The organism is Pseudomonas sp. RIT-PI-S (genome assembly GCF_025642975.1).
Lineage (GTDB): Bacteria > Pseudomonadota > Gammaproteobacteria > Pseudomonadales > Pseudomonadaceae > Aquipseudomonas.
On the sequence record NZ_JANZKJ010000002.1, the window covers coordinates 287,063 to 399,074 of the forward strand.

The following is a 112,012-nucleotide window of genomic DNA, read 5'->3' on the forward strand; positions in this document are numbered from 1 at the left end:
GTCAGGAAGGTATGATCGTCAAGGTCTCGGAAGTGGACCCGATCTGCGCCATGCAGGCTTGCATGGACGGGTTCGAGCTGGTGTCGCCCTACAAGGACGGCATCAACGATGGCACCGAAGCCTGCGTGGACGCGGCGCTGCTGGGCAAGATCGACCTGATCGTGACCACCACCGGTAACGCCAACGTGTGCGACGCCGGCATGCTCAAGGCCCTGAAGAAGCGCGCGGTAGTGTGCAACATCGGCCACTTCGACAACGAAATCGATACCGCCTTCATGCGCCAGAACTGGGCCTGGGAAGAGGTCAAGCCGCAGGTTCACAAGGTGCACCGCACCGGCACCGGCAACTTCGACGCACAAAACGATGACTATCTGATCCTCTTGGCCGAAGGCCGCTTGGTGAACCTGGGCAATGCCACCGGCCACCCTAGCCGGATCATGGACGGCTCGTTCGCTAACCAAGTGCTGGCGCAGATCCACCTGTTCGCTCAGAAGTTCGCCGACCTGGCACCTGCTGCCAAGGCTGAGCGCCTTACCGTGGAAGTGCTGCCCAAGAAGCTGGACGAAGAGGTAGCGCTGGAAATGGTCCGCGGCTTCGGCGGCGTGGTTACCCGGTTGACGCCCAAGCAGGCCGAATACATCGGCGTGACCGTCGAAGGCCCATTCAAGCCAGACACCTACCGTTACTGATCAGCTACAAGCGCCAGGTTGTAAGCTGCAAGTTCGAAGCACTGCGCGTTCGGGCTTGTAGCTTACGGCTTGCAGCTTATAACTCTCATTCGAAGAGCTGCCTTGAAAATGCCTTTGACCGATAAAAGCTTCAGCTTCGAGTTCTTCCCCACGAAGACCGACGCCGGGCACGAAAAGCTGCTCCAGGTGGCCCGCCAGTTGGCGACCTGTGCGCCCGCCTTCTTCTCCTGCACCTATGGCGCCGGTGGCTCGACCCGCGACCGTACCCTGGATACCGTGCTGCAACTGGAGCGGGAAGTGCAAATCCCCGCGGCGCCGCATTTGTCTTGCGTTGGCGATAGCAAGGCGGAACTGCGAGCGCTGCTGACGCAGTACCGCGATGCCGGCATCCAACGCATCGTTGCGCTTCGGGGTGACCTGCCCTCGGGTATGGGGATGGCCGCGGGCGAATTGCGCCATGCCAACGACCTGGTGGAATTCATCCGTGCGGAAACCGGGGACCATTTCCATATCGAAGTGGCGGCGTACCCGGAAATGCACCCTCAGGCGCGCAACTTCGAGGAAGACCTCGCCAACTTTGCCCGCAAGGCCAAAGCCGGCGCGGACAGCGCAATCACCCAGTACTTCTTCAACGCCGACAGTTATTTCTACTTCGTCGAGCGGGTGCGTAAGCTGGGCGTGGACTTGCCGATCGTGCCAGGCATCATGCCCATCACCAATTACAGCAAGCTGGCGCGCTTCTCAGATGCCTGCGGGGCGGAAATCCCGCGCTGGGTTCGCAAGCAACTCGAGGCTTACGGTGACGACGCCGAAAGCATTCAAGCGTTTGGCGAAGACGTGATCACCCGGATGTGCGAGCAGCTGTTGAACGGCGGCGCCCCTGGCCTGCATTTCTATACCCTGAACCAGGCTCAAGCCAGCATGGCGATCTGGCGTAACCTGGGCCTTCCCCGCTGACCTCGCTGGCCCGCGCGCCCAAGCGCGTCGGGCCTGCATCTTGCCATTAAGGGAAAGCCTGACTAGCCAGGGCTGGCCCCGGCGCATACTCTGCGCATATGCGCGCTTTAGCCTGTTTTCTTCTTCTGATCGCCCTGCTGCCATCGACGTTTGCATCGGCACAGCCCCTGCGCATCGTTACCGAGCCTTGGGCGCCGTATGTTTACCTGAACGGCAGCGAGCCTGCGGGCGTCGATTATGAAATCGCCGCGCACGTATTCAAACGCCTGGGCGTACAGGTGGAGTGGGAGTTCCTGCCGTGGAAGCGCTGCCTGATGATGCTTCAACAGGATCAGGCAGACGGCATATTGGATATTTTTCATACGACCGCACGCGAACAAACGCTGGTCTACGCCGATGAAGGGCTGTCCAAGGTGGAATTCGCGCTGTATCAGGCCAACGAGCGCCCAGTGCCTGTAGCCCGCCTGCGAGATTTGCGAGGGCTGCGAGTGGGCGTAGCCCCAGGCTTTCTTTATGGGCCGGCCTTCAGCGCGTCGCAGGCCCTCAAGGAGCCCGCGCCAACGCTGGAAGCCAACTTCGGCAAACTCATGCTAGGGCGTGTGGACCTGGTGATTACCGATCGCCGAGTAGGGCGTTTTACGCTGCAGCAGATGAAGCTCACCGAGCAGGTCAGCGAACTGCCGGGAACCTTGAACACCGATGTTCTGTACCTTGCACTGCGACGCCGGGGCGACCTGCCAGCGCTGGCCGAGCAATTCACCACTGCCCTGCGCGAGTTCAAGCGTGAGCCGGAATACCGGGCATTGTTGAAGCGCTACGGCCTCTAAATCGGGCCTTTTTTGAAAAAAACCACCTTTTGGCAGCCAAATCCCAGCGGCGCGCCGAGGCTCTGTTATACTCCGGCGTTCCCGCCAGGCTTACGCCCGGACGCCGGACCTCGCACCCCTTCACCGCATGCTCGCGCCATGGCTCACGCCCCGGCGGCCCGCTGCGATCCTCCGCGAGCGCCAGCAGTACCGGACGCGGTTGCGTCGATATCCGCCCCCGCGCCAGGCAAACGTTCCCCGGGCTCAAGCCCCACAATGAACAGGATTGCCCATGTCCTTTGCTTCCCTCGGTCTCTCCGAGGCTCTAGTCCGCGCTATCGAGGCTGCTGGCTATACGCAGCCCACCCCTGTGCAACAGCGGGCAGTTCCCGCCGTGTTGCAAGGCCGCGACCTGATGGTTGCCGCCCAAACCGGTACTGGTAAGACCGCCGGTTTCGCTCTGCCCATCCTGGAACGCCTGTTCCCCGCCGGCCATCCGGACAAATCTCAGCGTCATGGCCCTCGGCAGCCCCGGGTACTGGTGCTCACGCCCACCCGTGAACTGGCCGCCCAGGTGCATGACAGCTTCCGCATCTATGCCCGCGACCTTAAGTTCGTCAGCGCTTGCGTGTTTGGCGGCGTTGGCATCAACCCGCAAGTGCAGGCGCTGGCAAAGGGTGTGGACGTGCTGGTGGCCTGCCCGGGCCGCCTGCTGGACCTGGCCGGCCAGGGCAGCGTGGACCTCGCGCACGTGGAAATCCTCGTGCTCGACGAAGCAGACCGCATGCTCGACATGGGCTTTATCCATGACGTGAAAAAGGTACTTGCCCGCCTCCCTGAGAAACGCCAGAACCTGCTGTTCTCGGCCACGTTCTCCAAGGACATCACCGACCTCGCCGAAAAGCTCCTGCACAATCCGGAGCGCATCGAAGTCACCCCGCCCAACACCACGGTCGAGCGCATCGAGCAGCGCGTGTACCGCATTGGCGCCAGCCACAAGCGTGCCCTGCTGGCGCATCTGATTACCCAGGGTGCCTGGGAACAGGTGCTGGTGTTCACCCGGACCAAGCATGGCGCCAACCGCCTGGCCGAATACCTCGAAAAGCACGGCCTCACCGCCGCAGCGATTCACGGTAACAAGAGCCAGAACGCTCGTACCAAGGCGCTGGCCGATTTCAAGGCAAGCACCGTACGCGTGCTGGTAGCCACCGACATCGCCGCCCGGGGCCTGGACATCGACCAGCTGCCACACGTTGTGAACTTCGAGCTGCCGAACGTCGAGGAAGACTACGTTCACCGTATCGGCCGTACCGGCCGCGCTGGCCGCAACGGTGAGGCGATCTCGCTGGTTGCACCGGATGAAGAAAAACTGCTCAAGAGCATTGAGCGGATGACTCGGCAGAAAATCGCCGACGGCGAGCTGATGGGCTTCGACCCGAGCACCATCGAGGCGGAGAAGCCTGAAGTGCGCGAACGGGCGCCGGCCAACAAGCCACGCGCCCGTAACCCAGGCGGCGACAAACCCACCGGCGGCGCTGGGCGCAAGGATAAGGGCAAGGACAAAGGCAAGGACAAGCCTCGCGAGAAATCCGCCGAGGGCCGCGCTGAAGGCCGCACTGAGCCTCGCCAGCCAAGGGCGCGCAAGCCACAACGGCCAGCGCAAGCCCAAAGTGCCCAGCCGGCTGAGCCAGGCAACCGCGACCCGGAAGTGTTCCTGGACGATGAAGTGGATAACTTCGGCAACCGGGCAGACTACGTAAGCCCGTACCAGAACCAGAAGGGCCAAGGCCGTAACCGCCGCCAGGGCACGCCGGCAGCTGGCCAGGCGCCTGCTCAGGGCGCCCGACGCGGCCAAGCTCCAAGTGCGCCTCGTGCCGCCACCGAAGGCGCACCCAAGCGCTCGGGCCCTCGCAACAACTCTCAAAGCGCTGCTGGCGCTGGCCAGAACCGCCGTGACAACCCGCGCAACCGCCGCCCGCGTGAGGAAGCGCGCGCGCCTGCGGTCAGCGAGGCCCGTCGCGAAGCGCCAAAGCCAAAGATCATCATGAAAGAGTCCAAGCTAGACCGTACGCTCACGGCCGAACAACTCGATGACCTGCAAAACCGCGCCAAGGCAGGGGAAAAGCCAGCATTGCTGACCCGCAAGAACTAAGGTCCGCGATACTGCAAGCCCCCAATAAAAAACGCCGCGTGCTTTAACAGACGCGGCGTTTTTTCATTCAAACGCGAGTTACTTGGCGCGCACGCCTTCAAACACGAAGTACAGCTCGACGGTGTCCGACTGTGGGCCCAGGTCCATGGACTTAGGCGCAAAGTCTTTGCGGTTGATGCTGGTGCTGCCTTCGAAGCCAGCGCGGTAGCCGCCCCACGGGTCTTTACCTTCGCCCAGGAAGGTCGCTTTAATCACGACGGGCTTGGTGACGCCGTGCAGGGTCAGGTCGCCGGTCACGTCAGCAGTGTCCTTGCCGTTTGCGTTCTTGCCAGTGGGCTTGACGCTGGTGGACTTGAAAGTCGCTTCCGGGTATTTGGCGACGTCGAGGAAGTCCGCGCTGCTGATGTGCTTGTCGCGCTCGGCCTGGTTGGTGAACACACTTGCGGTTTTCAGAGTGACTTCGATCTTGGTGTCTTCCGGCTTGGCGGCATCGAAGCTGAACTTGCCGTCGAAGTCTTTGAAGGTACCGGTGATGAAGCTATAGCCCAGGTGGCTGATCTTGAAGTTCACGAAGGCGTGTTGGCCTTCTTTGTCCAAGGTGTAATCGGCAGCCATGGCGTGGCCGGCGGTGATTGCAGCGGTGCCAAGCGCGAGCGCGGCCAGAGTGTGTTTCAGCATTTTTTCGATTTCCTTTGCAGTGATTGCGTCAAGTTAAGGTCACGCCCGGCGACCCAGCATGCGCACCAGCGTGGCATCCCGGTCGATGAAGTGATGTTTGAGCGCAGCGAGCCCGTGTAGCACGGAAAACACCACCAGCACCCAAGCCAGGTAGAGATGCAGCTCCCCCGCCCGCTCCGCCTGGTTCTCGATGCCGCTGAACGCAGCCGGCACCTCGAACAGGCCGAACACCGAGATACCCACGCCGTCGGCGGTGGAGATCAGGTAGCCGGTGGTCATGACCAGGAAGATGTCCAGGTACAGGAACAGATGGACCGACACCGCGGCGATACGGGTAGGTCGGCCCTGGTTCGGCGTGGGTGGTGGCGGCGGGCTGATCACCCGCCATACCACCCGCAACAGCATGGCCGCAAACAATACTAGGCCAATGCTCTTGTGCAGTTCCGGCGCGGCCTTGCGCCAAGGGTCGTAGTAGCCAAGGCCGACCATCCACAGGCCAAGGGCGAACATCCCGAACACTGCCAATGCCACGCCCCAGTGCAGGAACATGCTCACAGCGCCGTAACGGGAGGGAGAATTGCGAAGCTGCATGGCAGCACCTCTGAAGAACGTGGGAGAAGATTAACCGCTTACCTATCGAAAAAAAGCGGAAAATTTTGCTTTGAACAATCGAAAGCCACGATAGGAATTGTCCTTGGTTTTGGTTAAGGCAAGGTTAATCCACAGCCGCCTCCCACGCCCTGCTCGCTATGGAACGGCTGTGCCTTAATCTAACTTAGCCCTGGCCTTGCCTTACGGGTTGTCTGCCGGCACCGCATTGCATAGGCTTGCGCATTCTTTTTTTCGGCCCCCCGGCCGCACCGGAGCCCGCCCATGAGCCAAAACCTGCACTGGATGCAACGCGACCTCGCGGTGCTGTGGCACCCCTGCACGCAGATGAAAGACCATGAGCGCCTGCCGCTGATCCCTATCAAGCGCGGCGAAGGCGTGTGGCTGGAGGATTTCGACGGCAAGCGCTACCTCGATGCCGTTAGTTCCTGGTGGGTGAACGTGTTCGGCCACGCCAATCCGCGCATCAGCCAGCGCATCAAGGATCAGGTCGACCAGCTGGAGCATGTGATCCTGGCCGGTTTCAGCCATGCGCCGGTGATCGAGCTGTCCGAGCGGCTGGTGCGGATCACGCCGGAGGGGCTGGATCGGGTGTTCTATGCCGACAACGGCTCTTCATGTATCGAAGTGGCGCTGAAAATGAGCTTTCACTACTGGCTCAACCGCGGCCAGCCGAGCAAAAAGCGCTTCGTTACCCTCACCAACAGCTATCACGGCGAAACCATCGCGGCGATGTCCGTGGGGGATGTGCCGTTGTTTACCGAGACCTACCAGGCGTTGCTGCTGGACACCCTCAAGGTGCCGAGCCCGGACTGCTATCTGCGCCCGGAGGGGGTGAGCTGGGAGGCGCATTCGCGCACGATGTTCGCAGCGATGGAGCAAACCCTCGCCGAGCATCACGCCACCATCGCTGCAGTGATCATCGAGCCGCTGATCCAGGGCGCGGGCGGCATGCGGATGTATCACCCGGTGTACCTCAAGCTGCTGCGTGAAGCCTGCGACCGCTATGGTGTGCACCTGATCCATGACGAGATCGCCGTAGGCTTCGGTCGCACCGGGACGATGTTTGCCTGTGAGCAAGCGGGTATCCGCCCAGACTTCCTCTGCCTGTCCAAGGCGCTGACCGGCGGCTACCTGCCCCTGGCCGCCTGCCTGACTACCGATGAGGTTTACCAGGCGTTCTACGACGATTACTCCACCCTGCGCGCGTTCCTTCACTCACACAGTTACACCGGCAACCCGCTGGCTTGCGCCGCCGCGTTGGCGACCCTGGACATCTTCGAGGAGGACCAGGTAATCGAGCGCAACCAAAGCCTGGCACGGCGCATGGGCGAGGCCACGGCCCACCTGGCGGACCATCCGCATGTGGCTGAAGTGCGCCAGACCGGCATGGTGCTAGCCATCGAGATGGTGCGCGACAAGGCCAGCCGCGAAGCCTACCCGTGGCAAGAGCGTCGCGGCCTGCAGGTGTTCGAGCACGCGCTGGAGCGCGGCGCGCTGCTGCGCCCCTTGGGCAGCGTGGTGTATTTCCTGCCACCGTACGTCGTCACCCCGGAGCAGATCGACTTCCTCGCCCAGGTCGCTACCGAAGGCATCGATATCGCGACCCGCGAACGCGCCCCGGTGAGCGTGCCGGTGAACAAACATGCCAACTTCCGCGATCCAGGCTAGGCCTGGGTTCGCAGGCTGTCGCCAGCTTCTACAAGCAACTGACCATCTTTCATTGACGACCCTGGCTTATGAGACTTTCCCGCTTTTTTGTCGACCTACCCCTGGCCCTAGGTGAACATTCGCTCCCCGAGGCCCAGGCCCACTACATCGGTCGCGTGCTGCGCCTGGCCGAGGGCGACCGCGTTCAGCTGTTCAACGGGCTGGGCCAGGAATACCTGGCCACACTGCTACAGGTGGGCAAGAAGACCCTCAGCGTGCAGGTGGACGAGGTATTGCCTGGGCTGCCTGAATCCCCGTTGCGCATCCACTTGGGCCAGGGGCTGTCGCGCGGCGAGCGGATGGATTGGGCCATCCAGAAAGCCACGGAGCTTGGGGTCACCGAGCTCACGCCCATCGTCAGCGAGCGCTGTGAAGTACGCCTCAAGGACGAGCGGGCGGACAAGCGGCTGGCGCACTGGCGCCAGGTGGCGATCAGTGCCTGTGAACAAAGCGGCCGCTCGTTCGTGCCGGTGATCCATCCGCCGCTGGCGCTGGCGGACTGGATCGCCCAGTGCGAGGCCGAGCTCAAGCTGGTGCTCCACCCCGTCTCCGCCCCGCTGGCCAGCCACGCCGCACCCGCATCGCTAGCCTTCCTGATAGGGCCGGAGGGTGGCTTGAACGAGGCTGAAGTGGAGCAGGCACAGCGTGGCGGCTTCCACCCTGCCCGCCTGGGGCCGCGGGTGTTGCGCACAGAAACCGCGCCTGTGGTCGCGCTGGCCTTGGCACAACAGCTATGGGGCGATTTCAGCCCGCGTTGAGCCGTGCGCTGAGAATCGCCTCGGCAAGGCCATCGAGGTCCGGCACCCGCGCGACTTCGCTACCCACGAGCACGGCAGCCAGCTCCAGCGAGGCCAGCGGCACATCGATGTAGCTCAGTTGGCTGTCGACCCGGTAGGTCCGCGGAATGCCCTGCATCAGCAGGGCGAAAAACGGCAGGCGCGGGCCAATGCCATGCATCACCGCAATGCGCACGCGCTCGCCTCGGGGCAACGGTTGGCCACATGCGGCCTCGAAGCTGACCAGCGGCACCTGGCGCCCGCGCCAGGAAATATCGCCCAGGTCCCAGGGGGCTGTGGCACCAACCAGCACCCCTTGGCGATAGCCGATCAGCTCGGCTACCGCGACATCCGGCACCACCAGTTCGCGCTCGGCCAACGGCAACAAAAGCGCGCTCAAGGTATCGCGACGGGAAAAGGCGCGCTCAGGCATGCTTGCTGCTCCAGAAGCGAATCAAGTGCAGCAGCTGCGATTCCTGGTAGGGCTTGCCAAGGAATTCGCTGACCCCCAGCGCCATGGCGCGCTGGCGATGTTTTTCGCCGGTGCGCGAGGTGATCATGATCACCGGGATCGCCGCCAGCCGAGGATCGGCCCGCAGCCGGCCGACCAGCTCGAAGCCATCCATGCGGGGCATTTCGATGTCTACCAGCAGCACATCGGGCTGCTGCTCCGCCAGCATCTGCCAGGCTTCGACACCGTCTCGGGCGGTGATCACTCGCACCCCATGGCGTTCCAGCAGGCGGCTGGTGACCTTGCGCACGGTTACCGAGTCATCCACCACCATCACCAGCAACGGCTTGGCAGGCGCCGAGGCATACCGCGCGGTGTTTTCGGCCGCGGGGCTTGGGCGTAGATGAGCGGCGCGGATCTGTGCCAGCGGATCGAGGATCAACACCACTCTGCCGTCGCCCAGGATGGTAGCGCCGGTCAAGCCCGGCACCGCAGCGAACTGCGGCCCTAGGCTCTTCACCACGATCTCGCGGGAGCCGGCAAGGGCGTCGACGTGCAGCGCCACCTGGTGGTCCGGTGCCCGCACCAGCAACAGCGGTTGCGGCTGGTTGCCGCCAAGCTTCGCCGGCCGAGGCGTGATGCCCAACACCTGGCCGAGGTAACTGAGGTCATACGACAGCTGCGCATAGCGGTAGCGGGGTAACGGTGCCGCGTATGCCGCCTCTAACTCCTCAGGGGCTACCCGAACGATGCCTTCGATGCTGTTCAACGGCACCGCGAACGTTTGTTCACCACACTGCACCAGCAGCGCCCGATTGATGGACACGCTGAACGGCAAATGGATCACGAAGCGAGCGCCGCTGCCGGCCTGGCTGTCGATGATCATGTTGCCGCCCAACTGCTTGACCTCCTCGTGCACCACATCCATGCCCAGCCCACGGCCGGAAATCTGGGTGATCTTTTGCGCGGTGGAAAACCCCGGCTGGAGGATGAACTGCAGCACATCGTGGTCGCGCAGATCGCTGTCCGGGCTGAGCAGGCCGCGCTTGATGGCTTTGTCGCGCACCGCCTGGAGCGGAATGCCGGCACCGTCGTCACTCATTTCGATCACGATCTCGCCGCCTTCGTGGGCCACCCGCAACGTCACCAGGCCACGCTCGGGCTTGCCTGCGGCGCGGCGCCCGGCCGAGCTTTCCAGGCCATGGTCGATAGCGTTGCGCAGCATGTGTTCCAGCGGCGCGATCATCCGCTCGAGCACCGTGCGGTCCATCTCCACCTCGGTGTCGGAGGATTCGAATTCCACGTCCTTGCCAAGCTCCTCGGCCACCTGCCGAACGATGCGTTGCAGCCGGGGCAGCACACGGGAGAACGGCACCATGCGCGCGCGCATCAAGCCTTCCTGCAGGCCGGAACAGATCCGTGCCTGCTGCGCCAGCAGCGCCTGCGCTTCCTGGTTGCGCGCGGCGAGCGTGTCCTTGAGGTCCGACAGGTCCGAGACCGCTTCGAGCAAGGCACGGCTCAGCTCGCGCACATGGCTCTGGCGCTCCAGCTCCAGAGGGTCGAAGCCGTCATCGCTGGCAGCTTGGGCCTGGCCGCCGTGCGCCGTGGGCAAGGTTTCGCTGTCCAGGCGCAGGAGTTGGTCACGCATGCGGGTGAGCGTTGTTTCCATTTCCAGCATGGCGGTCTGGCCGTCATTGACCTGCTGTTCGATACGCCCTCGAGCGATGGACGCTTCGCCGGCCAGGTTGGCCAGGTCTTCGAGCATTTGCGCGGCGACCTTGATCTGGTCGCTGCCACCACGTTCGGCCGCGGGCGTCAGGTCCGCGACCGCCGGCCGCGCGGGCTCGCGCTGGGGCGGCAGCACCCGGCTGCCATAGCCCTGCACAGCGTCGAGCAGGCGCAGGTCCTGCGCCGCAGCCTCGCCGGAGCGCACCGCGTCGAGCATCTGCGCCAAGCGGTCGTGGCCTTTGTGTAATAGCTTGAACAGGCCCGGGGCGGCCTCCAACTCGCCGGTGGACACCCGCTCGTAGAGTGTTTCCAACTCATGGGCCAGGTCCCCTACCGGGCCCACTTCAGCCATGCGCGCGCCCCCCTTGAGGGTGTGCAGGTCGCGTAGCAGGTTTTCCACTTCCAAGGCATTGGCTGGCTCTGCCTGCCAGCGCGCCAGGGAGGCGCCGGCGCTTTCGATCAGGTCGGCGCCTTCGTCCAGGAACACCTGCAACAACTCGCGCTCGCTGGCCTCGGCATCGTCTTCGTCGAACGCCGGCGGCTCTTCAGCCGCCTTGTTCAGCGGCGCGTCCAACTCAGCCAGCCATTGAAACTCGGGCACGGTCACGGCGCCTTCACCCAATTGCGCCAGCCAATGGTGCAAACGCTCATGCGCCTGCCGCGCCCTGGCCTGCGCCTCACGCGGGCTGGCGCTATGCAAACGGCCATAGAAGGCCGCCAATGCTTGGGCGTAGGTCGCCAGCCCGGATGCGCCGGCGAGCCGCGCGCCGCCGGCCAGGGTTCGCAGGTCCCGCTCGAGCGCGATCAAGGCGCTGTCGCGCTGAGGATCCTGCAACCACACGCGCAATGCTTCATCTGCGCTTTCCAACAGGTCGGCGGCTTCGTCCAAAAAGAACGCCAACAGCGCCGTGCCGGCGGGATCGCCAACGGCCGGCATCTGCACCAAGTGCGGTGCCCCTGCAGCAGGCGCCCCCAACGCGTGCGGGTCCAGGGCATGCTCGAGCCAGTGGTGCAAACGGCTCAACACGTCAGGGCGAGGCGCCACCTCCTGCCCAGCGGCAAGCTCGTCGAACATGTCATACAGCGCCTCCTGGGCCTGTTCAGCGTCGCCCAGCAACTGGGGCGATACCGCCAGGCTCGCCTCATCGATGGCGCCGTAGAGGTCCAGCAACCCCTCGCACAGGGCATCCATGGCGGGCAGGTCAGCCAAGTGGACGAGTTCGCCCAGTTGATCAAGCGCGTCGAGCAGGCCAGGCAGTTCGACGAAGCTAGCGGGCTCGCCCAGCCACTGCGCAAGGTAGGCCTGGGCTTGATCCAGGTGATCTATCCCCCGCACCAGCAGCTGCCCGCGCACCTCGCGCACAGTACCGTTTGGGCGCGCCATAGCCCCTTCGGCGGTGTGCGTGGGCGCACGCGACAGCGCCGCCTCTACCTGAGCCACCAGGATCTCCGCCCCAGCGATGGTGCCGGGCACATGCCTGGCCACCTGTTCCAGCCCCTGCTCAAGCAGCACCAGCCCCTGCCCCAGCAAGGCCAGTTCGTCATCGCCCAGGGGCCATTGACGAGCACGGAACTCCTTGCTCAACCGATACACAGCAGCGGCGGTTTCCCCCAGGCTGGTAGCTCCGGCCATGAACGCGCTGCCTTTGAGCGTATGCAAGGCGCGCTGCAGCGCATCGTTAACCATGGCCGGGGCGGTGGCCTTGCGAATGAACCCCCGGAGGATTTCCAGATAGGTGCGTGCTTCGTGGTGAAAGATGTCCAGCAGCTGAGTGTCCAGCTCCGCGCTGTCGCTGTCGCCTTGCGCTGGGGCAAGGCCGCCCTCTGCCGCAACGGTGTTCGAGCTGAGCCCGGCCAACGCCTGGGTGGCACTGGCCAGCAAGGCCTCCTCGGCCTCACGCGGGTCTACCATCCAGCGCCGTAGCATCCACTCAATGGCGCATAGGGCATCAGCCAGGGTTTCCAGCACCCCGGCCGCCGGTGGCGCCATAGCCGGCAACAGGCGCTGGTGCACGTAGCGCTCAAGGGCGTCGAGCAACGCCAGCAAGGCTTCCGGGCGGACCATGGCCAAGGCGCTGCGCAGCTCTAGCATCTGCGCCGGAATGGCCGCCAGGTGCGCCGCTGCCCACCCACCGTCGACGCATTCGCTGATCGATTGTTCGATGCGCTCTATGGCGGTAAGGGCCTCGCCAATCGCCAGGTGATGGATGCGTTCGAGTTCGGTGGGGGGTATTTGCGCGGCACCGGGTACCAGGTCCTGGGGGCCAATCATGCCGGCCAGGGTGCTTTCCACGTAAAGCAGCGCACCACCGGCGTCCATCACTGCGGCATCGTCAAGCGGCTGCGCGCCGCTGGCCAGGTTCTGGATGATACCCATCTGGTCGAGTATGGCCCGGCGCGGCTGCTGAAAACCCAGCACGGCCAACGCATCGGCAATGCGGCGCAGCGACGGCGCGATGGCTACCAGCCCAGCGCGGTCGCGACGGTCATCTTGCAGGTATTGATCCAGCCGCCCCTTGTTGCGGGCCAGCTCCTCACACAACGCGGCCATCAACGGGCCGAGGCCCGCGCGGTCAGGGGTGACTGCCGGCATGCTCCGGGCGGGCTCGCTCGCCACGGGTTGGCCAATCAACGCCGCCATGTCTGAGCTCGATAGCGGTGGCTCGCCCAAGGCGGCGCGCAACTCGTTGAGCCACGGCTGTAGCAGCAGCGGGAGGTCCTGGCGGGCATTGGCGACCCGCTCGAGGTAGCCGGGCAGCCGGTCCAGAAGGTGGCGCAAGGCATCAACCGCCGCGGGCGACGGCCTTGGTAGGCTCGCCAGCCGTTCCAGGTCTTGGGCCAGGCGGCTGGCGCCGGGAAAATTCACAAACCCCAGCGCCGCTACCACCTGGTGCAGCGCCCGGGCGCAGTCGGCTAAGCCGGCAGCCTCGGGCGCGGCGTCGAGGGCGTGACGGGCCTGGGCCAGGGTGGCCGCCAGCTCGGGCCGGAGCCATTGCAGGCCCACCACATCGGCGCGCCCTTCTCGATCGAGCTTCATCGCGGCGACCATTTCATGGCGACTCGGCACCCGTAGCAGGCAAGGTAAAACCCGACACCGACCGGCGCATTTCACCGGCCATCTGCGCGAGGTTGCTCATGCTTTCGGCGGCGGCGGTGGAATCCGCGGAGGTCTGCGTGGTGATCTCCTGGATGACCGCCATGGTGTGGGAGATCTGCCCGGCCGACGAGGTCTGCTGTTGGGCCGCATTGGAGATGCGCTGGATCAGCGCCGCCAGATCCTGGGATACGCTTTCGATCTCTTCGAGGGCAACCCCTGCATCCTGTGCCAGGCGCGCTCCACGCACCACTTCGTAAGTGGTCTGCTCCATAGACATGACGGCCTCGTTGGTGTCAGCTTGAATGGCTCGCACCAGCATTTCGATCTGCCGGGTCGCCGCCGAAGAACGCTCGGCCAGGCGCTGGACCTCGTCGGCCACCACGGCGAAACCGCGGCCGGCCTCCCCTGCCATGGACGCCTGGATCGCAGCGTTGAGCGCAAGGATGTTGGTTTGCTCGGCGATGTCGTCGATCAGCCCTACGATGTCGCCGATTTCCTGGGAAGATTCGCCCAGCCGCTTGATTCGCTTGGAGGTGTCCTGGATCTGGAAGCGGATCACGTCCATGCCCTGGATAGTGTTGTGCACCACCTCGCTGCCTTTGTTGGCGATATTCACCGAGCGCTCCGCCACCTTGGCGGACTCATAAGCGTTGGACGAAACATGATCGATGGATTGGGCCATGTCGCTGATCGCGCGTGACGCTTCGCTGATCTGCTGGGCGTGGTGTTCGGAAGCCTTCGCCAACTGGCCGGCAGTGCCCTGCGTATCCTGCACAGCGGCGGCCACGCGCTCGGCGGCGCGGTTGATGGTGGCGACCAGGTCGCGCAGTTGGTCGATGGAATAATTGATCGAGTCGGCGATGGTCCCGGTGAAGTCTTCGGTCACCGACGCGGTGACGGTCAGGTCTCCGGAGGCCAGGCCTTCGATCTCATCGAGCAGGCGAATGATCGCGCGCTGGTTGCGCTCGTTCTTCTCCGCGGTTTCGCGCAGGCGCCGGTTGGTTTCGCGCACCATCACCGTTGCCATCAGGATGATCGAGGCCAGCGCCAGCAAGCCGAGCACGTACCCGCCCACCACGTCGAAGGTACGGCCACCGGCCAGGTCTTCGAAACCGTCCGCCAACCGCGAGGCTTCATCCAGCAGGGTTTGCGAAAGATTGAAGATATCCGTGGCGGCGGCGCGCACCTTGAACAGCTCCGGCGAAGTTTCGAGGATTTCTCCAACGGAGCCGGAGACGAACGCGAACAGTTCGGCTATCTCTTGCAGGCGAGCCCGTGCAAGCGGGTCCTCGACCTGGCGAATGCCCTGGCTGGCGCTACCGTTGAGCATCCCATTGAGCACTACCCCGAAACGGTTCGCGTCGCGGCCGAAGGCTTCCGCGGCTCGGGCTGCGTTTTCATCGCCGGCGAGCACGATGTTGACCGAGCCTAGAATCCGTTCCGCCAACAATGACTGCCGCTGAGCGACCGCTACCTGATCGGCCGGAGCGCCACGGCGCAGCAGGCTGTCAACGACCTTCTCGGATTCGAGCTGTAACTGGGGCACGGTTTCGGCCAGGGTCGCGGCCACTTGATGCAGGGATAGCACCGTTTGCTCGCTGGCCAGGATGGCATCGGCACTCTTGCGCAATCGGTCCCAGTCGCGTTGCACCGCCAGCATCTGCTCGTGCACCGCATGTGGCGCCGGCGGCAGCCCGGTATGCGCGTCGCCTTCGGTCAGGTAGCGCCAGCGGCGGTCGAACTCGTTGCGCGCAGCGGTAAGCTCATGAAAGGCATCGCCTTTACCTGCCGCCGCCTCGGTGGCGTTTTTGGCGATTCGCTGGGACACCACCCGCAGCTCCCCGGCATGGCCGATGTACTGCTTGTCGTGGTTGGCTTGGGTATTGAGGTAAGCGAAGTTGGCGAACAGCAGCATGATGAGAATCACCAGCGCGACAAACAAGCCGGCGATCTGCGCCGTGCTGCGCGACCCCTGCAGGGTGTTGCCATTACCCGGGCTGCTCATCGCGAGGGCCTCGCCAAAAGGTCATACCGCCACATTCAAGAACTCCGCTGCCGTGACCAACGCGAAGGGGCTGAACACCGCCCACTCGCGCTCGTGGAAGAAATACCCTTTGACGAACGGGGCCAAGGCTTCGTCGAGGTTTTCCGGGCGGACCGTGGCCAGGTCCGTTGGAGGAAAATGCTGTAACCCCGGTGCTTCGTCCACCAGTAGCCCGATGAACAGGTCGTCATGATCGATCACCAGCACCCGCCGCTGGCGACGATGGCTGGACAGCGTCGCGCCGAAATAGCCCGACAGGTTCATCACCGGCAGCAGCCGCCCGCGCAGGTTCGCCACGCCCAACACCCAAGGCTTGACCCCCGGAATACGGGTCATGCGCGGCTCGGGCAATACTTCGGCGACCTCGGTCATGGGGGCGACGAACCAGCCATTACCCATGCGAAAGCTGATACCGCTCCACGGCTGCTCACCGTCCTGCTCGACCGGTAGCCCGCCGGCCCTGGCTCGGCAACGTTGGTCGATGGCCAGCAGTAACTCGAAAGCGGTATAGGACGCGTTCATCCGCCCGGTCAGTGCGCCAGCACTTCGGTGAGCGCGGCAATCAGCGCGCTCTCCTCGAACGGCTTGGTCAGGTAAGCCCGCGCGCCCTGGCGAGCGCCCCAGACCTTGTCGGTCTCCTGGTCCTTGCTGGTGATGATGATGATCGGGATGCCTGCGGTGGCCTCATCCTTGGTGAGCTGACGCGTCGCCTGAAACCCGTTCAGCCCTGGCATCACGATGTCCATGAGCACGGCGTCGGGCAGCTCTTGCCGAGCCAAGGCCACGCCGTCAGCGCCATTGGCGGCCTTGAGTACCTGATGGCCAAGCCTTTCGAGCATGACAGTCAACTTTTGTAGCTCAGTCGACGAGTCATCGATGATCAGGATTCGAGCCATGCTGTTCCTCGTTCGGTTAAAGATTGTGCGCTCATGGAGCTGCTATAGCGGCGAAGGTTGAAAATCCGGCACCTCGGCGCGGATCGCCTCGAGCAGCGAAACGCGGTCGAACGGCTTGGTGAGAAACCGGTCGGCGCCCACGGCGCGTGCCCTGGCCCGATCGAACAGGCCCTCGCGGGAAGAGAGCATTATTACCGAAGTGCCCGAAAAGCGTGCGTTCTGTTTGATCAACTGGCACGCCTGGTAGCCATCGAGCCGAGGCATCATCACATCGATGAACACCACCCGAGGCTGGTGGTCCGCGAGGTGGGCCAGGGCATCGAAACCGTCCACGGCGGTGATGACCTCGCAACCTGCCTGCTCCAAGAGCGTCTCGGCCGTGTGGCGAATGGTCTTGGAGTCGTCAACCACCATCACTCTCAGGGCCCGCGAATGCTGTTCCATGGTCGCTCGTTTCGGTCTGCGTCGGCTGGCAGCGGCGCACCGTCATTGAGCGGCGCGCGCAAGCCTCGGAGCTTTTTAGCACACTCTACTGGCCGGTTCCACGCTCGCCCTTGGGCCGGCGGCCTTGACCATAGCCCTGCGGCGGGCCACCCTGACGGCCATCACAGCCTGCCTATTGCCTGGAGACACACCACCATGCCCATCCGCGTCGGCATCGTCATGGACCCTATCTCGCGCATTTCCTATAAAAAGGACACTTCCCTGGCCCTGCTGCTCGCGGCCCAGGCGCGCGGCTGGGAATTGACCTACATGGAGCTGCCCGACCTGTACCAGGCCAACGGCCAGCCGCGCGCCAAGGCATGCGGGCTGAAAGTGTTCGCCGACCCCCAGCAGTGGTACACGCTCGAAGCGCCGCAGGACATTGCCCTGCAAGACCTGGACGTGATCCTGATGCGCAAGGATCCGCCCTTCAACATCGAGTTCGTGTATGCGACCTATTTCCTCGAGCAGGCCGAGCGGGCCGGGGTGCTGGTGGTCAACAAGCCGCAGAGCTTGCGCGACTGCAATGAAAAACTGTTCGCCACCCAGTTCCCCCAGTGCAACCCGCCCACGCTGGTCAGCCGCCGCCAGGACATCATCCGCGACTTCGTGGCCGAGCATGGCGATGTGATCCTCAAGCCGCTGGACGAAATGGGCGGGGCGTCTATCTTCCGCCACCGCCAGGGTGACCCAAACCTTTCGGTGATCCTCGAAACCCTGACCGTACATGGCACCCACCAGACCATGGCGCAGAAATACATCCCCGCCATCAGCGAGGGCGATAAACGCATCCTGATGATCGACGGCGAACCGGTGGATTATTGCCTGGCGCGGATTCCAGCCGCAGGGGAAACCCGTGGCAACCTGGCCGCCGGCGGTCGCGGCGAAGCGCGCCCATTGACTGAGCGCGATCGCTGGATCGCCGCGCAAGTAGGCCCAAGCCTGCGTGAGAAAGGCCTGATGTTCGTGGGCCTGGATGTGATCGGCGAATACCTGACCGAAATCAACGTGACCAGCCCGACCTGTGCCCGCGAGATCGACGCCGCCTACGGCACCGATATAGGCGGCCTGCTGATGGACGCGATCGCCCGCAAACTGGCCGACCGCCCGCCCCGTTGAGGCACCGGGCGCCGCCTCGCCGGGGGTTTTGCGGTATGATCCTCCGCCATCCGCCGTTGAACGCCCCGGGGTAAGGGTGCCAGGTACCCGATGACCAGTTTTACCGACCTTTCCTCGAAGCTCGCTCCCAAGGCCGTCCGCCCGGCGGACCGCCTGGGTTTTGCCCTGTTCATCGCCGCTCTGCTGCACCTGGCGGTGATCCTCGGGGTGAGCTTCAACCTTGAGCCTCCAGCGCAGGTCAGCAAGACCCTGGAGGTGACCCTGTCGACCTTCAAGAGCGACAAAGCACCGGAGAAGGCCGACTTCCTCGCCCAGGACAACCAGCAAGGCAGCGGCACGCTGGAGCACAAGGCCGTGCCCAAGACCACCGAAGTCGCCCCCTTCCAAAGCGATCAGATCAACCGCGTGACGCCGCCCCCGGCGCCGCGCCCGGTGCGCGAACAGGCGCCACAAAAAACCAAGGTAGTCGCCACCACGGCGAGCCAGCCGAAGAAAACCGAAGCGCGCCCGCAGAAGCAGCCGGCCGACGAGCAACCGAAGGCGACCACACCAGATTTCGACAGCGCACAGCTCTCCAGCGAGATCGCCAGCCTGGAGGCGGAGCTGTCCAACGAGCAGCAAGCCTACGCAAAACGGCCCCGCATCTATCGGCTCAGCGCCGCCTCGACCATGCGCGACAAGGGCGCCTGGTACAAGGAAGACTGGCGCAAGAAAGTCGAGCGCGTGGGCAACCTCAACTACCCTGAGCAGGCCCGCCAGCAGCAAATCTACGGCAACCTGCGGATGCTCGTGTCGATCAACCGTGATGGTTCCTTGTACGAAGTGCTGGTGCTGGAGTCCTCCGGCCAGCCGTTGCTGGACGAAGCCGCGCAGCGCATCGTGCGCCTGGCGGCACCGTTCGCGCCGTTCACCGGGGACCTTTCGGACATCGATCGGCTCGAAATCATTCGGACGTGGCGGTTCTCCAAGGGGGATCGGCTCTCCAGCAACTGACCGCCGCCATGGTTGATCGCGGCTTGTAAGCAACTCGAGGCAGCGCCACACTACGCCCTATGAAGACCCTTGAAACCAGCTACCTCAAGCACCAGTTCCTGATCGCCATGCCGCACATGGCCGATCCGAACTTCGCGCAGACCCTCACCTATATCGTCGAACATACCGATCGCGGCGCCATGGGCCTGGTGGTGAACCGGCCGCAGGAGCTGAACCTGGCGGACATCCTCGAACAGCTTCGGCCAGAGGCCACCCCACCGCTTTCCGCGCAGTTGGTGCCGGTCTATGGCGGCGGCCCCGTGCAAATGGATCGCGGCTTCGTGCTGCACACCAGCGGGCAGGTCTATGACGCCACTGTCGACCTGGGTGGGATATCGCTGTCCACGTCCCAGGACGTACTGTTCGCCATTGCCGATGGCAGCGGCCCGGCCAATAGCCTGATTACCTTGGGCTACGCGGGCTGGGAGGCCGGCCAGCTGGAAAGCGAGATGGCCGAGAACGCCTGGCTGACCTGCCCCTTCGACGCCGACATCCTTTTCGCCGTGGCCAGTGAGCAGCGCCTTGAGGCCGCGGCGGCGCGCCTGGGCGTCAACCTCAACCTGCTCACCAGCCAGGCGGGTCACGCCTGATGGCTGTGCGCCTGCTCCTGGGTTTCGATTACGGCAGCAAGCAGATCGGCCTTGCCGTCGGCCAGGTGATCACCGGCCAGGCCCGCGAGCTGTGCGTGCTCAAGGCACAAAATGGCGTGCCGGATTGGCTCAAGGTCGAGGCCTTGATCAAGGAGTGGAAACCCGACGCGCTGGTGGTGGGCCTGCCCTTGAACATGGATGGCACCCCTAGCGACATGAGCGCGCGTGCCGAACGTTTCGCCCGCCAGCTCAATGGCCGCTTCAACCTGCCGGTACACACCCACGATGAGCGCCTCACCACCTTCGAAGCCAAGGGCGAACGCATGGCCCGCGGGCAACGCACCGGGAGCTACCGTGATAACCCCGTGGACGCCATTGCCGCCCGGCTGCTGCTGGAGGGCTGGCTGGAGGCCAATGCCGAGCGCCTTTCCGATCTCTGATTGCTATGGGCCGCCGCGGGCGCCCATGATGGAGTTTGCATGAGCTTACCCAACCCTGCCGAACTGATCGGCCAGATGTCCAACGCCCTTTCAACTCGCTTGCAGGCTCGTGGCATCGATGAGCCGCGCTTTATCGGCATCCGCACCGGTGGGGTGTGGGTCGCCCAGGCGCTGCTGGACCACATGGGCCTGGCGAGGACCCTGGGCACGTTGGACGTGTCTTTCTACCGTGACGACTTCAGCCAGAACGGCCTGCACCCGCAGGTGCGTCCGTCGGAACTGCCCTTCGAGATCGAGGGCCAGCACCTGGTGCTGGTGGACGACGTGCTGATGAGCGGCCGGACCATCCGCGCGGCGCTCAACGAGCTGTTCGACTATGGCCGCCCAGCCAGCGTGACCCTGGTCAGCCTGCTGGACCTTAACGCCGCCGAGTTGCCGATCCGCCCGGATGTAGTAGGCGCGACCCTGTCGCTGGCCGCGGACGAGCGAGTAAAATTGCTCGGCCCCGCGCCGCTCGCGCTCGAGCGTCAGGCCATTAATTCCGCTTCCAGCCTTCAAGAGTCCCCTCGATGATGCCCACCGACGCCAAGCGCCCCTTGCAGCTGAACGACCAGGGCCAGCTGCGGCATTTCCTGTCCCTCGATGGGCTGCCTCGTGAACTGCTCACCGAGATACTCGACACCGCCGACTCGTTCCTGGAAGTCGGCGCCAGGGCGGTGAAGAAGGTGCCGTTGCTGCGCGGTAAAACCGTGTGCAATGTGTTCTTCGAAAACTCGACGCGTACCCGCACCACCTTCGAGCTGGCCGCTCAGCGGCTGTCTGCGGACGTGATCACGCTCAACGTGTCCACCTCATCCACCAGCAAGGGTGAAACCCTGTTCGACACGCTGCGCAACCTCGAGGCCATGGCTGCCGATATGTTCGTGGTACGTCATGCAGACTCCGGCGCCGCCCATTACATTGCCGAGCATGTGTGCCCAGACGTCGCCGTGATCAACGGCGGTGACGGCCGCCACGCGCACCCGACCCAAGGCATGCTGGACATGCTGACGATCCGCCGCCACAAGGGCGGCTTCGAAAACCTTTCGGTGGCCATCGTGGGTGACATCCTGCATTCGCGAGTGGCGCGCTCGAACATGATCGCCCTCAAGGCGCTGGGCTGCCCGGATATCCGCGTGGTCGGCCCGAAAACCCTGCTTCCGGTCGGTGTGGAGCAATATGGGGTGAAGGTGTACACCGACCTTGCGCAAGGCCTGAAGGATGTAGACGTGGTGATCATGCTGCGCCTGCAGCGCGAGCGCATGCAGGGCGGCCTGTTGCCCAGCGAAGGGGAGTTCTACCGCTTGTTCGGGCTGACCACCCAGCGCCTGGCCCTGGCGCGCCCGGATGCGATCGTGATGCACCCAGGCCCGATCAACCGCGGCGTGGAGATCGAATCCGCGGTCGCGGATGGCGCGCAATCGGTGATTCTCAACCAAGTAACCTACGGCATTGCCGTACGCATGGCGGTGCTCTCCATGGCCATGAGCGGCCAGACAGCACAGCGGCAGATCGCCCAGGAGAACGCTTAAGTGAGTGTGAGCATTATCGGCGCCCGGCTTATCGACCCGGCGTCTGGCCTCGATCAACTGGCTGACCTCCACCTTGAAGGTGGCAAGCTGCTGGCCGTAGGCGCAGCACCTAGCGCTTTCGTGCCCCACCAAACCCTCCAGGCCCAGGGCCTGGTCGCCGCGCCAGGCCTGGTCGACCTGAACGTTTCGTTGCGCGAACCCGGCTTCAGCCGCAAAGGCACCATTGCCAGCGAAACCCGCGCCGCCGCCGCTGGTGGCGTCACCTCGCTGTGCTGCCCACCACGTACCCGCCCGGTGCTCGACACCTCGGCTGTCGCTGAGTTGATCCTGGATCGGGCACGTGACGCCGGCCATTGCAAGGTGTTCCCCATCGGGGCGCTCAGCAAGGGCCTGGAAGGAGAGCAACTGGCCGAGCTGGTCGCCTTGCGAGACGCCGGCTGCGTGGCCTTCGGCAACGGCCTGAACACCTTTACCAATACCCGCACCCTGTGCCGCGCGCTCGAATACGCCGCGACCTTCGACCTGACGGTCATTTTCAACTCCCAGGACCGCGACCTGGCCGCTGGCGGCCTCGCGCATGAAGGCCCAACGGCGAGTTTCCTGGGCCTGCCCGGTGTTCCGGAGACGGCCGAGACCGTCGCGCTGGCACGAGACCTACTGCTGGTGGAGCAGAGCGGCGTACGCGCGCACTTCAGCCAGCTGACCACCGCTCGTGGCGCAGAAATGATTGCCCAGGCACAGGCACGCGGCTTGCCAGTCACCGCCGACGTGGCGTTGTACCAGCTGATCCTGACCGACGAAGCACTGACCGGCTTCTCCAGCCTGTACCACGTGCAGCCGCCATTGCGCACCCGGGCAGACCGCGATGGCCTGCGCGAAGCCGTCAAAGCTGGAGTTATCCAGGCCATTTCCAGCCATCACCAACCCCACGAGCGTGACGCCAAGCAGGCGCCGTTCGGCGCCACCGAACCCGGCATCAGCAGCGTGGAACTGCTGTTACCGCTGGCACTGACACTGGTAGAAGAAGGCCTGCTGGACCTGCCGACCCTGCTTGGCCGCTTGACAACCGGCCCGGCCCAAGCACTGCGCCTGGCTGCCGGCGAGCTGAAGGTAGGCGGCCCGGCGGACCTGGTGCTGTTCGACCCCGCAGCGACCACTGTCGCCGGCGAACACTGGTATTCGCGCGGCGAAAACAGCCCGTTCCTCGGCCACTGCTTGCCGGGAGCGGTGCGCTATACGCTGGTTGAGGGGAGGATTAGCCACCAGGGGTAACCCTGGGGCGCTCGTAGCGGCAGGCATGTCGAGCCACAGCCTGTTGCCACAAAGTGTATCCGCGCTAAAACCATGAAGACGCACGGAGCCTATACGCGCACCGTTAAATAAGCGGCATGTTCGTTTTCTAGTGTGTCTTTGCCATGTCGCGGCAAACTGGTTTCAGTCGCTGTTTTTCAGCCTGCCAAAATACTCATCGGGGCCCAGTGATCATTCTGGCATCAGGGCCCTCCGCTGGGGATTTTCCAGTCGAGGAGTTTGCAGCGGTCCCCATAATCACTATGAACGGGGCCATTGCGGCTCTGCTGCATACCGATATCCGCCCGCTATTTTACGTCAGTACCGACCGTGGCTTTTGCAGGGAACAGCCTGCCTTGTATCGGGCGGCCATTGCCCGGGCGCAGAATCTCGCCCTCTGGCCTGACCAGATCGCTGAATTGGAACCCGCGTACACGGAACGGGCTTACCCATTGCGAAAGGCGCCCGCCACTGGCGTCAGGCATTTGTTCGGCCAGGACCGAGAGCTCGCCACGCGGGCACGCAATGTATTGAGTAAGCGCGCCCGTAGCATCGGCTTCAGTAAGGACATGGGCTACGGTTTTTTCGACGCTAGAACGATCGCATATGTCTGTCTGCAGCTCGCCTATCATTTGGGCTTCGATCAAATATTCATGGTCGGTGTGGATCTTAACGGCAAGGCTCAGCGATTCTACGACGCCAGCGTGCCAGCCCCCTCCCCCTGCGGCCTTGACGATTACTTCCACTCTCGCATCCTGCCTAGTTTCAAAGTATTGAAAAGAGCCCTTAGCACTTCCGGAAGGCAGGTAATGAACTTATCGGGTGTCAGCAAGCTGCCGGGCTCTTTGATTCAGCGTGCAGACCTCTCGGCGCTGCGCTGCGCCTCGGCATCCGCCATCAACTGCTCAAGCATGAAGTCCGGGGAATAACGGTAAAGAACACCTTCTGGCAACGCCTGCAACGGGCACTTGAGAAAGCTTTCCAGCTGGTTGACGTTCGAAGCGCCTTGGCTCTCCAGCACGAATACATTGGCCGGGTGATAGAGCTCGAGCTCCTTTACTGCTGGATTGTTGGTAATCAACTTCTTGCCAAAATAGGCGGCTTCCAGTGCCCGCAATGTGGCGCCGACCTGGCCAGGTTGGTTGATTTCCACTAACACCTCTGCCTGCTGGGCGCGCTTCAGATTTTGCTCATAATCCATTCCCTGACTTACGTGGTATGGGGAGGGCAAAGTGGTTGTCGCGTCCTGCACAATATGGAAATCCGCTTCGCAGTGGTTCGCTTTCAAGTTCTGCGCGAGGGCGCAAAGCATCGCCGCTCGGCCTTTGTCCCGGCCCAGGAAAAAGCATTTCTTGGCCCTGCCACCCGCCGGAGGGCTACCCAAGCCTTGGCGAACCTCGTCGAACCCCAGCGGGAAGAACTGGTTGAGCGGCCGCATGCCCAACTGAGCGCACTGCTGCGCATCGAAGCTGTAGATGCAGTCGAACAGCGGCTTCATTTCTGCGAGGAATGCGGCATCTATCAGGTCCCGAACCAGCAGCACCCTACGCCCGGGAAACGCCCGCACAATCGCCGGGTTCACATGCCTGCGGACCTGCCCTTCATTGCAAACAAGAAGGTCGCATGGCCGCGCCTGTCGTAGGCAGCACACCATTCGGCCCAGCCAGTCTTCGCTGATGCGCATGGCGCCAAGGCGCTTATTGAGGGAATTGAGCTTGCGCTGAGCGCGCTGGGCCAGCTTGGGTGGAACTAGTGGCTCCACGGCGTAGGTGCTAGCCAAGTAGGCGATGAAGCGCTGCTCGTACTGTGCGGTCCAGCCAAGAAAAAACGCCCTCACTCTATTACCCCTGCCCTATGCCCAAGGCAACCCCAGGCGAGCAGCGATTATCACAGTCGCGCTGATGCGCAATACGTGCATCAGGTATCAGGGCCGATACGCTTCCCGGTTCCTCAGCGAAACCTGCTCATTGAGCGTCCAGAAGTCGTAGAGCACTCCTACCAGGCAAAACCCGCCTGTGAAGAAATACAACACGGCGGTGATCCATTTGCGTTGGTAAAGCCGGTGCACGCCGAACAGGCCAAGGAAGGTCAGCAGCAACCAGGCGATGTTGTAGTCCAGTGGGCCGCTGTGAAAGCGCAGATCGGCGTGGCGATCCATGGCGGGGATAAGGAACAGGTCGATCAGCCAACCGATGCCAAACAACCCAAATGTGAGGAACCACAGGGTGCCGGTCACCGGCTTGCCGTAATAAAAACGGTGGGCACCAGTGAAACCGAAAATCCACAAGGCATAACCGAATACCACGCTATGGGTATCGTGCAGTTGAGGGTCCGTTCGATAGCTATTCATAGGGGCGCTCTTGCCTCCCGATAATTAAATTTTGTTGAAGGCAGTGTGACTTTTAGACGGCGGTCCGACAAGCGGTCGGCTTCCGCAGGGGGAGGTCAAAGCCGGCTATTACGGGGCTTCGCTGGGCACATAGACAAAAAACACTGCATCAGGTTCGGCGCTGGCCGGTTTTACATCGACCAATGGCCGAAAAACAGGCAAAAAAGCTGTTATAAAGTTGCGCGCCACATCACAGAGCCCTGCCTAATGCATCCAATTATCAAGACATGGCTGACAGTTTGCCTTTTATGTCCACTGGCCGCTTACGCCTCCAACCGTGAGCAACCCCTTCCAGCCAGCTTTTCTGGCTATACCGCCCGGGCTGGGGAATCCATGCCGGCACCGCGCGCGCCGAGCCATGGCCCGCGCAAGACAGCGCCGCACTCTGCCCAAGTGGCCACTGCGCAGATGTCTGCCCGCCAGAGCAATGCAGTGCTCAGCCGCGCGGTGCAAGTGCTGGGTACGCCGTACAAATGGGGTGGCAGCAGCCCGAGCAAGGGCTTTGACTGCAGCGGCCTGGTGAAATATGCCTTCAACGACGTGAAGGCGGTCGACCTGCCGCGCACTTCCAACGCCATGGCCGACGGCCAAGGCATCAAGGTGGCTCGCGAAGACCTCAAGCCTGGCGATCTGCTGTTCTTCAATATCAAGGGCCGCCGCGTGAACCACGTGGCAATCTACATGGGCGACGACAAGTTCATCCATGCCCCGCGGCGCGGCAAGGCCGTGTCGATCGATACACTGAACAAGCCGTACTGGAACGACCATTACGTGGTCGCCAAGCGCGTGCTGCCCAAGCAGCAGCCCGCTGCCACTCTGCGGGTCAGCCAGCGCTGACCCGCCTCCCCTCACAAACCCTCAGGATTCTTCGCTTTCTCGCGCGCCGCGTCCTTGGCGATCAACCCCTTGCCGAGCAGGTCCTTGAGGCAAGCATCCAGGGTTTGCATGCCCAGCGCACCACCGGTCTGGATAGCTGAATACATCTGAGCCACCTTGTCCTCGCGGATAAGGTTGCGGATGGCCGGGGTGCCAATCATGATTTCATGCGCAGCTACCCGCCCGCCGCCGATCTTGCGCAGCAGCGTTTGCGAAATCACTGCCTGAAGCGACTCGGAGAGCATCGAGCGCACCATGGCCTTCTCCTCCGCAGGAAATACGTCCACTACCCGGTCGATGGTCTTGGCGGCCGAAGTGGTATGCAGCGTGCCGAACACCAGGTGGCCGGTTTCTGCTGCAGTTAGCGCCAGGCGAATGGTTTCCAGATCCCGCATTTCCCCTACGAGGATCACATCCGGGTCTTCCCGCAAGGCCGAGCGCAGCGCATGGGAAAACCCCAGGGTGTCGCGGTGCACTTCGCGCTGGTTGACCAGGCACTTCTTGGATTCGTGAACGAATTCGATCGGGTCTTCGATCGTCAGAATATGGTGATGCTTGTTGTTGTTCAGGTAGTCGATCATCGCTGCGAGGGTGGTGGACTTGCCCGAGCCGGTTGGCCCGGTCACCAATACCAGGCCCCGCGGCACATCAGTGATGCGCTTGAACACATCGCCCATGCCCAGGTCGTCCATGCTCAGCACTTTGGAGGGAATGGTCCGGAACACGGCCCCCGCGCCGCGGTTCTGATTGAATGCGTTGACCCGGAAGCGCGCCACGCCCGGTACTTCGAAGGAGAAGTCAGTTTCCATGAACTCTTCGAAGTCCTGGCGCTGCTTGTCGTTCATGATGTCGTAGATCAGCCCCTGCACCGCCTTGTGGTCCAGCGCAGGCAAGTTGATCCGACGCACGTCCCCGTCCACCCGGATCATCGGTGGCAGGCCGGCGGAAAGGTGCAGGTCCGAAGCGCCTTGTTTCGCGCTGAAGGCCAACAACTCGGTAATGTCCATGAGGCTCCCCAAAAACAGACAAGCAGGTAGAATGCCGCAGACCCCTAGAGCCGCTGGCGCCAAGTTATGTCCACCATAGCAGACAACCTTTCCTCGGTGAGCGCGCGGATAACCGCGGCCACGGCGGCCGCCGGGCGGGATGCGGCCAGCGTGAACCTGCTGGCGGTCAGCAAGACCAAACCGGCCCAGGCGGTACGCGAAGCGCATGCCGCGGGCCAGCGACACTTTGGCGAGAACTACCTGCAAGAGGCCCTGGCCAAGCAGGCGGAACTGGGCGACCTGGACCTGACCTGGCATTTCATCGGGCCTATCCAATCCAATAAAACCCGGCCCATTGCCGAGCATTTCGACTGGGTACACTCGGTCGACCGGCTAAAGATCGCCGAACGCCTGGCCGAGCAGCGTCCCGCCGGAAAGCCCCCGCTTAACATTTGCCTGCAAGTGAACATCAGCGGCGAAGCAAGCAAGGCTGGCTGCGCGCCTGCGGACCTCCCGGCCCTGGCCAAAGCCGTGGCCGCCTTGCCGGGGTTACGACTGCGCGGCTTGATGGCCATCCCTCAACCAAGCACTGATGTTGCCGAACAGAACGCCGTGTTCGCGCAGGTAAACGCCTTGCGCGACAGCCTCGATCTCGACCTGGACACTTTGTCCATGGGCATGAGCGATGACCTCGAAGCTGCGATTGCCCAGGGTGCGACCTGGGTTCGCATCGGTACCGCGCTGTTCGGCGCCCGCGACTACAGCAAGCCTGAACCCTCAGCTTGACTACACGATCACAGGAAACCTCGATGAGCACACCACGAATCGCCTTTATCGGTGCCGGCAACATGGCCGCGAGCCTGATCGGCGGCATGCGCGCCCAGGGCGTCGACGCCAGCCGGCTCACCGCCAGCGCTCCTGGGGCGGATACCCGGCAGCGGATCAGCGACGCCTACGGCATCGCCACTTTTGAAGATAACGCCGCAGCCGTGGCCAACGCCGATGTCATCGTGTTGGCGGTCAAGCCTCAAGCCATGAAGGCGGTTTGCGAAGCGCTACGTCCCGCGCTACACCCCGCCCAACTGATTGTTTCCATTGCCGCCGGCATCACCTGCGACAGCCTGGTGGCTTGGCTTGGCGAGCAACCGATAGTGCGCTGCATGCCCAACACCCCCGCCTTGGTTCGCCAGGGCGCCAGTGGCTTGTACGCCACGGCGAGGGTCACTGCCGAACAGAAGGCCGCGGCCGAGCAGCTGTTAGCGGCCGTTGGGCTGGCGCTGTGGCTGGATAGCGAAGCGCAGCTCGACGCGGTGACGGCGGTGTCTGGCAGCGGCCCGGCTTACTATTTCCTGCTGATGGAGGCCATGACCCAGGCCGGCGAGGCCCTGGGCTTGCCACGCGAAATCGCTGCCCGGCTGACCTTGCAAACCGCGCTCGGCGCCGCGCAAATGGCCAGCAGCAGTGACGTGGATGCCGCTGAGCTGCGTCGCCGGGTAACCTCGCCGGCAGGCACCACGGAGGCTGCGATCAAAGCCTTCCAGGCCGGCGGCTTCGAGGCACTGGTTGAACAGGCCCTGGGTGCGGCGGCGCACCGCTCGAAAGAACTGGCCGAACAACTTAGCCACTAGCCCCTAACGGAGCCCTTAGATGATTGGATTGAACACTGCGTTGATTTACGTGCTGCAAACCCTGGGCAGCCTGTATCTGCTGATCATTTTGCTGCGCTTCGTGCTGCAACTGGTGCGGGCGGATTTTTACAACCCTTTGAGCCAATTCGCCGTGCGTGCCACACAGCCACTGCTGCGCCCACTGCGGCGAGTGGTACCCAGCCTGTTCGGGCTGGACATGTCCTCGCTGCTGTTGGCGATCGTGGTGCAGCTGGTGATCATGGCGCTGACCCTGTTGCTTGCTTATGGCACCACCGGTAACCCGGCGCAGCTGCTGATCTGGGCGATCATCGGCGTTACCGCGCTGTTCCTGAATATCTTCTTCTTCGCCATGATCATCAGCGTGATCCTCTCCTGGGTCGCGCCGGCCAGCCACAACCCTGGGGCCGAGCTGGTCAACCAGATCTGCGAGCCGGTGCTGGCGCCGTTCCGCCGCCTGCTGCCCAACCTGGGTGGGCTGGATATTTCGCCCATCCTGGCATTCATGGTGCTCAAGCTGTTGGACATGCTCGTGATCAACAACCTGGCAGCCATGACCGGCATGCCGCAGATCCTGCGTACGTTGATCTAAGGTTGCGCGCGCCGCCAGGCAGTGCGTACTGGGGCAGCGCCTGAGATGGCGCTTGCCCCCTCTGCCCCCCCTCCTTATCCTTACGCCTCATTTAAGTGAGAGCAGGGTCGATGCCTACAGTCTTCCCCGAAGATTCCGTCGGTTTAGTCACGCCGCAGCTGGCGCAATTCAGCGACCCCTTGCCGTTGGCATGCGGGCGCTCGCTGGCGACTTACGAACTTGTCTATGAAACCTATGGCCAGCTCAATAGCGACGCCAGCAATGCCGTGCTGATCTGCCATGCGCTCTCGGGGCATCACCACGCTGCCGGCTATCACAGCGAAGCCGAGCGCAAGCCTGGCTGGTGGGACAGCGCCATCGGCCCCGGCAAAGCGATCGATACCCGGCGTTTCTTCGTGGTGGCACTGAACAACCTCGGTGGCTGCAATGGCTCTACCGGCCCAGGGAGCGTGGACCCGGCTACTGGCAAACCCTTTGGCGCTAATTTTCCGGTGCTCACGGTCGAGGACTGGGTCAACAGCCAGGCCCGCCTGGCAGACCGTTTAGGCATCCGCCAATGGGCTGCGGTGGTGGGCGGCAGCCTAGGCGGGATGCAGGCCCTGCAATGGACCATCAGCTACCCCGAGCGCGTGCGCCACTGCGTGGCCATCGCTTCGGCACCCAAGCTCTCGGCGCAGAACATCGCCTTCAACGAAGTGGCGCGCCAAGCCATCCTCTCGGACCCGGAGTTCCACGGCGGCGATTTCCAGGCAGAAGGGGTCATTCCCAAGCGCGGCCTGATGCTGGCGCGCATGGTCGGCCATATCACCTACCTGTCGGATGACTCCATGGGCGAGAAATTCGGCCGTGAGCTCAAGCACGATCAACTGGCCTATGACTTCCACAGCGTGGCCTTCCAGGTGGAAAGCTACCTGCGCTATCAGGGCGAGGAATTCTCCGGGCGCTTCGACGCCAACACCTACCTGTTGATGACCAAGGCGCTGGATTACTTCGACCCCGCTGCGGCCCATGGCGACAACCTGGCAAAGACCCTGGCAGGGGCGACGGCGGATTTCTGCATCATGTCGTTCACTACCGACTGGCGCTTCTCCCCGGCGCGCTCGCGGGAAATCGTCGATGCCTTGATGGCCGCACGCAAGAACGTGTCCTACCTGGAAATCGACGCGCCACAGGGCCACGACGCGTTCCTGATCCCGATCCCGCGCTATTTGCAGGCGTTTAGCAGCTACATGAACCGTATAGCGATTTGAGGTGCCCATGAGAGCCGATCTGGAAATCATCCAGGAATGGATACCGGCCGGCAGCCGGGTACTCGACCTGGGCTGCGGCAACGGTGAACTGCTGGCGTGGCTGCGCGACCACAAGGGCGTGACTGGCTATGGGTTGGAAATCGACCCCGCCAACATCAACGAATGTGTGCGCAAGGGTATAAACGTCGTCGAGCAGAACGTCGATAAAGGGCTGGGCAGCTTCGCCAGCAACAGCTTCGACGTGGTGGTGATGACGCAGGCGCTGCAAGCGATGGAATACCCCGACCGCATTCTCGAAGAGATGCTTCGGGTCGGCCGGCAATGCATCATCACGTTCCCTAACTTCGGCCACTGGCGCTGCCGTTGGCACCTGGCGACCAAAGGGCGTATGCCGGTTTCCGAGTTCCTGCCTTATACCTGGTACAACACGCCGAACATTCACTTCTGCACCTTCGAGGACTTCGAAGCCCTGTGCCGCGAACGCAACGCCCAGGTGTTGGACCGCCTGGCAGTGGATCACCTCCATCGCAACGGTTGGGCCAGCCGGGCGTGGCCGAACCTGCTGGGGGAAATCGGCATTTATAGGGTCACTAGCCCCCAACTGCGGCCGGAACACGTCGCCGTCTGACCACTTGGCTGCTGCACTTGCCGCAGCACGCCCCCGGGAGCATGCTCCCGCTATTTCCGGCGCCTCGGCGCCGGCCGCTCATAAAGTCGTTATTTACCCATGATGAATATCAGCCAATTGGTACTCGCCAGCCACAACGCCGGCAAACTCAAAGAACTCCAGGCCATGCTCGGCGACCGCGTACACCTGCGCTCGGTCGGTGAGTTCAGCCGTGTCGAGCCGGAAGAAACCGGCCTTTCGTTCGTTGAAAACGCCATCCTCAAGGCACGCAATGCGGCACGGCTGTCCGGCCTGCCAGCCCTGGCCGACGACTCGGGCCTGGCAGTGGATTACCTCGGTGGCGCACCGGGTATTTACTCGGCACGTTATGCCGATGGTCAAGGCGACGCAGCGAACAACGCCAAGCTGCTGGCCGCGCTGGAGGGTGTAGCCGAAGCCGAGCGTGGTGCTCAGTTCGTCTGTGTGCTGGCGCTGGTGCGCCACGCCGACGACCCGCTACCAATCTTGTGCGAAGGCCTGTGGCACGGGCGCATTCTTCCAGCGGCCAGCGGCACCAACGGCTTTGGGTACGATCCATTGTTCTGGGTGCCGGAGCGCAGCTGCTCCAGCGCTGAACTCTCCCCGGCCGAGAAAAACCTGCTCAGCCACCGGGCCCGCGCCATGGCCCTGCTGCGCCAGCGCCTGGGTATTGAATGAGCCCGCTGCCCACACTGCCGCCGCTGGCGTTGTATATCCACATTCCCTGGTGCGTGCGCAAATGCCCCTACTGTGATTTCAACTCGCACGCAGCGGGCCCGGATTTGCCCGAAGACGCGTACGTAAGCGCGTTGCTCGATGACCTGGACCGCGAGCTGCCAGCGGCGCTTGGCCGCCCGCTGACGTCGATATTCTTCGGCGGCGGCACCCCCAGCTTGTTCAGCGCAGCCGCGCTCGGCCGGCTGCTCGATGGCATCCGAGCACGCATCGCTCTGGCGGCGGATGCGGAAGTAACCCTCGAGGCCAACCCCGGCACCTTCGAGCAGGACAAGTTCATTGCTTATCGGGAAACCGGGATCAACCGGTTATCCATTGGCGTGCAAAGTTTCCAGGCTGACAAGCTCGCGGCGCTCGGGCGCATCCATAATGGTGACGAAGCGCTGCGCGCGGCAGAGATGGCCCGCCGCGCCGGCTTCGATAACTTCAATATGGACCTGATGCACGGCCTGCCGGGGCAAAGCCTGGAGGAGGCGCTCGGCGACCTGCGTCAAGCTATCGCCTTGGCCCCGACTCATTTGTCTTGGTACCAGCTCACCCTGGAGCCGAACACGGTGTTCTGGAATCAGCCGCCGCTGCTTCCCGAGGACGATATCCTCTGGGATATCCAAGAGGCTGGCCAGGCCCTTCTCGCCAGCGCAGGGTTCGCCCAATACGAGGTATCGGCCTATGCCCGCCCAGGACGGGCAGCTCGGCACAACCTCAATTATTGGAGCTTCGGGGACTTTATCGGCATCGGCGCTGGCGCTCACGGCAAGCTGACGGCTGACGACGGCACGATCCGCCGGACTTGGAAAACCCGCCTGCCCAAGGATTACCTCAACCTGGCCAAGCCTTTCACCGCGGGAGAGAAGCTCCTCGCGCCGGACGAGCTACCGTTCGAGTTCCTGATCAATGCGCTGCGCCTGACCGAGGGCGTGCCGGCTACGCTGTTCACTGAACGCACCGGGCTGCCGCTGTCCGCACTGGAGGAGGGCCGCCGCGCCGCCGAACAAAGAGGGCTGTTGCGGGTCGAACCAGCGCAGCTGGCGGCGACGGAGCGAGGCCAGCTATTCCTTAACGACCTTTTGCAACTGTTTTTGACCTGAGGACCCTGGATGGATCAGCTCCTGGATGTGCTTTCAACGGTGTCACGCTGGTGCCGAGGCAACCTCTCTGAAATCGCCCTGGCCTTGGTAGGCTGCGTATTAGTGCTGTTCGGCGCGCAGATCAAGGGTTTCGTAGAGCAGAAAGTGGGCAGTTTGGGCGGCGCATTGCGGGTTCCGATGATGGCGCTGGCCTGCACCCTGGGCAGCGGCGCCGCGCTTATCTATGCAACGCCATGGGTGCTCAAGGGGCTGGGCCAGTTCAACAACTACAGCCTGGCACCGGTGCTGTTGGTGGTGCTGGTATTGATCGGCGTGGTTGCCGACCGGAAATAAACAGCCGTAGCGCTGGCGAAGCCTGCGAACAGGAGCGCCAGCACCTACATTTCACACCTTGCGGCCGGGCGGTTATTCCACCCGCTCGAACTTCAAATCCCATACCCCATGGCCGAGACGCTCGCCGCGGCGCTCGAACTTGGTCACCGGGCGCTCGCTCGGGCGCTCGACCCAACGGCCATCGTCGGCCAGGTTACGGTAACCCGGGGCAACGTTCATGACCTCCAGCATGTGCTCGGCATAGGGCTCCCAGTCGGTGGCCATGTGCAAGATGCCGCCAGGCTTGAGCTTGCTGCGCACCAGTTCGGCAAACGCCGGCTGGACGATACGCCGCTTGTGATGGCGGCTCTTGTGCCAGGGGTCGGGGAAAAACAGCAGCAGCCTGTCGAGGCTTGCGTCGGCAATGCAGCGCTTGAGCACTTCAATAGCGTCGCAGTCGAACACCCGCACATTGCTCAGGCCCTGGCCCAGCACGCCATTGAGCAAGGCCCCCACGCCAGGGCGGTGCACTTCCACGCCGATAAAATCCTGCTCGGGCGAGGCGGCGGCCATCTCGAGCAGGGAATGGCCCATGCCAAAGCCGATCTCGAACGTGCGGGGTGCCGAGCGGCCAAACACCTTGTCGAAATCGACCGGCGCATCGGCCAATGGCAGGACGAACCGAGGCCCACCCACGTCCAGGCCGCGTTGCTGGCCTTCGGTCATGCGCCCGGCGCGCATCACGAAACTCTTGATGGTGCGCAGGTGCGGCTGAGTGCCTTCGGCTTGGGCCGGGGTGGAGTTTGAATCAGTCATGGGAGCTCTTACTTGATCAGGCCATCGAGCGGCGAAGACGCACTGGCATAGAGTTTTTTCGGCATGCGACCGGCCAGCCAGGCCAAGCGGCCGGCAATGATCGCGTGTTTCATGGCTTCGGCCATCTGTACGGGGTTCTGCGCGTGAGCGATCGCCGAGTTCATCAACACGGCCTCGCAGCCCAGCTCCATGGCGATAGCGGCATCGGAAGCGGTACCCACACCGGCATCTACCAGCACCGGGACCTTGGCTTCCTCAAGGATGATCTGCAGGTTGTACGGGTTGCAAATACCCAGGCCTGTGCCAATGAGGCCGGCGAGCGGCATGACGGCGATACAGCCTATTTCCGCCAGCTGGCGAGCAATGATCGGATCATCGCTGGTGTACACCATCACGTCGAAACCTTCCTTGACCAGCACCTCGGCGGCCTTGAGGGTTTCGATCACGTTGGGGAACAGGGTTTTCTGGTCGGCCAGCACCTCGAGCTTCACCAGCTTGTGGCCGTCGAGCAGCTCCCGCGCCAGGCGGCAAGTACGCACGGCTTCGGTGGCATCGTAGCAACCAGCCGTGTTGGGCAGGATGGTGTACCGGTCCGGGGGGAGCACATCGAGCAAGTTGGGCTCTCCCGGGTTCTGGCCGATGTTGGTGCGGCGCACCGCCACCGTCACGATCTCGGCACCAGACGCTTCGATGGCCTGACGGGTTTCTTCCAGGTCACGGTATTTGCCGGTGCCGACCAGCAAGCGGGACTCATAGGTGCGGCCGGCCAGAACGAACGGCTTGTCGCTGCGGGATGTGCTCATGGGTGGTCCTCGTAATTGAGTGGAAGCGCTGCGCCGACGGCTTCAGCCGCCACCGATGGCCTGCACGACTTCAACCTGGTCACCATCGTTCAGCCGCGTGCTCGCATGCTGTCCACGCGGCACGATGTCCAGGTTCAACTCGACCGCAACTCGGCGCCCGGCCAGCTCCATACGAGCCAATAGGCCTTCGACGGTTTCGCCGTCAGGGAGCTCGAAGGTGTCTCCGTTCAACTGAATGCGCATGTGGGGCGCCATTAGCAAGTGGGGGCGTGCATTCTAGCCCGATCGCCGACGCCGACCAAGGCGCCGGCGACAGCCTGGCTCAACCCAGGCGCCAGGCGGCCAGACCAAGGCAGGCCCAGCCCGCTAGAAATGCCAGGCCGCCGAAGGGCGTGACGATGCCCAAGCGGGAAACCCCGCTAAGCGTCAGCGCATAGAGGCTTCCGGAAAACAGCACGATACCGACGCAAAACAATATGCCGCCCCAGCCTACCAGCCTTCCGGGCAACACGTTGGCCAGCACCGCCACACCTAGTAACGCCAGCGCGTGCACCAGTTGATACTGTACCCCGGTTTGGAAAATGCTCAGGTACTCAGCTGAAAGCCGGCCCTTGAGGCCGTGGGCCGCGAATGCGCCTAAGCCAACGCCGGTGAAGCCGAAGAAAGCGGCTAACATCAGGAAACTACGCAACATGGGGTGTCCGTCCGGGTCGACCTGCTCAGGGTCTGTATAATGGCCCGCTCTTCCGGCCGGGCCAAGCTCACTATGCTAGGTACTTTACTGCAGCGCATTCGCCGCTTCCTGATGTGGTTCGCCATAGGTAGCGTGGCGTTGGTGCTGCTGTTTCGCTGGGTGCCGCCACCCGGTACGGCGCTGATGGTGGAGCGCAAGCTGCAATCCTGGGCCGACGGCCAGCCCATCGACCTGCAGCGTTCATGGCAGCCCTGGGACCGTTTACCCGCCGACCTTAAAGTCGCGGTGATCGCCGGCGAAGACCAGAAATTCCCTCTGCATTGGGGCTTCGACCTGCCCGCCATCCGCGCCGCCTTCAGCCACAACGAGCGCGGCGGCTCCCTGCGCGGGGCCAGCACCCTTAGCCAGCAGGTGGCAAAGAACCTGTTCTTGTGGTCCGGGCGCAGTTACCTGCGTAAAGGGTTGGAAGCCTGGTTCACGGTATTGCTGGAAGTGCTCTGGCCCAAGCAGCGCATCCTCGAGGTATACCTCAATAGCGCTGAATGGGATGACGGCGTTTTCGGCGCTGAAGCCGCGGCGCGGCATCACTTCAACGTCAGCGCGGGCAGCCTTACGCGACAACAGGCGAGCTTGCTGGCGGCGGTACTGCCCAGCCCTCGGGAGTGGAGCGCATCGCGGCCCAGCCCGTACGTACTGCGCCGGGCTGCATGGATTCGACAGCAGATGAGCCAATTGGGCGGGGATGACTATCTCGCCACGCTAGGGCAGGCACGGCGGCCGCCCTGGGCGGATTAATGCGCGGTTCGCGGGTTTGGCCAGCTCCTGCAGCCCTTTGAACTCTGCAGGAGCTGGCGATAGCCTGCGAACCTGATGCCTGGATCGCATCGATCAGATCAGGCGGCGATGGTGCCCTTGAGCTTGTTCATAGCGTTTTTTTCAAGCTGACGGATGCGCTCGGCAGACACGTTGTACTTGGCCGCCAACTCGTGCAAGGTCGCTTTCTCCTCGGCCAACCAGCGCTGGTAGAGGATGTCCCGGCTACGTTCGTCCAGTACTTCCAAGGCCTCATGGAGGTTGTTGGTAGAACTGTCGGCCCAGTCGGCATCTTCGAGCTGACGGGCCGGATCGTAGCGGTGATCCTCGAGAAAATGCGCTGGAGACTGGAACGCACTATCGTCGTCTGCCTCGGCGGCGGGATCGAACGCCATGTCCTGACCCGTCAGGCGGCTCTCCATCTCCCGCACTTCGCGCGGTTCCACCCCCAAGCTTTCGGCAACCCGGTGCACTTCGTCATTGTTCAACCAGGCCAGGCGTTTTTTCTGGCTGCGCAGGTTGAAGAACAGCTTGCGCTGCGCCTTGGTAGTCGCAACCTTGACGATGCGCCAGTTACGCAGGATGAATTCGTGGATTTCCGCCTTGATCCAATGCACGGCGAAAGACACCAGCCGCACGCCCATTTCCGGATTGAAGCGCTTGACTGCCTTCATCAACCCGACGTTGCCTTCCTGCACCAGGTCGGCTTGGGCCAGGCCATAGCCGGAATAGCTGCGGGCGATATGAACCACGAAACGCAGATGAGCGAGAACCATCTCGCGGGCCGCGTCGAGGTCCTGGTCGTAATAGAGTTTTTCAGCCAGTTCGCGCTCCCGCTCCGGTGTCAGCAGCGCAATGCTGTTCACCGCATGCACGTAGGCCTCCAGGTTTGCACCCGGGACCAGCGTATACGCAGGTTGCAAGGAAGTGGTCATTCAAAAACCTCCAACAAACAAATGTGCGCCTTGTGAGCGCCGACCCAATAGACCGCGCCTCCCGGGATGAGTTCCGGGCGCACGGTCTTTGGCGCCAAAAATACGATTAGCGTGGCGCCAGCTCCCTGAGGTGCCTCGCCACGGCGATCCACGCACCGATATACCCCAACAGCACAGCCCCAAGCAATAGGGAAAGTCCGTCTGCGGCGGGCACACCACCCAGGGCAAAGTCACTTCCGTAAAGCCCCGCTAGGTTCACGACCGCGCCGTTGAGCCAATCCAGGCCAAAGGCCAGCACCGCCCAGGCCAACAGCCCCGCGCCGAAGCCATACAGCGCGCCCATATAAAGGAACGGCCGGCGTACGTAGGCGTCGGTTCCCCCGACCAGCTTTATGACCTCGATCTCGTTGCGGCGGTTCTCGATGTGCAGCCGAATGGTATTACCGATCACCAAGAGCAAGGCGGAGATCAGCAGCACCGCAAGGCCAAAGACGAAACGGTCGCCTAGCTTGAGGATCGCCGCCAGGCGCTCCACCCAGACCAGATCGAGCTGGGCCTGCTCTACATTAGGCAGCTGGGCCAATTGCTCGCGCAGGGCTTCGAGGGCCGGCTTGTCTACCTCCAGGGGCGTAACCACTACTACCCCCGGTAGCGGATTATCCGGAAGCTCCTTGATCGCCTCGCCGAGGCCGGACTGCTGCTGAAAAGCCTCCAGGGCCTTCTCTCGGCTGATGAACTCAGCATCGCCCACGCCGGCCAGCGCCTTGGCCTGGCTAACGAGCGCTTCGCCTTCACGGCTGCCCGCCTCCATGCGCATATAAAGGGAAATCTGTGCCGCTCGCTGCCAAGAGCCGCCCAACCGCTCCACGTTCTTGAGCAGCAGGGAAAGCCCCATGGGCAAGCTCAGCGCTACCGCCATCACCAGGCAAGTGAAAAAGCTGCCGAACGGTTGTCGGCCGAGGCGTTTGAGGCTGTCGACGAAGCTCGCGCGGTGGCTTTCCAGCCAGGCATGAAAGAGCGTGCTGAAGTCCGGACCGTCGTCGTCATCCTTACGGCGGGGCTTTTTCGGGGCCGCATCGGCGGGTTTGGGCGCCACTCGGTCCGATACCTTGGGGCTGCGCGTCGCGCTCATTGGCCAGCCTCCCCGTCGCCGATCAACCGGCCACGTTGCAAAGTGAGCATGCGGTGGCGCATGCGGGCGATCAGTGCCAGGTCATGGCTGGCGATCAGCACGCTGGTGCCGAGCCGATTGATGTCTTCGAACACACCCATGATCTCCGCAGCCAGCCGGGGGTCCAGGTTGCCGGTGGGTTCGTCCGCGAGCAACAACGCAGGTTTGTGGACGATCGCACGGGCAATGCCGACTCGCTGCTGCTGGCCCGTGGACAGGTCGCCAGGGTACAGCTCGCCCTTGTCGCCCAGGGACACTCGTTCGAGCGCGGCATCGACCCGCTGAGTGATCTCGGCCTTAGATAAGCCGAGAATTTGCAGGGGTAAGGCGATGTTGTTGAACACCGTGCGATCGAACAGCAATTGGTGATTCTGGAAGACCACGCCGATCTGCCGGCGCAGGAAGGGAATTTGCGCGTTGCTGATCTGGCCTAAGTCCTGCCCGGCTAGCAACAACTTGCCGCTGGTGGGGCGCTCCATGGCGAGCAACAGGCGCAGCAGGGTGCTTTTGCCCGCGCCCGAGTGGCCAGTAACGAAGAGAAATTCGCCCCGCCGCACGCGAAAACTCAGCTCATGTAGCCCTACGTGGCCATTGGCATAGCGCTTGCCAACCCCCTCGAAGCGAATCATGAGTGCTCCCGCTCGGCGAACAGTGCGCTGACGAACGGCTCAGCCTCGAACGTGCGCAGGTCGTCAATGCCCTCGCCCACGCCGATATAGCGAATCGGCAGGCCGAATTGCTTCGCAAGGGCGAAGATCACGCCGCCCTTGGCCGTGCCGTCCAGTTTGGTCAGGGCCAGGCCGGTGAGCGCAACCGACTGGTTGAAATGCTTGGCTTGGTTGATGGCGTTCTGCCCGGTGCCGGCGTCTAGCACCAGCAGTACCTCGTGTGGGGCCGCCGCATCCAGCTTGCCGATGACCCGGCGGACCTTTTTCAGCTCCTCCATGAGGTTGTCCTTGGTATGCAGCCGGCCAGCCGTATCGGCGATCAACACGTCGATGCCCCGGGCCTTGGCGGCCTGCACGGCATCGAAGATCACCGAGGCGGAGTCGGCGCCGGTGTGCTGCGCGATAACGGGCACCCCATTGCGCTCACCCCACACCTGCAGCTGTTCCACCGCCGCGGCGCGGAAGGTATCGCCGGCCGCCAGCATCACCTTCTTGCCTTCACGCTGGAAGCGCGCGGCGAGCTTGCCGATGGTGGTGGTCTTGCCCGCACCGTTGACGCCGACCACAAGGATCACAAACGGTGCGTGCTGGTTATCGATCAGCAGGGGGCGCTCCACTGGGCGGAGCATATCCGCGAGCTCGCCTTGCAGCGAGGTGTATAGCGCCTGCGCGTCAGTCAGTTGCTTGCGCGCGACCTTCTGGGTCAGGTTGCGAATGATCACGGACGTGGCTTCGACGCCAACATCCGCAGTCAGCAGGCGGGTTTCGATCTCGTCGAGCAGGTCGTCGTCGATGGCCTTCTTGCCCAGGAACAGGCTGGCCATGCCCTCGCCGATGCTGGCGCTGGTTTTGCTCAGCCCCTGCTTTAGGCGCGCAAAGAAACCAGCCTTGGCAGGCTCTTGCGGGACTGGGACGGCAGCCTCGGCCACTGGTGCGGGCGCCTCGAACAGCGCCGCCGCCTGGGCCGCCTGCGCGACCGTCGGGGGTGGCAGCGGCGCGGGCTCGGGTTCGGGATCGATACCTACCGGCTCCTCGGGAACCGGCAGCTCGAGCCGTGGCACAGGCGCGGCGGCCGGCACGTGTTCGATCACCGGCTCCGGCGCCAACACTGGCTCGGGCGCCAACGCTACGGCTAGCTCGGCCGCGCTTTGAGCGGCGGCAGGCGGCTCGGGCTGTGCGGTGGGCTCGGCTTCGGGCTGGGCGGCCGGCTCTTGCGGCTTCTTGCGCAGCCAGCCGAACAGGCCTTTTTTCTCTCCGGCCGGGGCCGGGGTCTTCTTATCGTCACTGGAACCAAACATGGAAGGCGGCTATCTCAAGGTAGCGAAGCGCCAGCCGGGGCGCTTCGGGAAATCTGGAGGTCGCAGAACAGACCCTTTTTTGCCCGGCGCGTTCGTGCAACATTTTGAGCCGAGACACCAGGCAAACCGCTGCCACAGGCGTGGCCGTAGGCCGGGCGGATCAGTATCCTAGCACCTCCTCGCCCACCGACGCTAAGGCCAAGGGGGCATCCGTACAGGTTCCACAACGAAAATGACTGTTCTCCCACGCCGCCTCGCCAGGTTGCTGGCAGGCTTGGCCTGCTACTCGCTGACCTCCATCTCGCTTGCCGCGCAACCCACCCATGAATACGTTCTGGCCAACGGGCTCAAGGTCGTTGTGCGCGAAGATCACCGCGCACCTGTGGTGGTATCGCAGCTTTGGTACAAAGTGGGCTCCACCTATGAGGGCCCCGGCCAGACCGGCCTGTCCCATGCACTCGAGCACATGATGTTCAAGGGCAGCAGCAAACTCGGCCCGGGCGAAGCCTCGCGCCTGCTGCGCGACCTGGGCGCCGAAGAAAATGCCTTCACCAGCGATGACTACACCGCCTTCTACCAGGTACTGGCGCGCGATCGGTTGCCAGTTGCGTTTGAAATGGAGGCCGATCGCATGGCTACCCTCGCCTTGCCGGAAGCCGAGTTCACCCGGGAAATCGAGGTCATCAAGGAAGAGCGCCGCCTGCGCACCGACGACAAACCCTCGCAAAAGGCATTCGAGCTGTTCAAGGCAGCGGCCTACCCTTCCAGTGGCTACCGCACGCCCACTATCGGCTGGATGGCCGACCTGCAACGCATGACTGTAGGCGACCTGCGGGACTGGTACCGCACCTGGTATGCACCTAACAATGCCACGCTGGTAGTGGTCGGGGACGTCGAGCCCGAGGCGGTGAAGGCGCTAGCTCAGCGCTTCTTCGGCGCCATCCCACAGCGTCCGGTACCCGCGGCCAAGCGTCCTCTGGAGCTGGCGGAGCCAGGCGAGCGACGGCTGACGCTGCAGGTACGCACGCAACTGCCGAGCCTGTTGATGGCCTTCAACGTACCCAGTGCCGCCACTGCCAGTGACGCCCGCAGCATTCAGGCTTTGCGCCTGACCGTGGCCCTGCTCGATGGCGGCTACAGCGCGCGCATGGCATCGCGCCTGGAGCGCGGCTCGGAGGTCGTGTCCACCTCCTCCGCCAGCTACGATGCGTTCGACCGGGGCGACAGCCTGTTCATCCTTTCCGCCACGCCCAATACCGAAAAGCACAAAACCCTCGCAGACACAGAAAAAGCGCTCTGGGGGCTGCTTGATGACCTCAAGCGCACGCCGCCCTCGGCCGAGGAACTCGACCGGGTGCGTGCCCAGTACGTGGCGGGCCTGGTGTATGACCGGGACTCGATCACCGCCCAGGCTACCGCTATCGGCCAGCTCGAAACTGTGGGGCTGTCCTGGATGCTGCTCGACGGCGAAGTGGATGCCCTTAGCCAGGTAACACCTGAAGACATCCGCCAGGCCGCACGTACCTGGTTCACCCCGAGCCGACTCACCGTTGCCCATATCCTTCCAGAGGCTTCGCCCCATGACTGAGCACCGCCCGCTTGCAGGTTTGCTGCTGGCCTTGCTTGCCATCGCCAGCGGCCCAGCCCACGCAGCCGAACCTGCCCAAACACCTTCCCCGGCCACCAGCCGCCTGGAAACCCTCGCCAGCGCCGAGGCCGCGAGCCCTACTTACCGCCAACTGAATGTGCAGCGTTGGGTGACCAGCGGCGGCGCGCGAGTGCTGTTCGTGGAAGCGCATGAGCTGCCGATGTTCGACCTGAGGGTGACCTTCGCCGCCGGCAGCGCCCAGGACGGTAGCGCTCCCGGGCTGGCCCTGCTGACCAACGCCATGCTCAATGAGGGCGTACCCGGTAAGGACGTCGACGCCATCGCTCGTGGGTTCGAGGGGCTGGGCGCGGACTTCGGTAATGGTTCCTATCGGGACATGGCAGTGCTCAGCCTGCGTAGCCTCGTGGACGAGCGCATGCGCGAGCCGGCCCTGGCGCTGTTCAGCCAGGTGGCAGGCCAGCCGACATTCCCGGCAGCATCGGTCACGCGCATGAAGAACCAGCTCCTGGCCAGCTTTGAATATCAAAAGCAAAGCCCGGCACACCTGGCCAACCAGGCATTCATGGCCGGTCTCTATGGGGATCATCCCTATGCGCATGCCAGCGAGGGCGACGCCAAGTCCGTTCAGGCGATCACCGTGCAGCAGATGCGGGCTTTCCATAAACGAGCCTATGCGGCAGGTAACGCCGTCATTGCACTGGTTGGTGACCTCGATCGCGCCCAGGCTGAAGCCATTGCCGAGCAGGTGTCCCATGCTTTGCCCACGGGCCCCGCGCTGCCCGCCGTGCAGCCGGCCAGGGTCAACCTGGCGACGACGACTCATATCGAGTTCCCATCGAAGCAGAGCCACCTGCTGCTTGGCCAATTGGGCATCGACCGCAACGATCCCGACTACGCCGCGTTGTCCATGGGAAACCAGATTCTTGGGGGTGGCGGCTTTGGGACCCGCCTGATGACTGAAGTCCGTGAGCGTCGAGGCCTGGCTTACGGGATCTCTTCCGGCTTCTCCCCGATGCAGGGGCGGGGCCCGTTCAGCATCAGCCTGCAAACCCGCGCACCCGTTAGCCAGGGCACCCTGGAACTGGTACGTCAGGTGCTTCGCGACTACCTGCGCGATGGCCCGACCGAAGCGGAACTTGCAGCAGCGAAGAAGGAACTTGCGGGAAGCTTCCCGTTGTCCAATGCCAGCAATGCGAGCATCGTTGGGCAACTGGCAAGCATGGGGTTCTACAACCTGCCGCCGTCCTATCTGGAGGATTTCATGGCGCAGTCCCAGCAGTTAACCGCCGCGCAGGTGAAGAGCGCTTTGAACCGGCACCTGGATGCCGACAAGATGCTCGTGGTCACCGTAGGGCCTACCGTGGCCCAGGACCCCTTGCCCCCTCCCACTGACAACCCCACCGAGCCACCGCTCGGTACCCCGGAGCACTGATGGCTATTCAACCTGCCAAATCCGGCCCGCATGGTGGCCAAGGTCAATTGCGCATCATCGGCGGCCAATGGCGAAGCCGACGGGTCACCTTCCCAGACGGCCCAGGCTTGCGTCCCACTCCGGATCGGGTGCGAGAAACGCTGTTCAACTGGCTGGCCCCCTACGTGGCCGGGGCCCGGGTGCTGGACCCCTTCGCCGGCAGCGGCGCGCTCTACCTCGAAGCGTTGTCGCGGGGCGCGGCCATGGGCCTGGCGCTGGATAACAACGCGATGGCCATCGCCAGCCTGCGCGACAACCTGGACCTGCTCAAGTGCCCAGTCGGCCAGCTGTTGCAGGGCGATGCCATTCGCTACCTGGAGAACCAGCCGGCGCATCCCTTCGACCTCGTGTTTCTAGACCCCCCATTCCATCAAAACTTGCTCGAGCCGGTGTGTGACTTGCTCGACACCAAAGGGTGGCTGGCTGAGCAAGCCTGGATCTACACCGAAAGCGAAACCCCGCCGTCCGCCCTTGGCATGCCTGCCAGCTGGCGCCTGCATCGGGAAAAACAGGCAGGGCAGGTCTATTACGCACTTTGGGCCAAAGGCTATTGAACCCTGCCATGACCACGCCCGGCTTCCAGCCCGCTCGAGGCCTGCGTAACCCGCACCTGCAGACGCTATGGGGGCCGCTGTGGCGAAAGCCCCTCGCGTTGGCCAGGACCCGCGAGCGGCTATGGTTGGCCGATGGTGACTTCATCGACATCGACTGGCACGGCCCGCACCAGGCGCAAGCGCCGCTGGTGATTGTGCTGCACGGGCTGACCGGTTCCTCCCTATCGCCTTATGTACTGGGCATGCAACGCGCCTTGGCGGGCAAGGGGTGGGCCAGCGTGGCGTTGAACTGGCGCGGCTGCTCGGGTGAGCCGAATCTACTGCCGCGCAGTTACCATTCCGGCGCCAGCGAAGACCTTGCCGAGGTGATCGAGCTGCTACGCGCACGCAGGCCCCTGGCACCGTTGTATGCAGTCGGTTACTCGCTGGGCGGCAATATCCTGCTCAAGTATTTGGGCGAAACCGGCGATGCCTGCCCCTTGCAAGCCGGCGTCGCAGTATCCGTGCCCTTCCGTCTCGATCAGTGCGCCGACCGTATCAGCCTGGGCTTTTCGCGGATCTACCAAGCGCATTTCATGAAGGAAATGCTTGGTTACCTCAAGCACAAGCAGCAACGCTTCGAGCGGGAGGGCCATGGGCAACACTTGGCCGCACTGGCCGCGCTGGGGCCTTTGAAGGGTATCCGCACGTTCTGGGACTTCGATGGGCGAATCACCGCGCCACTGCATGGGTTCAACGATGCTCAGGACTACTACCGGCGCTCATCGAGCCGTTATTACCTCAAGCAGATAAAGCGGCCCTGCCTGATGATCCAGGCAGAAGACGACCCTTTCGTTTTCCCCCATAGCCTCCCGGAAGCCGATGAACTGGCCCCCGGTACGCTCTTCGAACGCCATGCCGGGGGCGGTCACGTGGGGTTCGTCGAGGGCAGCCTGCGCAACCCAGAGTACTACCTGGAGCGGCGCATCCCGCAATGGCTCAGCGGCCTTGAGGCACTAACACCGGCGGCAGTGGCTGCGCCAAGGCAGGACGGCCCGTTGACGGAGTCGGCCCAGTGGCCACCGGGCGTTGTGGGTCGGTGATCCACTCACTCCAGGAACCGGCATACAGCTTTGCCAGCGGAAGGCCTGCCAAGCACATCGCCAGCAGGTTGTGGCAAGCAGTGACCCCAGAACCGCAATACGCCACGACCTGCGTATCCGCCCCTGCGGTTGGCAGGTAGGGCGCAAAGCGCTCACGCAGCTGTTCGGGCGGCAGGAAGGTACCGTCCGGCTGAAGGTTCTTGGTGAAATCCAGGCAGTACGCCCCGGGGATGTGCCCGGCGACAGGGTCGATCGGTTCCGCGTCGCCGTTGAAGCGTGCCTGTGCCCGGGCGTCCAGCAGGGTAAGCCGGTCGTCACTCAGGTGCTCATGGATCTGGTGCGCGGTAACCGTCAAGTCGGCGTCCGGTTTGCCGCCAAAGTGCCCCCGTTCGCCCGGCGGCGGGTTGAGGCTCAACGGCAAGCGCGCCTCATGCCAGGCTTTGAGCCCACCATCGAGGATGTACACCCCGCTGCGCTTGCCCAACCAGACCAACAGCCACCAGGCCCGCGCCGCGTAAGCACCAGGGCCGTCGTCGTAAAGCACCACATCGGAGCCGGCGTTGATACCCCAGGTCTGCAGGCGATCGAGCAGATGCCCCGGGCTTGGCAATGGATGACGCCCGGTCACGCCCTTGACGACCTTTCCACTCAGATCACGCTCCAGGTCTGCAAGGCTCGCCCCTTCGATATGCCCCTGGGCATAGCTGCGACGGCCATAATCCAGATCCTGCAGCGAGGCACGGCAATCCAGTATGACCAAGCCTGGCTCTTCGAGCCGCTGGTACAGTTGCGTGGGCGTGATCAGTTGGGCGATGGGCATGTCAGGTTCCCCGGGAAATGGAGGATTGATCCGCAGGTCAGGCTGAAGTTCCGGAAACCGGCGCCATGGCCCGGGGGCTTGTCTCGGCGCGGTCGCCCCCCTTGAATTCGGCCATCAATGCCGCCACCGCGGAACTCGCTTGTGGTGTGGCGAAGCCTTGCAGCAGGCTCAGCGCCTGCCAGGCTCCCCGGCGTACTGCGGCAGGCGTAATGGCGGGCGCCGGCAGCGTTGTATAGAGATAACGAACCCATGATGTGAGAATCAACCAGGCGTTGATCGCCACGGCCTGCTGCGCTTGCGCGGTCATGTCGAGCATGCCGCACCCGCACAAGCCTTCGAGCAAGTTGCGCGCTTCTCGCAGGCAATCGACGGAAAACGCCTGGTGATCGGCGGCAAGGGCCGGGTCGGCTTGTATCAGATGCTCCAAGTCGCGGTAGATGAAGCGATAGTCCCATATGGCGGTGATCACGCCACCAACGCAATCGCGCAAGCGCTCTATCCCGGATGCGGCCCCTACAGGAGGCAGCAATACTTGACTGACGCTGCCTTGGTATCGGGCGAACAGCACGGCAACGATCTGTTGCTTGTTAGCGAAATGATAGTAGAGATTGCCTGGCGAGATGTCGGCCGCGGCTGCGATATGGTTGGTCGAGATGCTGCGCTCGCCATGCTCGTTGAACAGCGCGAGGCTGATGCTTACGATGCGCTCGCGGGTTTTAGACGCCGCCTTCACTGTGCGCGCTCCTTGGCCTGTACGGGCCAGGCATTGTCATTGTGTGCGCGATAGTGACACACAGCGCGCAGAATCGGCAGTTTGGCCCTAAAGACGCTGCAATAAGACGAGGCGTTTTTGCCAAGCAGCGCATGGATGATTACGGATTTGCTTGACGTGGCGCTGTGCCACCACTAGCGTTTATACACAGGGCGCTGACAGCCGTAAGCCGACGCCCTCACGCCAGTGAGGCTGTAATGAATTTATCGCGTGATGACGTGGTCGCCTTGTGGAAGAAACACCTGCAGGTCGATGTAGTGAATGACCAGGACAACTTCTTCGAGCTGGGTGGGGACTCGGTTCAGGTGCTGCACATGGTGTACGAACTGAGCCTGCGCTATAGCGCCTGGATGGACGTTCGGCGCTTTTATGCCAACCCGACGCCCGCCGGGCTGCTTGCTGCGACCGCCGCCTAGCGTCGAACGCTGTTGGCAATGGGCCCACGGCCCAACGGCCCGCATCGCTGGCGTGCCTGCTGCTGGCTGCGCTACCATCCCAGTCCCTAACGGCTTCCCCTCAGGACGACGCGATGAACCGAGTGTTGTATCCAGGCACCTTCGACCCTATTACCAAGGGCCATGGCGATCTGGTCGAGCGGGCTTCCCGCCTGTTTGACACCGTTGTGATCGCTGTCGCTGCCAGCCCCAAGAAAAATCCACTGTTCCCCTTGGAGCAACGGGTAGCGCTGGCCCGTGAAGTGACGGGTCACCTGCCGAATGTCGAGGTAGTGGGCTTTTCGACGCTGCTTGCCGCGTTCGCCAAGGAGCAGGGCGCCAATGTGCTATTGCGCGGCTTGCGCGCGGTGTCGGATTTCGAATACGAATTCCAGCTGGCTAACATGAACCGTCAGCTGGCGCCGGATATTGAAAGCCTGTTCCTGACGCCCTCGGAACGCTATTCGTTTATTTCCTCCACCTTGGTGCGCGAGATCGCAGCCTTGGGAGGGGATATCAGCAAGTTCGTGCATCCCGCGGTAGCGGATGCCCTGAAGCAGCGCTTCAACGGCTGACCCGACATGCCGGCGTGCAAGGCGCCTGTGATTGGGGCAAAATGCGCGCACTGTCTTTAAACGCCCAGGCGCCGGCCTGGGCTGGAGTTTCCATGTCTTTGATCATCACCGACGACTGCATCAATTGCGACGTCTGCGAACCCGAGTGCCCGAACGCTGCTATTTCCCAGGGGGAAGAGATCTACGTGATCGACCCAAGCCTGTGCACGCAATGCGTTGGCCATTATGACGAGCCCCAATGCCAGCAAGTGTGCCCGGTCGACTGCATCCCGCTGGACGAAGCCAACCCAGAAAGCCATGACCAGTTGATGGCTAAGTATCAGCGAATCACCGGCAAATCCTGAACCGTTCAGTTACGCCGGTTATAGCCGCTTTCGGTGCAGCCCAGGCAGCGCACGAAGGCCGCCTTGCCGGGATCTACCACCAGTGCCTTGCCGGCCGCCCCAACGTTACCCCCCAACGCGGTAAAGGGTAGCGACACCACGAACACACCAGCACCTATCACCGTGGCGGCAATCAGCAAAGGCCGCGCGACCAGCAGGTCGCCAATCATGGCGTAACCGGGCGGGGCCTGGACGTCATACACCGGGTCGCCACTGCTGTTGGTCTGCGCCACTTCAAGATCGGCGGACAGGCACGGCAGCGCTACAACCAGGGCCAGGATGAACGCTAGGACACGGAACGGCTTCATGTGGCTTCCTTTTTCCCACCGGGAAAACGACTGCGAGGTCAATTGACTATATCAGCGCATGGCTGGATGTCAGGCGGCGAATTATTTCTGACATCCCGGGCAATATACGCTGGCCCGCTGCCCGAGGCGTGTTTCTCTTAGTATCTTCCCGCATACCTTGCAGTACTCGCCGCCTCGGCCATAAGCGAACAGTTCTTGCTGGAAGTATCCGGGTTGCCCATCGCCGCCGATGAAATCCCGTAGTGTCGTGCCGCCGCGCTCGATGGCATAAGCCAGGATGCGCTTGATTTCGACCGCCAACCGGAGATAACGCCCCCGAGAAATGCCACCGGCGGGGCGGCGTGGGTCAATGCCGGCGGCAAACAGGGCTTCGGTGGCGTAGATGTTGCCAACGCCCACTACCACCGAGTTATCCATGATGAATGGCTTGACCGCTGCGCTACGGCCGCGCGACAGCGTGAACAGGCGGTCGCCGTCGAAAGCATCCGTCAACGGCTCAGGACCAAGACCGCTGAGCAGCTCGTGAGCGTGCGGATCATTGCTCCAGAGCATCGCGCCGAAACGCCTCGGGTCGGTATAGCGCAGCGCCAGGCCGCTCTCCAGTTCGATATCCACATGTTCATGCTTTAGTGGAGCTTGCCCGACAGGCACCAGCCGCAGGTTGCCGGACATCCCCAGGTGCGCGATAAGGGTGCCGACTTCAGCGTTGATCAGCAGGTATTTAGCCCGCCGCTCCACCGCAAGGATGCGCTGCCCGGACAACCGTGCGTCGAGATCGTCCGGTATCGGCCAGCGTAGCCGCCGATCTCGAACGATAACGCGGGAAACGCGCTGCCCTTCCAGGTGAGGCGCGATACCTCGGCGGGTGGTTTCAACTTCTGGCAGTTCAGGCATGCATTGGCTCGGTAGCGGCGTCCATTCGGACAATCGTTAATGGGTGCCGAAAGCGTATTCGCTCAGCGCCACATAATCGAGCCTTAGCGCCTGGGCTGGGTTCCCTCCATCGCCTGCGCCGCTGCATGTCGGCCACTCGGGCCTTGGGGCTCGCTCCCGGGTATAATCGCGCTCTTTTCTCGGAGCGACCTGATGTCCCTGCCCAGCCTTCGCCTTAAAGCCAACGCCGACCGCCGGTTGCGCGCCGGTCACCTATGGGTGTTCAGTAACGAGGTGGACGTTGCCGCGACACCACTGCATGGCTTTCAGGCAGGCGACCAGGCCATACTCGAAGCCGCTGGTGGCAAGCCGCTGGGAGTGGTCGCGGTTAGCCCGAACAACTTGATTTGCGCGCGGCTGGTGTCACGCGATCCACGCCTGGCGCTGGACAAATCCTTACTGGTGCATCGGCTTAATGTCGCGCTTTCGCTACGCGAGCGGTTGTTCGACAAGCCGTTCTATCGTTTGGTTTATGGCGACTCTGACCTACTCCCGGGCCTGGTGGTGGATCGTTTCGGCGACGTTGTGGTGGTGCAACTGGCTTCCGCCACGATGGAAGCGCACAAGGACGACGTGCTGGCGGCACTGATCCAGGTGCTCAAGCCTAGCGGCGTGTTGTTCAAGAACGATTCCTCGGCGCGGGATGCCGAGGGCTTGCAGCGCTATGTGGAAACGCCTTTTGGCGTGGTACCGGAATGGGTGGCCTTGGAAGAAAACGGCGTGAAGTTCGAGGCCCCGGTGATGCAAGGGCAGAAAACCGGTTGGTTCTATGACCACCGCATGAACCGCGCCCGCCTGGCGCCTTATGTAAAGGGCAAGCGTGTGCTGGACCTGTTCAGCTATATCGGTGGCTGGGGGGTGCAGGCCGGGGCGTTCGGCGCCAGTGAAGTGTTCTGCGTCGACGCCTCGGCCTTTGCGCTCGATGGGGTTGAGCGTAACGCTGCCCTTAACGGCTTCGCGGAAAAAGTCACCTGCATCGAAGGCGACGTATTTGAAGCCATGAAGGAGCTCAAGGCAGCTGAAGAGCGCTTCGACGTGATCATCGCCGACCCGCCTGCCTTCATCAAACGCAAGAAAGACCTGAAGAACGGCGAAGGGGCCTACCGCCGCTTGAATGAACAAGCCATGCGCCTGCTCGGCAAGGACGGCATCCTGGTCAGCGCGTCTTGCTCGATGCACCTGCCTGAAGACGACCTGCAAAACATCCTGCTCACCAGCGCCCGCCACCTGGACCGTAACCTCCAGCTACTCGAACGCGGCGGCCAGGGCCCGGACCACCCGGTACACCCAGCCATTCCAGAAACCCGTTACATCAAGAGCATTACTTGCCGGTTGTTGCCTAATAGCTAACGAAGGCTCCATATTTCTCCAAATTGAGAGAAATGAAGCCGCCCCTCGCCTGCGCGGCGCCCCTTTGTGACGTGGACGACTTGTTATCCTGAGCACGTAGTGGCGCTGGCGCGGCGCCCTCTTCTGCCAGCTTTCATTCGCGAGCAAGCTCGGCTATCTACGGCACCTGTTTGACAATAACTTTACCCATGGAATCTCCATCTCGCCTCACAGCCCGCCCACAGCTACCCTTAACGCCAATCGACTAAACCCTGTACGAAATCGTTTGGAACGAAGGTCAGGCGAGAAGGCAGACTGGGCCTGCATTCAGGTTTACTTGGCGTAAATAAGCATTCCGAACCGATTTTCAACGCAGCATCGTCGAGTACCAAAATATTTCAGTTCTAATCCGTGTGGATGACGCTTGGTAGCGATCGCTTGGGCTCCCGAGCGGCAAGAGCTTGATGAGTTACACCCTAGCGCGTTTAAGTTCCATCCCCTAATACGTAACATTCGGAAACTTAACCAACCAGCGCTGGACTATCCTTGCCTAGAAATTGCCATGCACTAGCCTCCATGCCGGCATGTCGACCAGCTAAAAAAATTAAAACTGGCCTAAATCCGTTCTGACGCGGTTTTCAAAGCAAACAGTAAAGTTTCCTACAGTATTTTCAGCCCTTCGCGCCCTACCAGACCCTTGATTATAAAATTCCTGCCATTACTCTGTGACTGTCACATGTCGTGACTTCAAGGAGAAAATCATGAAAAAGGTAAGTCTTGAGAATCGCAAAATGGAAAATCTGCACTGCGTAGTAATTGTTTCCTAAGAACATCCAACTAGGTGCAAAGTTCAAGGTGGTAGCAGAATCCTGCTACCACCTCAGGGCCCATCCATATGAATATCAATACCGACTTTATACTGCTATCAAAAGACAACGCCATAATTGCTTGGAACTACGTCGAACACACACAATATCAGCTTTCTACATCTTATAGCCTGCGCTATGTAGAACTGATGTGTAAACCGCAAATGTACGACCCGCACAACCCTATAGACAAAGATCTCGCGGACTACGGCTTGGTCAAAGATTTTTCATCTTGTACCCGCGATTGGGGCTGGGACATTTTGTCTGAAATATTTCATTACGGCACCAAAGATCTTGATACATCCAACTGCCCCGCAGATGAAGAAGCCTGGGCCGAGGCCTATATTGCCCACTGCGAAGAAATACTCGTAAAAACCAATCAAAAACCGCCCACAACATCCATTCTAGAATTAGAAAAAATTCCGCTTCCGACAAGCCCCATGCCTATAATTACACTCGAAGATGCTTTCCTATTACGAAAGACATGTCGAGACTTCCACGCGATGCCGGTAAACTTGCAGCAGCTAAGCGTAGTATTGAAGGCGACCCTTGGCTTCCGTCAGGCAGAAAACAACCAAAATATACCTTTAGAATTTTCGATCCGTCGCTATAGCCCGAGCGGCGGTGGCATGAACGCCACTAATGGGTATGTCTACATAAATTCGGTAGGTGAACTAAAGCGAGGCTTCTATAAATATGATCCAAATGACCATAGCATCATCTTAATAAAGTCTACGGGACGAGATCTGGGGAGCATAACGAATGGTCAGCATTTCTCGGATACCGCCGCTTTTGCCATATTATTGACGTCTCGCCTAAATAGGCTGTGGTGGAAATACAGCCATTCTAGAGCATACAGAATGGCGCTCATTGAGCTCGGGCATCATTCACAAACTGCGCTTTTATCAATAGCTGCGACAGGCTTAAAGAGTTGGATTACGGGGGCTCTAGAAGACACGATTATTGAAACAGAACTTGGTATAGCCGGCACTCATGAGCAAGTTTTCTTTTGTATTGCTGCTGGTCATGGCACCGATTCACCAATTTCCAAAGCGCTATTGCAAAGGTTGAATGGAAATGAAAATAATTCCGTGTAAAAAAGGGTACCAATGGGAAACCCATTCCTGCGTAAGGGCGAGAGCTTATAGATATGACTTAACCATATCGGACTTTAAAAAAGATCTATTTCCAAGGGAAATGACCGGTTATTTTGATAGCCCCGTAATATCTGCTTTACCATTGCAAAACCAAAGAAGGCTGTTAGCATATCATCTCCAAGATTTCTTAGAATACACCGTAACTTTAGAGCACACTATCGTAAATCCTGCTCTACAGCTCGTAGTAACATCAGAGCTATTTCAAGACTTTCCATCCAAACTAAAAGATCAAGCCTATCAATTTTATACTGACGAAGGATACCATGCGTACTTTTCACACCGACTATCATCTACGGTCGGATTAAATTATTGCTTGAAAAAGTCGTTGACCGCCTCTCGCCGAATAACGCGATTAGCAGGCCTCTCATCGTCCCAAGAAATTTTTGTTCCGAATGAAATTATTTGCTTTTTAAAGGCTTTTGCATCTGAGACGCTAATCTCCAAAGAGCTTGCAAACCTGCAACTTCCTTCAATCTCAAAGCCCGTACTTGCCATGTTTAAGGATCATATGTATGACGAGGCGAGGCACTGTGAATTTTTTTGCGAGCTATTTGTAGAACTTCACAAGAAAATTTGCTTGACCCCTATGATCCCTGTCCTTCTCGACATATTAGATATTTTTTTCGAAGTCGATGAGCCAAATATGACACACCGCCTATTACTTTCGGAAGGCAACGAAGAGGATGTGAATGGACTAATAGCCTCTGCTAGAACCAACCTCATAGCGGCCAAGAAAGAACGTTGTACTACTCCGCTGCGCGTTTTGAAAAGGCTAGGTCTATTTTCTACCGCGGAGGCTGACATCATTAACCGAGGATACGCATGAAGACTAATTTTTTTGATAGTCTTAAGTCGAAACCATCTCTTGCATTCCTACTAATTTTGATGAGTGCTTTAGGAGTTATCCCACTAGACGTGATACTTCCATCCATTTCTTCTATCTCAGATGAGTTCCGAATCACAACATCTGAAGCATCCGCTGGAATCGCACTCTTCACAGTAGGCGTGGCGATAGCCCAAAGTATTATTGGGCCAATATCTGATCAAATCGGAAGGAAGCGAACTTTTCTATTCTGCCTAACAATGGCCATATGTGGCTCTTGGGGATGTGCACTGGCAGACAGTACGGAAAAATTTTATGCCTTCCGGGCAATGCAGGCTATTGGATGCGGCGGATTCGTATTATCTCAGGCATTTATTCAAGATATTTTTTCACCTTACGAGAGAATGAGACAGCGTATTCTACTCACATCAGCAAGCGGAGTCTTCATTTCTATCTCGCCTGCTTTTGGAGTTCTTCTCCAAAATTATTATGGCTGGAAAGGCAGTTTCTATGCCTTCGCCGCGCTGGGTTTAGTAGTCGCCATGATTGCTGCAATGGCACTCCCAGGAAAAACTACTAAACCCCCTATTTTAGCCGGCAGCGCAGCTCTTTTCACAGTTGATACTATCCGCTTCATACACGGCGGCCTTATAGCGACGATCACATTTGCAAGTCATTTTTCCTTCATCATTCTGTCGCCCGTGATTTTCATTGAAATGCTTCAACTCAGCTTGGAACAATATGGTGCAATTATGCTGCTATATGGAACTTCCTACGTCGCAGGTGGTTTTGCTGCCAACTTTTTAAGCAGAAGAATAAGTAACCGCACCCAAATTTTTATCGGCCTCTGGCTCATAGTCGCAGGCAGTCTCAGCATGGCCATCTTGCACACGCTCTTAGGCATGACGAGCCTCACGGTCATAAGCTCCATAATCATTTCTAGTTGCGGCGTGACCCTGGCCAGGCCGGCCGCAACAACTATCGCTATGGAAGCCATGCCTCAACGAGCTGGCACGGCGGCATCTGGACTGAATACGTTGATGTTCGTCGGTGGGGGTGCGATCAGCTTTGGCCTTGGGCTGTTCGCACCGTTCGCACAATGGCTGTTGCCCACTGCCCTATTCTTAATGGCAGTGACCGGCCTTTTACTTTGCACATTCCGCCCATTGTGCGTTCACCTAAGCCCTCATTAGTTGCCGAACACATAAAGAGCCTGCGGGCAGTCTTGGTGCGGGCGTATCTAAAGCTCCAACACCTGGCTGGCGATGGCGAAGTACACCAGCACCCCGGCCGCGTCGGCAATGGACGTGATCAAGGGCCCGCTGGCGGTAGCGGGGTCCATCCGCAGGCGGCTCAGCAGGAACGGCAGGCTCATGCCGATCACGCTGCCTACCATCACGATAATGACCATGCTGCTGGCCACAATCACGGCAATGTCTGGGCCGCCTCGCATTACCCCAAGCAGCGCCACCGCGGCAGCCATGGTAATGCCCAGGGCCAGGGCGACGAGGCATTCGCGCCCAAGCAGCTTGACCCAATCGCGCAGCACCACTTCCCCCGTCGCCAACGCGCGCACCATCAGGGTCGCAGACTGGGCACCGGCATTGCCACCGCTGTCCACCAGCAGTGGCAGGAAGAATACCAAGGCGATATTGGCAGCGATCACATCCTCGAACGCGGCGATCCCGGCTCCAGAGAACAGGTTGCCGAACACCAGCAGCACCAGCCACAGCACCCGCTTGCGGTACAGCAAGCCCACGGTGGCGTCGCGCAAATTGCCAATGTGCGTGGCGATGGAGGCACCTTTGTGGAAGTCTTCGGTCGCCTCGTCGACCACCACGTCCATCGCGTCGTCGCACGTGACAATCCCCACCAGTTGCTGGTCGTCATTGACGATGGGCAATGCCAACAGGTCATAGTCGCTGATAAGCCGTGCGACTCGCTCCTGCGGGCAGCCTACTGGCGCGCTCACTACCTGGTCGCTAGCGAGGCTGGCAACGCTGGCGCCTGGTTCGGCCAGCACCAGATCACGCAGGGATAGCACCCCGGCCAACCGCCGTTGCGCGTCCAGCACATAGGCCTGGTAAATGGTCTCGGCCTCTGGCGCGCTACGGCGCAAGGAAGCAATGGCGTCGGCCACGCTCATGGCAGCGTCGACCGTGCAGTATTCGCTGGTCATGATCGCGCCGGCAGTTCCTTCGCGGTGCGCGCTGAGCTTGAGCAGATCATCCCGCTCCGCCTGGGCGAGCGCGGTGAGCAACGTGCCGCGCACGCTCTCCCCCAAGCGCTGGAAGAGGTCGGCGCGCTCGTCGGCGGACATCGCGCTGACCAGCCGCGCCAATTGTACCCGAGGCATCTGCGCGGTCAGTTCGACCTGGCGCGCCAGCGGAAGGTAGCCGAACACCTCGGCGCGCTTGGCAAGGTCTACCCTGCCGAGGGTTTCGAGGGCCGCCTCGCAGTTCATGAGGGCAAGGTAGCGGGCGATGTCCGCGGCCAATTGAGCCTTGGCGGCGGTCGCCACGTTTGGCTGGTCCAGCGGTGCGGTGGAAGGGAAAAGGGTATGGGTCATAAGGTTCTCCGGGCGCATTGGCGCGGCCGGGAACATGCGACGCTTAGCCGCTCAGCTCACCGGGCCAGGCGCCAGCACGCCTGTATCGTCGAGTAGTGGTAGGTCAATGACCTGGGAAGGTCCATTCAGGGGCTCTCTGATCACCGCATATGCGGCGGAGGGGATAGTAGGGAGGCAGACGGAGCGAAACCAGCCCAACCAGGCCTGCTGAAACGTTTCTCCGAACATTCCTACAGCCGTTGTCTGTTCCTGGCGAGAAACGCCCACCGTCAGCAATCGCGTTCCTTCGGGCCGCCAGCGGTGTAGAATCGAGCTATTCATCGCCAAACATCCCCCGGCGGGTTTATGAGCCAGGCCCGAGCTTGCGGCGATCCCGCGCAGCTGTCGGCCACTTCCGCGAGGGCAGCCCAACGGCTACCTGGCCCGGAACCGCATAAGGCTCAATTTCCCTGGAACCTGATTTGCCGCCCGGAGTGCTCCATGCCTGATTACCGCTCGAAAACGTCCACCCATGGCCGCAACATGGCCGGCGCCCGCGCCCTGTGGCGTGCTACGGGGATGAAAGACGACGACTTCAAAAAGCCGATCATCGCCATCGCCAACTCCTTTACGCAGTTCGTGCCTGGCCACGTACACCTCAAGGACCTGGGCCAACTGGTCGCCCGGGAGGTAGAGCGCGCAGGTGGCGTGGCGAAGGAGTTCAACACCATCGCGGTGGACGACGGCATCGCCATGGGCCATGACGGCATGCTCTATTCCCTGCCCAGCCGCGAGATCATCGCCGACTCGGTGGAGTACATGGTCAACGCCCACTGCGCGGACGCCATCGTTTGTATCTCCAACTGCGACAAAATCACGCCCGGGATGCTCATGGCGGCCCTGCGCCTGAACATCCCGGTGATCTTCGTCTCTGGCGGCCCGATGGAAGCCGGCAAGACCAAGCTGGCCAGCCACGGACTGGATCTGGTCGACGCCATGGTCATCGCTGCTGACAGCACCGCTTCGGACGAAAAAGTCGCCGAGTACGAACGCAGCGCCTGCCCCACGTGCGGCTCATGCTCAGGAATGTTCACCGCCAACTCGATGAACTGCCTGACCGAAGCCCTGGGCCTGGCCCTGCCAGGCAATGGCTCGATCGTTGCAACCCACTCCGACCGTGAACAATTGTTCCTACGCGCTGGCCGTACCATCGTGGAGATCGCCAAACGCTATTACCACGACAACGACGAATCGGTGCTGCCACGCTCCATCGCATCGTTCAAGGCCTTCGAGAACGCGATGACCCTGGACATCGCCATGGGCGGTTCCACCAACACCATTCTCCACCTGCTGGCGGCGGCCCAAGAGGCCGAGCTGCACTTCGACCTGCGTGACATCGACCGCCTTTCCCGCCTGGTGCCGCAGCTGTGCAAGGTGGCGCCCAACACACCCAAGTACCACATGGAGGACGTGCACCGCGCAGGCGGCATCTTCGGCATCCTGGGGGAGCTGGCGCGTGCGGGCCTGCTGCATACCGACGTGCCCACGGTGCATAGCCCGAGCATGGCCGCGGCCATTGCCCAATGGGACATCACCCAGACCTCCGACGAAGCCGTGCGTGAGTTCTATCGCGCGGGCCCGGCGGGCATCCCCACGCAGGTAGCGTTCAGCCAGAGCACCCGCTGGGAAAGCCTGGACGATGACCGTGCCGAGGGCTGTATCCGCAACCTGGAACACGCCTACTCGCTCGAAGGCGGCCTGGCGGTACTCTACGGCAACCTGGCGGTGGATGGCTGCGTGGTCAAGACAGCGGGCGTGGACGAGTCCATCCACCGCTTCGAGGGCAACGCTAAGATTTTCGAAAGCCAGGACAGCGCCGTGCGGGGCATCCTCAACGATGAGGTGAAAGCCGGCGACGTGGTGATCATCCGCTACGAAGGGCCGAAAGGCGGCCCGGGCATGCAGGAAATGCTCTACCCCACCTCGTATTTGAAGTCCAAGGGGCTGGGCAAGGACTGCGCGCTGCTCACCGATGGCCGTTTCTCTGGTGGCACCTCGGGATTATCCATCGGCCACGCTTCGCCAGAAGCTGCTGCCGGCGGGACCATCGCGCTGGCGCGCAACGGCGACAAAGTGCTGATCGACATTCCCAACCGCTCGATCAACCTGCTGGTGGATGACGGCGAACTGGCCGCGCGGCGCACCGACCAGGATGAAAAAGGCTGGAAGCCCGCCGAGGCCCGCCCGCGCAAGGTGACCACCGCGCTCAAGGCCTATGCCCTGCTGGCCACCAGCGCCGACAAGGGCGCTGTGCGCAACAAGGCCATGCTCGACGGCTAACCCTATAGGCGAAGGCCGGCGTCGATCGGATGCCGGCCGCTATAGCAGCGCGGCTTGCCGGCGGCGAGGGTGCCCGGGCTGCGCCTAGTCCCATAGCGGCCGGGATGTCTTTATCCCAAGCCTAAATCAGGCCCGCTCCCACACTTCGAAGTGATAAGCCGGGGCTGCGCCCTCTGCCGGGTTGGGTGTGTCCGTTACTTTTTTCCAGGCCGTTCGGTCGAAAGCCGGGAAGAAGGCGTCGCCGTCCGGTTCGGCCTCAACTCGGGTCAGGTACAGCCGGTCAGCGTTCGGCAAGCCAAGCTCGTACAACTGGGCGCCGCCAATCAGCATCACCTCGCCCACACCCTGCTCACGCGCCCAGGCTTCGGCACGGGTCACAGCGGCCTGCAGTGACGGATAGACCTCGGCGCCTTCCAGCCTGAGCCCTACCTGGCGGCTGACCACCAGGTTCAGACGGCCGGGTAGCGGGCGGCCGAGCGAGTCCCAGGTTTTACGGCCCATGATGATGGGCTTGCCTAAGGTAGTCGCTTTGAAATAGCGAAAATCCCCTGGCAAATGCCAGGGCATGCGGTTGTCGATGCCGATGACGCCGTTCGTGGCATGCGCGGCGATCAAGCTTAGAGTGAGGGTCTTATTCATGCCGGCGAGGATAACAGAGCGGCCAGCCTGGGGCAGCTGGGGTACGGTATGCTGGGCCCTTGCATTATCACAGGAGCGCGCGTGAACAAGCTGGACACCCTTTGGCTGACCGAGGCGATCAACCTGCGTGAGCGCCAGACAGGCCCCCTGGAAGATGGTGAAGCCAACCGCGAGGCCCGCCAGGCAGGCGGGGATTTTGCTCAGCGCGTGCAGGCGCGGGCGTTATGGCTGGCGCGGCGCGATGGCCTGACTGAAGCCTTGGCCCATTGGAAGCAGGGTGCGCGGCTGGGCTTGATAGCCCTGGTACTGCTCGCGCTGGCCAGCGGGGCGGGCATGGCAGCCACTGCGCTTGCCGGGGCGCCACGGCCGGTGAATGTGTTCTGGGCCACAGGTAGCCTGCTGGGGTTGAACCTGTTGCTGCTTACGGCCTGGTTGGCAGGGCTGGTGCTAGGCGGCGACCACGGCCCATGGCTTGGGCGCCTCTGGCTGGGGCTGAGCCAGCGGCTCGCCCGGGACGCCAAGGCCGCTCACCTGGGTGCGGCGCTGGTAGTGCTGCTACACCGTCATCGGCTCAACCGCTGGCTATTCGGCGCAGCTGTCAACGGGCTGTGGGCGTTATGCCTGCTGACGACGCTGGCAACGCTGCTGTTGATGTTCGCCACCCGGCGCTACGATTTCGTATGGGAAACCACCCTGCTGCATAGCGATACCTTCGTGGCACTGACAGCGCAGCTGGGCAAGGCTCCCGGCTGGCTGGGCTTCCCGGTGCCCACCGAACTGCTCATCCGTGCCAGTGGCGAAGGCCCGGCTACGCTCGACGGCGCGCGTCAGGCCTGGGCCGGCTGGCTGGTCGGGGTGCTGGTGTGTTATGGCGTGATACCCAGGGCGCTGCTGGCAGTGCTTTGCTGGGCGCGTTGGCGCCATGGCGCGGCCCGCTTACAACTGGATCTGCCTGGCCCGCAAACCAGTTCACTGCGCGAGCGGCTGTTGCCCACGAGCGAACAATTAGGCGCGAGCGACCTGCCAGCCGAGCCCGACTGGGCCTTGCCCCTGCCTCGGCAGGCGACCCTTGGCAGCGGCGCGGTCATGGCCGGCATTGAACTGGATCGCGACCAGCCTTGGCCACCTGCCGCGAGCATCGGGGTAAGCGATGGCGGGATACTCGATGACCGTGCATCCCGCCAGCGCCTGCTCGAAGCGCTCTCGACACGCCCGGCGCAGCGCCTGTTGCTGGTGTGCGACGTGCGTCGTTCGCCTGATCGGGGCACCCAGGCGTTGCTGGCCGAGCTCTCACGCAACGCCTTGGAGACGAAAGTCTGGCTGATGCCGGCACCCGCTGGCCAAGCGGCCGATCCTTCTCGCCTCGCCGCCTGGCAAGAAGCCTTGGAGCACCTGCAATTATCCCAAGCGGCAGCATTTCCATTGGCCTGGCTGGAGTATGAGCATGCCTGAAGCGCTGAAGCTGGCCGTGGTCGGGCATACCAATGTGGGCAAAACCTCACTGCTGCGCACCTTGACGCGTGACGGGACCTTCGGCGAGGTGTCCCATCGCCCGGGAACCACTCGCCATGTGGAAGGAGCGCGCCTGTCGGTGCAAGGCCAGGCGCTGGTCGAGCTGTATGATACGCCCGGGCTTGAGGATGCAGTGGCACTGCTCGAATACCTCGAGCGCTTGGGCAGCGGCACCCAGCGGCTGGATGGGCCAGGACGAATCGAAGCCTTCCTGGCGTCGAGCGAGGCCCGCCAGCGCTTCGAACAGGAAGCCAAAGTGGTGCGCCAACTGGGAGCCTCGGACGCCGGCCTTTACGTGATAGACGCCCGCGAGCCGATACTGGCCAAGTACCGGGATGAACTGCAAATCCTCGCCAGCTGCGGCAAGCCGCTGCTACCGGTGCTTAATTTCGTTAGCGCGGCCAGTGCCCGACGTGACGCCTGGCAAGCCGCGCTGGCCCGGCTTGGCCTGCATGCGCTGGTGTCCTTCGATACCGTGGCCCCGCCTGAAGACGGCGAACGCAGGCTCTATGAAAGCCTTGCGCTGTTGATCGAGCGGGCCCGCCCTGCATTACAGCGGTTGATCGAGGATCAACAGCGCCAGGCCGAGCAACGCTTGGCGGCGGGGCGCGCACTGATTGCCGAACTGCTGATCGATTGCGCGGCGTGTCGCCGGGCGGTCGCCGAAGATGCTGAAGCCGCACAAATCCAGGCGTTGCGCGAGACCGTACGACAACGGGAGCAGGCCTGCGTGAGCGCCCTGCTGGCGTTGTTCGGCTTTCGCCCCGGAGATGCTGACGCAGGCACCCTGCCGCTGCTCGATGGCCGCTGGAACGATGACCTGTTCAACCCCGAGACCCTTCGTCAACTGGGAGTCAAGGTCGGCGGTGGGATGGCCGCGGGCGCGGCCGCCGGCGCAGGTGTCGACCTGATGGCTGGTGGCCTCACCCTCGGCCTGGCGACTTTGGCCGGCGCCCTTGCCGGCGGCGCGGTGCAAACAGCAAGAGGCTACGGCGGCCGCTTGCTGGGCAAATGGCGTGGCGAACATCTGCTTAGCGTCGACGATGCTGTGCTGCGCCTGCTGGCCCTCCGTCAGCAAGCCCTGTTGCAGGCCCTGGCGCGGCGCGGCCATGCTGCACAAGAAAGCCTGCTGCTGCCCGCGCAGGACCCGCAGCAATGGCGCCAGGGCCGCCTACCCGCGGCCGTGAAGCGCGCCCGTGCGCACCCGGAATGGTCGGCGCTGAATCCAGGGTTTCGGCCTGGGCGTGCAGACCGCGAGCAGGCCCTGATCGCCTTGGCGAGTGAGCTTTAACGCGGCAGGCGCAGCAGGCGCAGGCCGTTGAACACCACCAGCAGGCTCACTCCCATATCGGCGAATACAGCCATCCAGAGGGTGGCCATGCCAAGCATGGTCAAGGCAAGAAACACCGCCTTGATGCCCAGCGCCAATACGATGTTCTGAATCAACAGGCTGCGGGTGCGCCGCGACAGGCCAATGAATTCGGCCACCTTGCGCAAGTCGTCATCCATCAGGGCAACATCCGCGGTTTCGATGGCCGTATGTGACCCCGCCGCGCCCATGGCAAAGCCTATGTGCGCTCGGGCCAGGGCGGGAGCGTCGTTGATGCCGTCGCCAACCATGCCCACCCACTCGCCTGCGTCGATCAGCGCCTCGATGGCGACGAGCTTGTCTTCCGGCAACAGGTTGCCGCGAGCCTGGTCAATGCCCACTTGAGCCGCGATGGCCGTTACCGCCACCTGGTTGTCGCCGCTAAGCATGAGTGTCTTCACACCCAGCCGATGCAAGGCAGCTATGGCTTCAGCACTGGTTTCGCGCAACGTATCGGCAACGCCGAACAAGGCCAAGGCGCGTTCGGCATCACACAGCACCACCACGCTCTTGCCCGCCTGCTCCAGCCGGGCCAGCAGCGCTTCAAGCTGTGGCCCGCATAGCCCCTGCTCCTCGACAAGGCGGTGGTTGCCCAAGGTGTATAACTGCCCGTTTATACGGGCCCGGCTACCGCGCCCGGGAAGCGCCTCGAACTCAGCCAGCGCCATTTCAGCCGGGGCACCAAGGCCGGCGGCCAGTGCTTTCGAAACCGGGTGGTCTGAGCGCCTGGCCAGGTTGGCGGCAATGCCCCGGGCCCGTTCAGGGTCACCTTGCAGGGGGATAACGTCCGTCAGCATCGGCGCACCACGGGTCAGCGTGCCGGTTTTGTCCAGGGCCAGCCATTGCACCCGATGAGCCATCTCCAGGTACGCGCCGCCCTTCACCAGGATGCCCCGCCGTGCCGCTGCCGCCAAGCCACTGACCAGGGTCACCGGCGTGGAAATGACCAAGGCGCATGGGCAGGCGACTACCAGCAACACCAGGGCGCGATATAGCCATTCCAGCCAAGTGCCCAGGCCCAGCAATGGCGGCAATAAGGCAACGGCACACGCCAGGCCAATCACCGCAGGCGTGTAGACGCGCGAGAATTGATCAACGAAGCGTTGCGTCGGAGCCCGGCTGCCCTGGGCCTGCTCTACCACCCGCAGGATGCGGCTGAGCGTCGAGTTGCTAGCCAGTTGGGTGGCGCGATATTCCAGCTCCCCGGCCTGATTGATGGTGCCAGCGAACACCGCGTCGCCGATGGTTTTTTCTACCGGTAGGCTCTCACCCGTGATGGGGGCCTGATCCAGGGTCGAGCGGCCAGCGGTGATTTCGCCGTCCAGGGCAATGCGCTCGCCGGGGCGGGCACGCAATAGGCTACCCACTGCGATATTGACAACTTCCCGAACCTGCCACTGGCCGTCCTCACCGCGTACGGTGGCGGTTTCCGGGGCCAGGCGCATCAGCGCGCCAATCGCATTGCGCGCCCGCTCCAGCGAACGAGCCTCGATGCGCTCGGCAATCGCGAACAACACCATGACCATCGCCGCCTCAGGCCATTGCCCGATCAACGCCGCTCCGGTCACGGCAATGCTCATCAGTGCATTGATGTTCAAGTTACGCTGGCGCAGGGCGATCCAACCCTTGCGATAGGTGCCCAGGCCGGTGATGAAGATAGCCACCAGGGCGAGGGCGATCACCAGCCACGGCGGCCCCGCTTGGTACAAGTGGCACAGCTCCGCCGCCGCGGCTGCCAGCAGCCCTACCGCTAACGGCACCCTGCCCCGCTTGCTGGGGGCAGGCGCCTGCCCGGCCTCGGCCTGGGCCTGGGCGAGCGGCACGGCGGTCATGCCCAGCTCGGCAATGGCTGCCTCGATGGGAGCGGTACCCAGCAGCGAATGGCGCACGCCCAACACCCGATTGATCAGGTTGAATTCCAATCCATGAATACCCGGTAGGGCCCCCAGGCGTTTTTCCAGCAGCCTCTGCTCGGTGGGGCAGTCCATGGCCTCGATCCGAAAGCGGCTAAGGGTGCCGCCATCGGCTTCGCTGAAGCTGACACTGCTAGTCGCGTGCGCGTCGTGATCGTGATCGTGATCGTGATCGTGATCGTGATCGTGATCGTGATCGTGATCATGATCATGATGATCATGACCATGGCAATGCGCGGCGGTATGCGTGCAGGGTGCGCTGGGGTTCGCGGGATCGCGCAATGGTTCAGTGGTTCGATCCATGATCGACTCCGGAAATTGACTGTTGCCCAGTCAACACCCTGTAGTCACTATAGGGTCAAGCATATTCAGGAGTGAGCCATGAAAATTGGCGCCTTGGCCAAGGCTACCGACTGTCAGGTCGAAACCATTCGCTATTACGAACGTGAGCAATTGTTGCCGGCGCCTTCGCGCACCGAAGGCAACTACCGGCAATACACCCAAGCGCACGTGGAGCGGCTGACGTTTATACGCAACTGCCGCACCCTGGACATGACGCTGGATGAGATTCGCGCGCTCTTGGCACTTAGAGACAGCGCCAGCGCCGCCTGCACCGAGGTGAACAGCCTGGTGGATGAACACATCGATCACGTACGCGCGCGCATCCACGGGCTGCAGGCGCTGGAAGCGCAACTGGTCGCCCTGCGCGAGCGCTGTAATGCCAGCGACCCCAGCACCCAGTGCGGCATCCTCGAACGGCTGGAAGTCAACGGCGCGGTGGAGCTTCCCAATGCCGAGCCCAGCCATGTGGGGAGAAGTCACGGGCACTGACTGGCGAACACTTCGCTAACTCTGGCCCGATTGTGCTAGAGCTGGCACCGCCCTGCGACCCGTAGCGCCTTGGGTCGCGGGCTTGCTCGCGCCTCAAACAGCCATCGGCGCTGTCAGTGGCGCGTGGTGCTGGTAACCCTCGAGCGAGAAGTCGCCAGGCTCGATCCGCTCCAGCCACTCCGGTTGGTATACCCCGGTCACGGCGAACTCCGGTACGCGGTCGGAAATTACCAACCGCGGCGCCGGCAGCGGCTCGCGGCGCATCTGCTCGTTGAGCATGTCCAAGTGGTTCACGTACACATGGGCGTCGCCCACGAAATAGGTCAACCAGCGCGGTGTATAGCCGGTCAGGCGGCCGAACAGCGAGAGCATGGCCGCGCCTTCGGTGATGTTGAACGGGGTGCCCAGCCCTAGGTCGTTGGAGCGGATATACAACGTCAGCGAAAGCTCGCGGGTTTGGGCGTTGGGGTGGAACTGGTACAACAGATGGCACGGTGGCAGCGCCATTTCATCGAGTTGCGCGCAGTTCCAGCCATGGAAGAGGATTCGCCGGCTGCCCGGGTCATTGATGATCGTGTCCAGGCATTGGCGTACCTGGTCGATGGCCTTGTACAGCACTACGAAGGCTTCACCACCTTCCTGATCCTCGGCGATGCGCCGGTACCCCTGAGCCAGGCAGGCCTCGATGGCCGCGCCGTTGCTCAGCGGCACCCGCTTGTAGGCGGGCCATTTACGCCATTGCACGCCATAGATTTCGCCAAGGTCATCGGTACCCTGGCGGAACGGATTGTTCAGCCACTGGCTGTTTTCGTTGGCGTTCTGGTCCCACACCTTGCAACCCAAGGCACGGAAGTCCGCGGCGCTGTTGGCACCGCGCAGAAAGCCGACCATCTCGCCGATGGCCGATTTGAACGCCAGCTTGCGGGTGGTGATGGCGGGGAAACCGTTTTTGAGGTCGAACCGCAGCATCGCGCCCGGCAGGCTGATAGTGTCCACGCCAGTGCGATTGGCCTGGCGGGTGCCTTGCTCGATGACCTGAGCAACGAGGTCGAGATATTGCTTCATGGGATACCTGAACGAGGCGGGGGACGGCCCCGCCAGCAAAAATTAGGCGGCCTGCCGGGCGGCAGGATCACGGCGATAAGCCCACCAGATCAGCCCGGCGCCGCCGAGGATCATCGGCAGGCAGAGCACCTGCCCCATGGTCAGCCAGCCGAAGGCCAGGTAGCCGATCTGCGCATCGGGCACGCGAACGAACTCCACCAGGAAACGAAACACCCCATAACACAAGGCGAACATGCCCGAGACGGCCATGGTTGGGCGCGGCTTGCGTGAGTAAAGCCACAGGATAACGAACAGCGCCACGCCTTCGAGCGCGAACTGGTACAGCTGCGACGGATGGCGCGGCAGCTGGGCGGGGTCGCTGAACGCCGGGAAGATCATCGCCCACGGCAGGTCGGTCGGCTTGCCCCATAACTCGGCGTTGATGAAGTTACCGATGCGCCCCGCGCCCAGGCCAAGCGGCACGAAAGGGGCGATGAAGTCCATCAGTTGGAAGAATGTCTTGTTGTTACGCCGGCCGAACCACCAGGTGGAAAGCATCACGCCGATCAGCCCACCATGGAATGACATGCCCCCCTTCCACACCTCGAAAATCAAGGCAGGCTGGGCGATATAAGCGGGCAAGTCATAGAACAGCACGTAACCCAGGCGGCCACCAAGGATGACCCCCATGGCCACCCAGAACACCAGGTCCGAGAGCTTGTCAGTGTTCCAGGTAGGGTCGAAGCGCTGCAGCCGGGTAGGCGGCCAGCTACGGTCCCGCAGGCCCGGCAGGGAGCGCCACGCACCGCAGGCCAACAGCCAGGCGCTGCCGATACCCAGCAGGTACATCAGGCCGTACCAATGGATCTTCAGCGGCCCCAGCTCCAGGGCTACGGGGTCTATCTGCGGGTAAGGCAGCATGTATCATCCTCGATCAAAGCAGAAAACTCAGGCCTACGCTGAACAGCAGCAGGGCGAACAGCCGTTTCAATAGCCGTGGCGACAGCCGATGGGCGAGCCGTGCGCCGTAGCGGGCGCACAGCATGCTGGTGATGGCGATGCCGACCAGCGCTGGCAAATAAACGAACCCGAAACTATGCGCTGGCAGGAGCGGGTCCTGCCAGCCCAATATGATGAAACTTGCGGCCCCCGAGAGCGCGATTGGCAGCCCGCAGGCCGAAGAGGTCGCCACGGCCTGCTGCATCGGCACGCTGCGCCAGCTCAAATAAGGCACGGTGAGCGAGCCGCCGCCGATACCGAATATCGCCGACGCCCAACCGATGACCACGCCACCGGCGGTTAGCCCGGCCTTGCCCGGCACACCTCGGCTTGCCTTGGGCTTGAGGTCCAGGAACATCTGCACACTGACCAGCAGGGCAAACACACCGATGATCTTCTGCAAGTGCGGGCCCTGGATCAGCGACGCTGTTTTCGCGCCCAACGCGCCACCGAGCACGATGCCTAGGGTCATCCAGGCGAAGATCGGCCAACGGACCGCGCCCCGCTTGTGGTGCTCGCGAATGGCATTGAGCGAAGTGAACACGATGGTGGCAAGCGAGGTGCCCACGGCAAGGTGCGTCAGCACATCGGGCGAGAAGCCCTGCAAGCCGAAACTGAACACCAGCACCGGCACGATGATAATGCCACCGCCCACGCCAAACAGCCCGGCCAGCACACCGGCACAAGCCCCCAGGGCCAGGTAGAGCGCATATTCCATGTGAGATCCCTCGAGCGAGGCCGCATGGTACCGGATCCACCCCCTTGCGCTCCAGCCGCGGCGATGGAAGCGCATTGCGCGGGGCGTGTACAGTGAACGAAAAAAGGAAGCCCTGCTTTATGTGCCTGATCATTTTCGCCTGGCGCCCGGCGCACGCTCGCCCGCTGGTAGTCGCGGCCAACCGGGATGAGTTCTATGCCCGCCCGACCCAGGCGTTGGCGCCCTGGGCTGACGCACCCGGCGTGCATGCTGGCCGTGACCTTGAGGCAGGTGGTACCTGGCTGGGCATAGGCCCAGGCGGCCGTTTTGCCGCGGTCACCAACATCCGCGGTGGTGCTGCAGGGCCAGGGCGGCGGTCGCGAGGCGAGCTATGCGCAACTTACCTTGCGGGCAAGCAATCACTGGATGAGTTTGCCCGGCAGGTGTGCGCCCGAGCGGCGGATTATGCCGGCTTCAACCTCTTGCTCAGCGATGGGCGGCAGCTGTATTACCTCAACAGCTACAGCGCCACGCCGGAGGCCTTGGGCGAGGGCATCTATGGGCTGTCCAATGCTGCACTCAACACCCCGTGGCCAAAGCTGCGGAAAGCCCGCAAGGCTTGCACCCCTCGCCTGGACGATAACCCCGCAGGCCTGTTCGACGTATTGGCCGACTCGACGCCCGCAAGCGATGCCGAGCTACCGGACACCGGTGTGGGGCTAGCGACCGAGCGCTTACTGTCGAGCGTGTTTATCGCCAGCGCCACCTATGGAACGCGTGTCAGCACAGTGCTGGTTGCTCATGCCGACGGCCGCCGCGAGGTAATCGAACGCAGCTTTGGGCCTGGCGGGGGGCACTTGGGGGAGGTCAGGTTTACGGTGCAGGAGTGAGGGCCGGCCATTGAGCGAAGCCCGCGGACGGCGACCGGCAGTTCTATTGGTCAGCCCTGTTCCCGGGCTTACGCCGGATAGCCTGCCCCACTCTTACAAGGACTTCGGCGCCGCGGGGTTGATCATCCGTGCCAGGCCCTGGTTTTTCAGCGCCAGCTGCAATGAACTATGGATGACCTGCGGGTTATCGATCTTCATCAGTTGAGCCAAAAGTTCGCGGGATTTTTCCAGGCTGACCTGGCGCAGCATCCACTTCACCTTCGGCAAGTTGGTGGCGTTCATCGACAAACTGTCGAAGCCCATGGCCATCAACAGCACCGCCGCTGCCGGGTCGCCGGCCATTTCACCGCAGATGCTCACCGGTTTGCCTTCGGCGTGGGCCGCGGTCACCACATGCTGCAACGCCTGCAACACTGCCGGGTGCAAATAGTCGTAAAGGTCCGCTACGCGTGGGTTGTTGCGATCCACTGCCAGGAGGTATTGGGTCAGGTCGTTCGAGCCGACAGACAGGAAGTCCACCTGGCGGGCCAGGTCGCGCGTCTGGTACACCGCCGCGGGGATCTCCACCATTACCCCGATCGGCGGCATGGGCACGTCCGTGCCTTCGTCACGCACCTCACCCCAGGCGCGGTGCAGCAAGTGCAAAGCCTCTTCCACTTCATGGGTGCCAGAGATCATCGGCAGGAGAATACGCAGGTTGTTCAACCCCTCGCTGGCCTTGAGCATCGCCCGCGCCTGAACCAGGAAGATTTCCGGGTGATCAAGGGTCACGCGGATGCCGCGCCAGCCGAGGAAGGGGTTTTCTTCCTTGATGGGGAAGTACGACAGCGACTTGTCGCCACCGATGTCCAGGCTGCGCATGGTCACTGGCAATGGATGGAAGGCGGCCAACTGCTCTCGGTAGATCGCCAGCTGCTCTTTTTCCGAGGGGAAGCGTTGGTTGATCATGAACGGCACTTCGGTGCGATAAAGGCCAACGCCTTCCGCTCCGCGTTGCTGTGCCCGGGCCACGTCGGCGAGCAGGCCGGTGTTGACCCAGAGCGGCATGCGGTGGCCGTCGAGGGTCACGCAAGGCAACTCGCGCAGGGCATCCAGGCCTTTGGCCAGTTCACGCTCTTCCTCGACCACCGCGGCGTATTGCTTGCTGAGGATCTCGCTCGGGTTGGTGAACACCTCACCGTGGTATCCGTCGACGATCATCTGGATGCCGTCGACCTTCGAGTACGGCAGGTCGACCAGGCCCATCACCGTCGGGATGCCCATCGCGCGCGCAAGGATCGCCACGTGCGAGTTGCCCGAGCCCATCACGGAGATCAGCCCCACCAGCTTGCCTTCGGGCACTTCGCCCAGCATCGCCGGGGACAGCTCCTCACTCACCAGGATGGTATTGTCCGGGTAGACCAAGGTTTGCTGCCGGGCTTGCTGAAGATAGGCCAGCAGCCGGCGGCCGAGGTCCTTCACATCGGCGGCACGTTCACGCAGGTAGGCGTCGTCCATCAGCTCGAAGCGGCTGACGTGCTCGCTCACCACCTGGCGCAGGGCACCTTGAGCCCATTGCCCGGTTTTGATGACGTTCTTGACTTCGCTGCCGAGCGAGGCGTCGTCGAGCATCATCAGGTAGACGTCGAACAGCGCCCGCTCCTCGGGGCGCAACTGGGTCGCGAGCTTGGCCGACAAGGTACGCATGTCGTTACGCACGCCCTCGAGCGCGGTTTCGAACAGCTGCACCTCGGCTTCGACATCGGTCACGGTGCGATCGGGCACCACTTCCAGGTCCGCCGGTGGCAACACCACTACCGCGGTACCGACGGCGGCCCCCGGCGAACCGGGTACCCCAACGAAGCGCGCTTCCTGGGTCCCCTTTCCTTGCCGGCCCAGGCCGCGGATCGAGCCGGTGGCTTCGGCATGGGCGATTACCCCGGCCAGCTGGGCGCTCATGGTCACCAGAAAGGCTTCTTCACCTTCGTCGAACTGGCGCCGCTCCTTCTGCTGGATGACCAGAACTCCCACCACGCGGCGGTGATGGATGATCGGGGCACCGAGAAATGAGGCATAGCGCTCCTCGCCGGTTTCGGCGAAATAGCGGTAGCGGGGATGATCAGCGGCGTTTTCCAGGTTCAACGGCTCTTCGCGGGTACCGACCAACCCTACCAGGCCTTCATTCGGCGCCATGCTGACGCGGCCGATGGAGCGTTTGTTCAGCCCCTCGGTGGCCATGAGCACGAAACGGTTGGTTTCAGGGTCCAGCAGGTAGACCGAGCAGACCTGGCTGCTCATGGCCTCCTGTACACGGATGACGATGATCCCCAACGCCGTTTTGAGATCCTTGGCGGAGTTAACTTCCTGGACGATCTTGCGCAGCGTATTGAGCATGGCTCGGGGTCGGACTCCGTCGTCAGTCGCGCGATAAGAGGCGTGGCGCCAGTTCTTTCAAGGCCCGGCGATACACCTCGCGCTTGAAAGTCACCACTTGCCCCAGCGGATACCAATAGCTGACCCAGCGCCAGCCGTCGAATTCCGGTTTGCCGGTCAGGTCCATCCTTACCCGTTGCTCGTTGGACACCAGGCGCAGCAGGAACCACTTTTGCTTTTGGCCGATGCACAGGGGCTGGCTGTGGGTGCGAACGAGCCGCTGAGGTAGACGGTAGCGCAGCCAGCCCCGGGTGCAGGCAAGAATCTCGACATCTTCGCGATCCAGGCCGACTTCTTCGTTCAACTCGCGGTATAAGGCCTGTTCGGGGGTTTCCTCGGGGTTGATACCGCCCTGAGGGAACTGCCAGGCGTCCTGATTGATTCGGCGCGCCCACAGCACCTGGCCGGCATCATTGGTGAGAATGATGCCAACATTGGGGCGGAATCCATCGGGGTCGATCACGGCGGCAACCTCGCAAACGCATGTTCAGGCATTGTTCCACAAAGGCCGGCAGAGCGGCAACGAGGCTGGCAGCGTTATGTGCAGCATTGGTAAAAGGCCGTATTCTGTCGGCCATTTCTGCCGTTTATGCGAGTAATTTCATGCGCCTGGCCCTTTTTGACCTCGATAACACCTTGCTTGGCGGCGACAGCGATCACGCTTGGGGCGACTATCTGTGCGCTCGAGGCATCCTTGACCCGGTAGCCTACAAGCAGCGCAACGATGCGTTCTACCAAGACTACCTGGCTGGCCGCCTGGACCTGCAAGCCTACCTGGCGTTCAGCCTGGAAATCCTCGCGGCCACCGAACCGGCCCAGCTCCAGCAATGGCATGCGGACTTCATGCGCGAGTGCATCGAGCCGATCATCCTGCCAAAGGCGCTAGCCTTGCTTGAGCAGCACCGCGTCGCCGGGGACAAGCTGGTGATCATCACCGCCACCAACCGTTTCGTGACCGGCCCGATCGCCGCGCGGCTGGGCGTAGACACCCTGCTGGCAACCGAGTGCGAGATGGATGGCGAGCGCTATACCGGCCGCAGCACGGACGTGCCGTGCTTCCGAGATGGGAAAGTCACGCGCCTGACACGCTGGCTGGAAGAAACCGGGTTGAACCTTGAAGGCAGCTATTTCTATAGCGACTCGATGAACGACCTGCCGCTGCTGGAGTGCGTTGAGCACCCGGTCGCGGTCGACCCAGACCCCGTTCTCCATGGCGAAGCCATGCGCCGGGGCTGGAAGGTTATTTCGCTGCGGGATTGATAACGGGTACCTATTCGCGGCTTTGCCCGCTCCCACAACGTGGGGCGGGCAGAGGCTGCGAACAATCCCTAGCCAAGGAATAACTGATATGCCGGGTTGTCGGTTTCGTCCCAGAACGGGTAGCCGATATCTTCGAGCGCGGCGTAAACCTGGTCGCGCTCGGCAACAGGCACTTGCAGCCCCGCCACTACCCGCCCGTCGGCAGCGCCGTGGTTGCGGTAATGGAACATCGAAATGTTCCAACGCCCGCCCAGCTTGTTGAGGAAGTTGAACAATGCCCCCGGGCGCTCCGGGAACTCGAACCGCAGCACCATTTCGTCGCTGACCTGCACGGCATGGCCGCCGACCATATGGCGGATATGCAGCTTGGCCAGCTCGTTGTCGGTCAGGTCCTGTACCGGGAAGCCCTGGGCGGTCAGGCTGGCGATCAAGGCGGCGCGCGGGTCGTTTTCGGGGTGAGTCTGCACACCCACGAAAATGTGCGCTTCGCCTCCGGTGTGGTAGCGGTAGTTGAATTCGGTGATCTGCCGCTTACCTACCGCCTCGCAGAAGGCCTTGAAGCTGCCAGGCCGCTCTGGAATGGTCACGGCGATGATCGCTTCCCGCCCCTCGCCCAGCTCGGCGCGCTCGGCCACATGGCGCAAGCGGTCGAAATTGACGTTCGCGCCCGATTCGATCGCGATCAGGGTTTGCCCGCTGACGCCGCGGGTTTCCACATACTTCTTGATGCCTGCAACGCCGAGCGCGCCCGCGGGCTCGGTGATGGAACGGGTATCGTCGTAGATGTCCTTGATGGCCGCGCAAATCTCGTCGCTGTTGACCGTGATGACCTCGTCCACATAGTGCCGGCAGATTTCAAAGGTGTGCTGGCCGATCTGCGCCACCGCGACGCCATCGGCGAACAGCCCCACTTGCGGTAACACCACTCGCTCGCCGGCGGCCAACGCCGCCTGCAGGCAATTGGAATCATCCGGTTCGACGGCAATGATCTTCACCTCGGGGCGCAGGTATTTCACATACGCGGCAATACCGGAAATCAGCCCCCCACCGCCGACCGGGACGAAGATAGCGTCCAGCGGCCCTTGGTGCTGGCGCAGGATCTCCATGGCCACCGTGCCTTGGCCGGCGATGGTGTCTGGGTCATCGTAGGGGTGGATATACACGTAGCCTTGTTCTTCCACGAGCTTGAGCGACCAGGCCAGCGCCTCGGGGAAAGAATCGCCGTGCAGCACCACCTTGCCGCCGCGTGAACGCACTCCTTCGACCTTGATCTCGGGTGTGGTCTTGGGCATCACGATCACGGCTTGCACGCCCATTTCCCGCGCGGCCAGCGCCAGGCCCTGGGCATGGTTGCCGGCCGAAGCCGTCACCACGCCCCGGCCGCGCTCGCTGTCGGTCAGTTGCGAAAGCTTGTTGTAAGCGCCGCGTACCTTGAAAGAGAACACCGGCTGCAAATCCTCACGCTTGAGCAGCACGTGGTTGTTCAGCCGCCGCGACAGCTGGTTGGCAGGCTGCAGCGGGGTTTCGACAGCAACGTCATAAACGCGCGAAGTGAGGATCTTCTTTACGTACTGTTCGAGCATGGCGCCAAGTCACTGCGAAGAAACGGGGGCAACGAGTCTACCCCAGCGTTCTGCCTGGCCACCACATCGAGGACGGGGTTTTACCTGCCCATATGGCTATAATGCTGCCCCTTTTCGAACACAAGCCGCTTGCGGAGCCCAGCATGACCCAGGATCAACTCAAACAGGCCGTGGCCCAGGCGGCCGTCGACCACATTTTGCCCGGCCTGAACGACAAGAGCATCGTCGGCGTCGGCACTGGGTCGACCGCTAACCTGTTCATCGACGCCCTCGCCCGCCATAAAGGCGCGTTCGACGGCGCGGTGGCCAGCTCCGAAGCGACCGCCGCGCGGCTCAAAGGGCACGGCATTCCCGTGTATGACCTCAACACCGTCGGCGAGCTTGAATTCTACGTGGACGGCACCGACGAAACCGATGAGCGGCTGCACCTGATCAAGGGCGGTGGCGCGGCGCTGACCCGCGAGAAGATCGTGGCCGCGGTTGCGCGCTTCTTTATCTGCATCGCGGACGCCAGCAAGCTGGTACCTGTGCTCGGGCAATTCCCGTTGCCGGTCGAAGTCGTGCCGATGGCCCGCAGCCACGTGGCCCGCGAGCTGGTGAAGCTCGGCGGGGACCCGGTATACCGGGAGGGCGTCATCACCGACAACGGCAACATCATTCTGGATGTGCACAACCTGCACATCACCGACCCGGTGGCGTTGGAAGCGAGCATCAATCAGATCGTCGGCGTGGTCACCAACGGCCTGTTCGCCAGCCGCCCCGCCGACCTCCTGCTGCTGGGCACCACCGAAGGCGTGAAGTCCTACCGTCGCTGAAGGTCAGGGTTGGCCAGAGGGCTGCGGGTCGAACCGATAGAACAGGTTCGGCTCGCTTACCATATACAAGGCATTGTCGGCGCCCATGGCGATGCCTTCTGGTTGCGGCACCTTGTTCTTCAGCCCGGCGGCGCCGGCGACCAGCGAAAGGCTGCCGACCGGTTTGCCGTCACGGTCCAGCTCCACCACCACACGGGACTCGTCCGACACCACCAGCAAATGGCCGGTACGCGGGTCGAACTGCAGGCTGGACAAGTCCCGCACGAACAAGGCCCGATCCCGTGCCGGGTTCTCGAGCACTTCGATTGCAATCGGGCCTGCCTCTTTCCGGAGCGGGAAGCCGCGTATCTCGTAGATCCGTACCGGATCGCGCTCCTTGGCCACGAATAGGCGGCCGCCCGCACTGTCGTATGCGAGCCCTTCGAACCCCTTGTTACCGTTCTTGCCCAGGCCCAACGCGAACTGGTGCCCGTCTGCGGCGTTCAAGGCCATGGTAGCGTCGTCGACCTGCACCTGAACGAGCCGCTGCTCGCGCTCATCACTGATCACATAAGTGCCAGGTGCCACGTATTCCACAGCCTCGGGGTCAGCGAAGCCGACCAGCGGAATCCGCCGCAGCACCTCACCCTCCAGCGACAGCTCCACCAGCTCTGGGGTTTTGTTGGTTACGGTGAATAGTGTGGACCGATCGGGATCGTACGTAAGCGCGGACACATCTCCACTCAAACCGTCGATAGGCCGGGCCTCGATCGTGGCTCGATAACCGCCCAGGCCCAGAGCAGAAATGCCGGGCGAGAAGAATTGGCTCAGCGCGAACCAGGCCCTGGCGGGGGCGTTCCAGGCCAGGGCGAGGCAACAGGCCAATATAAGGACAAGGGCTAGCAGCCCGAGGCGGGCCGGGCGGGGCAGAAGAGGCCAGAACATGTATTCACCACCGATGGATAATCGGGCAATGAAAACACAACCTGCTGAATTCCAACTTAAGCCCCAGGCTTATTGTTTCTTGAAGGCGTAGAAAAGGTTGGGCTCACTGACCATGTACAGGGTGCCCTGCTCGTCGATGGCCACACCCTCCGCCTGAGGAATGGTGTTTTTCAGCCCGTTCACCCCTCCCAGCAAGGCCATGAAACTTACCGGCTCGCCCTGCATGTCGGCCTCCATAAGCATGTGGGAGTCCGCCGAGAGCAGCAACATATGGCCGGTGCGCGGATCGATGGTCATCGCTGACAGGTTACGCATGTCCAGGGCATCGCTGGCCACCGGTGCTTTATCCGCCTCGAAGCTGCCGCTGTCGCCTAGTTTCATGCTGAACAACTTCGCTGGCCGCTCCAGCCCTAACAGCAACCGCTGATGCCGAGCATCCCAGGTAACGCCCTCGAAGCCTTTGTTCTGGTTCGCCGACATGCCGAGGTCCACCTTGGGGACCTCAGCGTAGTGGAGCGCTGTGGTGTCGGCTTGCACGGAGACCACCGCCAGGGTATGCAGGCGCTCATCGGTGATCGCCAGGCGCCCGTCGCCCAGCATGGCGACCCCTTCGGGGTTGCTCCAGCCTTCCAGCGGGATCTTGCGCAGCACGTCGCCCTGTAGGGTCAGCTGAGCGAGGAACGGGTGCTTGCCCATCACCGCGTAAAGGGTATGGGTAGCCGGGTCATACGTGAGGTCGGACGCCTCGTCGTTTTCCATGCCCGCCAAGGGCCTGGCATCGACTGTGACCCGATATCCGGGCAGCCATACCGCTTGTGCCTGGGCCGCCGGCGAGGTGAAGCGCTCCTTGAGCCAAAGCAGCGCGCGGTCATCCCAATGCAAGATGGCTATAACCGCATAGGCCGCCAGCAACAGCAGGGCGCCGAGCGCGGTCCACCGCAGGCGATGCGGCACGCGGCGGCGGACACTGGCAGTGGGCAAGGCGGCTGTGCTGGGCATGCGTGTACCTGCGGGCGGAATCGAGGGCGAAGGTATTATCCGCAAGCAATGTGAAAAAAATGGCAAACCGCAGCGTGGCCTTTAGAGCACCCGCGTTTGCACGCGGAGCGTGCCAGGCAGCTCGAGCACCAGCTCGTCCCCCGAGGCCAGCGGACCGACACCCGCCGGGGTGCCGGTAAGAATCACATCACCGGCCAGCAGCGAGAACTGCGCAGCCATGTGCTGGATCATCGGCACGATCGGGTTGAGCATCAACGCGCTGCTGCCGTCTTGGCGCACTTCGCCATTGAGGGTCAGGCGTACCGGGATATCGGTCAGGTCCGGGAAGGTGCCCGCGGCCACGAACGGAGCCAGCACGCAGGCGCCATCGAATGACTTGGCCAGTTCCCACGGCAAGCCCTTTTCCTTGAGCCGGGCCTGTACGTCACGCAAGGTCAGGTCCAGCGCAGGGGCAAAGCCTGAGATCGCATCGAGCACCTCTTCCTCGCTGGGCTGGGTGGACAGCGCCTTGCCCAGCAGCACGGCGATTTCCGTTTCGTAGTGCACCGCGCCCCGCTCGGCGGGGATCTTGAAGCCGCCATCGGCGGGCACCACGCAGCTGCCCGGCTTGATGAACAGCAACGGCTCGGTAGGAATAGGATTGTTCAGTTCATGGGCATGCTCGGCATAGTTGCGGCCGATGCACACGACCTTCCCTAATGGAAAGTGGATGTGGGTGCCGTCTGCATACTGGTGCTGGTAGCTCATCGTCGACCCTCGAAAAGTACTGAAGCAGGCAAGCGAACCCGCGATTCGCTCATGCGGCGCCTGAGCCATATTCACGTCTCAGGGCGGGCGTCAAGGAAGGCGAACATGCTAGCATACGCCCCCGCCATGGCGCTGCCAGCGCAGCGGGCGCCCCTTCCCCGCCATTTTCCGGAACCCAGGTTTAAGCAGATGAGCAAGACTTCTCTCGACAAGAGCAAGATCAAGTTCCTTCTTCTCGAAGGCGTACACCAGACCGCCGTGGATACGCTCAAGGCGGCCGGTTACACCAATATCGAGTACCACTCCAGCTCCCTGCCCGAAGCAGACCTGAAGGAAAAGATCGCCGACGCACACTTCATCGGCATCCGCTCGCGCACTCATCTGACTGAAGAACTCTTCGACAACGCCAGGAAGCTGGTCGCCGTCGGCTGCTTCTGCATCGGTACCAACCAGGTGGACCTCAACGCCGCCCGCGAGCGCGGCATCGCGGTGTTCAACGCCCCTTACTCCAACACCCGCTCCGTGGCCGAGCTGGTATTGGCCGAGGCGATCCTGCTGCTGCGTGGTATCCCGGAAAAGAACGCTTCGTGCCACCGCGGTGGTTGGATCAAAAGCGCGGCGAACTCCTTCGAGATCCGCGGCAAGAAGCTGGGCATCGTCGGCTATGGCTCGATCGGCACCCAGTTGTCGGTCTTGGCCGAGGGCCTGGGCATGCAGGTGTTCTTCTACGATCCGCTGACCAAGCTGCCGCTGGGCAACGCCACCCAAGTACCGACCCTCAAGGAGCTGCTGGGGCTGGCGGACATCGTCTCGCTGCACGTGCCTGAGCTGCCATCCACCAAGTGGATGATCGGCGAGGAAGAAATCCGCGCGATGAAAAAAGGCGGGATCCTGATCAACGCCGCCCGTGGCACCGTGGTTCGCCTGGAAGCCTTGGCCGAGGCCATCAAGGACAAGCACCTGATCGGCGCCGCCATCGACGTGTTCCCGGTGGAGCCTCGCTCCAACGACGACATCTTCGAGAGCCCGTTGCGTGGCCTGGATAACGTCATCCTGACCCCGCACATCGGCGGCTCGACTGCCGAAGCTCAGGCCAACATCGGCCTGGAAGTGGCCGAGAAGCTGGTCAAGTACAGCGACAACGGCACCTCGGTGTCCTCGGTCAACTTCCCCGAAGTCGCCCTGCCAGCGCACCCGGGCAAGCACCGCCTGCTGCACATCCACGAGAACATCCCGGGCGTGCTGAGCGAGATCAACAAGGTGTTCGCCGAAAACGGCATCAACATTTCCGGCCAGTTCCTGCAAACCAACGAGAAGGTTGGTTACGTGGTGATCGACGTCGACGCGGACTATTCGGACCTGGCCCAGGCCAAGCTTCAGCAGATCAAAGGCACCATCCGCAGCCGCGTGCTGTTCTGATCTACGCGACGCCGATATAACAGTGCCCCCGTGTAGGCGTGGGCGGAGCCTGCGAACTAGCGGAGCCATCGATTCGCAGGCTTCGCCAGCTCCCACAAGCGCAGCGCCGATGCCGGGGCGTGGGATAGGGTCAGAGGTCCAGGTACGCCTGGGCCTCGGCCAATTGCGTTTCGTTGAACACCCTCACCCCTGCCTGTTTCAGCAAGGCTGCGGTAACCCCCTCGCCCGCTATCCGAGTGCCTGTGAAGGTGCCATCGTAGGCCTGTTCGTTGCCGCATGATGGGCTATTGGCCTTGAGCACCGCCACGCCGATGCCCTCTGCCTGAACCAACGCCAGCGCGGCGCGTGCGCCAGCCAGAAAGGGGTCGGTCACGTCGCTGCCGGTGCTGGCGATGATCCGCGCTTCCCCCGTTAGTACCCGACGCCCCTGGCCGCCGACAATCTCCGCCGGCGGGCGCGGGGTTGGCAGGCCGCCAGTGACTTCCGGGCACAGCGCAACGACCCGCCCTTGGGCCTGCCAAGCCAGTAGCAGGTCCCAATGGCCGCTCGCCTGGCCGTCGTAGCGCACCCGGTCGCCGAGCAGGCAGCGGCTCACCAGCACCTTGGCGATCATAGCGGCCGCTCGCCACGGCGGCGAAACCAGCCCGTCAGCGAAAGCCGCTCGCGCCGCGCTGGCAACACTTCATGAGGGATTTCGGCAGAAAGGAACACCACCAAGGCGCCGCCAGTGGGGACCACGTCGTGGGTGCGCTCGCCGGGCAGGTACAACCGCAGCTGCCCGCCGTCTTCGGGGAGCCAGGCTGAATTGAGGTACAGCACGGTCGACACGCTGCGGCGGTCGTCATCATTGAAGCGGTCCAGATGACGCCGGTAATAAGCGCCCGGTGGATAACAGGCGTAGTGCCCTTCGAAATCCTCCAGCCCTAGGTACAACGCTTGGTTCAGCCCCTGCCGCAGGCTTTCCATGATCATCAGGTAACGGTCGCTGGCAGCGCCCTGGCCCGGCTCGACCCACTCGATGGCGTCGCCGCGGATGGCCTCACGTACCTGCACACTGCCGCCTCGGCCGGTGGCGGCCGGAGTCAGGGCACCGGCGAGCGCGCGCTGGCGACAATCCTCGGCCAGCTCGCGGGTAAGCGCCTCCGGCAGGAAAATGTTTTGCTGCGACCAGCCGTGGTCGGCAAGGTCGGACGCGATGCGGGCGAACAGCGGATGATGGGGCGAAATGTTCATTGGCACATGGTAGCCATCTGCCGCCCAAACCAACAGCACCGGCTGGCTGAGGCGCGCAAAGACGAGTTTCATCGGGGGCCGCCTCGCCTCTCTCGACAAATACCGCCCCCGACACAGACAATAGCGCCCTGCTGACAGGAGTCCCCCATGCGTCGTTTTATTTTCGTTGTGATGATGTTCTGCACCCTGCCGGCTTGGGCGGACATCCACGACGAGCTCTATAAGGCCGCAGGCTGGCCAGAGCAACGCGTTCACTTCACCGACGCCCTGCGGGCTGCTCAGCAGCGTTACCAGAACAGCCTGCCGCCGGCGGTGTTCCAGGCTTTGGTACACAACAGCGATCAGCGCTTCGCCCCCCAGGCGGTCGACCAACGGGCTGAGGCCAGCCTGCGTCAGACGTTGGCCAACCCCCAACCGGCGCTGGCGTTCTTCCAGTCGCCCCTGGGGCGCAAGATAGTCGCCGCTGAATTGCTCGCCACCCGCTCGGACCAACTCGCCCGCAATGCCAATGGGCTACCCAAGATGCAGGCCAGCGACACGCGCCAGCTGCTTATCGGCCATCTCGCCCGGGCCTTGCCGGCCAAGGAAGCCGGGGCTGAGGTAAGCCTGGCGATCGCCGGGGTCGCCGCCGATAGCCTTAGCTCGATGATTCCTGGCTTGCTCGGTGGTGGCTCGCCACAAGGGCTGCTCGATGGCCAGCGTGAACGCCTTCAGCAGCAGATTGGCACGGACCTGGATAACACGCTGCTGTATGTGTACCGCGACCTGAGCGATCCGGAGCTGGAAGAGTTCGTCGCCTTCGCCGAGTCCGCGCCCGGCAAGGCGTACTACCAAGCCGCGCTGGCGGCCGTGAAAGCAGGCTTGGCGGTCGGCGCGCGATAGCAGCGCGCCCTTAGGGATGACTGCGTTTGAGTAGAAGATGGCGCCAACCTGCGAACTTGGTGCCGCCGGTGCTCAGGCTTCGCCGGATGGCCGCCCCCGCTCCTAAAGGTGCTTTTCCAGGAACGGCAGGTACAGCTCTCGAATATGCTCCGCCTCGTTGGCCAGGTGATGCCGGGCAAGGGGCAGGCGCAGCACCTGGGGCTGCTTGAACTTGGCATCGAGCACGCGCAGGTTGTGCCGCCAATCCACGGTCATGTCCTGCTCGCCCTGCACGATCAATGGCGTACGCAGCGAGGCAGGCGCCGCCTCGATGCGGTTGACCCAATTCACCAACGCCCCCACCCATGCCGTGGGCAGCCGCAGCGGCTGTAGCGGGTCTGCCTGCAAAAACGGCAGGAAGGCCGGGTCGCTGCTGTTTTCGCTGAACCGGCGGGCTACGCCGTCAACGAACGGGCTGAGCACGCGGTAGCTGAGCCTGGACCAACCCCAGGCCCGTGGGCGTACCAGCGGCGCCAGCAACATCAGGTGGCCGTCTACCGGGCTCGCGCTACCGCTATGCAAGGCGTGGTCGATAATGATCGCGCCCCCCGTGCTCTGCCCGAGCAGGTGCCAAGGGCGTGGCAGGCCCATGCTCGCCGCTTGGGCGAACAGCCCATCAAGGGTCGATTGGTAATGGGCGAAGTCCTGGATGCTTGCACGAGGCCCGCTGGACAAGCCATGCCCGGGTAGGTCACACGCGACCACCGCCAGGCCACAGCGCAGTGCCCAGCCGATTACATGGCGAAACAACCCCATGTGATCGTAGAAACCATGGAGCAGTACCAGAGTGCCGCGCGGCTGACGCGGTAGCCATGCCTGGCATACCAATTCGAAGCCCTCGGCCTCGAACCTGCCCAGGCGGGTTTCGAAAGGCACTTGGCAATCGGGCAGATCGAGCCCGTAGAAGCGCTGATACGCCCTCCCCTGTTCACACAGGGGCGGCGCGTCGCTTAGAGAGCGAAGGCTGGCACGCAGCCGTTCGGGGTGAAAAGTGTCGGTCATGAGGGTTACCCAGGCTATGGGTAACCCTACATCTACTCACGGCTGGCAAACAAGGCTTGGCTGGCCCCGTTAAGCCGAGACCGCCTCGGCCTTGGCACGCCGAGGGTCAGGCTGCGAGGAGTTGGCCACAGCGGCTTCCTCGATCGCCAGCTGGATGGCGCGACGGCGGCGTTCTTCGGCGCGACGGCTGAAGAACCAAACCAGGAAGGTGAAGATCGACACCACCAGCAGAATCAAGCTGGCGATCGCATTGATCTCAGGCTTCACGCCCAAGCGAACCTGGGAGAACACCTCCATTGGCAGCGTGGTGGAGCCAGGGCCCGCCACGAAGCTGGCGAGTACCAGGTCGTCCAGCGACAGCGCGAAGGACATCATGCCCCCCGCCGCCAGGGACGGCGCGATCATCGGGATGGTGATCAGCAAGAACACCTTCCACGGCCGCGCGCCCAGGTCCATGGCCGCTTCTTCGATAGACAGGTCCAGCTCACGCAACCGCGCAGATACCACTACGGCGACATAAGCGGCGCAGAAGGTGGTGTGAGCGATCCAGATGGTCGGCACGCCACGTTCCTGCGGCCAACCGATCAGCTGCGCCATGGCTACGAACAGCAGCAACAGCGACAGGCCGGTGATCACTTCGGGCATCACCAGCGGCGCGGTAACCAGGCCGCCGAACAGCGTGCGGCCCTTGAACCGTGGCACCCGGGTCAGCACGAACGCCGCCAGGGTACCTAGCACCACCGAGGAGATCGCCGTGTAGGTAGCGATCTCCAGCGAGCGGAACACTGCGCTCATGAGCTGATCGTTGTGCATCAGGCCCACGTACCACTTGATCGACCAGCCTCCCCACACCGTTACCAACCGCGAGGCGTTGAAGGAGAAGATCACCAGGATCAGCATGGGGGCGTAGATGAAGGTCAGCCCCGCCCACAGCATGAAGGTGGAAAATCGGAAACGGGAATTCATACCTTGCCCTCCATCTCTTTGGCCTGGCTACGGTTGAAGAGAAGAATGGGCACGATCAACAGGCCCAGCATCACCACCGCCAGGGCGGACGCTACCGGCCAGTCGCGGTTGTTGAAGAACTCCTGCCACAGCACCTTGCCGATCATCAGGGTTTCCGGGCCACCCAGCAGCTCAGGGATCACGAACTCGCCCACCACCGGGATGAACACCAGCATGCAGCCGGCCACGATGCCGTTCTTCGACAGAGGCACGGTGATCTTCCAGAAGTTGTTGAAGCGGCTCGAACCTAGGTCCGAGGCGGCCTCAAGCAAACTTTGGTCGTGCTTCACCAGGTTGGCGAACAGCGGCAGGATCATGAACGGCAGGTAGGAGTAAACAACGCCGATGTAGACCGCCAGGTTGGTGTTGAGGATCTGCAGCGGCTGGTCGATCAAGCCCAGGTACATCAAGAACCCGTTCAACAGCCCGTTATTGCTCAACAGCCCCATCCACGCGTACACCCGGATCAGGATCGCCGTCCAGGTCGGCATCATGATCAGCAACAGCAGTACCGTCTGGGTTTCCTTCTTTGCCACCGACATGGCATAGGCCATGGGATAGCCGATCAGCAGGCACAGCAAGGTGCTGAAGAAGGCCATTTTCAGCGAACCGAAGTACGCCGAGAAATACAGCTCGTCGTCACCCAGCAACAGATAGTTGGCCAGGTTCAGGGCGATGTCGATCTTGCCTTCGGCGTACTGCCAGATTTCCGTATACGGCGGGATGGCCACGTCCGCTTCGGCGAAGCTGATCTTCAAAACGATGAAGAACGGCAGCATGAAGAACAGGAACAGCCAGACGAAGGGAATGCCGATTACGACCTGGCGACCGCCAGGCATCCAGCGGTTGTAGATGCGTTTGAGTTTCTTGTTCATGAGCGCAGTACCACGCCGCTGTCGTCTTCCCACCATACGAACACTTCGTCGTCCCAGGTTGGCCGCGCGCCACGGCGTTCGGCGTTGGCAACGAAGGACTGCACGATCTTGCCGCTGGGCAGTTGAACGTGGAACACCGAGTGGCCGCCCAGGTAGGCGATGTCGTGCACCTTGCCGCGCGACCAGTTGTGCTCGCAGGTCGGCTGCTCGGTGGTGACCAGCAGTTTTTCCGGGCGGATCGCGTAGGTGACGCTCTTGTCCTGAGCCGCGGTACTGATGCCGTGGCCCACGTAGATAGTGCGCTCCAGCTCTGGCGAGGCGATCAGTGCGTAGCCTTCCATGTCCTCTACCACCTGGCCATCGAAGAGGTTGACGTTGCCGATGAACTCGCACACCAGGCGGCTGGTTGGCGTTTCATAGATATCCACAGGGCTGCCGATCTGGGCGATCCAGCCAAGGTGCATGATCGCGATGCGCTGCGCCATGGTCATGGCTTCTTCCTGGTCGTGGGTCACCATCACGCAGGTCACACCCACCCGCTCGATGATTTCCACCAGTTCCAGTTGCATCTCCGAGCGCAGCTTTTTGTCCAGCGCGCCCATCGGCTCATCGAGCAGCAGCAGCTTTGGCCGCTTGGCCAGCGACCGCGCCAGGGCGACCCGCTGGCGCTGGCCACCGGACAACTGGTGCGGCTTGCGCTTGGCGTACTGGGTCATGTGCACCAGCTTGAGCATTTCGGCGACGCGGGCGTCGATCTCGGCGCTCGGCATCTTGTCTTGCTTCAAGCCGAAGGCGATGTTCTGCGCAACGGTCATGTGCGGGAACAATGCATAAGACTGGAACATCATGTTGATCGGCCGCTGGTAGGGCGGCATGTCCGTGATGTCTTCCCCGTCGAGGAATATCCGCCCTTCCGTAGGCCGCTCGAAGCCCGCGAGCATGCGCAGCAGAGTCGACTTGCCCGAACCCGAACCACCTAGCAAGGCGAAGATCTCGCCTTTGTGGATCTGCAAGGACACGTCGTCCACGGCGATCGTCTCGTCGAACTTTTTTGTTACCCGATCGATCTTGACCAACACCTGTTTGGGGTGTTGCCCGCCTTCGAGGGCTTTCTTATAGGCACTGGAGGCAACGGCCATCAACGAACTCCCAACTTTTTCGCAAACCCGCCGTCACCGGCGGGCGTAGGTTAATTACTTGCCCGTCTTGATCTTGTTCCACGAGCGGGTCATCAAACGTTGAATCGCGGGTGGCAGCTCGTGGCTGACATACGCCTTGTCGAGCACGTCCTGGGGCGGATACACCGCAGGGTCATTGCTCACGGCCTTGTCCATGTCGGACTTAGCCTCAGGGTTCGGGTTGGCATACCCAACGGCATCGCTCACTTGGGCGATGACTTTCGGGTCCAACAGATAATTGATAAAGGCATGGGCTTGCTTCACGTCCGGCGCGTCGGCTGGAACAGCCAACATGTCGAACCACAGGTTGCCACCTTCCTTGGGTACAGCGTAGGCGACGTTCACGCCGTTCTTCGCTTCCTCGGCGCGGCTGCGCGCCTGGAATACATCACCAGAGAAACCAGCGGCCACACAGATGTTGCCGGTGGAAAGATCGGAGATGTATTTAGAGGAGTGGAAGTAGCGCACATAAGGACGCACAGCCAGCAACTTGGCTTCGGCCTTCTTATAGTCCTCCGGGTTGGTACTGTTTGGATCCAGCCCCAGATAATTAAGTACCGCCGGCATCATTTCATCCGGCGAGTCGAGAAATGCCACGCCGCACTTTTGCAGCTTCTTCATGTTCTCGGGCTCGAACAGCACAGCCCAGGAATCGAGCTTGTCCACGCCCAACACAGCCTTGACCTTGTCGACGTTGTAACCGATACCGTTGGTGCCCCACAGATAGGGAACAGCGTATTGGTTACCCGGATCGTTGGCCTCGAGGCGCTTCATCAGAGCAGGGTCAAGATTCTTCCAGTTAGGCAACTGGCTGCGATCCAGCTTCTGGAACGCGCCTGCCTTGATCTGTTTGCCGAGGAAGTGATTCGACGGCACCACCACGTCGTAGCCGGTGTGGCCAGCCAAAAGCTTACCCTCGAGGGTTTCGTTGGAATCGAACACGTCATAGGACGGTTTGATACCGGTCGCTTTTTCGAAGTCGGCCAGGGTGGTCGCGCCTATGTAGTCCGACCAGTTATAAACCTTCACCGTCTCCGCTGCCTGGGCGCCAGCTGTGAGTACAAGCCCGGCGGTGAGCAAGAGCGCCTTGCTAATGAAAGAGTGAGACAAGTGGAAATCCTCTCGAAAGTGTTCTTTTCAGACGGCAATCAACCGACCGGCATGCGAAACCGGCGCGCAACTTACCTTCGATATACCTGCTCGGCAAAATTAATTCGTTACAGCAGTGGTTCGCGGGCTGCGCCAGCTCCTACTTGAGCTATTGCGCTGTAGGAGCTAGCGGCAGCCTGCAAAGGGTTACTTGCCAGACTTGATCTTGGTCCAGCTGCGAGTCATCTCCCGCTGCGTAGCGGCGGGCAGGTCAGAGATCGCATAGAACTTGGCCTTGACCTCGTCGGACGGGTAGATGTTCGGGTCCGACGTAATGGCCTTGTCAACGAACTCGGTAGCGGCCTTGTTCCCGTTCGGGAATTGCACTGCGTTGGTGATCTGAGCCATGACCTTCGGCTCGAGCAGGTAATTCATAAACTTGTAAGCGGCTTCGGTGTTCTCGGCGTCCTTGGGAATGGCGACCATGTCGTAGAAGGTGCCAGCGCCTTCCTTCGGAATGGCGTAGCTGACTTTCACCTTGCCGCCAGCTTCCTCGGCACGCGACTTAGCCTGCTGCACGTCACCCGAGTAACCCACGGCTACGCAGATATTGCCGGTGGCCAGATCCGAGATGTATTTGGAGGAGTGGAAGTAGGTGATGCTCGGGCGGACCTTGAGGAACAGGTCTTCAGCCTGCTTGAGGTCTTCCTTCTTCTGGCTGTTGGTGGGCAGGCCCAGGTAGTGCAAGGCGACCGGCAGCATCTCGGTTGGCGAGTCGAGGAAGCTCACGCCACAGGATTTCAGCTTGGCGATGTTTTCGGGCTTGAGCAGCACGTCCCAGGAATCGATCTTGTCCACGCCCAGCGCGGCCTTGACCTTCTCGGGGTTGTAACCGATGCCGATGGTGCCCCACATGTATGGGAAGGCGTGCTGGTTGCCCGGGTCGCTGGCGTCACCCACCGCCTTGAGCAGGGACTGATCCAGGTTGCCCCAGTTGCTCAGCTTGGACTTGTCCAGTTCCTGGTAAACGCCCGCCTTCACTTGCTTGGCTAGGAAGTTGTTCGACGGCACCACGATGTCATAACCCGACTTGCCCGCCAGCAGCTTGGCTTCCAGGGTTTCGTTGCTGTCGAACACGTCGTACACCACCTTGATGCCCGACTCTTTCTCGAAGTTCGCTACCGTGTCTGGCGCAATGTAATCCGACCAGTTGTAAACGTGCAGAACCTTGTCATCAGCGTGAACTGCCCCGACTGCGGCTGCCATCATCGACATGGCGAGCAGCGTCTTGCCAAATTTCTTCATGCGTAATGCTCCAAATTTTTTTTAAAAACCACCTGTAGGGCGCCGGTGCCTCACCAGCGAGGCGGTAAACCGGAACGCAGGCTGGCCTGGCGAGCGGTCCGGCGCGTTCGAAGAGACGGCGCCGTCGCACAGACTAGCATTTAGCCATTTAACGCATTAAGGGTCAGGTCCAGGCACAACCGCGCCTTGGTGACCAATTCATCAATCTCCTCGGCGCTGATCACCAACGGCGGCGCGATGATCATGGTGTCGCCAACGGCCCGCATGATCAGCCCGTTATCGAAGCAGAACTGCCGGCATATCATGCCCGCGCCCCGCCCTTGGTGCCGCTCGCGGGTGGCTTTGGTCTTCACCAGCTCGATCGCGCCGAGCATGCCCAACCCCCGGACCTCGCCTACCAACGGGTGGTCTTCGAGTTCCCTCAGGCGCTTTTGCAAATACGGTGCCGTTTCGCCTTTCACCCGTTCGATGATTTTTTCTTCACGCAACAGGCGCAGGTTTTCCAAGCCGACCGCGGCGGCCACCGGGTGGCCGGAATAAGTAAAGCCGTGGTTGAAGTCACCGCCCTCACTGATCACGCGCGCGACTTCGTCCCGCACGATCACGCCGCCCATAGGTACATAACCGGAAGTCAGGCCCTTGGCGATGGTCATCAGGTCGGGTTCGAGCCCGTAGTAATCGCTGCCGAACCATTCGCCGGTGCGGCCGAAACCACAGATCACTTCATCCGCTACGAACAGAATGTCGTACTTGGCGAGGATCTCCTTGATGCGCGGCCAGTAGCTGTCAGGCGGAATGATCACGCCACCGGCACCCTGGATAGGCTCGGCGATAAACGCCGCGACCTGGTCTTCGCCCACCTCGAGAATTTTTTCTTCCAGCTGGTTGGCGGCCCACACCCCGAATTCCTCGGGTGTCATGTCCCCGCCCTCACCGAACCAATAAGGCTGCGCGATGTGCACGATGCCGGGAATGGGCAGGTCGCCCTGCTCGTGCATGCCGCTCATGCCGCCCAGGCTCGCGCCCGCCACGGTGGAGCCGTGGTAGCCGTTGATGCGGCCAATGATGGTCTTTTTCCCAGGCTTGCCCTTGAGCGCCCAGTAATGGCGGACCAGACGCAACACGGTATCGTTGCCTTCCGAGCCGGAACCGGTAAAGAACACGTGGCTCATGCCTGCTGGGGCCACCTCGACTACCGCCCGGGCCAGCTCCAGCGCCGGCGGATGTGCGGTCTGGAAGAACAGGTTGTAGTAGGGCAGCTCGCGCATTTGGTTCGCCGCGGCCTGCACCAGCTCTTCGCGCCCGTAGCCGACCGCCACGCACCACAACCCGGCCATGCCATCGAGGATCTTGTGCCCTTCGCTGTCCCACAGGTGAACGCCTTGCGCCTTGGTGATGATGCGCGGGCCTTTTTCCTTGAGCTGCTTGTAGTCGCTGAACGGCGCCAGGTGATGGTCGCCGCTGAGGGATTGCCATTGCAGGGTTTGCGGATTGTTATTGCTCATGCTCATCTCCTTGGCCAACCCACCGGGCGGCAAGCTGGTAGCGATCAGACCGCGAACAGCAGGAACTCCCGTTCCCACGAACTGATCACGCGCTTGAAGTTCTCGTGTTCTGCCCGCTTGACCGCTACGTACCCGGTCACGAACTTGCGACCCAGGTACTTTTCAACGGTTTTGCAGTTTTCCATGCGCTCGAGCGCGTCCTCGATGGTCAACGGCAGGCGCAGGTTACGGCGCTCGTAGCCGCGACCATGCACAGGCGCGCTGGGCGGGATGCCCTCGACCATGCCGATATAGCCACACAGCAGGCTGGCGGCAATCGCCAGGTATGGGTTGGCATCGGCGCCGGGCAGGCGGTTTTCCACTCGACGGTTCTGCGGCGTAGCGTCTGGCACCCGCAGGCCCACCGTGCGGTTTTCTTCACCCCATTCCACGTTCACAGGCGCGGAGGTATCCGGCAGGAAGCGGCGGAAGGAGTTCACGTTAGGTGCGAACAGCGGCAGCAATTCCGGGATGTACTTCTGCAGGCCGCCTACATGGTGCAAGAACAGCTGGCTCATGGAGCCGTCTTCGTTGGAGAAGATGCTCTTGCCGGTTTCCACGCTGACCACGCTCTGGTGCAGGTGCATCGCACTGCCCGGCTCGCCGGTCATGGGCTTGGCCATAAAGGTGGCGGCCACATTGTGCTTGAGCGCCGCTTCACGCATGGTCCGCTTGAAGACCACGATCTGGTCAGCGAGAGCCAAGGCGCTGCCATGACGGAAGTTGATTTCCATCTGCGCGGTGCCGTCTTCGTGGATCAGCGTGTCCAGGTCCAGGTTTTGCAGTTCGCACCAGTCGTAGACGTCCTCGAACAGCGGGTCGAATTCGTTCGCCGCTTCGATAGAGAACGATTGGCGGCCGGTTTCCGGCCGGCCAGAGCGGCCGATGGGCGGCTGCAGCGGGAAGTCGGGGTCATCGCAGCGCTTCGTGAGATAGAACTCCATCTCCGGCGCGACGATCGGCAGCCAGCCGCGGTCGGCATACAGCTTGAGCACTTTCTTGAGCACGTTGCGCGGCGACAGCTCGATCGGGTTGCCTTGCTTGTCGTAGGTGTCGTGGATCACCTGCGCGGTGGGCTCGATGGCCCAAGGCACCAGGAACACCGCGTTCTCGTCAGGGCGGCAGATCATGTCAATGTCGGCGGGGTCGAGCAACTCGTAATAGATGTCGTCTTCCACGTAGTCGCCGGTTACGGTCTGCAGCAGCACGCTCTCAGGCAAGCGCATGCCTTTTTCGGCGATGAACTTGTTGGTAGGAGAGATCTTGCCCCGCGTGATGCCGGTCAGGTCGCTGATCAGGCATTCGACTTCGGTGATTTTGTGCTTTTTCAACCAATCAGTGAGCTGGTCGAGGTTGGTACTCATAAATACCTCAGGAGGTAAAGGCCCAGGCCTGGGGGGCCAGGGGTGTTTGACGCATCTGCGTCAGAGTGTGGTGCCTTTTGCTGGCCAGCGCCGCCGGGCGCTCGGTAGGCCACGGTGGAACCTGGGCATTGGCCCTGGCGCCGAAAAGTATACGCGCACGCGCCACCGATGCTGACCGGCCGACGAGGCGGGCGGGCGCGTTGGAGCGACTTCTGGCAGTATGGCAATACGAACCTGTAAAGATCCGTGGAGCGCTCCAGTCAAGCCGGAGGCTTTGTAATGATAGGGTATGGCTGGCCTGGCGCTGTTGCGTCCGGGTGCCAAAATAGAGCGTGGTAGCTCGTGCCAGGTAGAGCAAGGCGCGCAATGCCAGCGCTTGCCAGGCAGTTGCGCCAGTGCGGAGCGGGCGTGCCATGATATTCCCCGTTATTGTTGCTGTTATGGGATGCAACCGAGCTTAGCGTCGTTCAATTTTTTATACAACACCCCGTAAAAAATTCAGCACGCCTTGAATAAAGATTCAAAACATGACGGAAAACTCAGACGAAAACGCACCATAACAAGGCAAAAAGCCCAAAAACGCTCCCCAAAAGGGCGAGACTGGGTCAGCTTGACTTCGGGTTGGCTTTCGGATTGACTGAGACGGTTGTAAGCCAATGATTGATATTTTTAACAACAAAGGTGTTGCATCATGTCGGTACCCCCGCGTGCCGTTCAGCTTAACGAAGCGAACGCATTCCTTAAGGATCATCCTGAGGTTCTGTACGTCGATCTTCTAATTGCAGATATGAATGGTGTAGTGCGTGGCAAGCGCATCGAGCGCACCAGCCTGCACAAGGTGTATGAAAAAGGCATCAACCTGCCGGCATCGCTGTTTGCCCTCGATATCAACGGCTCTACGGTCGAAAGCACCGGCCTGGGCCTGGATATCGGCGACGCCGACCGCATCTGTTATCCGATCCCCAATACCTTGAGCAACGAGCCTTGGCAGAAGCGCCCCACCGCACAGCTGCTGATGACCATGCATGAACTCGAAGGCGAGCCCTTCTTCGCCGACCCCCGCGAAGTGTTGCGCCAGGTAGTGCAAAAGTTCGACGACCTCGGCCTTACCATTTGCGCGGCGTTCGAGCTGGAGTTCTACCTGATCGACCAGGAAAACGTGAACGGCCGGCCACAACCGCCCCGCTCGCCGATCTCCGGCAAGCGCCCGCAGTCGACCCAGGTGTACCTGATCGACGACCTGGACGAATACGTCGACTGCCTCCAGGACATCCTCGAAGGCGCCAAGGAGCAGCACATTCCGGCTGACGCCATCGTCAAGGAAAGCGCCCCCGCGCAGTTCGAAGTGAACCTGCATCACGTTGCCGACCCGCTCAAAGCCTGCGACTACGCGGTGTTGCTCAAGCGGCTGATCAAGAACATCGCCTACGACCATGAAATGGACACCACCTTCATGGCCAAGCCCTACCCGGGCCAGGCGGGAAATGGCCTGCATGTGCACATTTCGATCCTCGACAAGGACGGCAAGAATATCTTCACCAGCGAGGATCCCGAGCAGAACGCCGCATTGCGCCACGCAATCGGCGGTGTGCTCGAGACCCTACCGGCCTCGATGGCCTTCCTCTGCCCCAACGTCAACTCCTACCGCCGTTTCGGTGCGCAGTTCTATGTGCCGAACTCGCCGACCTGGGGCTTGGATAACCGTACCGTTGCCCTGCGCGTGCCCACGGGCACCCCAGACTCGGTGCGCATCGAGCATCGCGTGGCCGGGGCGGACGCCAACCCTTACCTACTGATGGCAGCCGTACTCGCCGGTATCCACCACGGCTTGACCACCAAGGTAGAACCAGGCGAGCCGTTGGAAGGCAACGCCTACGAGCAGACCGAGCCGAGCCTGCCGAACAACCTGCGCGATGCGCTGCGGGCACTGGACGACAGTGAAATCATGGCGAAGTACATCGATCCGAAGTACATCGACATCTTCGTGGCCTGTAAGGAAAGCGAGCTGGCAGAGTTCGAACATTCGATCTCCGACCTCGAGTACAACTGGTACCTGCATACGGTGTAGCGCCGGCGCTCACAGATAACACGCCGGTGGTTGCTACGACTCTGTGGGGCCGGGCAAAGCCCGGGGAGAGGGCGCGACTTGAAGCCCTTCCCGGGCTTTGCCCGGCCCCACACGTTCATGCGCAGGCATGCCGAGCACCACAGAAACGCCCACCCGGTACAGTTCAGCTAGAATGCGGGCTCTCTTCAGGAGCCCGTCATGTCCCGCACCCCCGCCCCTCGCAAACCCCGCCAGCGTAGCCAAGCCCGGATCGATGCCATCCTCGCTGCCGCTCGCGCACTGCTGGTCCGCGACGGCGTGGCAGGGCTGGCCATCTACAATGTGGCGGAACTGGCGCAGATCCCGCCCTCGTCGGTGTACCACTTCTTTCCCAGCGTGCCCGCCTTGCTCGAGGGCCTCACTGCAGACATCCATGCCGCCTTCCGCGCGTGCCTCGAAGCCCCTATCGACCCGCATGGCCTGAGCACCTGGCGCGACCTGTCTTGCCTGCTTGAGCAGCGCATGCTGGATCTCTACAACCAAGACGCCGCGGCCCGCCAATTGATACTCGCCCAACACGGGCTCAGTGAAGTAACCCAGGCCGACCGCAAGCACGACATCGAGCTCGGGGCGCTGATGCGCGAGGTGTTCGCCCGGCATTTCGTGCTGCCGCAGCTGCCTGAAGACGTGGACGTGTTCACGCTGGCAATGGAATTGGGGGACAGGGTGTACGCCCGCTCGGTGCAGTTGCACGGGGCGATCACACCGCGGCTGGCCGAGGAAGGGATGCGGGTATTCGATGCGTACTTGGGGTTGTATTTGCCGGCATATATGGCAAGGCGAGGCTCCACCCCTACCGAAATGTAGGGGCGTGCGAAGCCCGCGAACCTGTAGCGATTGAAGTTCGCAGGCTTAAACCCTCACAACTTAGCGATAGACACCTCAGTCGATTTCACGAACGCAATCACTTCGCTGCCCACCACCAGCTCCAGCTCTTTTACCGAGCGGGTGGTGATGACCGAGGTAACGATGCCCGAAGCGGTTTGCACGTCGATTTCCGACAGCACTGAGCCTTCGATGATTTCCTTGATGGTGCCTTTGAACTGGTTGCGGACGTTGATGGCTTTGATAGTCATGGCGATTTCCTTGGGTAACGTCAATTAGCCCAACGCAATTGCGCAGGCAGGGGATAAGTTGGTTCTGGAGGGATCTCCTGGCCGGGCAGCGACAGCACCCGGGCGAGGATGCGGCTTTCCACCTCGGCCAGGGCGTGGGAGCCTCGCTGCCGGGGGCGGGGAAGGTCGACCGGGACATCCAGGCCTATGCGGCCTTCCTCGATCAGGATGACCCGGTCGGCGACGGCCACCGCTTCGGCGACGTCGTGAGTCACCAACACCACGGTAAAGCGGTGCAGGGCCCAGAGGCGCTCGAGCAACTGCTGCATCTCGATACGGGTGAGCGCATCGAGGGCGCCCAGGGGTTCGTCGAGCAACAGCAAACGTGGCTCATGGATCAAGGCGCGGGCCAGGGCCACGCGCTGCTTTTGCCCGCCGGAGAGCGCCGCCGGCCATTCCTTGGCGCGTTCGGCCAGGCCGACCGCATTCAAGGCGTCCAGGGCCTTGGGTTGCCAGTGCCCTTTCAGGCCCAGGCCGACGTTTTCGATCACGGTTTTCCAAGGCAGCAAGCGCGGCTCCTGGAACATCAGGCGCGTACCTTGGCGCACCGTGTCCAGGCTGCTGTCGCCGCTGCCCACGTGGCCACTGCTGGCTTTGTCCAGGCCCGCAAGCAAGCGCAACAAGGTGCTTTTACCGCAACCACTGCGGCCCACCACGGCAACAAACTGGCCGGCAGGGATGTGTAAGTCCACCCCCTGCAGCACTTGGCGCTCACCGAAGGTTTTGGTCAGTTGCTGCACATCCAGCGCAATGCCGCGCAAAAAATGGGGTGTGTCGTTCAGGATGCTCATGCGCGCCCTTCCTTGCCTGTTTGATAGGCCGGATGCCACCGCAACCACACCCGCTCCAAGCCCCGCGCGGCAAGGTCGGCGAGCTTGCCGAGCACGGCATAGAGCACGATCGCCAGCACCACCACGTCCGTTTGCAGGAACTCCCGGGCGTTCATTGCCAGGTAACCGATGCCGGAACTGGCGGAGATGGTTTCGGCAACGATCAACGTGAGCCACATGAAGCCCAGCGCAAAGCGCACGCCGACCAGGATGGAAGGCAGCGCCCCGGGCAGGATCACCTGCCAGAACAGCGCAAACCCTGACAGCCCATAGCTACGGGACATTTCCACCAGGGCTGGGTCGACGTTGCGAATGCCGTGATAGGTATTGAGGTAAATCGGGAATAGCGTGCCCAGCGCCACCAAGAAAATCTTGGCGGATTCATCGATGCCGAACCACAGAATGACCAGCGGAATCAACGCCAGGTGAGGCACGTTGCGGATCATCTGCACGGAGCTGTCCAGCAAGCGTTCGCCCCAGCGCGACAGGCCGGTAATAAAACCCAGGGCCAGGCCAATAGCGCCGCCGATGGCAAAGCCTACCGCCGCGCGCCAGCTGCTGATCGCCAAGTGCTTCCAGATCTCGCCGGAGCGCACCAGTTGCACCCCCGCCTCCAGCACCGCGCTAGGCGCGGGCAGGATGCGCGTAGACAGCCAGCCCGCGCTGACCGCTAACTGCCAGATAGCCAGCAACAGCACGGGCAGCACCCAAGGCGCCAGCCGTTCGGCCGCTCTGCGAGAGATGCTCATCACGCCCCCTCAGCTCTGCGCCACGGCTTTAGGCAGGATGTCGTTGGCGACCATCTCACCGAACGGGCTGATATAGCCCGCGCCGCCGTTCGCTTGCGGTCGTTCCACGTCCAAGTGCGGGAATAACAGTTCCGCTACCCGATAAGACTCTTCCAGGTGCGGGTAGCCGGAGAAGATAAAGGTGTCGATGCCCAGGTCCGCGTATTCCTTCACACGCGCAGCCACGGTAGGGCCATCCCCCACCAGTGCCGTGCCAGCGCCACCGCGCACCAGGCCGACGCCGGCCCAGAGATTAGGGCTCACTTCCAGGTTGTCACGGCGGCCGCCGTGCAGAGCGGCCATGCGCTGCTGGCCGACTGAATCGAAGCGGGCAAAGGCCGACTGCGCTTTGGCGATAGTGGCGTCATCGAGCTGAGCGATCAGCCGGTCAGCAGCGCGCCAGGCCTCTTCGTTGGTTTCTCGCACGATCACATGCAAGCGGATACCAAAGCGCACGGTGCGCCCTTGAGCAGCAGCCTTGGCACGTACCTGGGCGATTTTTTCGGCCACGGCGGCCGGCGGCTCACCCCAGGTGAGGTACAGCTCGACCTGCTCGGCGGCCAGATCTTGAGCGGCATCCGAAGAGCCGCCGAAATACAACGGCGGGCGCGGTTGCTGGATCGGCGGGTAGAGCAGCTTCGCCCCTTTGACTTGCAGATGCTTGCCTTCGTAATCGACCGTTTCGCCTTCCAGCACCCGGCGCCAGATGCGAGTGAATTCCACCGACGCTTCGTAGCGCTCCTCGTGGCTAAGGAACAGGCCATCGCCGGCGAGCTCGTCCGGGTCACCACCGGTCACCAGGTTGAACAGCGCACGGCCATTGGAGAGGCGGTCCAGGGTTGCGGCTTGGCGAGCAGCCACAGTCGGCGAGATGATTCCAGGGCGCAGCGCCACCAGGAATTTCAACCGCTGGGTGACCGGAATCAGCGATGCGGCCACCAGCCAGGAGTCCTCGCAGGAGCGGCCGGTAGGGATAAGTACACCGCCGTAACCGAGGCGGTCCGCCGCCTGGGCGATCTGCTGCAGGTAACCGTGGTCCACCGCCCGCGCGCCTTCGGCGGTGCCCAGGTAATGACCGTCGCCGTGGGTAGGCAAAAACCAGAAAATGTTCAGGCTCATGGGAGTTGTCTCCAGAGTTGGCGCCGGCTGGGCCGGCGCGAGGTCATTTGGTGGCAAGGCCTGCCGGTGGGGTCCAGATCACGTCTTTGATGCTCAGCGGCTTGGGTATCAGCTTGAGCTGGTAAAACGCATCGGCGATTTTCTGCTGCGCGCTCACCACGTCGTCGGTGAGGTAGGTCGCACCAAAGCCTTGACGCTTGACCGAGGTCAGCACGATAGGCGCGGGCAAGCCCAGCAGCGGCGCGACCTGCTCGGTCACTTCTTGAGGATTGGAGCGGGACCATTCCCCGGTTTTGCGCACTTCATCCACCAAAGTGGCGATTACCGCCGGGTGAGCCTGGGCATAAGGGCGGGTGGCCAGGTAGAACTGGTTGTTGTCCACCAAGCCGCTGCCATCACGCAGGGTGCGAGCATTGAGCTGTTGTTCGGCCGCCGCTTGATACGGGTCCCAGATAACCCAGGCATCGACGCTGCCACGCTCGAAGGCTGCACGCGCATCGGCAGGCGGCAGGAACACGGTCTGGATGTCTCCGTATTGAAGACCCGCGTCCTGCAGCGCACGCACGAGCAGGTAATGCACGTTAGAGCCCTTGTTGAGCACCACCTTCTTGCCCTTGAGGTCTTTCACGCTGGTGATGGGCGAATCCTTGGGCACCAGGATCGCCTCGCTGGTAGGCGCTGGCGGCTCGTGGGCCACGTAAAGCAGATCGGCGCCAGCCGCCTGAGCGAACACCGGCGGGGTTTCACCCGTCACGCCGAAGTCGATAGAACCTACGTTGAGGCCCTCGAGCAGCTGCGGGCCGCCAGGAAACTCCGTCCACTGCACATCGATGCCTTGGTCAGCCAGGCGCTTTTCAAGGGTGCCTTTAGCCTTGAGCAGCACCAGGGTGCCGTACTTCTGATAGCCGATGCGCAGGGTGTCGGCCTGGGCCTGGCTGAGTGCGCCGAAAGCGAGGGTCGCGGCAAACAGGGCGACCAGGCCTCGACGCAAGGTGAATGGGCGCATGGCGCTCTCCTTGATGACTATGTCGGGTAACTGGCACCTGCTTCCCGTGGTCGGGTCAGAAGATGTTAAGGCTGTTTAGATACTCCAGCGCGCCTCGATCAGGCTGCGGCTGAGCTGGCCGGGCGCAAGCGGGCGTGGCCGCCGCGCCAGGGCTTGGTGAAACTCTTCCAGCGCCCCTTCCAGGCGCTGCTCCAGCACTGGCGCCAGGCTGGCCGGGGTCGAACCCTCGGCATAGGTGATCTGGTTGTCTTCGGCGAAGATTCCTTGAAGCATCTCCTGCGCTTTGAGCGCCGCCAGCACCGGCTTGAGGGCGTAGTCCACCGCGAGCATGTGGGCGATGCTGCCACCGGTGGCAATCGGCAATACCACCTTGTGGCTGAGCGCACGTTCCGGCAGCAGGTCCAGCAGTGTTTTCAGCGCACCGCTGAACGAAGCCTTGTACACCGGCGTAGCCACGATCAGGCCGTCTGCCTGTTCGACCATCTGCAAGAAAGCAATCACCTGGGGGCTATCGAAGCGGGCGTGGAGCAGGTCCTCGGCGGGAAATTCCCGCACTTGGTAGCTCACCACTTCCACCCCTCGGGCCTGAAGGAGCTGACGCGCCCGCTCAAGCACTACCGCGGAGCGCGAGCGGGCGCTGGGGCTTCCTCCGACTGAAACAACGAGCATCAGGCTTTCCCTTGCGTTTACATAATTAACGAAGCCGAGAGTACCGCTGTTCTTTTATATCCATAAATCATATTTGTTCATTTGCTTATTCCTTAATTGACTTTCCATGCGTCCGCTTTCCACCCCCAAGCGGCAATGGGGAAAAAATTTGTCACAATTAGCGAGGATCATGAAAGATCCCATCCCCGGCCCGGAGCCGTCACATGACCTCGAACACCTTCAGGGCAAGCGCGCCTGCCAAAGGCCCCGCCCTCGACCGCCGTTCTACCCCGCTGGTCAAGGCGCTGTTCTATGCCGTGCTGATAGTAGGCGTGAGCTATATGTTCTGGAGCCTGGGCCGAGACCTGGACACCAGCAACGCCTCAACCGCGACCTGGACCCCCTACGTGCTGCTGGGCGTCGCGCTGGTGATCGCCCTGGCCTTCGAGTTCGTCAACGGCTTCCATGACACGGCCAATGCGGTAGCCACGGTGATCTACACCCACTCGCTGCCTGCACATGTGGCGGTAATGTGGTCCGGCGCGTTCAACTTCATCGGGGTGCTCACCTCAAGCGGCGCGGTTGCCTTCGGCATCATCGCGCTGTTACCGGTGGACCTGATCCTGCAAGTCGGTTCCTCGGCAGGTTTTGCGATGATTTTTGCCCTGCTGCTGGCCGCCATCTTGTGGAACCTCGGCACTTGGTCGCTGGGATTGCCGGCGTCTTCCTCACATACGCTGATCGGCTCGATCATCGGCGTGGGCGTTGCCAACGCTTTGATGAGCGGCCGTACGGGCACTTCAGGGGTGGACTGGGGCCAGGCGGCGAAGGTGGGCTATGCCCTGCTGCTGTCGCCGGTGATTGGCTTCGTATGCGCGGGCGCGCTTATGTTGCTGCTGCGTCGGCTGGTAAAGAACCGCGCGCTCTATCAGGCCCCGGAAGGCAACAACCCGCCGCCTTTCTGGATTCGCGGCCTGCTGATCCTAACGTGCACGGGGGTGTCCTTCGCCCACGGCTCCAACGACGGGCAAAAGGGCATGGGGTTGATCATGCTCATCCTCATCGGCACCTTGCCAATGGCTTATGCGCTGAACAGGGCCATCCCGGAGCCGGAAACCCAACGCTTCGCGGCCCTGGCCGTGGTGACTCAACAGGCACTCACCCGCGCCGAACCGCAACCACTGACGGTAGAACCACGTAAGCACCTGGAAAACTTTTTGATCGATCACAAACCGTCGCCGCAATTAGTACCCGCACTGGCGGCGGTAGCCGGCAGCATTGCGGAACAGGTCAAGCTGTATGGCTCCCTCGACCGGGTGCCGCCCCGCGCCAGCTCGAACGTGCGCAACGACATGTATCTCACGTCCGAGGCCATTCGGGTGATGGAGAAAGAAAAGATCGGCACCTTCGACGCCGACACCCGCGACAAGCTCAAGGCTTTCCAGGCCTACATCGGTGAGGCCACCCGGTTCATCCCGCCCTGGGTGAAAGTCGCGGTCGCCTTGGCCTTAGGCATGGGCACGCTGGTTGGCTGGCGGCGTATCGTAGTGACCGTGGGCGAGCGCATCGGCAAGACTCACCTCACCTACGCGCAAGGCGCCAGCGCCGAAACCATAGCCATGCTCACCATCGCTGCCGCGGACATGTATGGGCTGCCGGTTTCGACCACCCACGTGTTGTCGTCCGGCGTCGCCGGCACCATGGCCGCTAACGGCTCTGGGCTGCAAATGCGCACCGTGCGCAACCTGCTCATGGCTTGGGTGCTGACCCTGCCCGCGGCGATCGTATTGTCCGCGGGGTTGTATTGGTTGTTTCGGCAGTTTGTTTGAATAGCGGGGCCTACTCAAAAAAGCACTTGCTGGCCTAATAAAAAAAGGGGGCCATATCAATGACCCCCCAAAGCCCTGCTAGGCATTCGTTCAGCGGTTGGGTTGTGGCGTCAGGCGCAGGTAGGGCTTGACTGCACGGTAACCCTTGGGAAAACGCTGGGCGATTTCCGCTTCGTCCTTGAGCGACGGCACGATCACCACTTCATCACCGTCCTGCCAGTTGGCGGGGGTGGCGACCTTGTGGTTGTCCGTAAGCTGCAGCGAATCGATCACCCGCAGAATTTCATGGAAATTACGCCCCGTGCTGGCGGGATAGGTAATGGTCAGCCGTACCTTTTTGTTCGGGTCGATCACGAACAGTGAGCGCACCGTGAGAGTGTCGTTGGCGTTAGGGTGGATCAGGTCGTAAAGGTCCGAGACCTTGCGGTCGGCGTCGGCCAGGATCGGAAAGTTGACCTGGGTGCTTTGCGTTTCGTTGATGTCGTCGATCCACTTCACATGGGACTCGACCGGATCTACCGACAGGGCGATGGCCTTAACGCCACGCTTGTCGAACTCGTCCTTGAGCTTAGCGGTGAACCCTAGTTCGGTGGTGCACACCGGGGTGAAGTCTGCCGGGTGCGAGAACAGCACGCCCCAACTGTTGCCCAGCCATTCATGGAAGCGAATGCGGCCAAGGCTGGAGTCCTGTTCGAAGTCAGGGGCGATATCGCCAAGCTTGAGGCCCATTTTTTTCAGCTCCTGTGGGAGGTCGGTTGCCGTTATGTTGCATGCATGGCAACGAACTCTAAAAGAATAAATAGCACTGTGTTTATAACCGTAACGCTGGACCGCTCTATCACGGTTTCATGCGTAGCAGCTGATAAGGTTTAGCTCAAAGCCGTACTGCCGTCGTCGCGATCCGGCAGCGGGCGCCTCATCAAGCGCCATAAGCTAGTAACCAAATATTATTTATTCCGGATTTTTTAGAACGATAATCTAGGTGCCATTCGCCCACCGACCCAAGGCACCTAAAATGGCACGCACCTTCGCGCCCCTGTTCACCGCTTTAGCCTTCGCAGCCGCTGCATTGTCCGCCCAGGCTGAGGACCTTAAGGTCGGGTATCAAACCGGTATCGACCCTAGCAAGGTGCCCCAAGCCGACGGCACTTACGAAAAAAGCATCGGGGAAAAGATCGACTGGCTCCGCTTCAACAGCGGCTCGGAGGTCGTCACCGCGCTGGCCTCCGGCGGCGTTCAGATTGGTAACCTGGGCTCCAGCCCCCTGGCCGCGGCCGCCTCACGCAAGTTGCCGATCGTGGCCTTTATCGTGTCGGCGCAGATCAACTCCTCCGAGCAGCTGGTAGTGCGCAACGGCAGCGGCATCACCAAGCCTGAAGACCTGGTGGGCAAAACTATCGCCACCCCGTTCGTATCGACTTCTCACTACAGCCTGCTCGGCGCGCTCAAGCACTGGGGCCTGGACGCCACCAAGGTCAAGGTAGTGAACCTGCAACCGCTCGAGATCGCCGCTGCCTGGAAGCGCGGCGACATCGACGGCGCCTTCGTGTGGTCCCCCGCCTTGGGTGAGATCCGCAAGACCGGCACGGTGTTGACCGACGCCGCGCAAGTTGGCCAATGGGGCGCGCCGACCTTCGAGGTATGGGTGGCCCGCAAGGACTACGCCGAGAAACACCCTGACGTGATCGCCAAGTTCTCTAAGGTAACCCTGGACGCGTACGCCGATTACGCCGCGCACAAGGACGCCTGGACCGCCAACTCGGCCCCAGTGCAAAAGATCGCCAAGCTGACCGGCTCCAACGCCGAGGATGTGCCCGAGCTGCTGGCAGGCTCCGCCTTCCCCGACGCCAAGGCACAGACCTCGCCGCAGCTGCTCGAGGGCGGCACCGCCAAGGCGATTGGCGAAACCGCGAAGTTCCTCAAGGAACAGGGCCGGGTAGAAACCGTGCTGCCTGACTACAGCCCGTACGTCAGCGCCACCTACATCAAGTAAGCCGTTTTACTGCACGGGGCAACGCCATGGCAGACCTAGAACTCGACCGCATCAGCGCGCAGTATCCCGGCGCCACTCAACCCGTGCTGCAGGACATTTCCTTGCGCCTGGGCCCTAACCAACTCACGGTGGCCCTTGGGCCTTCCGGTAGCGGTAAAACCTCCTTGCTGAACCTGATCGCCGGGTTCGTTGCACCGAGCGCCGGCAACATCCGCCTGGACGGCGAGCCGGTGCGCGGCCCAGGCGCCGACCGCGGGGTGGTGTTCCAAGACGACGTGCTGCTGCCTTGGCAGAACGTGTTGCAGAACGTGGCCTTCGGCCTGGAACTGGCTGGCGTGGCCAAACCGGCTCGGGAAGCGCGCGCTCGCGAGCTGCTCGGCCTGGTGGGGCTTGCGCAGTTCGGCGAGCGTCGGGTTTGGGAGCTTTCTGGCGGGCAGAAACAGCGCGTGGGCCTCGCCCGCGCCCTGGCTGCCGAGCCGCGCGTGTTATTGATGGACGAACCCTTCGGCGCGTTGGATGCCTTCACCCGCGAGCAGATGCAGGAACTGCTGCTCAACGTATGGCGGCGCACGGCCAAGCCGGTGTTTCTGATTACCCACGACATCGAAGAAGCCGTGTTCCTCGCTACCGAGCTGATACTGCTGGCGCCCAACCCTGGGCGGATTGTCGAACGCCTGGCCCTGGATTTCGGCCGCCGCTACGCCGATGGTGAGTCAGCGCGCGCAATCAAGTCCGACCCCCGCTTCATCGAAACCCGCGAGCATGTGCTGGCACAGGTATTTTCCCAGCGCAGCCTTACTAAGGAGGCCGTATGAGCAGCGCCGAACTGGCCCTTGAGCCATCCGTCAGCCCCGCCGCGGCGCCGGCCCGCTGGAGCCTGAGCACTCGCGCCATCAGCGTCCTGACCGGGGCCAGCCTGCTGCTGGCCTGGTGGGCCGCGACGTATTTCGAGCTGATCGACCCGCTGTTCCTGCCGGCGCCCGCGGCCGTGGCGCAAAAGGGTTGGCTGCTGGCAACCACCGGCTACATGGACTCAACCCTCTGGCAGCATTTGGGTGCCAGCTTGCAGCGCATCGGCATCGCCTTGGGCCTGGCCATCGTGACCGCCATCCCGCTGGGGATCGCCATTGGCCGCAACCGCATCGCCCGCGGCATCCTCGACCCGTTGATCGAGTTCTATCGGCCGATCCCACCGTTGGCTTACTTGCCGCTGATCGTGATCTGGTGCGGCATCGGCGAGTTTTCCAAGGTGTTGCTGATTTACCTGGCGATATTCGCCCCTATCGCCATTGCCACCGCCACCGGGGTTCGCACCGTGGACCCGGCCCGCCTGCGCGCCGCCCAGTGCCTTGGCGCTACCCGAGCGCAACTGGTGCGCCATGTGATCCTGCCCAGCGCCTTGCCAGACATCCTCACCGGGGTACGCATCGGCCTGGGTGTGGGCTGGTCCACGCTGGTGGCCGCCGAGCTGATCGCCGCTACCAGCGGGCTGGGCTTCATGGTGCAGTCCGCCGCGCAGTTCCTGGTTACCGACGTGGTGATCCTGGGCATTCTGATCATCGCCGTGGTGGCTTTCGCCCTTGAGCTGGGGCTGCGTGCCCTGCAGCGAAGGCTGGTGCCTTGGCATGGGCAGAGCCACTAAAAACCTGTACGGAAAGTGGCGAGCGCCGCCGCGTTTCCTTGCATTCGTATTGGTCAACCGAGCGAACTTGAAATGACACTCACCATCACCGCCCTCAACCCGGCCATCGGCGCACGGGTCGAAGGCATCGACCTTGCCAACCCGATCAGCACTGCTGAGCAACAGGCCCTGGAGCAGGCGCTGCTGGCTCACCAGGTGCTGTTCTTCCGCAACCAGCCGCTGACGCCCAAGCAACAGGCGCGCCTGGCCATGGAATTTGGCGAGCTGCACATCCACCCGATCTACCCCAACGTGCCGGAGCAACCGGAGGTGCTGGTCCTCGACACCGCGGTGACCGACGTACGCGACAATGCCATCTGGCACACCGATGTCACCTTCCTCCCCGCCCCGGCCATGGGCGCGGTACTGGCGGCCAAGCAAGTGCCGGCCTATGGCGGCGACACCCTATGGGCCAGCGGAATCGCCGCCTACGAGGCCCTTTCCGCGCCAATGCAGCGCCTGCTGGACGGACTTACCGCGACCCACGACTTCAGTAAGTCTTTCCCACTGGAGCGCTTTGGCAACACGGCCGAGGGCCTCGCGCGCTGGGAAGACACCCGGCGGCGCCATCCGCCGGTGAGCCACCCGGTGGTGCGTACGCATCCCATCAGCGGGCGCAAAGCGTTGTTCGTGAACGATGGGTTCACTACGCGCATCAACGAACTCTCCGAACAAGAGAGCGCGGCGCTGCTGCCGATGCTGTTCGCCCATGCCACCCGTCCGGAATTTACCGTGCGCTGGCAGTGGCAGGCTAACGACGTCGCCTTCTGGGACAACCGGGTGACGCAGCATTACGCGGTGGATGACTACCGCCCGGCACGCCGGGTTATGCATCGGGCGACCATTCTTGGCGACATTCCCCGTTGAACACAGCGCTTGGGTGACCCACTATTGCAGCCGACCCGCTACGGTGCACAAATGGATCCCGCTCATGACCTATCGATTGGTAACCGGTGCGTTATTGTTGCTTTGGTCGATCATTGCAGTTGCCGAAGAAGCCCAGCCCACTCAAGTATCCCCCAACTACGCCTTGGCGATGTTCGCCAACCGCCCGCTCTCTTCCTCCCCTGCGCCAGACGCAGCGGTCGAACGAGCGGTGATCATCGTTCACGGCGTGCGCCGCAATGCCCAGGACTACTTCACCGTAGGCCAGGACCTCTTGGCCGCTGCCCGGTGGCCCGAGGCAAGCACGCTGCTGCTAGCGCCAGGTTTCTTTACCGCCCGGGATCGGCCTAACGGCGCCGACTTGCCACTGTGGGATAGCAGTTGGATGCAGGGCCGCCCTTCCGTGCAGGGCCGGGTAGGCATCACGCCCTTGCAGGCGCTGGACGACTTGCTCGCCTGGGTGAGCGATGGCAAGCGTTACCCGGCGCTCAAGCAGATCGTGCTGATCGGCCATTCCGCTGGGGGGCAGCTGCTGCAACGCTATGCAGTGTTCAGTACCGCCGAGCAAGGCCTTGCCGCCCGAGGCATTCAACTGCGTTACGTGATCTCCAGCCCTTCGAGCTACCTCTACTTCGATGACCGCCGCCCATTGGGCACCACCTTCAACGAGGACGCCGTGGCGAGCTGCCCGGAGGTCAACCACTACCGTTATGGCCTCGAAGGTGTGCCGGGCTACCTGGGCGCGCAGCCGCTGGACCCGAAGCAGTTGTTCCAGCGCTATGCCAGCAAGCACATCACCTATCTGGTGGGGGCGCAGGACAACGACCCCGACCACCGCTTGCTGGACAAGTCTTGCGCGGCCGAAGCGCAAGGGGCCAACCGCTTGGAGCGCCAGCGGCAATACCTGGCCTACGAGCGCCTGCTGGGCCATGAATGGCATGCTTCGCTGGACCACTCCCAGGCAGAAGTACCCGGCGCGGGGCACAGCGCCGAGGCGTTGTATACCTCCCCGGTGGCGGTCAAGTTGCTCAATGCCGAGCTTGCCCGCTGAGCTTCACCACGCTTGGCCGGCGCCTGGCTGGGGTTGTAGGGCCAGGTGCGTGTAGCTTCCCGGGCGCTGCCCGGCCCCACAGGGTTTAGCGCTATGAGCGTCACCTTTGTGGGAGTAGGCCAAGCCTGTGGGTAGGCTGGTTATTCAGCGCACCAGATGCAGGAACTGCATGTGCCGTTCGTACTGGTCGAGGATGTCGGTGATGATCTGGTCCTTGTGGTATCCGACCAGGTCGTAATCCTGGCTGCCCTCGGCCAGGTGCACCTCGGCGCGGTAATAACGGCGGTTCTTCAGCTCACGGTTACCCATGCCGCCGCGGGCGAACGAGGGGGTGAAATAGCCTCGCATGCGCACTTGGTACACAAACGGCCGCTCCTCGCCATGGGTGACGATCAAGCTCTCCGCGCCATGGCCGGTGTCCTCTTCAACCCGTGCGTTCAGGCCCTTGCCGACGAACTCCGCGCACACGTCCTGCATGGCGGGCCGCACCGACCCTTCCATGAAGCGGTACACCTCGTCCCGGGAGGGGAAGTGCACGGCCTGGCTCAAACGCTGGCGCCAACCGCCACGGCCTTTGCCGCGGCCCGCCAGGGTGGTAGGCGCCAGCGAATAAAGCTGGGCAATGCGCCGCTGCGATTCCATGTAGAACGCCTTGTGCAGGCCCCACATCATCAACAACAGGATCAGTGAAAACGGCAGCGAGGTGAGCACCACCGCGGACTTGAGCGAATCGATGCTGCCGGCGAACAACAACCCGCCAGTGACCAGCGCGGTGGCGCTGCCCCAGAACACCCGCAGCCACTTGGGGCCGTCCTCGTCCGGGCCGCCGCCCTTGGCCGAAAGGGTAGAAAGTACCACGGTGCCGGAGTCCGCCGAGGTGACGAAGAACACGAAGCTGACGAACACCGTGACGCCGATCACCGTGCGGCTCCAAGGGTACTGTTGCAGCATCAGGTAGAGGGTTTGCGATGGGTCGGCCACCGCCGACGCCGCCAGGTTCAATACCCCATGCAATTGAATGTCCAGCGCGCTGTTAGCGAAGATGGACATCCACGCCAGGGTGAAGCCGAGCGGGATGAAGAGCACGCCGAAAACGAATTCGCGGATGGTGCGCCCACGGGAAATACGCGCGATGAACAGCCCCACGAACGGCGCCCAGGCGATCCACCAGGCCCAGTAGAAGACCGTCCAGTCCCCCAGCCAGGTGCCCGCGCTGCCATAGGCGTAGAGGTCGAAACTCTTGGCGGGCAATACCGAGAGGTAGTCCCCGATGTTCTGCACCAAGGTGTTGAGCAGGTGCTGAGTAGGGCCTGCGAACAGCACGAACAGCAGCAAGCCGCAGGCCAGCAGCATGTTCAGGTCAGACATCACCCGCACACCCTTGTCCACGCCAGACACCGCCACCAGGATCGCAGCCCCCATCATCAGGGCGATCAACCCCAGCTGAATCCATTGGTTGTGCGGCACGCCGAACAGCTGGTCCAGCCCAGCGTTGAGGTGCAGCACGCCGAAGCCCATGTCCGCGCCAAGGCCGAACACCGTGGCAATGATGCCGAAGCCGTCCACCGCATAGCCGATCGGCCCATTGATGCGTTTGCCGATCAACGGGTACAGCGCGGAGCGCAACGCCAAGGGCAGGTTATGGCGATAGGCGAAGTAGCCCAGCGCCATGCCAACGAATGCAAATACGCCCCAGCCGTGCAGCCCCCAGTGCAGGAACAGCAGCTGCATGGCCTGGCGCCCGGCCGCGGCGCTGCCGCCTTCGCCCTGGGGTGGTTGAGCGAAGTGGGTCAGCGGTTCAGACACACAGAAAAAGAACAGGGTGATGCTGATGCCTGCGGCGAAGAGCATCCCTGCCCATGACAGGTAGCTGAATTCCGGCTCGTCGTGGTCGGCGCCCAACTTGATCCGGCCGTAGCCAGACAGCGCTGTGGCTACCACGAACACTAGGTAGAGCGTCATCGCCAGCAGGTAGTACCAACCTACCGTATTGGCCGCCCAGCTCTGAGCGGACAGCAGCCAGGCACCGGCTTGGGAGGGAAACGCCAGTACTACGGCGGCGAAGAGAAGGATGGCGCCAGCGGCAAAGGCAAACACTGGCGGGTTCATACGAACAGGTGCGGGAAGACTGCTCACAGGCGGGTCGGGCCTCCGGATGAACGCAGTGTGCGAACATGTTTATGTTGAACGAGCGTTCAATTTAAGCATGATTATCCATTCAGACCAAACCGGTAGTCCCCTGCCCCTCCGGGAGGGGCCAAGTTTGCTCGCGGCCCGACGCCACCGGAAAGGCACCTCGCTACTCGCGCCTAGCGGGTGCTGCCTTCATCCTGTTGCAAGTTCGCCTGCGTCAGGTTGCTGCCTGGCGGCACGCTACGGGTCAGCCACACGTTGCCGCCGATGGTCGAGCCCTTACCGATGGTGATGCGCCCCAGAATGGTCGCGCCGGCATAGATGACCACGTCGTCCTCGACGATAGGGTGACGCGGCAGGCCCTTCTGCAAGGCGCCGTCCTCTGCCGCGGGGAAACGCTTAGCGCCGAGGGTCACCGCCTGGTAGATCCGCACACGTTCGCCAATGATGGCGGTTTCACCAATCACCACGCCGGTGCCGTGGTCGATGAAGAAGCTTGGCCCGATCTGTGCGCCTGGGTGGATATCGATACCGGTGCTGGAGTGCGCCAGCTCCGAGGCGATGCGCGCGAGCAAGGGCAAGCCGGCCTGGTACAGGTGATGGGCCAGCCGGTGGTGGATGATCGCGGTCACCCCTGGGTAGCACAACAGCACCTCGTCCACGCTGCGCGCGGCCGGGTCGCCTTGATAAGCCGCCAGTACGTCGGTGTCCAGCAACCGGCGAATGCCCGGCAACGCGGCGGCGAACGCTTGGGTCAGGCGCAGCGCGGTGGCGTCCAGTTGGTCGGCATTGCAAGGGCCGTGGCGGCCGGCATAGCGAAGCTCCAGGCGCGCCTGCGCCAGCAAGCCATTGAGGGCGGCATCGAGGGTATGGCCCACGTAGAAGTCTTCGCTTTCTTCGCGCAGGTCTACCGGCCCCAGGCGCATCGGAAACAGCGCTCCACACAGTTGCTCCAGAAGGTCCGCCATCGCCTCGCGGGAGGGTAATTCGCGGCCGCCGTTGGAACCGCAACTGCGGCCGTTCTGCCGGCGCCACTGCTCACGCGCGGCACGCAGCTCACCGACAATGTTGTTTAATTGCCAATGGCCACCGTCCCGGCCTGCCCCTTGCCCATTCTCGCTCACGGTACCTTCTCCTGCATTGACGACGCGCGCACGGCGCCGCTCCGGCGCCCACTGTACGGGAAATTCCGTGGCTTAAAAAATAACCCTTTTTGCGTGCGAGTTCGCCAAGTGGCATAAGCGAACCGTTGCTCACAACGCGGTTCAGAACGTATTGCCTGGCCGTGGTGCCATGCCTATAGTCGCGGTTCGGCCACCTATCGGAAAATTCATGATCACCGAGCAGCTCTCCCGTTTCGCCCGCCTGGACCTGATGCCGACCGCGACTCCGCTGGAAAAGCTCGAACGGCTCTCGGCCTGGGTTGAGCGTGACATCTACATCAAGCGCGACGACCTCACCCCATTGGCGCTAGGTGGCAACAAGCTGCGCAAGCTCGAATACCTGGCCGCCGATGCCCTGGCTCAAGGCGCCGATACATTGGTAACCGCTGGCGCGATCCAGAGCAACCACGTGCGCCAGACTGCCGCGCTGGCTGCGCGCCTAGGCCTGGCCTGCTTCGCTCTGCTGGAAAACCCCACCGGCACGGATAACCCCGATTACTTAGGTAACGGTAACCGCCTGCTGCTGGACCTGTTCGAGGCGCGGGTCGAGCTGGTCGAAAACCTGGACAACGCCCAAGAAAAGCTTGAGGCCCTGGCGGCGCGGCTGCGCACCGCAGGCAAGCAGCCGTACATCGTGCCCATCGGCGGCTCCAGCCCCGTAGGCGCGCTGGGTTACGTGCGCGCCGGGCTGGAACTAGCGCAGCAGATCGAGGCCAGCGGCGTAGCGTTTTCCGCCGTGGTGCTGGCCAGCGGCAGCGCCGGCACCCACGCCGGCCTTGCCCTGGCACTGAGCGAACGCCTGCCGCAGCTGCCTGTCATTGGGGTGACCGTCTCCCGCGACGAAGATCAGCAACGGCCGAAGGTGCAACACTTGGCTGAAGCCACCGCGGCGCTGCTTGAAGTACCGCTGCCCGCCGCGTTCAAGGTTCGCCTGTGGGACGAATACTACGCGCCACGCTACGGCGAGCCGAACGCCGGCGGCCTTGCCGCGATCAAACTGCTCGCCGCCCAGGAAGGCATCCTGCTGGACCCGGTCTACACCGGCAAAGCCATGGCCGGGCTGCTCGACGGCGTTGGCCGGCAGCGGTTCGAGGACGGCCCGATTCTGTTTTTGCATACCGGAGGCGCGCCCGCGCTCTTCGCCTACACCGATGCCTGGTCAGCCTGACCTTCCCCTACAAAAAGGATATTTCCATGCGTTTGAGCGCTTTGCGTCGCCACCTTGCCTTCACCACCCTTGCCCTGGCCACCGCCTTTGGTGCCCAGGCCCAGGCCAGCGGCCAACTTCAGCAAATCAAGGACAACGGCGCGATCAAGGTGGGCCTTGAAGGCACCTACCCGCCGTTCAGCTATGTCGATGAACAAGGCAAGCTGACCGGCTTCGAGGTGGAGCTGTCGCAAGCGCTGGCCAAGGAGCTAGGCGTCAAGGCAGACATCCAGCCAACCAAATGGGACGGTATCCTGGCGGCGCTGGAGTCCAAGCGGCTGGATGTGGTGATCAACCAAGTGACCATCTCCGAAGAGCGCAAGAAGAAATACGATTTCTCCGTGCCCTACACCGTGTCGGGTATTCAAGCGCTGACCCGCAAGGCCGATGCGGCATCCATCACCAAGGCCGACGACCTTGCCGGCAAAAAAGTTGGCGTGGGCCTGGGCACCAACTACGAGCAATGGCTCAAGGAAAACCAGCCCAAGGCGGACGTACGCACCTATGAAGACGACCCGACCAAATTCCAGGACCTGATGAATAAGCGCATCGACGCCATTCTCGTAGACCGCCTGGCCGCGCTGGATACCGTGAAAAAAACCGGTGACAAGTTGGCTGTCGCTGGCCCGGCCTTCTCTCGCCAGGAAGCGGGCATCGCGGTGCGCAAAGGTGAACCGGAGCTGCTCAAGGCCATTGACGACGCCCTGGCCAAGCTGCGTAAGGATGGCACCCTAGCCCAGCTGTCGCAGAAGTGGTTCGGCGCTGACGTGACCCAATGAATCAAGACAGCCTGCGCGTCGCCCTGGAGTCGTTGCCGTTCCTGCTCCAGGGCGCTTGGTTCACTGTAATTCTCAGCTTGGGCGGGATGTTCTTCGGGCTAGTGCTGGGGTTTGTGCTGGCGCTGATGCGCCTATCGCGCCTGGCGTTGGTGCGCGGCGTGGCCCGGGTGTACGTGTCGTTCTTTCGAGGCACGCCGCTGCTGGTGCAGCTGTTCCTCATCTATTACGGCCTGCCGTCCATAGGGCTCGAGCTGAGCCCCTTGGCTGCGGCGCTGATCGGCTTTTCGCTGAACATGGCGGCCTATGCGTGCGAAATCCTGCGAGCGGCGATCAGCTCCATCGATCGCGGGCAGTGGGAAGCCGCCGCCAGCATCGGCATGACCCGGGCACAAACCCTGCGGCGTACCATCCTGCCGCAGGCGGCGCGCACGGCGTTGCCGCCGTTGGGCAACAGCTTCATCTCACTGGTGAAGGACACCGCCTTGGCCGCGACCATCCAGGTGCCGGAGCTGTTCCGCCAAGCGCAGCTGGTCACCGCACGGACCTTCGAAATCTTTGCCATGTACCTGACGGCAGCACTGATCTATTGGGTGCTGGCAACCATCCTTGCCCACTTCCAGCATCGCCTGGAACGCCGGGCTAACCGCCACGACCTGGAGCGCTGAGCAATGATTGTGGTGGAGCACCTCACCAAGCGATTCAACGACACCACCGTGCTGGACAGCATCGACCTCACCGTTACCGAAGGCGAGGTCGTTGCCATCATTGGGCCGAGCGGCTCGGGCAAAACGACCTTCCTGCGCTGCCTCAACCTGCTGGAAACCCCCACGTCCGGGCAGATCCACATGGGCGAGGTCAAGATCGATGCCGACCAACCCATCGCCCGGCAGCAGGCAGACGTGCGGCGCTTGCGCCAGCAAGTGGGCTTCGTGTTCCAAAACTTCAACCTCTTCCCCCACCGCACCGCCCTGGAAAACGTTATCGAGGGGCCTGTGGTGGTAAAGAAGATGCCCTTGGCAGAGGCTCAGGCGCTTGGCCGCTCGCTATTGGCCAAGGTGGGCCTGGCGGGCAAGGAAGATGCCTACCCGCGCCGGCTCTCGGGTGGGCAACAGCAACGCGTGGCCATTGCACGAGCGCTGGCGATGGAGCCACAGGTCATCCTGTTCGACGAGCCGACGTCCGCGTTGGACCCTGAACTCGTTGGCGAGGTGCTGGCGACCATCCGCGGCCTGGCGGAAGAAAAACGCACCATGATCATCGTGACTCACG

The 112,012-nt window shown here is 62.4% G+C and carries 110 protein-coding genes (2 of these 110 cut by a window edge); 55 read left to right on the plus strand and 55 right to left on the minus strand.

What is annotated here, in order from left to right:
* The 4 genes from ahcY to OGL93_RS05310 all read left to right on the plus strand — a co-directional run.
* Positions 1 to 689, plus strand: the 3' portion of a protein-coding gene (gene ahcY / locus OGL93_RS05295) for an adenosylhomocysteinase (protein ID WP_263261332.1). It extends 721 nt beyond the left edge of the window; 689 of the gene's 1,410 nt are visible here — the last part of the coding sequence; its start codon lies off the left edge, out of view; the stop codon is at positions 687 to 689.
* Positions 690 to 797: 108 nt separating this feature from the next.
* Entirely contained in the window at positions 798 to 1,646 is an 849-nt protein-coding gene (gene metF / locus OGL93_RS05300; RefSeq protein ID WP_263261503.1) for a methylenetetrahydrofolate reductase [NAD(P)H], read from the plus strand.
* A gap of 98 nt (positions 1,647 to 1,744) precedes the next feature.
* Positions 1,745 to 2,473 carry a transporter substrate-binding domain-containing protein gene (locus tag OGL93_RS05305; RefSeq protein WP_263261333.1) on the plus strand — a complete coding sequence of 243 codons (729 nt, stop codon included), beginning with the start codon at positions 1,745 to 1,747 and terminating at the stop codon, positions 2,471 to 2,473.
* Positions 2,474 to 2,744: 271 nt separating this feature from the next.
* Positions 2,745 to 4,604, plus strand: a complete 1,860-nt coding sequence (locus OGL93_RS05310) for a DEAD/DEAH box helicase (protein WP_263261334.1) — start codon at positions 2,745 to 2,747, stop codon at positions 4,602 to 4,604.
* Between the two features lie 78 nt (positions 4,605 to 4,682).
* Here the strand turns inward: OGL93_RS05310 and OGL93_RS05315 are convergent, their stop codons facing one another.
* The gene (locus OGL93_RS05315; protein ID WP_263261335.1) at positions 4,683 to 5,282 is read right to left on the minus strand and encodes a YceI family protein; all 600 of its coding nucleotides are present in this window, start codon (positions 5,280 to 5,282) and stop codon (positions 4,683 to 4,685) included.
* A gap of 39 nt (positions 5,283 to 5,321) precedes the next feature.
* Positions 5,322 to 5,873: a cytochrome b gene (locus tag OGL93_RS05320; protein WP_263261336.1), complete on the minus strand. Its 552-nt coding sequence runs from the start codon at positions 5,871 to 5,873 to the stop codon at positions 5,322 to 5,324.
* 282 nt (positions 5,874 to 6,155) lie between these two features.
* On the opposite strand from OGL93_RS05320, the gene OGL93_RS05325 reads away from it, so the two are divergent.
* Positions 6,156 to 7,562: an adenosylmethionine--8-amino-7-oxononanoate transaminase gene (locus tag OGL93_RS05325; RefSeq protein ID WP_263261337.1), complete on the plus strand. Its 1,407-nt coding sequence runs from the start codon at positions 6,156 to 6,158 to the stop codon at positions 7,560 to 7,562.
* Between the two features lie 68 nt (positions 7,563 to 7,630).
* Positions 7,631 to 8,359: a 16S rRNA (uracil(1498)-N(3))-methyltransferase gene (locus OGL93_RS05330; protein ID WP_263261338.1), complete on the plus strand. Its 729-nt coding sequence runs from the start codon at positions 7,631 to 7,633 to the stop codon at positions 8,357 to 8,359.
* Here the strand turns inward: OGL93_RS05330 and OGL93_RS05335 are convergent.
* The 6 genes from OGL93_RS05335 to OGL93_RS05360 are packed head-to-tail and all read right to left on the minus strand — an operon-like array spanning position 8,346 to position 17,037.
* A complete protein-coding gene (locus tag OGL93_RS05335) occupies positions 8,346 to 8,810 on the minus strand; it encodes a chemotaxis protein CheW (protein ID WP_263261339.1) in 465 nt (154 codons plus the stop codon). The genes OGL93_RS05330 and OGL93_RS05335 overlap by 14 nt on opposite strands.
* Positions 8,803 to 13,593, minus strand: coding sequence for an Hpt domain-containing protein (locus OGL93_RS05340; RefSeq protein WP_263261340.1), 4,791 nt, complete (start codon positions 13,591 to 13,593; stop codon positions 8,803 to 8,805). The genes OGL93_RS05335 and OGL93_RS05340 overlap by 8 nt, the downstream gene beginning before the upstream one ends.
* 13 nt (positions 13,594 to 13,606) lie before the next feature.
* A complete protein-coding gene (locus OGL93_RS05345) occupies positions 13,607 to 15,658 on the minus strand; it encodes a methyl-accepting chemotaxis protein (protein ID WP_263261341.1) in 2,052 nt (683 codons plus the stop codon).
* A 21-nt stretch (positions 15,659 to 15,679) separates the two neighbouring features.
* On the minus strand, positions 15,680 to 16,219 hold the full coding sequence (locus OGL93_RS05350) for a chemotaxis protein CheW (protein ID WP_263261342.1): 540 nt from the start codon (positions 16,217 to 16,219) through the stop codon (positions 15,680 to 15,682).
* Between the two features lie 8 nt (positions 16,220 to 16,227).
* Positions 16,228 to 16,593: a twitching motility response regulator PilH gene (gene pilH / locus OGL93_RS05355; protein ID WP_263261343.1), complete on the minus strand. Its 366-nt coding sequence runs from the start codon at positions 16,591 to 16,593 to the stop codon at positions 16,228 to 16,230.
* Between the two features lie 42 nt (positions 16,594 to 16,635).
* The gene (locus OGL93_RS05360) at positions 16,636 to 17,037 is read right to left on the minus strand and encodes a response regulator (RefSeq protein ID WP_263261344.1); all 402 of its coding nucleotides are present in this window, start codon (positions 17,035 to 17,037) and stop codon (positions 16,636 to 16,638) included.
* Between the two features lie 195 nt (positions 17,038 to 17,232).
* Between OGL93_RS05360 and gshB the strand changes: the two genes are divergently transcribed.
* From gshB to OGL93_RS05395, 7 genes are all read left to right on the plus strand, one after another.
* On the plus strand, positions 17,233 to 18,195 hold the full coding sequence (gene gshB / locus OGL93_RS05365; RefSeq protein ID WP_263261345.1) for a glutathione synthase: 963 nt from the start codon (positions 17,233 to 17,235) through the stop codon (positions 18,193 to 18,195).
* A gap of 90 nt (positions 18,196 to 18,285) precedes the next feature.
* Positions 18,286 to 19,188, plus strand: coding sequence for an energy transducer TonB (locus OGL93_RS05370; protein ID WP_263261346.1), 903 nt, complete (start codon positions 18,286 to 18,288; stop codon positions 19,186 to 19,188).
* A 59-nt stretch (positions 19,189 to 19,247) separates the two neighbouring features.
* Positions 19,248 to 19,817 carry a YqgE/AlgH family protein gene (locus tag OGL93_RS05375; RefSeq protein WP_263261347.1) on the plus strand — a complete coding sequence of 190 codons (570 nt, stop codon included), beginning with the start codon at positions 19,248 to 19,250 and terminating at the stop codon, positions 19,815 to 19,817.
* A complete protein-coding gene (ruvX, locus tag OGL93_RS05380; protein ID WP_263261348.1) occupies positions 19,817 to 20,257 on the plus strand; it encodes a Holliday junction resolvase RuvX in 441 nt (146 codons plus the stop codon). Before OGL93_RS05375 ends, ruvX begins: the two co-directional genes overlap by 1 nt.
* Positions 20,258 to 20,296: 39 nt before the next feature.
* Positions 20,297 to 20,830, plus strand: coding sequence for a bifunctional pyr operon transcriptional regulator/uracil phosphoribosyltransferase PyrR (gene pyrR / locus OGL93_RS05385; protein WP_263261349.1), 534 nt, complete (start codon positions 20,297 to 20,299; stop codon positions 20,828 to 20,830).
* A complete protein-coding gene (locus OGL93_RS05390; protein WP_263261504.1) occupies positions 20,830 to 21,828 on the plus strand; it encodes an aspartate carbamoyltransferase catalytic subunit in 999 nt (332 codons plus the stop codon). Before pyrR ends, OGL93_RS05390 begins: the two co-directional genes overlap by 1 nt.
* Positions 21,829 to 23,100 (plus strand): dihydroorotase, encoded by a 1,272-nt coding sequence (locus OGL93_RS05395; RefSeq protein WP_263261350.1) that lies wholly within the window; start codon positions 21,829 to 21,831, stop codon positions 23,098 to 23,100. It abuts the gene before it with no gap.
* Between the two features lie 326 nt (positions 23,101 to 23,426).
* Here the strand turns inward: OGL93_RS05395 and OGL93_RS05400 are convergent, their stop codons facing one another.
* The 3 genes from OGL93_RS05400 to OGL93_RS05410 form a co-directional block, all read right to left on the minus strand.
* Entirely contained in the window at positions 23,427 to 23,864 is a 438-nt protein-coding gene (locus OGL93_RS05400; RefSeq protein ID WP_263261351.1) for a hypothetical protein, read from the minus strand.
* 104 nt (positions 23,865 to 23,968) lie between these two features.
* On the minus strand, positions 23,969 to 24,616 hold the full coding sequence (locus OGL93_RS05405; protein ID WP_263261352.1) for a hypothetical protein: 648 nt from the start codon (positions 24,614 to 24,616) through the stop codon (positions 23,969 to 23,971).
* A 426-nt stretch (positions 24,617 to 25,042) separates the two neighbouring features.
* Positions 25,043 to 25,468, minus strand: a complete 426-nt coding sequence (locus OGL93_RS05410) for a TM2 domain-containing protein (protein ID WP_263261353.1) — start codon at positions 25,466 to 25,468, stop codon at positions 25,043 to 25,045.
* Between the two features lie 246 nt (positions 25,469 to 25,714).
* Between OGL93_RS05410 and OGL93_RS05415 the strand changes: the two genes are divergently transcribed.
* Positions 25,715 to 26,344 carry a C40 family peptidase gene (locus OGL93_RS05415; RefSeq protein ID WP_263261354.1) on the plus strand — a complete coding sequence of 210 codons (630 nt, stop codon included), beginning with the start codon at positions 25,715 to 25,717 and terminating at the stop codon, positions 26,342 to 26,344.
* Positions 26,345 to 26,355: 11 nt separating this feature from the next.
* On the opposite strand, the gene OGL93_RS05420 is transcribed toward OGL93_RS05415, so the two are convergent.
* Entirely contained in the window at positions 26,356 to 27,390 is a 1,035-nt protein-coding gene (locus OGL93_RS05420; RefSeq protein ID WP_263261355.1) for a type IV pilus twitching motility protein PilT, read from the minus strand.
* A gap of 66 nt (positions 27,391 to 27,456) precedes the next feature.
* Between OGL93_RS05420 and OGL93_RS05425 the strand changes: the two genes are divergently transcribed.
* The 8 genes from OGL93_RS05425 to OGL93_RS05460 all read left to right on the plus strand — a co-directional run bounded on the left by OGL93_RS05425 (position 27,457) and on the right by OGL93_RS05460 (position 33,659).
* Entirely contained in the window at positions 27,457 to 28,155 is a 699-nt protein-coding gene (locus OGL93_RS05425) for a YggS family pyridoxal phosphate-dependent enzyme (protein WP_263261356.1), read from the plus strand.
* A 23-nt stretch (positions 28,156 to 28,178) separates the two neighbouring features.
* Positions 28,179 to 28,997 (plus strand): pyrroline-5-carboxylate reductase, encoded by an 819-nt coding sequence (gene proC, locus OGL93_RS05430; protein WP_263261357.1) that lies wholly within the window; start codon positions 28,179 to 28,181, stop codon positions 28,995 to 28,997.
* Positions 28,998 to 29,016: 19 nt separating this feature from the next.
* Complete coding sequence (locus OGL93_RS05435) at positions 29,017 to 29,607, plus strand: YggT family protein (RefSeq protein ID WP_263261358.1); 591 nt, start codon at positions 29,017 to 29,019, stop codon at positions 29,605 to 29,607.
* A gap of 110 nt (positions 29,608 to 29,717) precedes the next feature.
* Entirely contained in the window at positions 29,718 to 30,857 is a 1,140-nt protein-coding gene (locus tag OGL93_RS05440) for a homoserine O-acetyltransferase (protein ID WP_263261359.1), read from the plus strand.
* 7 nt (positions 30,858 to 30,864) lie between these two features.
* On the plus strand, positions 30,865 to 31,485 hold the full coding sequence (gene metW, locus OGL93_RS05445) for a methionine biosynthesis protein MetW (protein ID WP_263261360.1): 621 nt from the start codon (positions 30,865 to 30,867) through the stop codon (positions 31,483 to 31,485).
* A 99-nt stretch (positions 31,486 to 31,584) separates the two neighbouring features.
* Positions 31,585 to 32,181: an RdgB/HAM1 family non-canonical purine NTP pyrophosphatase gene (rdgB, locus tag OGL93_RS05450; RefSeq protein WP_263261361.1), complete on the plus strand. Its 597-nt coding sequence runs from the start codon at positions 31,585 to 31,587 to the stop codon at positions 32,179 to 32,181.
* Complete coding sequence (gene hemW, locus OGL93_RS05455) at positions 32,178 to 33,326, plus strand: radical SAM family heme chaperone HemW (RefSeq protein WP_263261362.1); 1,149 nt, start codon at positions 32,178 to 32,180, stop codon at positions 33,324 to 33,326. The genes rdgB and hemW overlap by 4 nt, the downstream gene beginning before the upstream one ends.
* Positions 33,327 to 33,335: 9 nt before the next feature.
* Positions 33,336 to 33,659 carry a DUF3392 domain-containing protein gene (locus OGL93_RS05460; RefSeq protein WP_263261363.1) on the plus strand — a complete coding sequence of 108 codons (324 nt, stop codon included), beginning with the start codon at positions 33,336 to 33,338 and terminating at the stop codon, positions 33,657 to 33,659.
* A gap of 72 nt (positions 33,660 to 33,731) precedes the next feature.
* Here the strand turns inward: OGL93_RS05460 and trmB are convergent, their stop codons facing one another.
* The 4 genes from trmB to OGL93_RS05480 form a co-directional block, all read right to left on the minus strand.
* Entirely contained in the window at positions 33,732 to 34,403 is a 672-nt protein-coding gene (gene trmB, locus OGL93_RS05465) for a tRNA (guanosine(46)-N7)-methyltransferase TrmB (protein ID WP_263261506.1), read from the minus strand.
* A 59-nt stretch (positions 34,404 to 34,462) separates the two neighbouring features.
* The gene (locus OGL93_RS05470) at positions 34,463 to 35,257 is read right to left on the minus strand and encodes a thiazole synthase (RefSeq protein ID WP_263261364.1); all 795 of its coding nucleotides are present in this window, start codon (positions 35,255 to 35,257) and stop codon (positions 34,463 to 34,465) included.
* A 42-nt stretch (positions 35,258 to 35,299) separates the two neighbouring features.
* The gene (gene thiS / locus OGL93_RS05475; protein WP_263261365.1) at positions 35,300 to 35,500 is read right to left on the minus strand and encodes a sulfur carrier protein ThiS; all 201 of its coding nucleotides are present in this window, start codon (positions 35,498 to 35,500) and stop codon (positions 35,300 to 35,302) included.
* Positions 35,501 to 35,579: 79 nt separating this feature from the next.
* Positions 35,580 to 35,951, minus strand: coding sequence for a DUF423 domain-containing protein (locus tag OGL93_RS05480; RefSeq protein WP_263261366.1), 372 nt, complete (start codon positions 35,949 to 35,951; stop codon positions 35,580 to 35,582).
* 72 nt (positions 35,952 to 36,023) lie between these two features.
* On the opposite strand from OGL93_RS05480, the gene mtgA reads away from it, so the two are divergent.
* Positions 36,024 to 36,746, plus strand: coding sequence for a monofunctional biosynthetic peptidoglycan transglycosylase (gene mtgA / locus OGL93_RS05485; RefSeq protein ID WP_263261507.1), 723 nt, complete (start codon positions 36,024 to 36,026; stop codon positions 36,744 to 36,746).
* Between the two features lie 98 nt (positions 36,747 to 36,844).
* Here the strand turns inward: mtgA and rpoH are convergent, their stop codons facing one another.
* From rpoH to ftsY, 4 genes are all read right to left on the minus strand, one after another.
* Complete coding sequence (gene rpoH / locus OGL93_RS05490; RefSeq protein WP_263261367.1) at positions 36,845 to 37,699, minus strand: RNA polymerase sigma factor RpoH; 855 nt, start codon at positions 37,697 to 37,699, stop codon at positions 36,845 to 36,847.
* 106 nt (positions 37,700 to 37,805) lie between these two features.
* Positions 37,806 to 38,831 carry a permease-like cell division protein FtsX gene (gene ftsX, locus OGL93_RS05495; protein WP_263261368.1) on the minus strand — a complete coding sequence of 342 codons (1,026 nt, stop codon included), beginning with the start codon at positions 38,829 to 38,831 and terminating at the stop codon, positions 37,806 to 37,808.
* Complete coding sequence (gene ftsE / locus OGL93_RS05500) at positions 38,828 to 39,499, minus strand: cell division ATP-binding protein FtsE (protein ID WP_263261369.1); 672 nt, start codon at positions 39,497 to 39,499, stop codon at positions 38,828 to 38,830. Before ftsE ends, ftsX begins: the two co-directional genes overlap by 4 nt.
* Positions 39,496 to 40,836, minus strand: coding sequence for a signal recognition particle-docking protein FtsY (gene ftsY / locus OGL93_RS05505; protein WP_263261370.1), 1,341 nt, complete (start codon positions 40,834 to 40,836; stop codon positions 39,496 to 39,498). Before ftsY ends, ftsE begins: the two co-directional genes overlap by 4 nt.
* A gap of 232 nt (positions 40,837 to 41,068) precedes the next feature.
* Between ftsY and OGL93_RS05510 the strand changes: the two genes are divergently transcribed.
* Genes OGL93_RS05510 through OGL93_RS05525 form a run of 4 tightly spaced genes read left to right on the plus strand, consistent with a single transcriptional unit; the run spans position 41,069 to position 45,552 of the window.
* Entirely contained in the window at positions 41,069 to 42,424 is a 1,356-nt protein-coding gene (locus OGL93_RS05510) for a pitrilysin family protein (protein ID WP_263261371.1), read from the plus strand.
* Positions 42,417 to 43,877 (plus strand): pitrilysin family protein, encoded by a 1,461-nt coding sequence (locus tag OGL93_RS05515; protein ID WP_263261372.1) that lies wholly within the window; start codon positions 42,417 to 42,419, stop codon positions 43,875 to 43,877. The genes OGL93_RS05510 and OGL93_RS05515 overlap by 8 nt, the downstream gene beginning before the upstream one ends.
* Positions 43,877 to 44,470, plus strand: coding sequence for a 16S rRNA (guanine(966)-N(2))-methyltransferase RsmD (gene rsmD, locus OGL93_RS05520; protein WP_263261373.1), 594 nt, complete (start codon positions 43,877 to 43,879; stop codon positions 44,468 to 44,470). Before OGL93_RS05515 ends, rsmD begins: the two co-directional genes overlap by 1 nt.
* 8 nt (positions 44,471 to 44,478) lie before the next feature.
* On the plus strand, positions 44,479 to 45,552 hold the full coding sequence (locus OGL93_RS05525; protein ID WP_263261374.1) for a hydrolase: 1,074 nt from the start codon (positions 44,479 to 44,481) through the stop codon (positions 45,550 to 45,552).
* Here OGL93_RS05525 and OGL93_RS05530 read toward each other — a convergent pair.
* Positions 45,449 to 46,372: a sulfurtransferase gene (locus OGL93_RS05530; RefSeq protein WP_263261375.1), complete on the minus strand. Its 924-nt coding sequence runs from the start codon at positions 46,370 to 46,372 to the stop codon at positions 45,449 to 45,451. The genes OGL93_RS05525 and OGL93_RS05530 overlap by 104 nt on opposite strands.
* Positions 46,373 to 46,409: 37 nt before the next feature.
* Positions 46,410 to 47,105: a TetR/AcrR family transcriptional regulator gene (locus OGL93_RS05535; protein WP_263261376.1), complete on the minus strand. Its 696-nt coding sequence runs from the start codon at positions 47,103 to 47,105 to the stop codon at positions 46,410 to 46,412.
* 236 nt (positions 47,106 to 47,341) lie between these two features.
* Between OGL93_RS05535 and OGL93_RS05540 the strand changes: the two genes are divergently transcribed.
* The 3 genes from OGL93_RS05540 to OGL93_RS05550 all read left to right on the plus strand — a co-directional run bounded on the left by OGL93_RS05540 (position 47,342) and on the right by OGL93_RS05550 (position 48,497).
* Positions 47,342 to 47,560 carry a phosphopantetheine-binding protein gene (locus OGL93_RS05540; RefSeq protein WP_263261377.1) on the plus strand — a complete coding sequence of 73 codons (219 nt, stop codon included), beginning with the start codon at positions 47,342 to 47,344 and terminating at the stop codon, positions 47,558 to 47,560.
* A gap of 113 nt (positions 47,561 to 47,673) precedes the next feature.
* Positions 47,674 to 48,153: a pantetheine-phosphate adenylyltransferase gene (gene coaD / locus OGL93_RS05545; RefSeq protein WP_263261378.1), complete on the plus strand. Its 480-nt coding sequence runs from the start codon at positions 47,674 to 47,676 to the stop codon at positions 48,151 to 48,153.
* A gap of 92 nt (positions 48,154 to 48,245) precedes the next feature.
* Positions 48,246 to 48,497 carry a YfhL family 4Fe-4S dicluster ferredoxin gene (locus tag OGL93_RS05550; RefSeq protein ID WP_263261379.1) on the plus strand — a complete coding sequence of 84 codons (252 nt, stop codon included), beginning with the start codon at positions 48,246 to 48,248 and terminating at the stop codon, positions 48,495 to 48,497.
* 5 nt (positions 48,498 to 48,502) lie between these two features.
* On the opposite strand, the gene OGL93_RS05555 is transcribed toward OGL93_RS05550, so the two are convergent.
* Entirely contained in the window at positions 48,503 to 48,844 is a 342-nt protein-coding gene (locus OGL93_RS05555; protein ID WP_263261380.1) for a multidrug transporter, read from the minus strand.
* An 81-nt stretch (positions 48,845 to 48,925) separates the two neighbouring features.
* The gene (gene mutM, locus OGL93_RS05560; RefSeq protein ID WP_263261381.1) at positions 48,926 to 49,738 is read right to left on the minus strand and encodes a bifunctional DNA-formamidopyrimidine glycosylase/DNA-(apurinic or apyrimidinic site) lyase; all 813 of its coding nucleotides are present in this window, start codon (positions 49,736 to 49,738) and stop codon (positions 48,926 to 48,928) included.
* 192 nt (positions 49,739 to 49,930) lie between these two features.
* Here mutM and OGL93_RS05565 point away from each other — a divergent pair, with 192 nt between their 5' ends.
* The 4 genes from OGL93_RS05565 (at position 49,931) to OGL93_RS05580 (ending at position 55,145) form a co-directional block, all read left to right on the plus strand.
* Complete coding sequence (locus tag OGL93_RS05565) at positions 49,931 to 51,127, plus strand: class I SAM-dependent rRNA methyltransferase (RefSeq protein WP_263261382.1); 1,197 nt, start codon at positions 49,931 to 49,933, stop codon at positions 51,125 to 51,127.
* Positions 51,128 to 52,001: 874 nt separating this feature from the next.
* The gene (locus OGL93_RS05570) at positions 52,002 to 53,069 is read left to right on the plus strand and encodes a SagB/ThcOx family dehydrogenase (RefSeq protein ID WP_263261383.1); all 1,068 of its coding nucleotides are present in this window, start codon (positions 52,002 to 52,004) and stop codon (positions 53,067 to 53,069) included.
* Positions 53,050 to 53,955: a diiron oxygenase gene (locus OGL93_RS05575; RefSeq protein ID WP_263261384.1), complete on the plus strand. Its 906-nt coding sequence runs from the start codon at positions 53,050 to 53,052 to the stop codon at positions 53,953 to 53,955. The genes OGL93_RS05570 and OGL93_RS05575 overlap by 20 nt, the downstream gene beginning before the upstream one ends.
* A complete protein-coding gene (locus OGL93_RS05580; protein WP_263261385.1) occupies positions 53,952 to 55,145 on the plus strand; it encodes an MFS transporter in 1,194 nt (397 codons plus the stop codon). Before OGL93_RS05575 ends, OGL93_RS05580 begins: the two co-directional genes overlap by 4 nt.
* A 47-nt stretch (positions 55,146 to 55,192) precedes the next feature.
* Here OGL93_RS05580 and mgtE read toward each other — a convergent pair whose 3' ends face one another.
* Positions 55,193 to 56,521 (minus strand): magnesium transporter, encoded by a 1,329-nt coding sequence (mgtE, locus tag OGL93_RS05585; protein ID WP_263261386.1) that lies wholly within the window; start codon positions 56,519 to 56,521, stop codon positions 55,193 to 55,195.
* 480 nt (positions 56,522 to 57,001) lie between these two features.
* Between mgtE and ilvD the strand changes: the two genes are divergently transcribed.
* Positions 57,002 to 58,840 (plus strand): dihydroxy-acid dehydratase, encoded by a 1,839-nt coding sequence (ilvD, locus tag OGL93_RS05590; RefSeq protein WP_263261387.1) that lies wholly within the window; start codon positions 57,002 to 57,004, stop codon positions 58,838 to 58,840.
* 126 nt (positions 58,841 to 58,966) lie between these two features.
* Here the strand turns inward: ilvD and OGL93_RS05595 are convergent, their stop codons facing one another.
* Positions 58,967 to 59,479, minus strand: coding sequence for a dihydrofolate reductase (locus OGL93_RS05595; protein WP_263261388.1), 513 nt, complete (start codon positions 59,477 to 59,479; stop codon positions 58,967 to 58,969).
* Between the two features lie 48 nt (positions 59,480 to 59,527).
* On the opposite strand from OGL93_RS05595, the gene OGL93_RS05600 reads away from it, so the two are divergent.
* Positions 59,528 to 60,931 carry a DUF2868 domain-containing protein gene (locus OGL93_RS05600; RefSeq protein ID WP_263261389.1) on the plus strand — a complete coding sequence of 468 codons (1,404 nt, stop codon included), beginning with the start codon at positions 59,528 to 59,530 and terminating at the stop codon, positions 60,929 to 60,931.
* Positions 60,924 to 62,282 carry a GTPase/DUF3482 domain-containing protein gene (locus OGL93_RS05605; RefSeq protein ID WP_263261390.1) on the plus strand — a complete coding sequence of 453 codons (1,359 nt, stop codon included), beginning with the start codon at positions 60,924 to 60,926 and terminating at the stop codon, positions 62,280 to 62,282. Before OGL93_RS05600 ends, OGL93_RS05605 begins: the two co-directional genes overlap by 8 nt.
* Here the strand turns inward: OGL93_RS05605 and OGL93_RS05610 are convergent.
* Positions 62,279 to 64,576 (minus strand): heavy metal translocating P-type ATPase, encoded by a 2,298-nt coding sequence (locus tag OGL93_RS05610; RefSeq protein WP_263261391.1) that lies wholly within the window; start codon positions 64,574 to 64,576, stop codon positions 62,279 to 62,281. The two genes, OGL93_RS05605 and OGL93_RS05610, sit on opposite strands and share 4 nt — an antisense overlap.
* Before the next feature lie 78 nt (positions 64,577 to 64,654).
* Between OGL93_RS05610 and cadR the strand changes: the two genes are divergently transcribed.
* Positions 64,655 to 65,104 carry a Cd(II)/Pb(II)-responsive transcriptional regulator gene (gene cadR / locus OGL93_RS05615; protein WP_263261392.1) on the plus strand — a complete coding sequence of 150 codons (450 nt, stop codon included), beginning with the start codon at positions 64,655 to 64,657 and terminating at the stop codon, positions 65,102 to 65,104.
* Between the two features lie 93 nt (positions 65,105 to 65,197).
* Here the strand turns inward: cadR and OGL93_RS05620 are convergent, their stop codons facing one another.
* Genes OGL93_RS05620 through OGL93_RS05630 form a run of 3 tightly spaced genes read right to left on the minus strand, consistent with a single transcriptional unit; the run spans position 65,198 to position 67,865 of the window.
* Entirely contained in the window at positions 65,198 to 66,169 is a 972-nt protein-coding gene (locus tag OGL93_RS05620; RefSeq protein ID WP_263261393.1) for a thymidylate synthase, read from the minus strand.
* 42 nt (positions 66,170 to 66,211) lie between these two features.
* Positions 66,212 to 67,069, minus strand: a complete 858-nt coding sequence (gene lgt, locus OGL93_RS05625) for a prolipoprotein diacylglyceryl transferase (protein ID WP_263261394.1) — start codon at positions 67,067 to 67,069, stop codon at positions 66,212 to 66,214.
* A gap of 13 nt (positions 67,070 to 67,082) precedes the next feature.
* Positions 67,083 to 67,865, minus strand: coding sequence for a sulfite exporter TauE/SafE family protein (locus OGL93_RS05630; RefSeq protein ID WP_263261395.1), 783 nt, complete (start codon positions 67,863 to 67,865; stop codon positions 67,083 to 67,085).
* A gap of 119 nt (positions 67,866 to 67,984) precedes the next feature.
* Between OGL93_RS05630 and OGL93_RS05635 the strand changes: the two genes are divergently transcribed.
* On the plus strand, positions 67,985 to 68,734 hold the full coding sequence (locus OGL93_RS05635) for an NRDE family protein (protein WP_263261396.1): 750 nt from the start codon (positions 67,985 to 67,987) through the stop codon (positions 68,732 to 68,734).
* A 93-nt stretch (positions 68,735 to 68,827) separates the two neighbouring features.
* Here the strand turns inward: OGL93_RS05635 and ptsP are convergent, their stop codons facing one another.
* Positions 68,828 to 71,107 (minus strand): phosphoenolpyruvate--protein phosphotransferase, encoded by a 2,280-nt coding sequence (ptsP, locus tag OGL93_RS05640; RefSeq protein WP_263261397.1) that lies wholly within the window; start codon positions 71,105 to 71,107, stop codon positions 68,828 to 68,830.
* Between the two features lie 22 nt (positions 71,108 to 71,129).
* Positions 71,130 to 71,609, minus strand: coding sequence for an RNA pyrophosphohydrolase (locus tag OGL93_RS05645; protein WP_263261398.1), 480 nt, complete (start codon positions 71,607 to 71,609; stop codon positions 71,130 to 71,132).
* Positions 71,610 to 71,749: 140 nt separating this feature from the next.
* Here OGL93_RS05645 and OGL93_RS05650 point away from each other — a divergent pair, with 140 nt between their 5' ends.
* Positions 71,750 to 72,406 (plus strand): HAD family hydrolase, encoded by a 657-nt coding sequence (locus OGL93_RS05650; protein WP_263261399.1) that lies wholly within the window; start codon positions 71,750 to 71,752, stop codon positions 72,404 to 72,406.
* A 68-nt stretch (positions 72,407 to 72,474) separates the two neighbouring features.
* Here OGL93_RS05650 and ilvA read toward each other — a convergent pair whose 3' ends face one another.
* Complete coding sequence (gene ilvA / locus OGL93_RS05655) at positions 72,475 to 73,989, minus strand: threonine ammonia-lyase, biosynthetic (RefSeq protein ID WP_263261400.1); 1,515 nt, start codon at positions 73,987 to 73,989, stop codon at positions 72,475 to 72,477.
* Positions 73,990 to 74,132: 143 nt separating this feature from the next.
* On the opposite strand from ilvA, the gene rpiA reads away from it, so the two are divergent.
* Positions 74,133 to 74,804, plus strand: a complete 672-nt coding sequence (rpiA, locus tag OGL93_RS05660; RefSeq protein WP_263261401.1) for a ribose-5-phosphate isomerase RpiA — start codon at positions 74,133 to 74,135, stop codon at positions 74,802 to 74,804.
* A 3-nt stretch (positions 74,805 to 74,807) separates the two neighbouring features.
* Here rpiA and OGL93_RS05665 read toward each other — a convergent pair whose 3' ends face one another.
* The 3 genes from OGL93_RS05665 to OGL93_RS05675 all read right to left on the minus strand — a co-directional run bounded on the left by OGL93_RS05665 (position 74,808) and on the right by OGL93_RS05675 (position 77,474).
* Complete coding sequence (locus OGL93_RS05665) at positions 74,808 to 75,728, minus strand: SdiA-regulated domain-containing protein (protein ID WP_263261402.1); 921 nt, start codon at positions 75,726 to 75,728, stop codon at positions 74,808 to 74,810.
* A gap of 69 nt (positions 75,729 to 75,797) precedes the next feature.
* Entirely contained in the window at positions 75,798 to 76,727 is a 930-nt protein-coding gene (locus tag OGL93_RS05670) for an SdiA-regulated domain-containing protein (protein WP_263261403.1), read from the minus strand.
* 81 nt (positions 76,728 to 76,808) lie between these two features.
* A complete protein-coding gene (locus OGL93_RS05675) occupies positions 76,809 to 77,474 on the minus strand; it encodes a fumarylacetoacetate hydrolase family protein (RefSeq protein WP_263261404.1) in 666 nt (221 codons plus the stop codon).
* Between the two features lie 189 nt (positions 77,475 to 77,663).
* Between OGL93_RS05675 and serA the strand changes: the two genes are divergently transcribed.
* Positions 77,664 to 78,893, plus strand: coding sequence for a phosphoglycerate dehydrogenase (gene serA / locus OGL93_RS05680; RefSeq protein ID WP_263261405.1), 1,230 nt, complete (start codon positions 77,664 to 77,666; stop codon positions 78,891 to 78,893).
* A 130-nt stretch (positions 78,894 to 79,023) separates the two neighbouring features.
* Here serA and OGL93_RS05685 read toward each other — a convergent pair whose 3' ends face one another.
* Positions 79,024 to 79,506 (minus strand): DUF523 domain-containing protein, encoded by a 483-nt coding sequence (locus OGL93_RS05685; protein ID WP_263261406.1) that lies wholly within the window; start codon positions 79,504 to 79,506, stop codon positions 79,024 to 79,026.
* Positions 79,503 to 80,126, minus strand: a complete 624-nt coding sequence (locus tag OGL93_RS05690; RefSeq protein WP_263261509.1) for a 2OG-Fe(II) oxygenase — start codon at positions 80,124 to 80,126, stop codon at positions 79,503 to 79,505. Before OGL93_RS05690 ends, OGL93_RS05685 begins: the two co-directional genes overlap by 4 nt.
* 147 nt (positions 80,127 to 80,273) lie before the next feature.
* Between OGL93_RS05690 and OGL93_RS05695 the strand changes: the two genes are divergently transcribed.
* A complete protein-coding gene (locus OGL93_RS05695) occupies positions 80,274 to 81,008 on the plus strand; it encodes a DUF2059 domain-containing protein (protein WP_263261407.1) in 735 nt (244 codons plus the stop codon).
* Between the two features lie 102 nt (positions 81,009 to 81,110).
* Here OGL93_RS05695 and OGL93_RS05700 read toward each other — a convergent pair whose 3' ends face one another.
* The 8 genes from OGL93_RS05700 to OGL93_RS05735 all read right to left on the minus strand — a co-directional run bounded on the left by OGL93_RS05700 (position 81,111) and on the right by OGL93_RS05735 (position 90,409).
* Entirely contained in the window at positions 81,111 to 82,049 is a 939-nt protein-coding gene (locus tag OGL93_RS05700) for an alpha/beta hydrolase (RefSeq protein ID WP_263261408.1), read from the minus strand.
* Between the two features lie 69 nt (positions 82,050 to 82,118).
* Entirely contained in the window at positions 82,119 to 83,015 is an 897-nt protein-coding gene (locus OGL93_RS05705) for an ABC transporter permease subunit (protein ID WP_263261409.1), read from the minus strand.
* Positions 83,012 to 83,893: an ABC transporter permease subunit gene (locus OGL93_RS05710; RefSeq protein WP_263261511.1), complete on the minus strand. Its 882-nt coding sequence runs from the start codon at positions 83,891 to 83,893 to the stop codon at positions 83,012 to 83,014. Before OGL93_RS05710 ends, OGL93_RS05705 begins: the two co-directional genes overlap by 4 nt.
* 32 nt (positions 83,894 to 83,925) lie before the next feature.
* Complete coding sequence (potA, locus tag OGL93_RS05715; protein ID WP_263261410.1) at positions 83,926 to 85,068, minus strand: polyamine ABC transporter ATP-binding protein; 1,143 nt, start codon at positions 85,066 to 85,068, stop codon at positions 83,926 to 83,928.
* Positions 85,069 to 85,122: 54 nt separating this feature from the next.
* Positions 85,123 to 86,217, minus strand: coding sequence for a polyamine ABC transporter substrate-binding protein (locus OGL93_RS05720; protein ID WP_263261411.1), 1,095 nt, complete (start codon positions 86,215 to 86,217; stop codon positions 85,123 to 85,125).
* 186 nt (positions 86,218 to 86,403) lie between these two features.
* Positions 86,404 to 87,501 (minus strand): polyamine ABC transporter substrate-binding protein, encoded by a 1,098-nt coding sequence (locus tag OGL93_RS05725; protein WP_263261412.1) that lies wholly within the window; start codon positions 87,499 to 87,501, stop codon positions 86,404 to 86,406.
* 140 nt (positions 87,502 to 87,641) lie between these two features.
* Positions 87,642 to 89,006 carry an aspartate aminotransferase family protein gene (locus OGL93_RS05730; protein ID WP_263261413.1) on the minus strand — a complete coding sequence of 455 codons (1,365 nt, stop codon included), beginning with the start codon at positions 89,004 to 89,006 and terminating at the stop codon, positions 87,642 to 87,644.
* Between the two features lie 44 nt (positions 89,007 to 89,050).
* Positions 89,051 to 90,409 carry a glutamine synthetase family protein gene (locus OGL93_RS05735; protein WP_263261414.1) on the minus strand — a complete coding sequence of 453 codons (1,359 nt, stop codon included), beginning with the start codon at positions 90,407 to 90,409 and terminating at the stop codon, positions 89,051 to 89,053.
* Between the two features lie 691 nt (positions 90,410 to 91,100).
* On the opposite strand from OGL93_RS05735, the gene OGL93_RS05740 reads away from it, so the two are divergent.
* Positions 91,101 to 92,477: a glutamine synthetase family protein gene (locus tag OGL93_RS05740; protein ID WP_263261415.1), complete on the plus strand. Its 1,377-nt coding sequence runs from the start codon at positions 91,101 to 91,103 to the stop codon at positions 92,475 to 92,477.
* Between the two features lie 198 nt (positions 92,478 to 92,675).
* Positions 92,676 to 93,323 (plus strand): TetR/AcrR family transcriptional regulator, encoded by a 648-nt coding sequence (locus tag OGL93_RS05745; RefSeq protein ID WP_263261416.1) that lies wholly within the window; start codon positions 92,676 to 92,678, stop codon positions 93,321 to 93,323.
* 53 nt (positions 93,324 to 93,376) lie between these two features.
* Here OGL93_RS05745 and OGL93_RS05750 read toward each other — a convergent pair whose 3' ends face one another.
* From OGL93_RS05750 to ssuE, 6 genes are all read right to left on the minus strand, one after another.
* Positions 93,377 to 93,592 carry a TOBE domain-containing protein gene (locus OGL93_RS05750; protein ID WP_263261417.1) on the minus strand — a complete coding sequence of 72 codons (216 nt, stop codon included), beginning with the start codon at positions 93,590 to 93,592 and terminating at the stop codon, positions 93,377 to 93,379.
* Positions 93,593 to 93,612: 20 nt separating this feature from the next.
* Complete coding sequence (ssuB, locus tag OGL93_RS05755; RefSeq protein ID WP_263261418.1) at positions 93,613 to 94,422, minus strand: aliphatic sulfonates ABC transporter ATP-binding protein; 810 nt, start codon at positions 94,420 to 94,422, stop codon at positions 93,613 to 93,615.
* Positions 94,419 to 95,210, minus strand: coding sequence for an aliphatic sulfonate ABC transporter permease SsuC (gene ssuC, locus OGL93_RS05760; protein WP_263261419.1), 792 nt, complete (start codon positions 95,208 to 95,210; stop codon positions 94,419 to 94,421). The genes ssuB and ssuC overlap by 4 nt, the downstream gene beginning before the upstream one ends.
* Before the next feature lie 9 nt (positions 95,211 to 95,219).
* On the minus strand, positions 95,220 to 96,368 hold the full coding sequence (gene ssuD, locus OGL93_RS05765; RefSeq protein ID WP_263261420.1) for an FMNH2-dependent alkanesulfonate monooxygenase: 1,149 nt from the start codon (positions 96,366 to 96,368) through the stop codon (positions 95,220 to 95,222).
* Between the two features lie 43 nt (positions 96,369 to 96,411).
* The gene (locus tag OGL93_RS05770; protein WP_263261421.1) at positions 96,412 to 97,374 is read right to left on the minus strand and encodes a sulfonate ABC transporter substrate-binding protein; all 963 of its coding nucleotides are present in this window, start codon (positions 97,372 to 97,374) and stop codon (positions 96,412 to 96,414) included.
* Positions 97,375 to 97,449: 75 nt separating this feature from the next.
* Complete coding sequence (gene ssuE / locus OGL93_RS05775) at positions 97,450 to 98,043, minus strand: NADPH-dependent FMN reductase (RefSeq protein WP_263261422.1); 594 nt, start codon at positions 98,041 to 98,043, stop codon at positions 97,450 to 97,452.
* 203 nt (positions 98,044 to 98,246) lie between these two features.
* Between ssuE and OGL93_RS05780 the strand changes: the two genes are divergently transcribed.
* Complete coding sequence (locus OGL93_RS05780; protein ID WP_263261423.1) at positions 98,247 to 99,851, plus strand: inorganic phosphate transporter; 1,605 nt, start codon at positions 98,247 to 98,249, stop codon at positions 99,849 to 99,851.
* A 90-nt stretch (positions 99,852 to 99,941) separates the two neighbouring features.
* On the opposite strand, the gene OGL93_RS05785 is transcribed toward OGL93_RS05780, so the two are convergent.
* A complete protein-coding gene (locus OGL93_RS05785; RefSeq protein ID WP_263261424.1) occupies positions 99,942 to 100,580 on the minus strand; it encodes a peroxiredoxin in 639 nt (212 codons plus the stop codon).
* A gap of 286 nt (positions 100,581 to 100,866) precedes the next feature.
* Here OGL93_RS05785 and tauA point away from each other — a divergent pair, with 286 nt between their 5' ends.
* From tauA to OGL93_RS05810, 5 genes are all read left to right on the plus strand, one after another.
* Positions 100,867 to 101,844 carry a taurine ABC transporter substrate-binding protein gene (tauA, locus tag OGL93_RS05790; RefSeq protein WP_263261425.1) on the plus strand — a complete coding sequence of 326 codons (978 nt, stop codon included), beginning with the start codon at positions 100,867 to 100,869 and terminating at the stop codon, positions 101,842 to 101,844.
* Between the two features lie 26 nt (positions 101,845 to 101,870).
* On the plus strand, positions 101,871 to 102,659 hold the full coding sequence (tauB, locus tag OGL93_RS05795; protein WP_263261426.1) for a taurine ABC transporter ATP-binding subunit: 789 nt from the start codon (positions 101,871 to 101,873) through the stop codon (positions 102,657 to 102,659).
* Positions 102,656 to 103,486: a taurine ABC transporter permease TauC gene (gene tauC, locus OGL93_RS05800; RefSeq protein WP_263261427.1), complete on the plus strand. Its 831-nt coding sequence runs from the start codon at positions 102,656 to 102,658 to the stop codon at positions 103,484 to 103,486. Before tauB ends, tauC begins: the two co-directional genes overlap by 4 nt.
* A gap of 72 nt (positions 103,487 to 103,558) precedes the next feature.
* On the plus strand, positions 103,559 to 104,392 hold the full coding sequence (tauD, locus tag OGL93_RS05805) for a taurine dioxygenase (RefSeq protein ID WP_263261428.1): 834 nt from the start codon (positions 103,559 to 103,561) through the stop codon (positions 104,390 to 104,392).
* A gap of 64 nt (positions 104,393 to 104,456) precedes the next feature.
* Positions 104,457 to 105,461, plus strand: a complete 1,005-nt coding sequence (locus OGL93_RS05810; protein ID WP_263261429.1) for a hypothetical protein — start codon at positions 104,457 to 104,459, stop codon at positions 105,459 to 105,461.
* A gap of 144 nt (positions 105,462 to 105,605) precedes the next feature.
* Here OGL93_RS05810 and betT read toward each other — a convergent pair whose 3' ends face one another.
* Together betT and epsC are read right to left on the minus strand one after the other, a co-directional pair.
* Positions 105,606 to 107,570 (minus strand): choline transporter BetT, encoded by a 1,965-nt coding sequence (gene betT, locus OGL93_RS05815; RefSeq protein WP_263261431.1) that lies wholly within the window; start codon positions 107,568 to 107,570, stop codon positions 105,606 to 105,608.
* A gap of 200 nt (positions 107,571 to 107,770) precedes the next feature.
* On the minus strand, positions 107,771 to 108,718 hold the full coding sequence (gene epsC / locus OGL93_RS05820; protein WP_263261433.1) for a serine O-acetyltransferase EpsC: 948 nt from the start codon (positions 108,716 to 108,718) through the stop codon (positions 107,771 to 107,773).
* Positions 108,719 to 108,926: 208 nt separating this feature from the next.
* Between epsC and OGL93_RS05825 the strand changes: the two genes are divergently transcribed.
* The 4 genes in view from OGL93_RS05825 to tcyN are tightly spaced (at most 26 nt apart) and all read left to right on the plus strand, a layout consistent with a single transcriptional unit that may run on beyond the window.
* Entirely contained in the window at positions 108,927 to 109,925 is a 999-nt protein-coding gene (locus OGL93_RS05825; RefSeq protein ID WP_263261435.1) for a D-cysteine desulfhydrase, read from the plus strand.
* Positions 109,926 to 109,951: 26 nt separating this feature from the next.
* A complete protein-coding gene (gene tcyJ, locus OGL93_RS05830; protein ID WP_263261437.1) occupies positions 109,952 to 110,743 on the plus strand; it encodes a cystine ABC transporter substrate-binding protein in 792 nt (263 codons plus the stop codon).
* Entirely contained in the window at positions 110,740 to 111,408 is a 669-nt protein-coding gene (tcyL, locus tag OGL93_RS05835) for a cystine ABC transporter permease (protein WP_263261439.1), read from the plus strand. Before tcyJ ends, tcyL begins: the two co-directional genes overlap by 4 nt.
* Positions 111,409 to 111,411: 3 nt before the next feature.
* Positions 111,412 to 112,012, plus strand: partial view of an L-cystine ABC transporter ATP-binding protein TcyN gene (gene tcyN, locus OGL93_RS05840; RefSeq protein WP_263261441.1) — the 5' portion only. The gene runs 143 nt beyond the window's last position; 601 of the gene's 744 nt are visible here — the first part of the coding sequence; it begins with the start codon at positions 111,412 to 111,414; its stop codon lies beyond the right edge, outside the window.

Coding starts and splice junctions, on each gene's coding strand:
- metF (WP_263261503.1), top strand. CDS start 798: ATGCCTTTGACCGATAAAAGCTTCAGCTTCGAGTTCTTCCCCACGAAG.
- OGL93_RS05305 (WP_263261333.1), top strand. CDS start 1,745: ATGCGCGCTTTAGCCTGTTTTCTTCTTCTGATCGCCCTGCTGCCATCG.
- OGL93_RS05310 (WP_263261334.1), top strand. CDS start 2,745: ATGTCCTTTGCTTCCCTCGGTCTCTCCGAGGCTCTAGTCCGCGCTATC.
- OGL93_RS05315 (WP_263261335.1), bottom strand. CDS start 5,282: ATGCTGAAACACACTCTGGCCGCGCTCGCGCTTGGCACCGCTGCAATC.
- OGL93_RS05320 (WP_263261336.1), bottom strand. CDS start 5,873: ATGCAGCTTCGCAATTCTCCCTCCCGTTACGGCGCTGTGAGCATGTTC.
- OGL93_RS05325 (WP_263261337.1), top strand. CDS start 6,156: ATGAGCCAAAACCTGCACTGGATGCAACGCGACCTCGCGGTGCTGTGG.
- OGL93_RS05330 (WP_263261338.1), top strand. CDS start 7,631: ATGAGACTTTCCCGCTTTTTTGTCGACCTACCCCTGGCCCTAGGTGAA.
- OGL93_RS05335 (WP_263261339.1), bottom strand. CDS start 8,810: ATGCCTGAGCGCGCCTTTTCCCGTCGCGATACCTTGAGCGCGCTTTTG.
- OGL93_RS05340 (WP_263261340.1), bottom strand. CDS start 13,593: ATGAAGCTCGATCGAGAAGGGCGCGCCGATGTGGTGGGCCTGCAATGG.
- OGL93_RS05345 (WP_263261341.1), bottom strand. CDS start 15,658: ATGAGCAGCCCGGGTAATGGCAACACCCTGCAGGGGTCGCGCAGCACG.
- OGL93_RS05350 (WP_263261342.1), bottom strand. CDS start 16,219: ATGAACGCGTCCTATACCGCTTTCGAGTTACTGCTGGCCATCGACCAA.
- pilH (WP_263261343.1), bottom strand. CDS start 16,593: ATGGCTCGAATCCTGATCATCGATGACTCGTCGACTGAGCTACAAAAG.
- OGL93_RS05360 (WP_263261344.1), bottom strand. CDS start 17,037: ATGGAACAGCATTCGCGGGCCCTGAGAGTGATGGTGGTTGACGACTCC.
- gshB (WP_263261345.1), top strand. CDS start 17,233: ATGCCCATCCGCGTCGGCATCGTCATGGACCCTATCTCGCGCATTTCC.
- OGL93_RS05370 (WP_263261346.1), top strand. CDS start 18,286: ATGACCAGTTTTACCGACCTTTCCTCGAAGCTCGCTCCCAAGGCCGTC.
- OGL93_RS05375 (WP_263261347.1), top strand. CDS start 19,248: ATGAAGACCCTTGAAACCAGCTACCTCAAGCACCAGTTCCTGATCGCC.
- ruvX (WP_263261348.1), top strand. CDS start 19,817: ATGGCTGTGCGCCTGCTCCTGGGTTTCGATTACGGCAGCAAGCAGATC.
- pyrR (WP_263261349.1), top strand. CDS start 20,297: ATGAGCTTACCCAACCCTGCCGAACTGATCGGCCAGATGTCCAACGCC.
- OGL93_RS05390 (WP_263261504.1), top strand. CDS start 20,830: ATGCCCACCGACGCCAAGCGCCCCTTGCAGCTGAACGACCAGGGCCAG.
- OGL93_RS05405 (WP_263261352.1), bottom strand. CDS start 24,616: ATGAAGCCGCTGTTCGACTGCATCTACAGCTTCGATGCGCAGCAGTGC.
- OGL93_RS05410 (WP_263261353.1), bottom strand. CDS start 25,468: ATGAATAGCTATCGAACGGACCCTCAACTGCACGATACCCATAGCGTG.
- OGL93_RS05415 (WP_263261354.1), top strand. CDS start 25,715: ATGCATCCAATTATCAAGACATGGCTGACAGTTTGCCTTTTATGTCCA.
- OGL93_RS05420 (WP_263261355.1), bottom strand. CDS start 27,390: ATGGACATTACCGAGTTGTTGGCCTTCAGCGCGAAACAAGGCGCTTCG.
- OGL93_RS05425 (WP_263261356.1), top strand. CDS start 27,457: ATGTCCACCATAGCAGACAACCTTTCCTCGGTGAGCGCGCGGATAACC.
- proC (WP_263261357.1), top strand. CDS start 28,179: ATGAGCACACCACGAATCGCCTTTATCGGTGCCGGCAACATGGCCGCG.
- OGL93_RS05435 (WP_263261358.1), top strand. CDS start 29,017: ATGATTGGATTGAACACTGCGTTGATTTACGTGCTGCAAACCCTGGGC.
- OGL93_RS05440 (WP_263261359.1), top strand. CDS start 29,718: ATGCCTACAGTCTTCCCCGAAGATTCCGTCGGTTTAGTCACGCCGCAG.
- metW (WP_263261360.1), top strand. CDS start 30,865: ATGAGAGCCGATCTGGAAATCATCCAGGAATGGATACCGGCCGGCAGC.
- rdgB (WP_263261361.1), top strand. CDS start 31,585: ATGATGAATATCAGCCAATTGGTACTCGCCAGCCACAACGCCGGCAAA.
- hemW (WP_263261362.1), top strand. CDS start 32,178: ATGAGCCCGCTGCCCACACTGCCGCCGCTGGCGTTGTATATCCACATT.
- OGL93_RS05460 (WP_263261363.1), top strand. CDS start 33,336: ATGGATCAGCTCCTGGATGTGCTTTCAACGGTGTCACGCTGGTGCCGA.
- OGL93_RS05470 (WP_263261364.1), bottom strand. CDS start 35,257: ATGAGCACATCCCGCAGCGACAAGCCGTTCGTTCTGGCCGGCCGCACC.
- thiS (WP_263261365.1), bottom strand. CDS start 35,500: ATGCGCATTCAGTTGAACGGAGACACCTTCGAGCTCCCTGACGGCGAA.
- OGL93_RS05480 (WP_263261366.1), bottom strand. CDS start 35,951: ATGTTGCGTAGTTTCCTGATGTTAGCCGCTTTCTTCGGCTTCACCGGC.
- mtgA (WP_263261507.1), top strand. CDS start 36,024: ATGCTAGGTACTTTACTGCAGCGCATTCGCCGCTTCCTGATGTGGTTC.
- rpoH (WP_263261367.1), bottom strand. CDS start 37,699: ATGACCACTTCCTTGCAACCTGCGTATACGCTGGTCCCGGGTGCAAAC.
- ftsX (WP_263261368.1), bottom strand. CDS start 38,831: ATGAGCGCGACGCGCAGCCCCAAGGTATCGGACCGAGTGGCGCCCAAA.
- ftsE (WP_263261369.1), bottom strand. CDS start 39,499: ATGATTCGCTTCGAGGGGGTTGGCAAGCGCTATGCCAATGGCCACGTA.
- ftsY (WP_263261370.1), bottom strand. CDS start 40,836: ATGTTTGGTTCCAGTGACGATAAGAAGACCCCGGCCCCGGCCGGAGAG.
- OGL93_RS05510 (WP_263261371.1), top strand. CDS start 41,069: ATGACTGTTCTCCCACGCCGCCTCGCCAGGTTGCTGGCAGGCTTGGCC.
- OGL93_RS05515 (WP_263261372.1), top strand. CDS start 42,417: ATGACTGAGCACCGCCCGCTTGCAGGTTTGCTGCTGGCCTTGCTTGCC.
- rsmD (WP_263261373.1), top strand. CDS start 43,877: ATGGCTATTCAACCTGCCAAATCCGGCCCGCATGGTGGCCAAGGTCAA.
- OGL93_RS05525 (WP_263261374.1), top strand. CDS start 44,479: ATGACCACGCCCGGCTTCCAGCCCGCTCGAGGCCTGCGTAACCCGCAC.
- OGL93_RS05530 (WP_263261375.1), bottom strand. CDS start 46,372: ATGCCCATCGCCCAACTGATCACGCCCACGCAACTGTACCAGCGGCTC.
- OGL93_RS05540 (WP_263261377.1), top strand. CDS start 47,342: ATGAATTTATCGCGTGATGACGTGGTCGCCTTGTGGAAGAAACACCTG.
- coaD (WP_263261378.1), top strand. CDS start 47,674: ATGAACCGAGTGTTGTATCCAGGCACCTTCGACCCTATTACCAAGGGC.
- OGL93_RS05550 (WP_263261379.1), top strand. CDS start 48,246: ATGTCTTTGATCATCACCGACGACTGCATCAATTGCGACGTCTGCGAA.
- OGL93_RS05555 (WP_263261380.1), bottom strand. CDS start 48,844: ATGAAGCCGTTCCGTGTCCTAGCGTTCATCCTGGCCCTGGTTGTAGCG.
- mutM (WP_263261381.1), bottom strand. CDS start 49,738: ATGCCTGAACTGCCAGAAGTTGAAACCACCCGCCGAGGTATCGCGCCT.
- OGL93_RS05565 (WP_263261382.1), top strand. CDS start 49,931: ATGTCCCTGCCCAGCCTTCGCCTTAAAGCCAACGCCGACCGCCGGTTG.
- OGL93_RS05570 (WP_263261383.1), top strand. CDS start 52,002: ATGAATATCAATACCGACTTTATACTGCTATCAAAAGACAACGCCATA.
- OGL93_RS05575 (WP_263261384.1), top strand. CDS start 53,050: ATGAAAATAATTCCGTGTAAAAAAGGGTACCAATGGGAAACCCATTCC.
- OGL93_RS05580 (WP_263261385.1), top strand. CDS start 53,952: ATGAAGACTAATTTTTTTGATAGTCTTAAGTCGAAACCATCTCTTGCA.
- mgtE (WP_263261386.1), bottom strand. CDS start 56,521: ATGACCCATACCCTTTTCCCTTCCACCGCACCGCTGGACCAGCCAAAC.
- ilvD (WP_263261387.1), top strand. CDS start 57,002: ATGCCTGATTACCGCTCGAAAACGTCCACCCATGGCCGCAACATGGCC.
- OGL93_RS05595 (WP_263261388.1), bottom strand. CDS start 59,479: ATGAATAAGACCCTCACTCTAAGCTTGATCGCCGCGCATGCCACGAAC.
- OGL93_RS05600 (WP_263261389.1), top strand. CDS start 59,528: ATGCTGGGCCCTTGCATTATCACAGGAGCGCGCGTGAACAAGCTGGAC.
- OGL93_RS05605 (WP_263261390.1), top strand. CDS start 60,924: ATGCCTGAAGCGCTGAAGCTGGCCGTGGTCGGGCATACCAATGTGGGC.
- OGL93_RS05610 (WP_263261391.1), bottom strand. CDS start 64,576: ATGGATCGAACCACTGAACCATTGCGCGATCCCGCGAACCCCAGCGCA.
- cadR (WP_263261392.1), top strand. CDS start 64,655: ATGAAAATTGGCGCCTTGGCCAAGGCTACCGACTGTCAGGTCGAAACC.
- OGL93_RS05620 (WP_263261393.1), bottom strand. CDS start 66,169: ATGAAGCAATATCTCGACCTCGTTGCTCAGGTCATCGAGCAAGGCACC.
- lgt (WP_263261394.1), bottom strand. CDS start 67,069: ATGCTGCCTTACCCGCAGATAGACCCCGTAGCCCTGGAGCTGGGGCCG.
- OGL93_RS05630 (WP_263261395.1), bottom strand. CDS start 67,865: ATGGAATATGCGCTCTACCTGGCCCTGGGGGCTTGTGCCGGTGTGCTG.
- OGL93_RS05635 (WP_263261396.1), top strand. CDS start 67,985: ATGTGCCTGATCATTTTCGCCTGGCGCCCGGCGCACGCTCGCCCGCTG.
- ptsP (WP_263261397.1), bottom strand. CDS start 71,107: ATGCTCAATACGCTGCGCAAGATCGTCCAGGAAGTTAACTCCGCCAAG.
- OGL93_RS05650 (WP_263261399.1), top strand. CDS start 71,750: ATGCGCCTGGCCCTTTTTGACCTCGATAACACCTTGCTTGGCGGCGAC.
- ilvA (WP_263261400.1), bottom strand. CDS start 73,989: ATGCTCGAACAGTACGTAAAGAAGATCCTCACTTCGCGCGTTTATGAC.
- rpiA (WP_263261401.1), top strand. CDS start 74,133: ATGACCCAGGATCAACTCAAACAGGCCGTGGCCCAGGCGGCCGTCGAC.
- OGL93_RS05665 (WP_263261402.1), bottom strand. CDS start 75,728: ATGTTCTGGCCTCTTCTGCCCCGCCCGGCCCGCCTCGGGCTGCTAGCC.
- OGL93_RS05670 (WP_263261403.1), bottom strand. CDS start 76,727: ATGCCCAGCACAGCCGCCTTGCCCACTGCCAGTGTCCGCCGCCGCGTG.
- OGL93_RS05675 (WP_263261404.1), bottom strand. CDS start 77,474: ATGAGCTACCAGCACCAGTATGCAGACGGCACCCACATCCACTTTCCA.
- serA (WP_263261405.1), top strand. CDS start 77,664: ATGAGCAAGACTTCTCTCGACAAGAGCAAGATCAAGTTCCTTCTTCTC.
- OGL93_RS05685 (WP_263261406.1), bottom strand. CDS start 79,506: ATGATCGCCAAGGTGCTGGTGAGCCGCTGCCTGCTCGGCGACCGGGTG.
- OGL93_RS05690 (WP_263261509.1), bottom strand. CDS start 80,126: ATGAACATTTCGCCCCATCATCCGCTGTTCGCCCGCATCGCGTCCGAC.
- OGL93_RS05695 (WP_263261407.1), top strand. CDS start 80,274: ATGCGTCGTTTTATTTTCGTTGTGATGATGTTCTGCACCCTGCCGGCT.
- OGL93_RS05700 (WP_263261408.1), bottom strand. CDS start 82,049: ATGACCGACACTTTTCACCCCGAACGGCTGCGTGCCAGCCTTCGCTCT.
- OGL93_RS05705 (WP_263261409.1), bottom strand. CDS start 83,015: ATGAATTCCCGTTTCCGATTTTCCACCTTCATGCTGTGGGCGGGGCTG.
- OGL93_RS05710 (WP_263261511.1), bottom strand. CDS start 83,893: ATGCCTGGCGGTCGCCAGGTCGTAATCGGCATTCCCTTCGTCTGGCTG.
- potA (WP_263261410.1), bottom strand. CDS start 85,068: ATGGCCGTTGCCTCCAGTGCCTATAAGAAAGCCCTCGAAGGCGGGCAA.
- OGL93_RS05725 (WP_263261412.1), bottom strand. CDS start 87,501: ATGAAGAAATTTGGCAAGACGCTGCTCGCCATGTCGATGATGGCAGCC.
- OGL93_RS05730 (WP_263261413.1), bottom strand. CDS start 89,006: ATGAGCAATAACAATCCGCAAACCCTGCAATGGCAATCCCTCAGCGGC.
- OGL93_RS05735 (WP_263261414.1), bottom strand. CDS start 90,409: ATGAGTACCAACCTCGACCAGCTCACTGATTGGTTGAAAAAGCACAAA.
- OGL93_RS05740 (WP_263261415.1), top strand. CDS start 91,101: ATGTCGGTACCCCCGCGTGCCGTTCAGCTTAACGAAGCGAACGCATTC.
- OGL93_RS05745 (WP_263261416.1), top strand. CDS start 92,676: ATGTCCCGCACCCCCGCCCCTCGCAAACCCCGCCAGCGTAGCCAAGCC.
- OGL93_RS05750 (WP_263261417.1), bottom strand. CDS start 93,592: ATGACTATCAAAGCCATCAACGTCCGCAACCAGTTCAAAGGCACCATC.
- ssuB (WP_263261418.1), bottom strand. CDS start 94,422: ATGAGCATCCTGAACGACACACCCCATTTTTTGCGCGGCATTGCGCTG.
- ssuC (WP_263261419.1), bottom strand. CDS start 95,210: ATGAGCATCTCTCGCAGAGCGGCCGAACGGCTGGCGCCTTGGGTGCTG.
- ssuD (WP_263261420.1), bottom strand. CDS start 96,368: ATGAGCCTGAACATTTTCTGGTTTTTGCCTACCCACGGCGACGGTCAT.
- OGL93_RS05770 (WP_263261421.1), bottom strand. CDS start 97,374: ATGCGCCCATTCACCTTGCGTCGAGGCCTGGTCGCCCTGTTTGCCGCG.
- ssuE (WP_263261422.1), bottom strand. CDS start 98,043: ATGCTCGTTGTTTCAGTCGGAGGAAGCCCCAGCGCCCGCTCGCGCTCC.
- OGL93_RS05780 (WP_263261423.1), top strand. CDS start 98,247: ATGACCTCGAACACCTTCAGGGCAAGCGCGCCTGCCAAAGGCCCCGCC.
- OGL93_RS05785 (WP_263261424.1), bottom strand. CDS start 100,580: ATGGGCCTCAAGCTTGGCGATATCGCCCCTGACTTCGAACAGGACTCC.
- tauA (WP_263261425.1), top strand. CDS start 100,867: ATGGCACGCACCTTCGCGCCCCTGTTCACCGCTTTAGCCTTCGCAGCC.
- tauB (WP_263261426.1), top strand. CDS start 101,871: ATGGCAGACCTAGAACTCGACCGCATCAGCGCGCAGTATCCCGGCGCC.
- tauC (WP_263261427.1), top strand. CDS start 102,656: ATGAGCAGCGCCGAACTGGCCCTTGAGCCATCCGTCAGCCCCGCCGCG.
- tauD (WP_263261428.1), top strand. CDS start 103,559: ATGACACTCACCATCACCGCCCTCAACCCGGCCATCGGCGCACGGGTC.
- OGL93_RS05810 (WP_263261429.1), top strand. CDS start 104,457: ATGACCTATCGATTGGTAACCGGTGCGTTATTGTTGCTTTGGTCGATC.
- betT (WP_263261431.1), bottom strand. CDS start 107,570: ATGAACCCGCCAGTGTTTGCCTTTGCCGCTGGCGCCATCCTTCTCTTC.
- OGL93_RS05825 (WP_263261435.1), top strand. CDS start 108,927: ATGATCACCGAGCAGCTCTCCCGTTTCGCCCGCCTGGACCTGATGCCG.
- tcyJ (WP_263261437.1), top strand. CDS start 109,952: ATGCGTTTGAGCGCTTTGCGTCGCCACCTTGCCTTCACCACCCTTGCC.
- tcyL (WP_263261439.1), top strand. CDS start 110,740: ATGAATCAAGACAGCCTGCGCGTCGCCCTGGAGTCGTTGCCGTTCCTG.